This is a genomic window from Arthrobacter sp. efr-133-TYG-120 (assembly GCF_030209785.1).
GTDB lineage: Bacteria > Actinomycetota > Actinomycetes > Actinomycetales > Micrococcaceae > Arthrobacter.
This window is the reverse complement of sequence record NZ_JARVRI010000005.1, coordinates 55,884-168,542: the sequence shown is the minus strand read 5'-3', so window position 1 is coordinate 168,542 and position 112,659 is coordinate 55,884. Positions and strand designations below refer to the sequence as shown.

The window sequence follows — 112,659 nt, the reverse complement described above, 5'->3', positions numbered from 1 at the left end:
GTGGTCTTCGGCGCCTGGGATGAGAAGGCCGGGGCTGCCGGATCGGTGTTCGACATCCTGAGGGAACGCCGGCTCAACCACTGGGTGGAGGTGTACGCAGGCGTGCGCGAAGAGGAATGCTCGGCTCTGTTGCGCGATTTCTTCGCGGCCCACCGGAAATAGCAGCTGCCTCCGGATCGCCCTTGAAATTGTGAGGTGTTGGACGTCAGATGGTCTCAGGCAGCACACCTGAGGAGGACCTCATGACCGTCTCGTTCAACCACACCATCGTCTATTCGACGGACAAACGCCGTTCCGCGGAGTTCCTCGCCAAGGTGTTTGGGCTTCCGAAGCCGCAAGCCATGTGGTCCTTCATGACCGTGGCCTTTGACCATGGAGTCGCCCTCGATTTCGCCACGGCGGACCGGCCCATCTCTCCCCAGCACTATGCCTTCCTGGTCAGCGAGGACGACTTCGACGGGATCTTCGCCCGGATCCAGGCTGAGGGCATCCCCTACTGGGCCGATCCTGCACGCTCACGCCCCCAGCAGATCAACCACAACGACGGCGGACGCGGCGTCTACTTCGCCGATCCGGACGGTCATTTCCTCGAGGCGATCACGAGGCCGTATGGATCGGGTGCCGCATGAGTTCCCCGGTGCGCGTCACGGCGATGGTGACCGGCCGCGTCCAGGGCGTGGGTTTCCGGTACTCCACAATGCACCAAGCCCGATCGCTCGGACTGACCGGGGAAGCGGCCAACCAGTTGGACGGCTCAGTGCAGGTCATCGCAGAGGGTGACCGTGAAGCCGTCGATTCCCTGCTGGAATGGCTGCAGTCCCGGGACGCCCCCGGCCGCGTAAAACACGTGGACGCCACCTTCACGCAAGCCACCGGCGAGTTCTCCGGATTCTGGGTGGACTGAAGCACTCCAACCTGAGACCAGCGTTCGCCTTATGAATTGGCACTGTCCAGGGCGTCGATGCGTTTTTGTCGCGATGCCGGCGAGTCCAGGCTGAACGAGCGGAAATCGCCGAGGTCTTCGCGGATCCAGCTCTCCACCTCATTGATCCGCTGGGTGACGGCCGCAGTGGGCTTGTCGAACGTCCATGCCGCGATCCGTTCCTTGCCCGGATCGTATTGCCACAGCCCGATGATCCGTCCCCGGTCCAGGATCGGGTGGTCGGACAGGTCCGCCTGCAGTGCCAGCGTGGTGTCCAGGATCTTCCGGCCCCGATCTCCTTCGGCCAGCATGTCCGCCGAATTCCTGCGCAGCAGTACCAAAGAATCCGTCCCGGCCAGAAGCTGGATCTGTTCCTCCTGCGGCGCCGTGAACGCGGAAAGGTGCTCGACGTCGTCGGGCAGCATCCAGAGCGGCTCGCCTGCCGCCGTCGTCACTTCGACGGCGCCGACGGCGGCCAGCGCCGCCTTGCTCTGCGCGACGGTGAAGCCCGTAAGCCATTGGCTCTGCTTGAACGTCGCTCCGCCAGTCCAGCGCAGGTACCGTTCGATCAAAAGCGCCCGGGCGGCGTCGTCGTCGAGGCCACTGGGCGGCAGCACCCACGACGTGTAGGCGTAGCGCTGCTGGTCGAGGCGGCCGTTGACGGGGACGCGACGGATGCGGCCATCGGCTTGGAGGAGCCCCAGCGCCGTGGGCAGGGTGGTTGACGCACCTTTCTTCTTGCCTTCTTCGCCGAGGCTGCGGACGGATTCGCCGAGCTCGTCCCTGAGCTGCTTGGGATCCATGGGGTCGCTGGATTCCAGGAGGGTGTGGAGTACTTGCTCTTCGAGGAGGGTGATCTCACCGCGTTCGACGCCGAGGCGGGCCAGGACCTTGAACGGCGCCACCGCGGCGTCCCGGCCGACTTGGAGGCCCCACGCGAAGTCGTTCCGGCCCAGGACGTAGGTGCAACCGCGGGCCGTGGGGAGCTCGTGGATCCTCAACTCGGCGACGTCGCGATCGACCTGTTCGCGCCGGATCCCCGCCCGGGCGAAGAGCGTCAGGTAGGGGTTGGCACCGCCCACCGAGCGGGCCCAGCCGGCGCGATCCAGGACTTCCTCGGACGTCTTGCCGGAGAGGGAACCGTCCAGGCCCTGTCTGTGCCACGCCCAGGCGCGGAGGAGTTCCGGGGTGAGCGTTTGGGTGGAAAGCACGGCGGACGTCATGGCCCCATTCTGCACCGTTTATCCGCCATCCGGGGCGGTCCCGCGCGAGCTACCACTCGAAATCCAGCGAGAAGCCTGCCCAGGCGTCGGGATGTTCCCGGAGGAGGACGTCGACGCCGGCGAGCGCACCGCCGTCGTCGCTCTCGCGGACTTTCGCTGCAACCGCCTCAGCGATGAAGCGGGCCAGCACTTCCGTCGTCGTGAGCTGTCCGGCGAAGTCCGGGTGTTCGTCGAGGTTCTTGTAGTTGAGGCCGGCCAGCACCTCGTCCAGGATGGTTCCAGCGGCGCCGATGTCCAGCACGATCGCGTCGTTGTTCAGCTCCGCCCGGCGGAACGTCACCTCGGCCACGAAAGTGGCTCCGTGGAGTCCCTGGGCCGGGCCGAACGATTCCCGCGGAAGGCTGTGGGCGATCATGAAGTGCCGGCGGACGGTGAGTCTGAACATCGTTATGCCTCGTTTCCTTCCCGCTGCGGGGTCCCGGGGTAGTTGATGACTCGGCAAAGATCGTCCAGTTCGCCGTTTTCCAGGCCATTGAAGACCTCCGGCAGTTCCTCGAATTGCGACTCCCCCGTGAGGAACGCGTCGAAAATGGGGTCCCGCAGCAGAGAGACCGCCAGTTCCAGCCGCTCTCTTGAGGTACGGCTATGCCGGCGCGAACGTGCCACCACTCCCACCTGGCTGGCTCGGATGGTGAGGCGCCGGGCGTGGAAGTCCTCCCCCAGCGGCAAGGAGACCTTCCGGTCCCCGTACCAGGACATCTCAATGATCTCGCCCTCGTCCCCGGCTAATTGCAGGCTACGGGCCAGTCCTTCATCCGTGGCCGAGCAGTGGAACACGATGTCGCAATCCTGATGCGCGTCGTCTGGGAGCGCGAACTCCACGCCCAGGGATTCCACGAACCCGCGCTTCGCCGGGTCCACCTCCACCAGTTGCAAGCGCTCCAGCGGGAAGCCGCGGAGGAGCGCCGCGGTCATGCCGCCCACCAGTCCGGCGCCGACGACGGCGATCCTGTCACCCAGGCGGGGCCCCGCCTCCCAAAGGGCGTTGAGGGCGATTTCGGCGATGCCAGTGAGCACGGCGCGGCGTTCCGGCACGCCGTCGGGGATTCGCGTGAGTGAGCTGAGGGGCACGACGTAGCGGTCTTGGTGCGGGTGCAGGCAGAAGACATTCCGGCCGATCCAGTCCTCGGGGCCTTGTTCAACTATTCCGACCGATAGATAACCGAACTTGACCGGCGCGGGAAAGTCCCCGGTTTGATGGGGGGCCCGCATCGCTTTCGCGGTTCGTGTGGGCACGTGCGCTTCATGGACCACGAGCTCCGTTCCCCTGCTGATTCCCGAGTACAAAGCACGGACCACAGCCTCGCCCTGCGCCGGCGCCGGAAGGTCCTCGCTCCGGAGCTCGCCTTGGCACGGGCCGACCGTCCAGTAGGCCAGGGCCGTTTGGGGGTGCGTGTTCTGGGTGTCCGTGTTCTGCGGTGCGTTTCGTGGAAGAGTCATCGTGCTTGCGAATCTAGTCCTGCGGCTGCGATTACGAAAGGGAAGGCTACTTACTAAGTGGGCGTCGCCCGGCCGTTTTGGGGAACGGGCCTCCACTCCGGTACCCTATTTCAGTTGGTGACGTGTCCGAGCGGCCGAAGGTGCAACACTCGAAATGTTGTTTGGTGTAAAAGCCAACGTGGGTTCAAATCCCACCGTCACCGCCAATGAAAACCCCCGGAATTCCGGGGGTTTTCTGCATTCCGAAACTGGTCGCGCCCGCGTCGGGGATGTTGACGTGGCGGCTACGCGTGAGGCGGTAGCCTCTGCTAAATCTCGAGCACGGTCGCGTGACGCCGCCTGAACGGTGCGACAAGCCGCCCGGCCTGCCGAGGCCCCCATAGCGGCCTTGTGGCTGGTCGCGGCTGAAGGTGGCCAACGCGCTCATGATGGGCCGCGGAGCTGACCATGAAGCCAAGGATGGCCAGGCCAACAATGAACGCGTAGATGACGCCACGCTCAAAAATGCCTGAGAATTCGGTTTTACCGCCGGTGAGCAGCATCAACAATCCCGATACGCCAGCGACGATGGCCAGTCCGAAAAACCAAAGGCTTGCGTCGGTCCGCCTGAACCAGAGCACGCCGATCGAGACGAGCGTTACGAAGATACCCAACGACAGAATGACGACGGCGGGGTCGTGGATGCCAATAGTGTGGCCTGCATTTGGATAGTCTTCGGGGAAGACGCCGATGGCGAAAATAGCCAGCCCGGTAACGGCGAGCGACCAACGAATGATGGTTGTCGTCACCTTGGCAAAACCGGTGGGCTGCATCCGAATCTTGCCGTCAGTTTTGTCCCGACGTACCGCCTTGTACGCGTCATCAAGGTCGCCGGCATGTGCTGCAATCCAGAGCACCGGCGAAGTGATGAGACAGGCCGCTACCACGACGTTCACGCCGATGAAGATAAGAGCCAGATCCATCGCAGCGAAAGACGGAGAACACACGTAGCGGGCAGGGTTGCCGACGTTGTCGCAGTGCACCGCGCCGAGGTCGCTGACGTAGTTCGATGCGTAGCTGTAAGTGCCATTGCCTTTCCACCCAAGCTGAACGACCCACTCAAATACGATGAAGCTAAGCATCGCTTTTGCGGCCCATGATCCGATCATGTGCCGAGTATCCGACGTCCTTGGACGCCGCCCCAAACACCAGCCGCCGAGTAGCTCGATCCAGCTGTTCACCTTGTTCATAGCAAGGATTAAGGCGCTCGACTGGACAAAATACTAGAGGTTCCGCTACTCGAATGAAGACCTGCGCATCCTTGCACGGAATTGAGTAGAGGAGAGCCCGCTGTGTTACCCGTTAACTAGTTCAGTGAATAGCCTCCCTGGCAACGCAGTGATAGTTGAGGCATCGGTGAATGGGCGGCCTAGAATCGTCGTATGGGCCTCCTAACGTTCAGCATCAACGTCACCCTGGATGGTTGCGTCGACCATCAGGAAGGCATCGCCGACGACGAGACACACGCCTACTTCACCCGCCTGATGGACGAGGGGGGCGCAATGCTCTGGGGCCGCACCACCTACGAGATGATGGAGAGTTACTGGCCAGCGGTCGCCCGCGGCGAGGAGGACGCGCCGCCTGCGATGCGCGAGTGGGCGCTCAAGCTGGAGGCCAAGCCGAAGTACGTTGTGTCGTCGACGCGAAGCGACTTCCCGTGGAACAACAGCCACCACGTCGTGGGCGACCTGCAAACGGCGGTGCAGGATCTCAAGGATGCGACTCCCGGCGGAGTGCTCGTCGGCAGCGGCAAACTTGCAACAGCGCTGGACCAACTGGATCTGATCGACGAGTACAAGTTCCTTGTCCATCCCAGGATTGCCGGCCACGGTCCCACCCTGTACCAGGGCGGACTGCCTAGCACGCGACGCCTCGACCTGATCTCGGCGGAGCCGCTCAGCAACGGCGCGGTCGCCTTGCACTATCGACGGGCTGATTGAGGGTGGCTGCCCGTCGCCGGTGAGCTTCGGCTGAAAGACCGTGCGCTCGTTAATGTAGAACCAGATGCGTACGGTGTTACGGCCGCTCCACGGTCTCGTCATCGTCAAGCCGCTCGAGGTCGGCGCTGCCGTGTCCGGCTACGGCCGTGGCCGTCTCTTTCCAGCTGGTCAGCTCGGCCAAGGCGAGGTGCGGCTGGTTGGTTGAGAAAGAAGTCGCTTGCCCTCCTCAGATCTACTCGTGTAGATTCAGTCAAGAATGTTAGCCAGGTCCCACTCAAGAAGATCACCCGAACAGTCCTGGGCATGAAATAGAAACGACCAGCCCATGAAGACCCCAACGACAGCCGTGGACCGTCCGGGCCTGGCCATACTCGGCGCCCGCACCCTGGGTAATGCCCTGGGCTCCGGACGAAACTCGCTGAACGCCCTGCGCTTGGTCTTCGCGGCAGCCGTGATCGTCTCCCATTCCTGGTGGCTGGGTGGCTACGGCCCGGAACCCTCGCTTTACGGGATCAAGCTTGGGACCGCTGGCGTCATGGGCTTCTTCGCCATCTCCGGCTATCTCATCACCGTCAGTGCCGAACGCTCGGACACTGTGCTCGAGTATGCCGCAGCACGGCTCGCCCGCATCTATCCTGCCCTCGTGGTCGCGGCCCTTACTGTTGCCTTCGTGGCAGCACCGCTTGGCGCCCTCCTGACACACGGGACCTACGACCCGCGCGGAGCATTGACCTTCCTCGGCGCGGCCCTGGCACTCAGCATCGGCGTCATGGACACACCCGCCATCGGGACGTCGCTCTGGGGCAACAACGACCGCTTTGACTGGAACGGCCCCCTATGGACCCTCACCTGGGAGGGGCTCTGCTACGTCATCATCGCCGCGATCGTGTTCCTGCTCCGTAGGATTCCGGAGAGCAGGCGAGGCACGGCCACGGCAATATTCCTGCTTTTTGCCGCATCCACGGGAGCAGTCTTCGGAAAGCTCCTCGCAGGCAGCTTCGGGCCGAACCGCACCGAGTTCGTCCTTCCGCTGCTCGCGGTCTTCATGGCGGGATCCCTCCTTGCCACCCAGAGACACAGGGTCCGCGTCGGTGCGGCGCCGAGCCTCCTCGCCGCACTGGCCGTGTGGGGCGCCCTCGCCACGGGCTACGGCACAGCCCTCGCCCCGCTACCGTTTGCCTATCTCGTCCTGTCGATCGGTTCAATCGTCAGCGCGTCCGCCATCGGGTCCCGCTACGACATCTCCTACGGGATCTACATCTACGGATGGCCCGTCCAGCAGCTCCTCGCAGCCGCCCACATTCCATCCCACGTTCCCGCGCTCGGGTTTGCTGCGTTCGCTCTCGTGGCGGTCTGGCCGCTTGGTTTCTTGAGCTACGTGGCCATTGAACAGCCAGCCCAGCGGATCCGGCGCGCCCTCATGCGCCGCCTCGCCCTCCGGGCAGCCAGCTAAAATAATCCGCTTAAACGCTTGATCACGAGTCAAGTGCCAGCTATTGTTGCCTTGATTAAGCGTTTAATCAAAGATCCTTAGCTCCACCACAAGCTCCCCCCGACTGCTCAACAACGCCGTGTGCAGAGGCTCGACGCAGAGCTATCGGCGGTCGAGTAGTCCTGACCGAGACCCGGAGATCTTATGGCCCACTCAGCAAGGAGGCTGTCGAAGAGGGCGAGCATACTCGCCCTCTTGGCCGCGCTCACGATGTTTTTCACCACAACCATAGTTACCGGGGACATCCCCGGCGCAGGAGCCGTCGGCAGCGCGACCCCACCGCCAATGCGGGCCGTCTACCACATGACTCCCCCGTCAGGATGGCTGAGCGACCCTCAGCGGCCCATCTATCTCAACGGCAAGTACAACCTGTACTACCTTCACAGCAACCAGGACAACGGCCCCGGCGGATGGCGACATGCGACGTCGTCGGACACTGTGGCGTTCAACGACCAAGGCGACGCCCTCCCCCTCCAAAGCAATTTCCCCGTCTGGACCGGCTCCTCGGTGATCGATACCAACAACACCGCGGGCTTCGGGGCCGGCGCCGTCGTCGCGCTCGCCACGCAGCCCACCGACGGCGACCCGTTCCAGCAATCGCAATACCTCTGGTACTCGACCGACGGCGGGACAACCTTCACGCAGTACGGCGCACCGGTCATTGCCAACCCGGACGCCTCGGACTGGTTCCGCGACCCGAAGATCGTTTGGGACGCGGCACACTCGACCTGGGTAGCCGCGATCGGCCGCCAGCAAAAGATCACCTTCTACACCTCGCCGGATCTTAAGACCTGGACGCACCAAACCGACTTCAGCTACACCACCCCGAACATCGGCGGCGTTGAGTGCCCGGACATCTTCCAGATGAAGGCCAACGACGGTTCGTGGCATTGGGTCATGGCCGGGAGCATGCAGGGCGACTACAGCGGCAAGCCGGACACCTACGCGTACTGGACCGGCACGTGGAACGGCTCGGCGTTCGTCGCGGACCAGACGGACCCGCAGTGGCTCGACTGGGGCTCGGACTGGTATGCCTCGGTGACCTGGCCGGACGCCGCGAATCCCGACGCTTCCCGTTACGCGATCGGCTGGATGAACAACTGGCACTACGCGCCGCACACCGTGCCGACGGACTCCACCGACAACTACAACGGCCAGATGTCCGTGGTGCGCCAGCTCAGCCTCAAGTCCGAGGGCAGCGGCATCTACAGCCTCCTATCCCAGCCGACCCCGAATCTGGCCAACTACGCCACCAAAACCGTGAAGCCCGCCAACGCCACGGTCAACGGACGGACAACCCTCGACTACCACGGCTCGGCCTACGAGCTCGATGCGGACGTCAGCTGGACCACCCTCAACAACGTCGGCATCTCCGTCGGCGAGAACAAGGACGGCAGCCGGCACACGAACATCGGTGTCTACGGGGGCAACCTCTACGTCGATCGCTCCGCGCAGGACCAAGTGCCGTATTCCTTCGGCACGTACCAGCAGTCCCAGGCGCCGCTCGCCTCGGGCACGACGTCCGTGCACCTCCGGATCCTCGTGGACCATGGCAGCGTGGAGGTCTTCGCCGACGACGGCCGGGTCGCACTCTCGAACCAGGCCTTCTTCACGTCGTCGGACACGGGGATCTCCCTATACACGATCGGCGGCAGCGCAAACTTCGCCAACCTCTCGATCACGGAATTCGCCAACATCACCGAACAGGCGAACCCCGCGGCGCCGTACGCGGGCTTCGAGGGCAGCACCTATGGTTCATGGACGACGGCGGGAGCGGCCTTCGGTTCCGGGCCCGCCAGCGGGGCTCTCACCAACCAGCAGCCCGTCACGGGCTACCTCGGGAACAAGCTCGCCAACAGTTTCAACGGCGGCGACGCAGCGACCGGAACGCTGACCTCGCCGTCGTTCACCATCGGCCACTCGTACGTCAACTTCCTCGCAGGAGGCGGGAACAACCCGAGGCCGTCGGACGTCTTCGCCGACTTCGAGGGCGCGACGTGGGGTGCCGGGTGGACGGCGTCGGGCAGTTACATTGGCCAGGGCCCGACGGCGGAATCCCTCCCCAACCAGCTCGGCTCCAAGGTCCTCGATACGTACGTCGGAGGAGGTGATGCCTCCACGGGCGCGATCACGTCACCGACGTTCACGATCACGCGGGACTATATCGACTTCCTCATCGCTGGAGGAAACCACCCCTGGGGCCAGTCCGGCGCCGCGGCGGTGAACCTCCTCGTCAACGGGCAGGTAGTGCGAACGGCAACAGGCCAGAACTCATCGACGATGTCGAACGTGAAATGGGACGTCCACACGCTCGTGGGGCAGAAGGCCCAAATCCAGGTCATCGACCACGCAACGGGATCCTGGGGCCACATCATGGTGGACCAGATCGTGTTCGGCAGCGTGCCAAACGCGGTAGGAGGTGAACCGGACAATCAGACCACGGTGAATCTCGTCGTCAACGGGCAAGTGGTCCGCACCGCGACGGGCCAGAACAGCGAGCGCCTCGCCTGGACATCGTGGAACGTCTCCGACCTCATTGGCCAGAGCGCACAGCTTCAGGTGGTCGATAACGGCACGGGAAGTTGGGGCCATATCCTGCTCGACCAAGTCACCTTCGAAGACATACCGGCCGCCTAAGTCGAACGTGGCCTGTCCGTCCTGACCTTCTTTGCCGCGCAAAAGCCTCGAAATGACGCGACTCGCCGTGCCGTAAGCGCTTTCCGAAACGAAAGAAGGTCAGGACGGCGCCGCCCTCCCTGAAAGAAGACGCCGCTACTCTCGGCGCCGCTAAAGATCCCGGGCATTCGCCAGGACCGGAAGCTTGCCCCGGACTTCTTCGACGACCGACGGATCGATGTCGACGACGGCGAGTTCCGGCATTTCCCCGAGGGCCACCATCACGGCACCCAGTGGCGAGATCACGGCACTGTGGCCTATTCCCGTGGGCGCGGTGCCGGTGGTGGGCAGGCCGACGCTGGCCGGGTTGCCTTGGCCGCACGCCACCACGAAGGTGGTGCTGTCCACTGCGCGGGCCCGCACCAGCAGCTCCCACTGCTCGGCTTTGCCTTCGCCGTCGCCCCACGAGGCGCAGACGATGTTGACCTGCGCTCCTGCCCGGGCGTTGGCTGTGAAGAGGGCGGGGAAGCGCACGTCGTAGCACGTGGCAAGGCCAAACACGGTGCCGTTGAGTTCGAAGGTTACGGGTGACGTCCCGGCGTCGACCGAATCGGATTCCGCGAAACCGAAGGCATCGAAGAGGTGGATCTTGTCGTAGGAGGCGTCCACCCCTGGGCCGGTGACCAAAAGGGTGTTCCGGACCCGGCCGCCCTCACCGGGAGTGAACATTCCCACCACGACGGCGATGTTCAGCTCCCGTGCGAGGCCGCGGACCGCTGTGGCCCACGGTCCGTCCAACGGTTCGGCGATGTCCGCAAGGCTGTTGCCGAAGGCGCGCATCGCTGCTTCGGGAAAGACCACGAGTTCGGCTCCGGCGGCTTTGGCGCGGGTGGCGTATTCTCGGATCAGTTCCAGGTTGGCGGCCAGATCGGCTCCCGTGATGATTTGTGCCACGGCTAAACGCATGAATTTACTCCAGATTGTTGTATACATGATGTATGCGAAAAAGTTCGGGGACTGCGGCGTCCGGCCGCGAGAAGGCGTACGCGTACTTGCGTGAAAATATCCTGATCGACCCCGAAGTCCAGGGGAAGTTCCTGAACGAGCAGGAACTGGCCGCGGAAATCGGCGTATCGCGTACGCCGGTGCGTGAGGCGCTCCTGCTGCTCGTCTCGGACGGCTTGGTGGAACTGATTCCCCAGCGCGGGGCTTACGTTCCTCCGGTGACCGGCCGGGAAATGTCCGAATTGATGGAACTGCGCGGGATCCTTGAAAGCCACGCCGCCGGGCTGGTCATCGAGCAAGGCCGGGTTCCCGCCCGGACGATGCAGGAAACCCTTGACCAGCAGGCAAAGCTTCCCGAGGAACTGAGCCCGGAAGCGGCCCGTGAGTTTATCCGCCTGGACACCCTGTTCCACCAGCAGCTCATCGACGCGGCCGGCAACGAGCTCATCTCCCGGACGTACAGCAAGCTCCACGTCCGGCAGATTCTGGTAGGCGTCTCCGCGCTGTTCCGTACCGGAGGCCGGCGCGAACAGGTATGCGCCGAACACCAGGACATTCTCGACGCCCTGATGTCCGGCGACGCGGCGAAGGCCCAGAAGGCCATCGACCATCACCTGGCGGTGACCCGGGACATCCTGCTGCGCACCTGAGGAATCTTCTGTCCGCCCAGCGCAGCTTGTCAGGATTTTCGAAGGCATGACGTGAGCGTCAGCGCGTTTCCGCGACGGCGGACCGTTGGCTTGCCGCGGAACCTTCCAGCAGCAGGCGATAGTCCTCGTCCTCCACGGTGTTGGAGTCCCGGCCGAGCGCCAACCCCACGGCGGTCACGACGGCGGCCACGGCCACATAGATGGCAACCGGAATCCAGGTGCCGAACTGGGACAGCAACAGCGTGAACATCAAGGGTGCGATGGCGCCCCCGATCACGCCTGCGAACGTATAGGCCAACGAACTTCCGGTGGACCGAAGTCGCGGAGAGAACTGTTCCACGATGAAGGCTGCCTGCGGTCCGTACATGAAGGAGTGCGCCATGAGGCCCAGGACGATTCCCGCGATCAGCAACGGCTCGCTGTGTCCGCCGAGGATTCCGAAGAAGACGAAAGTCCAGACGGCCCCGACCACCGCCGCGATCCCGTAGACGAGTCGCCGGTTGAAGCGGTCGGAGACGGCCCCGGCCAACGGGATCATGAACAGTTGGAATGCCGAACCGATCAACACGGCAGTGAGGACCTGGCTGCGGTCGTAACCAAGCGTCTGGATCCCGTAGCTCAGGGTGAAGACGGTGAACAGGGCATAGAGCACGTCCGGGCCAACCCTGCACAGGGTGGCAGCGACGAGCGGACGGAGTTCCTTGCTGAAGACTTCGCGGACCGGAGCGTTGGGCTGCTCACCGTGCGCCTCGATGGCCTTGAAGATCGGGGTATCTTCAAGCTTCAACCGGATCCAAAGACCGAAGCCCACCAACACGGCCGAAACCAGGAAAGCGATGCGCCAGCCGAAGCTGATGAACTGCGCTTCGCTGAGGGTGACGGTCAGGACGGCCAAGATGCCGTTGGCCAGAAGGTTGCCGGCCGGCGGTCCGACTTGGGCCGCGGAAGCCCAGAAGCCGCGCCGATGGGGATCGCCGTATTCGCTGGAGAGCAGCACTGCCCCGCCCCATTCGCCGCCGACACCCACGCCTTGGGCGAAGCGCAGCAACACCAGGATGATCGGGGCCGAGATGCCGATGCTGCCGTAGCCAGGCAGCACCCCGATCAGCACAGTGGCGACGCCGATGATCATCAGCGTCGTCACGAGGACCTTCTTGCGGCCGATGCGGTCACCGAGCCGGCCGAAAATGATGCCGCCCACAGGACGGGAGACATAGCCCACCGCGTAGGTCGAGAACGCCAGGATGGTCCCGGTCAAGGGATCCGATGACGGGAAAAAGACGAGGGGGAATACGACGGCGGCCGCGGCGGAGTAGACGGCAAAGTCGTACCACTCGAGCGCGGTGCCGGTGAGGCTTGCCGCAAAGGCCTTGTACAGGCCTTTGGGATGCATCGGCTTTCCGGGACGCGGCGCTGCGCCGGAAGCCGGAACTGGAACATTGGCCATGGGTTTCCTCCACGAGAAGTTTACGGTGACGCCTGCCACACTGGCGTTAAATGTATACATTACGCATACTGGATGTACATTGGCGACTGTTTCCGGTTTCCGATCTGAAAAATTTCTCCAGCAGGACACGCAAAGGATGGACAGAAAATGACGACTCTGAGCTTTGAACTTCCCGATGGCACCACGCGGAATGTCCAGGTCAAGCACCTCCTGAACGCCGGCTACGCAGGGCGCGAGCAGGAAGAAGTGCAGGCCCACATCGCCGAGCTGGCCGAACTTGGCGTTCCCGGCCCCACAACCACGCCAGCGCTGTACCCGGTGTCGCCTTATCTGGCCCAGCAGGTTTCGGAAGTCCGCGTCCAGCACGGCCGGACCTCGGGCGAAGCGGAATGGGCGCTCGTGATCACCGATGGGGACGTCCTCCTGACCGTGGCGTGCGACCACACGGACCGTGAGCTCGAGGTCCACGGCGTGGCGTGGAGCAAGAACGCGAGCCCGGACGTCTTGGGACGCAAAGCATGGCGCCTGGATGATGTTCGCGACCATTTGGACAAGATCACGCTCAAGGGCTGGGTGGGCGACGGCGAAACTCCGGACACCCTGATCCAGGACAGTTCGCTGGAGGCCCTCCTCAGCCCGGACTACTGGCTGGCGGTGCTCGCAGAACGCGGCCTGAACCAGCCGGGCACCGTCCTCATTTCAGGCACAGTGGCAATGAAACAGGGGGTCGACCAGTTTGCCCGCAGCTGGAGAGTGGAAATGACCGATCCGGTGACCGGCACGTCGGTGGACGCCCAGTATGTCGTGGAGAAGATGGCAGAGCCCATCGGCTGAGGCCGCCTCCGCCGCCGTTCGCCCGACCGCGGTCCATTGTGGGCGCCCGGGACCGGGCATACTCTGGGAGAGGCACAAGCGGTTGGCACTACTACCGCGTTGAGAGGGCGCTGCATGGACGCCAATTCCATCACCGACACCTTCCACCGGCCCCTGCGGGACCTGCGGATTTCCGTCACGGACCGGTGCAATTTCCGGTGCGTCTACTGCATGCCCAAGGAGATCTTCGGGCGGGATTTCGTTTTCATGCCCCGGGACCAGCTGCTGACGTTTGAGGAAATCACCAGGCTGGCGTCGATCGCGGTGGGACACGGTGTGCGGAAGATCCGGCTGACCGGCGGTGAACCCCTGTTGCGGAAGGACATCGAGGAACTGGTCCGGATGCTGGCCCGCTTGCGCACTCCCGACGGGCTGGCACCGGACCTGGCGATGACCACGAACGGCTCGGTCCTGGCGCAGAAGGCGCAAGCCCTCAAGGATGCGGGGCTCAACCGGGTGACGGTCTCGCTGGACTCCCTCCGGGAGGAGACCTTCCAGGCCATGAACGACGTCGGCTATCCCGTGGCGAAGGTCCTGCATGCCGCAGACGTTGCCCAGGCCGCGGGGCTCGGGCCCGTGAAGATCAACATGGTGGTCAAGCGGGGGACGAACGATCAGGACATTCTTCCCATGGCTCGCCACTTCAAAGGGTCCGGGTTCATTCTGCGGTTCATCGAGTACATGGACGTGGGTGCGTCCAACGGCTGGAAAATGGATGAGGTGGTGCCCTCAGCCGAGATCCTGGCCCGCATCGGCGCGGTGCTTCCGCTGGAGCGCGTGGCGCCGAACTACCCCGGCGAGACCTCGGATCGCTGGCGCTACGCGGACGGCAGCGGCGAAATCGGGGTCATTTCCAGCGTGACCCAAGCCTTCTGCCGCGGCTGCACGCGGGCCCGGCTCTCCGCCGACGGGAAGCTGTTCACGTGCCTCTTTGCCACGGCGGGCACGGACTTGAGGGCACTCCTGAGAGGCGGGGCGTCCGACGTCGAGCTTTCGACGGCGTTGTCCGCCTTGTGGGGCGGCCGCGCGGACCGCTACTCGGAACTGCGCAGTTCGCACACGCCTCAAGACCCCGCAGCGGCACACAAGATCGAGATGTCGTACATCGGCGGGTAGCCCACCAGACCGGAGCTCTGCCGGTGACCCTATGCTGGTGCCATGACGCAGACGTCGATCAGCTCCGCCACAGCGCTGGCCGAAATGCTGGCCGCCACCGGCTACCTCGCCGACGATGGCCTGGCCACCATTGGCTACCTCGCCCTGAGCATGGAACGGCCGCTGCTTCTGGAGGGCGAACCGGGCACGGGCAAGACCTCCCTCGCGGAGGCCCTGGCGGAAGGGTTCGGGCTGCCGCTGATCCGATTGCAGTGCTATGAGGGAATCGATGCCTCGCAGGCGTTGTATGACTGGGACTTCACCGCCCAGATCCTGCATCTGCGCAGTGTGGAGGCCAGCGGCGGAGCGGGAATGGACGCGCGGCTGAGCGTGGCCGAACTGGAAAGTTCGCTTTACGACAAACGGTTCCTGCTGGCGCGTCCCATCCTCAAAGCGCTGCAGCAAAGCCCGGCGGTGCTGCTGATCGACGAAATCGACCGGGCCGACGACGAGTTCGAGGCGTTCCTGCTGGAGGTGCTCTCCACTTATCAGGTCTCCATCCCAGAGTTCGGCACGGTCAAAGCTGAAACCCCGCCGATCGTGGTGCTCACCTCCAACCGGACGCGCGATCTGCACGATGCGCTCAAACGCCGGTGCCTCTACCACTGGATCGACCACCCCGGGCTGGCTCGCGAAGTGGAGATTGTGCGCACCCGGCTCCCCCAAGTGCCCGCGCTCCTGGCCGAGCAGGTGGTGCGCGCGGTCCAGCAGATCCGGGTCACCGACGACGTACTGAAGCCTCCCGGCGTCGCCGAGACCTTGGACTGGGCCCGCGCGCTGCACCAGCTCGGCCGGGCCGAGCTTGACCTGGCTTCGGCTGCGGCCAGCATCGGCGCGCTGTGCAAGTACCGCGAGGACACCGAGCGCGTTTCGGCTGCCCTGGCCCGGATGCTCGGCTGAGCCCATGCCAACGGCAGGACAAAGCCCCGAACACAGCGCCGAAGAGATCCTCCTTGCCTTCGCTGCAGCCGTGCGTGCGGCCGGCGTGAAAGTGACCGCGGACCGCTCGCTCAGCTTCGTCGACGCCGTCGGCAGGCTCAAGTTGGACCGCCGTTCGGACGTGTTCTGGGCCGGCCGCGCGACGCTATGCGCCTCGCCGGAGGACTTGCCCGCCTACCAGCGGACGTTTGAGGCCTGGTTTGCCGTGGAACACTCCGCCGCCCAACGCCTGGAAAACTCCGCGACGTCCGTGGGCGCTGCCACTTTGGATGACGACGACGGCGGCCCGGAAGGTAGGAGGGAACAGTTGCGGGCACTCGCCAGCCGCCGGGAGTTGCTTCGGCACCGCGATGTGGCCGTATTGGACGACGAGGAACGGGCCTTGCTGCACCGGATGTTCGAGGAGCTGCCGGTGCGCCTGCCCACCCGGCAGACCCGGCGCGAGCACCTCGACCGGCACGGCGACGTGGACCGGGTGCGGACCCTGCGCGACCAGCTGCGCCGCGGCGGGGAACCGGGGCCGCTGCGCCGCGCCCGGGCTCCCCGCAAAAACCGCCGTGTGGTCTGGCTGATCGACGTTTCGGGCTCCATGGCACCGTACGCGGACAGCCTGCTTCGCTTGGCCCACCGGGTAGTGGAAGCCGCCCCGCGCCAAGTGGAGGTGTTCACGCTGGGCACTCGCCTGACCCGCGTGACTGCCGCACTGAGGGTGCCGGACCCGGACAATGCCTTGGCCCTCGCCGGCCGCACAGTCCCCGACTGGTCCGGCGGTACCCGGCTCGGAGAAGTGCTGCGGGCGTTCAACGACCGGTGGGGGCAGCGCGTGATGGTGCGCGGCGCCGTCGTCGTGATTGCCAGCGACGGCTGGGAGCGCGGCGACCCCGCACTGCTGGGACGCCAAGCCGAGCGGCTGCACCACCTGGCGAGGCGGATCATTTGGTCCAATCCGCACCGCGGCAAGGCGGGGTACGAGCCGCTGCAGCGGGGAATCAGGGCGGTGCTGCCGCACGTTGACTTCTTTATAGGGGGGCACTCAATGCAGAGTTTCGAGGAGTTGTTGGACGTGGTTGCCAATGCGTGAGGTCTTGGACGATCTGGTCGCCGCCATGGCGGCTGGCCACACAGTAGGACTCGGAACGGTGGTGCGCACCTTCCGCTCCGCACCGCGGCCGGCCGGTGCCGCCATGATGGTCGACGCCGACGGCAGTGCGGTGGGCTCGGTGTCCGGCGGGTGCGTCGAAGGAGCGCTTTACGCACTGGCCAGCAAGGTGGTCGAGTCCGGCAAGCCGGTGCTGCAGCGCTACGGCATCAGTGACGACGCCGCGTTCGAGGTCGGCCTCACCTGCGGCGGGATCCTGGACATTTTTGTGGAGCCGGTCTCCACTGAGAACTTCCCGGAACTGGCCCAGGTAGCGGACGACGTCGGTGCGGGCCGGCCGGTTGCCATCGTCACCGTGATCGAACACCCCGATCCGGCGTGGCTGGGCCGCCACCTGGTGGTCCGCCCGGAGGGGTTCGTGGGTTCCCTCGGCAGCGAGCGTGCCGACCATGCGGTATCCGATGACGTCCAGGGCCTGCTGGCCGCGGGCCGCAACGCCACGCTCATGTACGGACCGGACGGGCAGCGGCGCGGCGAGGGCATGCGCGTGTTCGCCCTCAGTTTCGCCCCGCAGCCGCGGATGCTGGTGTTCGGCGCGATCGACTTCGCCGCCGCCGTCGCCAAGCAAGGCACCTTCCTGGGCTACCGGGTCACGGTCTGCGACGCACGCGCGGTTTTCGCGACGGCTGCCCGGTTCCCGCAGGCGGACGAGGTGGTGGTGGAATGGCCGCACCGCTACCTGCAGGCGCAGATCGCTGCCGGCCAAGTGGACGAGCGCACCGTGATCTGTGTGCTCACACATGATCCGAAATTCGACGTGCCGCTCCTTGAGTTGGCACTGCGCCACAACGTGGCCTACGTGGGCGCGATGGGATCCCGGCGCACGCACCACGACCGATTGGAACGGCTGCGCGAAGCCGGCCTGAGCGAGGCCGAATTGGCCAGGCTCTCCAGCCCGATCGGCCTGGACCTGGGATCCCGCACCCCGGAGGAAACGGCCGTCTCCATCGCCGCCGAAATCATTGCCTTGCACTGGGGTGGCGGCGGCGGAAGATTGAGCACCATGGAGGCTCGGATCCACCACGAACCCACGGTTGAAGCGGACCACGAGGATGCGGGGTACGAACTCAAGCCGGGCTAGGGCGCTCGCCCCTTCCGAGGAGTAACCTGTGTCACATCAGGACTGGATGCCGGGCAGTCGTGCCCGTCGTCCAACGCGACAGGAGATCCCAATGGCGAGTTCCAAGACGATCACCGTCGAAGTCGATGATGTGAGCTACACAGACGATGTCGAGCCACGATTGCTGCTGGTCCAGTACCTGCGCGAACGGCTTGGCAAGACCGGCACATTGATCGGCTGCGACACTACCAACTGCGGCGCCTGCACCGTCCATCTGAACGGAGTCAGCGTCAAATCCTGCACCATGTTCGCGGTTCAGGCAGACGGCCACAGCGTCACCACCATCGAAGGCCTGGCCCGGGACGGCAAGCTCGCCCCTCTGCAGCAAGCCTTCCACCAATGCCATGCACTGCAATGCGGCTTCTGCACGCCCGGCATGATCATGCAATCGGCATCCCTCCTCACCGAAAATCCGCACCCCACCGAACAGGAAATCCGGGACGGCCTCGAGGGGAACCTTTGCCGGTGCACCGGGTACCAGAACATTGTTGCCGCGGTACAGGCAGCCGCTGACGGTACGGTTTCCGCGGACAGCGACGAATCAGAAACGGCAGGTGTGGCATGACCATCGCCGAAATCGGCAGGCCCCGCCTCCGCAAAGAAGACGCGCACCTCATCACGGGGCGCTCCAGGTACACGGACAACATGACGTTGCCCGGCATGCTCCATTTGGCCATGGTCCGCAGTCCGTTCGCCCACGCCAGGATCACCTCGATCGACACCTCAGCCGCGAAGTCCTCACCCGGCGTCGTCGCCGTGTTCACCGGAGCCGATCTGGCCGCGGAACAGGGCAGCCTGCCCAACGTCTGGCCCGTCACCGCCGACCAGAAGGCGCCCGCGTTCCCGTCGATCGCCGTCGACGAGGTGGCCTTTGCCGGCGAGGTAGTTGCCTGCATCGTTGCCCGCAGCGCCGCAGCGGCGCGGGACGCCGTCGAACTCGTGGACGTCAGCTACGACCAACTTCCGGTGGTCCTGGATCTGGAGGAAGCATTCACCGACAAGGTGCTGGCCCACTCCAACTTGGACTCCAATCTCTCGGCGACCTGGGTGTTTGACTCGGGCGAAGCCGGCACCGGCAAGCCGATCGCCGAGGCGTTGGCGAACGCCGAAGTCCTCATCGAACGCACCTTTTACCAGCAACGCCTCATCCCGGCCTTCATGGAACCGCGCTCGATCGTGGTTGACCCGACGAGTGAGCAAATCACCATGTGGTCGTCCACGCAGATACCCCATATCCTGCGGCTGATCCTGGCATTGACGCTCGGGCTCCCGGAAAGCAAGCTCCGCGTGATCGCCCCCGACGTGGGCGGCGGCTTTGGCGGAAAGCTGACGGTGATCCCGGAAGAATTCATCACCCTCATGGCAGCCCGGCGGGTCGGCAAACCCTGCAAATACACCGAAACCCGCAGCGAGTCCCTGCAGTCTGGGCATCACGGCCGGGCCCAAGTGCAGAAGGTGAAGCTCGCGGCGACGAAGGACGGGATTGTCACCGGGCTGGACATCCAGCTGCTGGCGGACATGGGCGCCTACCTCGGCATTATCGGCTCGGGCATCCCGATCCTGGGCGCGTTCATGTACAACGCCATCTACAAATTCCCGGCGTACCGACTGGAATGCAACAACCTCTTCACCAACAAGGCGTGGACGGGCGCTTACCGGGGCGCAGGCCGGCCGGAAGCAACCTTCGCTATCGAGCGCTTGATGGATGAGCTCGCCGTCGAACTGGGCATGGACCCCTTGGAACTGCGCAAAAAGAACTGGATCACCCACGAGGAATTCCCCTTCACCACCGTCACTGGACTCGAATACGACAGCGGCAACTACGAGGCGGCCACGGCGAAGGCGCTGGAGCTCTTCAGCTATGACGAGCTCCGGGCAGAGCAGGCCAGGCGCCGCGAGGCCAACGATCCCGTCCAACTCGGCATCGGCATCTCCACGTTCACCGAAATGTGCGGCCTGGCTCCATCCCGGGTGCTTGGCGCGCTCAGTTACGCGGCCGGCGGCTGGGAGCACGCCCAGGTGCGGGTGCTGCCCACCGGCAACGTCGAGGTAGTCACGGGCACTTCCCCCCACGGCCAGGGTCACGAAACCGCGTGGAGCCAGCTCGTGGCGGACAGGCTCGGCGTGCCGTTCGAAAATGTCGAAGTGCTGCATGGTGATACACAGGTCTCCCAGCGGGGCCTGGACACCTACGGCTCCCGCTCGCTGACCGTCGGTGGTATGGCGGTGCTGGCCGCTGCGGACAAGGTGATCGAGAAGGCCAAGGTCCTGGCAGCGCACATGATGGAGGCCAGCGAGGAGGACATCGAGTTCACGGACGGCAAGTTCAGCGTCAAGGGCACTGATCAGTCCACTGCCTTCGGTGAAGTCGCCTTCGCCGCCTTCTCGGCGCACAACCTGCCGGAAGGGTTTGAGCCCAATCTGGATTCGGATGCCACCTTCGACCCGCAGAGCTTCTCCTTCCCGCACGGCACCCATCTGGCCGGCATCGAAGTGGACACCGAGACCGGGCAGGTCAGCATCCGCAAGTACGTTTGCGTGGACGACGTTGGGGTGGTGGTCAATCCGCTGATTGTGGAGGGCCAGGTCCACGGCGGCCTGGCGCAGGGAATCGCTCAGGCCCTTTATGAGGAGGCCGTGCACGACGACGCCGGGACCCTGGTCACGGGCTCGTTCGTGGACTACCTCGTGCCCGGCGCGCCCGACCTGCCGCACTTCACGACGGCGCGCACGGAGACGCCGTCCACCACTAACCAGTTGGGGGCCAAGGGAGTCGGTGAGGCAGGAACCATCGCCTCGACGCCCGCAATTGTCAACGGCGTGCTGGACGCGATTCGGCACCTTGGCGTGAAGGACATCAAGATGCCATGCACGCCGGCGCGTGTGTGGGCCGCCCTTGAAGAAGCCAAGACCACGGGAGATGTGCAATGATTCCGAGCGCATTCGATTACGCCGCTCCGGCCACGGTGGCGGAGGCGTTGAGCGTGTTGGCCGACGCCGGCGACGACGTGAAGCTGTTGGCCGGGGGTCAAAGCCTGATCCCCGTGATGAAACTGCGCCTTGCCGACCCCGCGATGGTGGTCGATTTGGGCCGGATCGGCGAGTTGTCCGGGGTCCGCGACGACGGCGACGCCCTGCTGATCGGAGCCATGACAACGCACCACCAGATCGCCACGGACCCGCTTATTGCCGAGCACGTGCCGTTGCTGGCCAAGGCAGCGGCGACGGTCGCGGATCCCCAGGTCCGGCACCGCGGCACGTTCGGCGGCGCCCTGGTGCACGCCGACCCGGCAGGCGACATGCCCGCGCCGGTGCTGGCTGCGGACGCGACGTTCATTCTGGCAGGTCCGGAGGGGGAACGCCGGGTGGCAGCGGCGGACTTCTTCCAGGGGTACTTCACCACCGCCGTCGACGACGGCGAGATCCTCACCCATATTCGGGTGCCGAAGTACACCGGCTGGGGTGCGCACTACGAGAAATTCACCAGGGTGGCCCAACAATGGTCCATCGTGGCGGTTGCCGTGATGGTCCGGGTGGAAGGCGGCACGATCGCCGAGGCCAGGATCGGCTTGACCAACATGGCCAGCACGCCGTTGCGGGCGACCGCCGTCGAGCAGGCACTCGTGGGCGCCGCACTGACCCGGGAAGCGATCGCCTCGGCGAGCGCACACGCTGCCGAGGGGACCGATCCCGCGAGCGACCTCAACGGTGACGCGGCCTACCGCCGCCACTTGGCCGAGGTCCTGACCAAGCGGGCCGTTATCGCGGCCGCCGGGCTCTAGCGGAAGGCGGGCGGAGGGAGACGTGGAACTCAAACATCACTTCGTGGTTCCCAGTTCGCTGGAGGACACCTGGCATTCCTTCAACCAACTGGAAGACATCGCGCCCTGTTTCCCTGGGGCGACCCTCACGTCCGTGAGCGGCGAGCAGTTCACCGGAACGGTCAAGGTCAAGCTCGGGCCGATCGCCATGATCTATACCGGCACGGGTGAATTCCTCGAACGCAACCAGGAGACCCACACGGTGGTCATTTCGGCGACGGGCAAGGACAAACGCGGCAACGGCACAGCGGGTGCCACGGTCACGGCAGTGCTGACGCCCGACGGCGACGGCACCGCCGTGGACGTGACCACCGACATGAACGTCACCGGCAAACCGGCCCAATTCGGCCGCGGAGTCATCCAGGACATCTCGGACAAGTTGCTGGAGCAGTTTGTCCAGTGCGTGATCGGGAAGGCGGGCGGCGGGGCTCCGAGCGAAATCGAGCCCGACGCCGGAGCCTCGGCTGCGTCGGCAGGGTCCGGGACGGCTACCGGCGAGGTAGCGCGGCCCGGGGAGCCCGCGGCTGGAGCAGCCGCCGGGCCCGCCGCCGTCGGGCCCGCTGCGGGTTCTGCAGCGCAGGTGGTTGAGCCGCCGGCGGCGCCTGTGCCTGCGGCCGCGGCTGCACCCGCACCTCGGTCCGCGCCGCTCGCGTCGTCGTCGGAATTGGATCTGGGCTCGGCCGTGTGGCCGGTGCTGGTGCGTCGTTTCGGGCCCGTGCTTTGCGCCGCCGCCGTCGTGGTTCTGGTGGCTTGGCTTGTTCGGCGACGGGGAAGGAACTGAACGCCCCACTTAGGCATTGTTGCTGGTGGTTTCCGGCCGCGCGGCGCGCTTGCCGCGCGGCTCCACGTGTCGATATCATCAGGGTGGGTTATGCAGCGGCCCTAGGAACTCTTTCCATGGAGCGACCTCATGACCCGCCCGACTCCCCTCTCTTCCAAGACTCTTTACGTAGCTGCTCCCATGCTTGGAGCCGCGCTGTGAACGCATTACTCACCTCATGCCTGGAAGGCGAACTGGACCCGGTCCAGGGGCTTGCGAAGCTGTCCGTTGCGGAGCTCAACTTTTTGGCCGACGCCCTTTTCAGGCTGCTCGACGTCGGGAAGCCCGAGTTCGGGGTCAAGTCCTGGTACGACGCGGTCCTGGATGAGTTGGCTGCCCGCGGTGAGCGTTCCACGCGCGGCGAGGTTCCTGCGCCCGGTGAGCAGGCCGCCGTCGATGTTTCCTCGGACTAGTCTTCCAATGCCGCGGAGGCAAGAGGGGCGCTAGCGCTGTCTCCTTCTGGTGCTTGCCGGCCTGCCAGTTCGCGCACGACTGTTTTCAGTTCCTGCCGGAACATCGACGTATCGATCGATACCTGGGCAAGAACCTGCCGTTCCGATTCCGCTGCCCGCTCAAGTGCGTCCCTGCCGGCATCGGTCAGCGAAACGACGTGTACCCGGCGGTCCTCGGAACTTCGACGGCGGCTAACGTGCCCGTGTGACTCCAGCCTGCTGAGGGTCTGCCCCATGGTTTGGGCCTGCACACGCACGATCTGGGCGAGCGTGGTCTGGGTGATGGGGCCAGTGGCTGCAAGAACCTCCAGCGCGATGACGCCGGCGTGGGTGAGGCCGATCGCCCTGAGATTCTCGTCCCAAGCGTGTTCCACCAACCGGGCCGCTGTAGACAGCAACCTTCCGGTGGGCCAACGCTCGATGTCCGGCATATGTCCCATTGTAGCGGTGAGGGGATTTTGGGGGGGGTGAGGGGTTAACTAGTCCTGCGAGGGACTCGTGTGAAGACGGACGCAGCGTTCGAATTCGGTAGGCTGAGCCAAAATTGTCTGGGATTGGGGCTACGCATGTTTGGGCTGAGCGGGTGTCGCCCTTGATTCGGCGGGGCGGAGCTATTTGGTGGGGCAGGGCATATTTCGCCATGCAGGCGATTGCCGGTTTCTTGTGGTGGGCCGCGGTTTTCCTGTCGCCGGTGGTGCGCGAGGCGACCCTCGGTAACCTCGACCCGGTTGCGGTTGCTGTCTTCGACATTCCTTTATTCGTCGTGGCGTCGGCCGTGGCGTCTTTTGGCGTAAAGGCTGCCGCGCTGGTGAGTGCCGGCTGGACGGGCGCCGTCGCCGTCGCACTGGCGGTTTACGCCACTGTCACAACCGAAGCGGGCTGGGGCGTACTCGGCATGGGCGCTGCGAGCGCGGGCTCGCTGATCTCGCTCTGCCTAGTCTTGCTGGGACACGTGCCGACCGCGTGGATCATCGGCGGTCCGTTCGCATTCCGTCCCGCAATCCCCCGCGCGACCGCCGCCGCCCACGTGGCCTCAACACTTGGGCAAATTGTCCTGTTCTGGGGGTTCTTCCTGGCGGTGATTCCGTTCGCAGTTGCCTTTCTCGAACAGCGCTGGGCGGTGGTTCTCCCGTTTCCGTCGTTTGCCGCTCCTGTGGGTGTCGCCGTTCTGGTACTAGCCAGCGCCCTCGGTATCTCGGCGGCCGTGGCAATGTCGACGTTGGGCAATGGCACCCCGCTGCCGTCGGCAATGCCCAATCATCTGGTCATCGCAGGTCCGTATCGCTGGATCCGGAATCCAATGGCGGCCGCAGGCATTCTCCAGGGCGCGGCAGTTGGCGTCATCCTGCAGTCATGGCTGGTAGTGGCCTACGCCGTCGTGGGCTCGCTGGTGTGGAATTACGTTGTCAGGCCGCTTGAGGAATCTGACCTGGAAGAACGGTTCGGCGAAGAATTCCGTCAATACCGCGATGCCGTGCGCTGCTGGGTACCGCGGATGTCGGGGGCCTCAAGCTCTCAGAAACGATGAGTGCACACCCATGTCCCTTCGAAGGTTGTCGTTCCTCAGTCTCGCTCGCTCGGGCCGAGAGCTACCGCCCAATATTGTCTCGCAATAACCCTTTTATTGTGAGACAATATTAAAATGGGGATCAGGTGGGCGGACAGCGCAAACAAACATGGAATTGCCCGCGGGGATGCGTTGCATGCAATCTTGAACCAGATCTACCACGTTGAAGAGTTCGATGAGCCGCGTGTGGAATCAGGCGCACGTCCGGATCTGTTTATCGGCCCTTCTCGGGACCGCCGGACGATTCTCGAAGTCATGGCAGTCATTACACCGCCTAACGACATCCTGGTCTTCCACGTGATGGAGGCAAGGCGGAAGATACTCGACATTGCCGAGAGAGGAACAACGGAATGAATGAGAAGAAGGCCAAGGGCGGTCAGGACCTGAGCCCGGAGGAACAGGCCCACTTCCGTGCCCTGGGCGAATGGGCGGAGACCGCCGACATAGGCCCTGACGCCCGCATCACCAAGGCGTCCGGGCAAGGTGCCGGACGCGCCCTGCTGGAAGCAGCCCTGGGCTCGCCCGAGGCAGTAAAAAGAGCCGTCGGCAAACCCTCCCTGAGCAGCAGCGGAACATCCCCGTCCCGGACCATCCGCCTCCCGAAGGACATGGACGCACAACTGGTTGCCCGGTCCGAAATCGAGCACCGCAAGCCGAGCGAAATCCTCAGGGAAGCACTGGCCCAATACCTTGCCAAAGCCTCCTGACAGGCAGACAGCTGATTGACGGGCCCGGTAGTCGTAGATGACAACGCTTCCGATTGGGGGTATGTTTGCCCACTCTTGGCCGCCTATTTCATACTGTTGGTCTCCTTGGTCACTTTTCATGTGCTCCCAGGGATGACGAATTCGTCCAGGAATTCTTCCGTGCAGGAGATCTCACCACCAGTATGGTGGTTGCATAACGCAACCACTGATCTGAGGGGACCTTCACCATGGCTGTTCGAGTTGACCTGAATATCTCGCTGGATGGTTTCGCCACGACGACGGACGCAACTCCGGAGAATCCGTTCGGTTCGGACTGGGGCCGACTCGTTGACGCATATACGTCCACACGCACTTTCCGTGAGCGGGTTCTGCATGACACCAGTGGAGAAGGAACGTCCGGCGTCGACGACAAATACGCCGCGGCCTACTTCGAGGGGGTCGGAGCTGAGATTATGGGTGCCGGCATGTTCGGGTTCCATAACTTTCCCGACGACCCCGAGTGGAAGGGCTGGTGGGGTGACGAGCCGCCCTTCCGCGTCCCGGTGTTCGTCCTCACTCACACCCCCCGCCCTGACATCACGATGGCCGGCGGTACGACCTTCCACTTCGTCAGCACCAGCCCCGAAGAAGTGCTTGAACGAGCGCTCAGTGCGGCGGGTGAAGAGGATGTGCGTATCGGAGGTGGCCCCACCGTTGTGCGCGATTACCTCAGTGCCGGACTTGTCGATCGGCTGCACGTCGCGATCACACCAATCCTGCTCGGTAGCGGAATACGGCTCTGGGACGATCTCCGGGGGCTAGAAAGCGACTACACCGTCACGTCAGAGACCGCCGAAAGCGGCATCATCCACGTCACCTTCCGCCGATAACCATCACACAGGATCGTCTGAGTGCGGCTACTCGCGTTTGAGCGTGAGCGCCAGGCTGGGAACCGCGAAGGACAAGAGAAAGATCGGCAGGGGGCTCTTCCCGCTACACCGGAATCTGGCGGTTTCGCCCTCGGCGGCGTCGAAGGGCCGGTCGGCAAGCCATCGGTTGCGAGCCGTCCGCCGTCGTTCATCTGGGCTGGTCCAGTCGACCGCTACTGCTTCAGCGGCGCGAGCTGTATTTGCTTCGCGAGCGCGTAAGCGGTTGGAAGATCGCTGTCGCTTTCGACGAAAACTCGGCCAATGACGAGCGCGGAATCAGTTGGCGAAGAAATCTGCGTCATTCCGTTGGGTACCCTTCCCTTCCAGCCGGGTCCGCTGAGGACATAGTCGCCGGCTTCGGTTCCCGTGGTGCGTTTGCCGACGTAGGCAAAGTTTGTGCTTTTCGACGGGTCGGTGAACTGCACGCTGAAATAGCGCCCGGCCATGTCCGGTATGTGCAGGATTTGCGGCCCTTTGCTCAAGTCGAGCCAACCGCCGATGTAGAGCAAGTCGTCGGCCCCGGTTGCCATAAGGCTCCCGCGCGAAGTCGCCGTCGACGGGGACGATGTGCCGGGCACGGCGTACAGCGTGTTGACGGGGATGGGGCCCTCACCGAATCCGTGCTTGAGTATCGCCCTCTTGTACCCGTTGACTGTGAGTCGCGGCCAGAGGTAGATGAAAGCGGGCGCGCCGAGCCCCCATACGATGACCGCCGCTATGACCAGAGGAACGATTCCGTCCCCGTTGGCGATGCGCCGGTAAATGACCCAGGCGAAGACGGCGAGTATGACGGCGGTAAGGGGACGTCCGTATTTCAAGATGAGGCGGTTCATTTCACTGCGCCCTGACAACCGGCGGCAATTGGTACGTGTCGTCGAGAATCGCCGCCCCAGGCAGATACACGCGGAACATCAGCTTGAACTTTCCGGACGGAATGGGCAGCCAGTTCTGCTCGTGCCCGCTCGGAGCCTGATGCTGTAGATAGATGTCGACCGAACCGTCGGCATTCTGTGCCAGAGCGGAACGGTCACCAACGCTGTAGCGATTGGTGGGATTTTCCACCATGTACCCGACGGTATCGGTCGGGGTGAGCGACCAGAAGGCGTCATGCGGCGGGAGGTTCCCGGGAGGAAAATGCAGGACGTATCCATTCCCGCCGCTCAGCGTTTGCCCTGAGCCATCCACAGTGGCGGTCCAGTACGCAGCCTCTTCAAACACATTCACGACAGGCAGGGCCTTGGCGCAGGCGGCCCGGACGAGGACTCCGTTGCCGGGCTGGCCGCATTTGCGGATGGCACTCCAACCGTTGACGGTCGTTGTGAGCGCCCTGCCCACGGCGTTCATGACGAGGATCGCCGTCAAGAACGCAAGCACGGCACCGAGAATCAACCCTTGCACCACACCGGACTGGGAGAACCACGCGAGGGCATTTGCCATAACCGCAAACTACCACTGGGCTATGTGGTTGGGGGGTTCGCACCAGCCGCGCTGCAATCAGGTGCCCTAGCTCCCCCGCGCAGGACGACGCCGGTACCAAGCAACAAAGCCCCACAGCGCGACGATCAAACATACGGCAGCGACAATCCCCCGCCACCAAATAAAAGGTTGCCAAAGCCCGAATATCAGGGCCCAAACAAGGAAAACGCCACTCACGTCGAGTCGTGGGGCTCGGATTTTCACGGAGGCTCTCCTTCTTCCATCTGTCTCTGTCCAGGAGCGCAAGCGCCAAAGACCAAGAATACTTTCCCAACAGCCCGACGTCGGACGCGGACCCCCCCGCCCCGTCGCCGAACGCCGCGGGACAAGCGCCTCGCTTCCCCGCGCAAATCCCAGTGACACCACCGCCACGGGCGACCATACTGGGAGCATGAGCGTCAACACCCGCCGCACAGCGGAAGGCGCCGCTGTTGCCACCCCGGCCCCTACCGCCCCCGCTGTTCCGACAGAACCAACCGCACCGGCCGCTCCGACAACCGGTCCCATCACCCGCGAGGAACTGCAACTCGCTTCGCGCAACCACGCCATGCCGCTGGAAATGCTCCGATGGCCCGTCACACCGCTGGGCATGCATTATCTCCTGGTCCATTTCGACGTTCCCCAGATCGATCCCGTCTCGTGGCGGCTGAATATCGGCGGGCTCGTGGACCATCCGCACGAGTACACCCTGCCTGACCTCCAGCACCGCGAGCGCCGCACCCAAGCCGTCACGATGGAGTGCGCCGGCAACGGCCGCTCGCGGCTGGAACCGCGACCTGTGAGCCAGCCCTGGGACCAGGGTGGGGTGGGCACCGCCGAGTGGACCGGCACCCCGCTTGCTCCGTTGCTGCTCGACGCCGGCGTGTCACCCGACGCCGTCGAACTCGTCTTCACGGGCGCGGACCGTGGGATCCAGGGCGGCGTAGAGCACCAGTACGCGCGCAGCCTGACGCTCGCGGAAGCAATGTCCGACGACGTCCTGCTCGCCTATGAGGTCAACGGCCAAGCCCTGCCACCTCAACATGGCTACCCCGTCCGGCTCCTCGTCCCGGGCTGGTACGGAATGACGAGCGTCAAATGGCTGCAATCCATCGAGGCAATCGACCACAGCTTCGACGGTTACCAACAGCTCGACTCCTACCGTTACACCCAAGACGCAGGCGATCCCGGCGAGCCCGTCCAACGGATCAAAGTCCGTTCCCTCATGGCTCCCCCCGGCGTTCCAGATTTCTTCACACGGCAACGCGCGGTGAACGCGGGACCGGTTCAGCTGAGCGGCCGGGCCTGGTCCGGGCAAGGAACCGTGGAGAGCGTGGAAGTCTGCGTGGACGGGGTCTGGGAGCTGGCCCAACTTCAAGCTCCCACCGGCCGGCATGCGTGGCGCGGATGGACATTCACGTGGATCGCAACGCCCGGTTCCCACGATTTGGCATGCCGTGCGACGGATTCCACAGGGCAGACCCAGCCGGAAACGCCGGAGTGGAACTATCAAGGCATGGGAAACAACGACATCCAGCGGCTGGCTGTGACCGTCCGGGAGTAACTCGCCCGCAGGCACGCCGAAGCCGGGCCGTTGACCGTGTGCAACGGCATGAGTACTGTGAGTCCACTATCCATCCGCGCCCTGGAGGCAGCAATGGGCGGCACTTCCAAGAGCAACGCCGACTACGAGTTCCTCACTGTCTGGCGCGTCGCGGGGACCCCGCGTGAGGTCATGGATATTTTAGGCGACGCGGGGACACTGCCCCGCTGGTGGCCTTCGGTGTACTTGAGGGTTGTTCCGCTGGACCCGGGAAACGCCGACGGTACGGGAAAGGCCTTCTCGCTGCACTCCAAAGGTTGGCTGCCGTACACGCTGCGCTGGAGGTTCACGGTCACCGAACCCATCACAGAGCAAGGTTTCGCGATCGCGGCGAGCGGCGACCTGCGCGGTACCGGGCGCTGGACTTTCGAACAGGACGGCCCGGAAACCGTTATCACCTATGACTGGCGGGTCAGCACATCGAAACCCCTGCTCCGGCGGCTAAGCTGGCTGCTCAAACCCGCTTTTGCCGCGAATCACCACTGGGCGATGGCACGCGGCCAAGAAAGCCTCGCCCTTGAATTACGACGACGGCGTCCCGGCACGGACCTCTCCAAGGTCCCCCGTCCCGCGCCACCCACATTTGCAAGCCGATACCGCTGGCCAAGGAGTACGACGCATGCCTGACGATAACAAAGGCGAAGTCCGCTGGTTGCCGGAGCCCGAGGACCAGGACTACCCAAGCGCCGCAGACTACCTTTCCCTGCTGGAATCCGACCACGTGGTGGCATCGGTTGTCGCCGCCCTCAAGGACGCGCCCATCCAGCACCGCAAAGCCAAGGACATCCTCCGGGCCGCCCGCTTGGCGTTGCTCCCGGAAGAGAACGCCCACGTGGCCTCGGACCTGAAGAAGATCAAGGAGGGCAAGAAGCTCTCGCCCATCCTGATGGTCCGGGGAGACCTGGCCACGGGCATGCCCGCTCAGGTGGCTGATGGCTATCACCGGGTGTGCGCGAGCTACTACACCGACGAGAACACGGACATTCCCCTGAAACTGGCTGATGCGCCCCGGTAACCACCGCAGACCAACCGCCAGGCCCGGAGAAGGAGGAAGGTGTCGTTCTTTCAGCTTTCGCTGATCGCCGCAGTCGCGCTCCTCGGTCCGCTCTTGGCGCTACCCCGGAAATGGCACCTTCCCGTTGTTTTGGGGCAGTTGCTGGCAGGCATCGTCATCGGACGCACGGGACTGGGACTGGTGGACTCCTCGGATCCCACCTTCACGTTCGTGGCCGACGTCGGGTTCGCCCTCATCATGTTCGTCGCCGGGACGCACGTCCCCGTGCGGGACAAGGCCATCCGTCCCGCCCTGGGTAGCGGCGCCTTGCGCGCCGGCGTCGCCGCGGTGCTGGCCGCCGTCGTCGGAGTCGTCATCGCTTTAGCCTTCGGCACCGGACATGCTCCCCTCTACATCGTTTTGCTCGCATCCTCCTCAGCAGCGTTGGTCTTGCCGATCGTCGACTCGCTTCGGCTGACAGGGCCGAAGGTCCTGACGACGACGGCGCAAGTGGCGATCGCTGATATCGCTTGCATTGTGGCGCTTCCGTTAGCCGTTGACCCGCCGAACGCCGGCCGGGCAGCGGTCGGGGCAGCCGTCGTCGCGGCTTGCGCGTTGGTCTTGTTCTTCGTGCTTCGTTGGCTGGAGAACAGCGGCAACCGCGGACGGTTACACGACATATCCGAAGACCGGAAGTTCGCCTTGGAACTGCGGATCCAGCTGGCCTTGCTGTTCGCGCTTTCAGGGCTCGCGGTCCTCGGCCACGTCTCCATCATGCTGGCCGGGTTCTCCTTCGGCCTGGTGGTCTCCGCGGTGGGCGAACCCCGTCGCCTGGCGCACCAGCTCTTCGCCGTGAGCGACGGTTTCCTGGGGCCGGTCTTCTTCGTCTGGCTGGGTGCATCGCTCGACCTAAGGACCCTCGCGGGCAGCCCAAGCATGATCCTCCTCGGGATCTGGCTTGGCTTTGGAACACTGCTGGTGCACGGAAGCATCCGGGCCCTCGGCCAGCCCCTGCCGCTCGCAGTACTGGCCTCGTCCCAATTGGGAGTGCCGGTTGCAGCCGCCACCATCGGCTCCCAATTGCACTTGCTGGAACCAGGAGAAGCCGCGGCGATGATCCTGGGTGCCCTCATCAGCATTGGGGCAAGCACCATCGCGGGTTCGCGGGCGGCACGCAAATATTCGGAAGCCGCTCCGGAATCCGCGGGTGAGGGGCCAAAGAGCGGGGGGCCGGCCGGCAAAGGACAATCCGGCAAAGGCCCGGCAGGCAAGCCCTCCGAAGGTGGTCCGGCGATAACTGCCTGATTCCCATACCCGCAGCATGACCCCGTCACACGACCCATCCGACAGCGGCACGGCCACGAACCACCGGTAGAATTGCGGGGTTGACCAGACCGAGCTGGACTGTCGACCACCCGCTTGAACGCCACCGAGGGAGGAACCCGTGCGCGCATCGCATGCCCGGACGCCCTTCCATGCCATGCGTTCGGTGGCCCTGGCGGTCGCCATTGTTGTCCTCGCGGCAGGTGCCCATGTCCTCTCCGGGGGTGCGCTTCCCGTCGCTCCGGTCCTGTTGGCCGTCCTTGCATTGACCGGGCTCGTCACCACTCTTGCCACCCGGTTCAAGCTCGGATTCCCGGTCATTGCCGCGCTTCTGGGAGCCGGCCAGCTTCTCCTGCACGAGGCCTTCACGGCATTCGGTCCGCTCACTGTTCCGGCTCCGGGCTCACCAGCACACCACTTGGCGGCTGAACACCTCTCCCCGCCGCTGGGCACTGAAACAGTCCATTTTCACGAGGTCGACACTCCCCTCAGCTGGTTGATGCTGACGGGGCACGCCCTCGCCACTGCCGCTTCGGCATTGCTCCTGGCCAAGGGCGAGCAGGCACTGTGGCAGCTCGAGGCCTGGCTTCGTCCCCTCCTGCAGCTCATCCGACTGATCTTCAGGCCCGACGCCGGCAACGCAGCTGTTGCGTTCAGCGCACCTGCCGTATTCATCCCCCGCCCGTGGCGGAACCTCAGGCAAGACAGCAGACGCGGCCCGCCCGCCGTCGTCGTACCCTCCTGACTCCGCCCGGCGCCGCCTTCAACTGATGACGGGCACATCCCCTCACTTTGGCGCGCCTTCGCGCGCCCGTTGAAAGACAACAACCATGAACAAGTCCTCACTCCGCCGCGCCCTCTCCGCTACCGCAATCGCGGGCGGCACCGCCGCACTGATGATGGCCGGCCTCGCAGGCGCATCTGCCCACGTCTCCATCAACCCGGACAAGACCACGGCCAACTCGTATGCCCTGCTGACGTTCGGCGTCCCGCACGGCTGCGACACCTCAGGCACCACCAAGTTGACCATCAACCTGCCCGAGGAACTGACCGACGCCACGCCCACGGTGAACCCCAACTGGACAGTCGAAAAGGTGACGCAGACGCTGCCGGAACCCAAGAAGCTGGCCGACGGCACATCGATCACCAAACGCACCAGCCAGATCGTCTACACGGCCAAGGCTCCGCTGGACCCGCACTTGCGCGACGCGCTGGTCCTGTCCGTGAAGCTGCCCGACACCGCTGGCAAGACCCTCTACTTCCCCACGCTCCAGAACTGCGAGCAAGGGCAGACGAACTGGGCTGAAATCCCGAAGGACGGCCAGGACGCGCACTCGCTGAAGGCTCCGGCTCCTTCGGTGGCCGTCACAGCCGCAGATTCGGCCGCGGGTGACAGTCACATGGCTGCGTCCATCTCCACCGAGCAGGCAGCTTCCGTGACCGACGACGGCTCACAGGCGCGCAGCTGGGCCGGCCTGATCGCCGGCGTGGCAGGGCTGGGTCTGGGTGGCGCGGCCTTCTTCCGCAGCCGTTCCGCCAAGGCATCAGTTTCCAAGTAACGGCTCCGTTGGGTCGGCGTCCGGAACATTACGATCCGGACGCCAATCCGGCGCCGCTGCCGCGCCGCAGTTGACTCCGGCAAATGACGACGAAAAGCTGTGCGCATGACGAATATGCGAGTCAAGAACGGTCTCCTGCTCACGATGGCAGCAGCCTCGGTATTCCTGCTCTCCGGCTGTTTCCAAACCCAGGCCCAGCCCTCGGGATCAGCCGTACCCAGCGACACGGCGTCGGCCTCGTCGTCACCGTCGGCCTCGGCCTCAAGTACTCCTACTTCAAGCGGCAGCGCCACGCCATCGAGCACCGGGACGACGCCATCAGGCGTCGCTCTCTGCAAAGCGGGCTCGCTGACAGCATCTGTCGACTCCACAGGGGGCGGAGCGGCAGGGAGCGTCTACATGAAACTCATCCTGACCAACTCCGGCACGCAACCCTGCGTCCTCAATGGCTTCCCGGGCGTCTCACTCACGTCGGGACCCGCGGGCGATCCGATCGGCGCGGCTGCCGCGCGCGACGACTCCCAGCCTGTGACGCAAGTGCTCCTCGCTCCGGGGAAGGCCGGTTTCGCCCAACTCCGCTACACTCAGGCCGGGAACTACCCCGAGTGCACCCAGGCCCCAGCCGCCGGCTTCCGGGTCTACCCACCCGAGGACACCGCTTCGCTGTTCATCCCGCAGCAATACACGGCTTGCAGCAACACCAATATCAATCTCCTGACCGTCCAGGCGTTCCAGGCGGGGTAGGCGGTCCAGCGCTGTTCCTTATTGTGTCGGTGCCGTGAGGCATGATGGAGGAATGCAGGAGCAGAAGCTACCGGGCGGTCCTGGCAATTCAGCCATGGACCGCTTCAGCCGTGCCACGCGCGAGTGGTTCCTTGGTGCTTTCTCCGCGCCCACCCCTGCCCAGGACGGTGCATGGAAGGCCATTTCTTCGGGATCGCACGCCCTTGTGGTTGCGCCCACGGGTTCCGGCAAGACGCTCGCAGCATTCCTGTGGGCGTTGGACCGGCTCTTGTCCGTGTCCCCGCTTGCTTCGGCGGACGCCCTTCCGGAACTTGAGGGCACAACCGCCCGTGCCAAAGCTCCCAAGCGCAAGACCCGAGTCCTGTACATCTCGCCCCTCAAGGCCCTCGGCGTGGACGTCGAACGGAACCTCCGCTCGCCGCTGATCGGCATCACGCAAACCGCAAAACGGCTCGGGTTGCCGGCCCCGCTGGTCAGCGTCGGAGTCCGTTCAGGAGATACGACGACGGCGGACCGCCGCGCGCTGCTCAGCCACCCGCCGGACATCCTCATCACCACGCCCGAGTCCTTGTTCCTCATGCTGACGTCCAAAGCCCGGGAGACGCTCAGCGAGGTGGACACCGTGATCGTCGACGAGGTCCACGCCGTTGCAGGCACCAAGCGTGGCGCACACCTCGCGGTGTCATTGGAACGGCTCGATGCGCTGCTGCCGAAACCCGCCCAACGGATCGGCCTCTCGGCCACCGTGGAACCGCGCGAGCTCGTCGCACAGTTCCTCGCCGGTTCGGCACCCGTGGAAATCGTCGCACCACCGTCGCACAAAAACTGGAACCTCAGCGTCAGCGTTCCTGTGGAGGACATGTCCGACCTGGCGGGAGCCGCGGGCGCCTTCGACTCCGGGCCGGCCTCCGGACTGCAACCGCAAGCGTCCATTTGGCCGCATGTCGAGGAGAAGATCGTCGACCTTGTGCTGTCGAAGCAGTCCACCATTGTGTTTGCCAACTCCCGGCGTCTCGCGGAGCGACTCACAGCCCGATTGAACGAGATCTACGCGGAGCGCCAACTCATGGCGGTGAATGTGTTTTCCGCCGCGGCGGATTCGGCGCTGGACTCGGGGCTGCCGTCCTCGACGGCGACTCCGGCGCACATGATGGCCCAGGCCGGCAGCACGAGCGGCGCCGATCCGGTCCTGGCCCGCGCGCACCACGGTTCCGTGTCCAAGGACCAGCGGGCACTCATCGAGGATGACCTCAAGTCCGGCCGGCTGCGGTGCGTTGTGGCCACGTCGTCCCTGGAACTCGGCATCGACATGGGTGCCGTGGACCTTGTAGTCCAGGTTGAGTCGCCGCCGTCGGTGGCCAGCGGACTGCAAAGGGTTGGGCGCGCCGGGCACCAAGTAGGCGAGATTTCAGAAGGCGTACTCTTCCCCAAGCATCGTGCGGACCTCGTCCACACCGCCATCACTGTGGAACGCATGCTGAGCGGGAAGATCGAACGCCTCCACGTTCCAGCCAACCCCTTGGACATCCTCGCCCAACAAACGGTCGCCGCCACCGCGCTGGGAAGCATCGATGTCGAGGAATGGTTCGCCACCGTGCGGCGCTCCGCTCCTTTCGCCACCCTGCCTCGCTCAGCTTTCGAAGCCACCCTGGATCTCCTGGCTGGCCGGTATCCTTCGGACGAATTCGCCGAACTCAGGCCGCGCATCATCTGGGACCGGAATGCCGGCACCATCGAGGGCCGCCCCGGAGCACAGCGACTTGCCGTCACCTCGGGCGGAACCATCCCGGACCGCGGGCTCTTCGGCGTGTACATCATCGGCACCGAGAGCGAAGGCACCGGTTCTGGGTCCGGCTCCGGTTCCAGCCAGGCGGGTCCAGGGTCCGCACAGGAGCCCAGTCCGGCGTCGCGCGCTGCCAAAGGCGGCCGACGCGTCGGCGAGCTCGACGAGGAAATGGTCTACGAATCACGCGTCGGGGACATCTTTGCCCTGGGCGCCACCAGCTGGAAAATCGAGGACATCACGCACGACCGTGTCCTTGTCTCGCCCGCCTTCGGCCAGCCCGGAAAACTCCCCTTCTGGAAGGGCGATTCCTTGGGCCGGCCGGTGGATCTCGGCCGCGCCCTCGGAGCATTCGTGCGTGAGCTTTCCGCCTCGGACCAAGAGCCAGCACTGGAACGCTGCAAGGCCAGCGGACTGGACGACTTCGCCGCCGGCAACCTGATCCAGTATCTGGGCGAACAGAAGCAGGCCACGGAAGTGGTCCCCAATGACCGGACGCTCGTGGTCGAACGGTTCCATGACGAACTCGGCGATTGGCGCGTGGTGCTGCACAGCCCCTTCGGCATGCCGGTCCACGCACCGTGGGCACTCGCCGTCGGGCAGCGGCTCCAGCAGCGCTATGGGCTGGACGGTTCCGCGATGGCCGCCGACGACGGGATCGTGCTGCGGGTCCCGATGATGGAGGACGAACCTCCGGGGGCCGAGCTGTTCCTGTTCGACCCGGAGGAGCTTGAGCAGATCGTGACGGCGGAGGTTGGCGGGAGTGCATTGTTCGCCTCCCGCTTCCGCGAGTGTGCCGCGCGCGCCCTGTTGTTGCCGCGCCAGAACCCTGCGAAAAGGCAGCCGCTGTGGCAGCAACGGCAACGCTCCGCGCAATTGCTGGATGTCGCGAAGAAGTACCCGTCTTTCCCCATCGTGCTCGAAACCGTGCGCGAGTGTTTGCAGGACGTCTACGACCTCCCCGCGTTGAAAGACATAGCAGCTTCGATCGAACGCAGGGAACTGCGCTTGGTTCAGACCACCACGCAGCAGCCGTCGCCCTTCGCCAAATCGCTGCTCTTTGGGTATGTGGCCCAGTATTTGTACGAGGGCGATTCACCGCTCGCCGAACGCAGGGCCGCTGCCTTGGCCCTCGACTCCACGCTCCTCAACGAGCTCCTGGGCAGGGTGGAACTACGCGAACTCCTCGACGCGAAAGTCATCGAGGCCACCGAGCTCGAGCTCCAGCGGCTGGCACCGGACCGGCTGGTCCGTGGGATGGAAGGCGTCGCGGACTTGCTGCGCCTGCTCGGCCCCTTGAGCGTCGACGAAGTGGCGGCCCGTTTGCAGCCCGAAGGAGTGGAAGCTTCCGCGGATCCGGCCGCGTCGCAACTGGCGGCGGGATCGCATCTGGCCGCATCGCATCTGGCGGCGCTGCGCAAGGCCAACCGCGCCCTCACCGTGACGCTCAGCGGCGTTGAACGATTCGCCGCTATCGAGGACGCGGCCCGGCTCCGCGATGCCATCGGGGTTCCGCTGCCCATGGGAGTGCCGCTCGCCTTCATCGAACCCGTCCACGATCCGCTCGGGGACCTGGTCTCCCGATACGCACGAACCCACGGACCCTTCACGGCCGAGGAAGCCGCCTCGAGGCTGGGACTGGGTGTCGCCGTCGTAAGCACTGCGCTCAAACGCCTGGCGGCGGACGGCCGCGTAGTGGAGGGCGAGTTCCGCCCGCACCCGAGTGCGCCGGCCACGGTTCCCGATGAGGGCCCGGAGTTGTTGGAGGCACCGGAACTCCCGGCTGTTCCGCTCCGCGGGGTCCCATTGAGCAGCGAGTGGTGCGATTCCGAAGTGCTGCGCAAGCTCCGGCGTCGTTCGCTTGCTGCACTGCGCGCCGAAGTGGAGCCGGTGGACGCTGCCGCGTACGGCCGGTTCCTCCCCGCCTGGCAAAACGTATCCGTGCCCTCGGCCGGCCGTCCTGGTTCTTCTGGAGGCAGGGGTGCCCCGGCGCTGCGCGGGCTCGACGGCATCATGACCGCCATCGATCAGCTTTCCGGCGTGCCTGTTCCGGCGTCGGCGTGGGAGCCTTTGGTGCTGGCCAGCCGCATTTCCGATTACCAGCCGGCCATGTTGGACGAGCTCATGGCCGCGGGCGAAGTCTTGTGGTCAGGGGCTGGCTCGTTGCCCGGGAACGACGGGTGGATCAGTCTCCATGTGGCCGAAGCCGCGGAGCTCACCCTCAACCCGGACCCTGAATTCGAGCCCGGCGACGCCCAACTCCGCCTTCTGGAATACCTGCAGACCGGCGGGGGCGCCTATTTCTTCCGGCAACTCACCGATGTTGCCGGCGGCATGGACGCGGTCCTTAGCGACGATGCCGTGGTGGCTGCCCTGTGGGACCTCGTGTGGGCCGGCCGCATCACGGGCGACACCTTCGCCCCCGTCCGCGCGATGATTGCCGGCGGACGCACGGCGCACAAACAGCCCGCGCGGCCGCCGCGTGCCAGGTCCCTCCGCATGAGCAGGCTCGGCCGCTCGCACGGCACGGGCTTGATGGGATCGCCAGGACTAACGGGCGGACGCTACGGCTCGGTCACCGGAGCGGCTCCGACTCCCCCGCTCGCCGTTGGCCGCTGGTCCGCGTTGCCTGCTCCCGAGCTCGACCCCACCATCCATGCGCGCGGCACCGCGGAACTCCTCCTCGACAGGTACGGCGTGGTGACCCGCGGTTCCGTCATGGTGGAGAACATCGTGGGCGGATTCGGGCTGATGTACAAGGTCCTCGCGCGCCTCGAAGAAGCCGGGCGGTGCCGCCGCGGCTACTTCATCGAGCACCTCGGTGCAGCCCAGTTTGCCGTGCCGGCGACCGTGGACCGATTACGCTCCTTCACGGAGGACGCCCAACTCGCCAAAACGGAGCCGGTCGCTTTGGCCCTCGCCGCAACGGACCCCGCAAACCCGTATGGCGCGGCCCTCCCGTGGCCCGCGTTGGCCGTCGACGCTGGATCGGGCCACCGTCCGGGACGGAAAGCAGGTGCCCTGGTGGTGATAGTCGACGGCGCCTTGGTTTTGTATGTCGAACGGGGAGGGAAGACCCTGCTCACTTTCAGCCAAGACGACGCCGTCCTGGCCGCTGCCGCTGCCGCGCTCGTCGGAGTGGTGCGGCGGGGAGCCGTGGACAAATTGATTATGGAAAAGGTCAACGGCCATGACCTCTTGGACACCCCCGTGGCTTTCGCCCTTGCGGCTGCCGGGGCGTACTCCACGCCGAAGGGTTTGAGGATCCGTGCCTGAGGGGGACTCGGTCTGGCGGGCAGCCGCGGAGTTGCACAAGGCCCTCGGTGGGCAGACCCTTGTCTCCTCGGACTTCCGGGTACCCAGGTTTGCCACACTGAACCTGGCCGGATGGACCGTGTCCGAGGTGGTGCCACGGGGAAAGCACCTGCTCATGCGCTTGCTGGAGCCGGCGGCGATTGGGTCGGTCGCGACTGCGCCGGCGGACGACGCCGGTTCGGCGGCTACCGGACCGTCCCGCCGCGCCCTGACCATCCATTCGCATTTGAAAATGGAGGGAAGCTGGCAGGTCTATTCCCCCGGCGGCCGGTGGAGGAAACCCGGCCACACGGCCAGGTGCGTCCTCCGCACAGCGACGGCCGACGTCGTCGGCTTCTCCCTGGGAATCCTGGAGGTGATCCCGACGCCGGACGAGTCCCGCGTAGTAGGGCACCTCGGCCCGGACCTGCTCGGGCCCGACTGGGACGCGGAAGAGGCCGTTCGTCGGCTCCGGGCTGCGCCGGACGCACCGATCGGCGTCGCACTGTTGGACCAGCGGAACCTCGCCGGCCTCGGCAATATCTACCGTTGCGAGGCGTGTTTCCTGGCCGGGGTGCATCCGGCCGCGCCGGTATCGGCTGTGAAGGATCTGCCGGCGATGCTCGCCGAAGCCAAGGTTATGCTCGAAGCCAACCTCGGACCCGGGCCAAGGATCACGCGCGGCACAGCGTTCCCTGGAGTCCGGGGAATTCCCCGCTCCGGCTACTGGGTGTACGGCCGCGAGCACCAGCCGTGCCTTCGTTGCCGGACGCCGATTCGCCGCGGAGTGCTGGGGCCAGCGTCCGGGATGGAAGACCGCACCATCTACTTCTGCCCGGAGTGCCAGCCCGGCTCGTCCGGCTGACGCTGCGGAAATTCCCTGACGCCCCCGGAATTCCGGGGGCGTCAAGAAATCTGCGAGTCGCCAGGAAGATTCCGCGTCACGAAGTGGCCGGCACCGCTTCCGGGGCAGCCACGGGAGCCTTCACCGGAACCGTAAACAGCGGCAGCAATAGCTGAACCACCGGGCCAATGGCCAAGGCGTAGACAACGGTTCCAACGCCGACGGACCCACCCAACAGCCAGCCCACACCGAGCACGACAACCTCGATCAAGGTCCGGGACAAACGCACCGACCATCCGGTGCGGCGGGCAAGTCCCGTCATGAGTCCGTCGCGGGCACCCGGGCCAAGGCGTGCGCCGATGTAGCAAGCGGAGGCGATTCCGTTCAGGACCACGGCGCCGGCGAGCATGGCGATCTGGCCACCCAGGTGCGAGAACGCCGGGATCAGGGCCAGGCCGATGTCCGCGAAGACTCCCACCAGAACGGCGTTGGCGAGGGTTCCGAAACCGGGCATCTGCCTCAGCGGTATCCAGAGGAGAAGAACCAGGAAGCTGACCACTACGACGACGGTGCCGATGCTCCACCCGATCTTCCCCGCGACGCCTTGGTGGAAGACATCCCAGGGGTCCAGGCCAAGGCCGGCCCGGATGAACATGGCCAGGGAGATCCCGTACATTGCGAGGCCAATCAGGAGCTGGGTGATTCTGCGGGTCATCATGAAACCATGCTCCCGAAAACTGGCATTGCTTTCCATAGCCAGTTTGCAATACTGGTCTTATGCCCGGATCCCTCAACCCCACAGCCATGGTGCGTCTCCTCGGCCCGTGGAACACTGGCGCCGCTCCCGCCTATCGCGAGCTTGCCGACGTCGTACGCCTTTTGGTGATGGACGGGCGCATCCCGCTCGACGTCGCGCTGCCCAGTGAGCGCGCGCTCGCCGTCACCCTGGGCGTCAGCCGGACCACCGTCACTGCCGCCTATGCCAGCCTGCGCGAGCAAGGATTCCTGAGCGGCGGCCAGGGCAGCAGGGGCCGGACGGGCATTCCACACCGGACGGTCCCCGTCAGCGGACCTGGACTGGCCGTTCCGGAGGGAATCCTCGACCTCGCCTATGCTTCACTGCCAGCGACGGGCGAGGTGGTGCACCGGGCATTCGCGGATGCGTTGATCGATCTCCCTGCGCTGTTGCCCGGTTTTGGCTACGACGCGGTCGGCCTCCCACCCCTCCGGGAAGCCATCGCGGACCGCTACACGGCAGCCGGGATCCCCACGACGGCCGCACAGATACTGGTGACTTCGGGGGCCCAGCACGCGCTGAACATTATCCTGAAGACCCTCGCCGGGCGGCAGCAGAAGGTCCTCGTGGAGCATCCCAGCTACCCCAACGCTCTCGATGCAATCCGCGCTTCGGGCTCACGCACGGTTCCGGTGCCGATGCCGCCTGCCGCCGAGCCGACGTCGGGCGCTACCGGCGAGCCGACGTCGGGCGCTTGGGATATCGACGGCATGGTGGCCGCAATGCGCCACCAACGCCCGGCCATGGCCTACCTCGTCCCGGACTTCCACAACCCCACCGGGCGGATCATGTCCAACCTTCAGCGGCGCCGCCTGGCCCGCGAGGCGGCAGGGACGGGCACTGTCCTGGTGGTAGACGAAACGCTGCGGGAGCTAAACCTCGACGGCGTCAGCACCTCGCCGCTCGCGGCGTTCAGTCCGGCGGTGGTGACCATCGGATCGCTCAGCAAATCGCATTGGGCCGGGCTCCGGACCGGGTGGATCCGCGCCGAAGAGGACCTGATCAACCGCTTCGTGCAGACCCGGACAACGATGGATCTGGGCGGGCCCGTCGTCGAGCAGCTGGCTGCGGCTCGGCTGCTCCGGGCTTTCGCCGAACCGCTGGACGCGAGGCTTGCGGAGCTGCGGCGGAACCGGGAAGCGCTCCTCGGATTACTGGCCGAGCACCTTCCCGGGTGGCACGTGGAACGTCCGCGCGGCGGGCTGACGGCATGGTGCAGGTTGCCCACGCCGTCGAGTACCGCGCTCACCGTCGTCGCCCCGGACTTCGGCGTGCGGCTCGCGGCCGGCCCGCGCTTCGGCGTCGGCGGGGCTTTCGAGCACTTCATGCGCGTTCCGTACACGCTCGCGCCGGCCCAGCTTGAGACGGCGGTGCTGGCACTGCGCGATGCCCAAGCCCGGATCGATGCGTCGCCGCAACTCCGGAGGACCTTGAAAGCGCCCAAGGAACCCGCCGCGGTTGCGTAGCCCGCCGTTCCGCAGCCCGCCACTTGCCCCCTCCGCCGCCCAACTGGCTCGCATTTGTTGTCGTTTTGAGCCCTCAGAACGACATTAACTGCGAGTCAGTTGGGTCGCCCGGCACCCATGCGCTGCCTGGCGGTGTTGGTGCCCGGACCGACAGGGACATGGGAGGTGGCTTTGGCCAGGCCAAACTGCGGCATGCCGTTGTAGACCACCTCGATTCCCGACGCCGGCACCTGGTAGGTTTCGTGCCACACGCCGATGTCGCCGCTTCCCGCGACTTCCTTCATGAAGCGTCGCCAGGGCGCCAAGTGCGGCGAGTCCCTGTCCGCCGCGAAGCGCCTGAGATGCTCGGGGCTCTCCCAATAGCTGAGCAGCATGGTGGTGCGCCCGAACCACTGTTCGCACCCGAGCAGTCCGGACTCGGGATGCGTTGCGAGATGGCGGAGCATGGTGGGCATTGACGATGCCACTCGCGCCACTTTGCCGATCTTCCACCAACGGTTGGCCCGCATTCCGATAAGGAATACGGTCACCGATTCGCGCCCGGTGTCGGCCGTGAAGCGCCCCGGGAAGATTTCCTGTGCCATGCGAATCCTTCGGTCTGGGAACGGTAGCTCAAGTTCCGCTCGTCGAGTTTCATAACGTCGTTACGAAACAATGTTATGAAACACTTGGAGGCATGGCAAGACCCATCGTTCATGACCAGCTCGTCCGGCAGCGGCTTCTTCAGGTAACGGCCGAACTCGTTGACCGGCACGGCCCTGCGCGAGTCACGCTCCGCGACGTTGCCGCAGCCGCCCAGACCTCAACCACGGCGGTCTACTCACTCTTCGGCGGCAAGGCGCAGTTGCTGACGGCCGCCGTCGACGACGGATTCCGCTCGTTCGGCGACTCGCAACGGCTCGCCGAAAACGGTGGGCTCCGAGGCTTGGGCCTCGCCTACCGTTCCTGGGCACTTGAACATCCGGCCTTGTACCGGCTCATGTTTGGCGGCGCACTTGCCAGCTATGTGGACTGCAGCCCGACGCCGGCAGTCGCCTCGGAAGCGATGCTTCCCCTGATGGAAGCGGTGACCGCCGCGCAGCAAGCGGGGACCGTTCGTGATGCCGAAACCGCGACGATCGCCATGTCCATCTGGGGACAGGTCCACGGACTGGTGAGCCTGGAACTTGCGAACATGGACGAGCCCGGAACCGACTGGGAAGGGATCTACGCCGCCGCGTTGGATGCCGTGGGACGCGGCTGGGCAGCCTGAGCCAGCTTCGCTTCCCTTGGCGGGCGGGTTAGGCGTACACCTTCTCCAGGAAGTCGCCCCAGGCCTTCGCGGTCAGTTCAGAATCGCCGCTGCCGCTGAAATCGTGCACCGTCATGCCCACGGGTACTCCGAAGGAGTTGCGGCCGAAGAAGCGGTAGAGGGTGTCGGCCGTCCGTAGGCCCAGGAAGTGCTGGTTGGAGAAGTCGAGCTCTCCGCTCAGCCGCCCCACGCCGTCGACGTCCACCTCAACCGCGGAACCCTCTGCAACACCGTCCACGCCGAGGGCCTTCTTCAGTTGCACGAAACCGTCGGGCGCTTGCGAGGCCGCCGGGCCCTGGACGTCCGTGAAGACCACGGGCTTGCCGTCGAAGTACTGAAGGTACTGGCCCAGGGTGTGCAGGTAGAACTCGGTGTGCTTGCTGGCGCCGTCGTACTGTCCCTCCCAGTTGTCCGCGAAGATGCCGCTGTGGACGTAGTGCAGCTTGGCCCGGCCGCCGTCGAGCGGTTCGAGCACGTGCTCCAACTGGTTGAACCAGCCGTCCGGCCCGTCCATCCGGGTCACAAGGTGACTGGGATACTCGTCCACGGTTTTCACGGCCGGCCACTGATCGGTGGGAAACATCCAGGCCGAGGTGTCCTGGGTGACAGCCTGCCAGACCCGTTCAGGAGTGCCGGGCAGTTCGGTGTCGGCTACGATTTCGAATTCACGGTTGTCAGTCATTGTCCTGTTCCTTTTCTGGAGAGTGCTGCGTTGCCTTGAGTGCGGGATGAAGTACGACGACGAGCCGGTGCTTGCGTGCGCCGCTCACTGTTTCGGTCGAAGCGCCGGTACCGCCGTCGTGGTATTTGTCCACGAGCCGGGTCACCGCGACGGCGAGCTCCTCGGCAAAAGCGGCACGGTCCGACGCCGACCGGAAGGTGATTTCGCCGTCGATCGCGAAGCTCGCAAGCTTCTTCTTGGCCGCGGCCGCGCCGGCTATCAGCTTGCCCATCTCCTGGACCGTCCGGGCCGCGAGGGCCAGGAGCCAGAAGGCGGAAAAGCGGTCCGAGAAGCGCCGGGGATCCGGCGCCACGGATGCAAGTGCCACCGGCGAGATCAGGTACGACGCCGCCGTCGCGCGCAAAACGCGTTCGGTGACGTTGCCCTTCTTCCGTTCCTCCACGAGTTCGACGAGTCCATGCCGCTCGAGGGCCTTGAGATGGTAGTTGACTTTCTGCCGGGGCAGGCCCACCTTGACCGCCAACTGCGTGGCGGAACCCGGCTCGACCAGTTCCTGCAGAATGCGGGTGCGGATCGGGTCCAGCGACGCTTCCGCCGCGGCGGGATCCTCGATCACTTCGATGTCCAACATGCTTCCATTCTGCCTACCGACAACTTTTATTGTCAAGAACTTTTTTCTCGTCGGAGGCCTGGCCATAACCCCGGTAGAATGGACCGGTGATGCAATCCCCCCTTCCAGTGCGCGACGGCGTCAACGCCACCCGCCTGCGCCTCCCGGACGAGGGGCCCTGGGACACCGCGATGGACTACATGATGCACCGCTGGGGTCATATCGACCCCCAGGGCATCGAGGACAGGTTCGACGCCGGCGAAATCGTCGGCGAGGGCGGCGCGCCCCTTGATCGCCGCACCCCGCTCGAAGAACACACCTTCATTTGGTACTACCGCACGCTCCCGCCGGAGACTCGTATGCCGGTGAAGATCAACATCCTGCACCAGGACGGGCACCTTCTGGTCGTCGACAAGCCCCACTTCCTGCCCACCACTCCGGGCGGGACCTACATCCAGGAATCCGCACTCGTCCGTCTCCGGAACCAATTGGACCTGCCGGACCTCATCCCGATGCACCGGCTCGACCGCATGACTGCCGGGGTGTTGCTGCTCTCCACCAATCCGGAGACCCGCGGCAAGTACCAAGTGCTCTTCGAAAAACGGCAGGTGCAAAAGGAGTACGAGTGCATCTCCGCCGCGGCACCCGCCGCGGGCTTTCCCGCCGTCGAATTCCCCGCCGTCGTGCGCAATCGCATGACAAAATCCCGCAGCTACCTTCTCGCCGAGGTGATCGACGGCGAACCCAACGCGGAAACCCGCATTGAGCTGCTGAGAACGTTCGACGGCGGCACTCACGACGGCGGCGCCGGCCGGGCGCACTACCGGCTTGAGCCCCACACCGGCAAGACCCACCAGCTTCGCGTGCACATGGCTTCGCTCGGGCTGGGAATCGTGAACGACGCGTTCTATCCCGAACTCCTGGACAAGGCCCCGGACGACTACTCCAAGCCGCTGCAATTGCTCGCTCGCGGCATCCGCTTCGTCGACCCCATCAGCAAACAGTCCGTGGAATACCGGAGCCGCCTCGAGCTAGGCGAAGCCCACCCCGCCTGACCCTCCCCCCAAACCATCGCTCACATATGGCGCCCTTTCCCGGGACGCTCGCTCACCCATAACGGCTTTCCCCCAAACCATCGCTCACATATGACGGCCCTTCCCGGGACGCTCGCTCACCCAAAATGAGGAACATGTTCAGCTTGGGGTCGTACCCGAGCGAGCGTCCCGCCAAACACCCACATATGTGAGCGAGCGTCCCGCCAAACACCCACATACCCGAGCGAGCGTCGGGGACGGGTGTTCAGGATCCGGGGACGGCGAAAAATGGCGCGTTCCCGAGTTGCCAAGCGGACCGGGCGTATATGCTCGGTTTTGCCGGCCCGACAACCGCGGGCGGTGTTCGGTCTCGCGAAAAGGAACCACATGGCCCACGCTGAAAACGAAGTCTCGATCAACCGCCCCGCAAACGACGTCTACGCCTTCCTCGCGGACGGGCTGAACAATAAGCTGTGGCGTCCGGGCGTGAAGAGTGTCGCCCTCGCAAGCGGAGAAGCAGGCAACAAGGGTGCCGTGTACTCGCAAACGATGGCTGGCCCCGGTGGTCGCACGATCGCCGGCGATTACGAGATCACCGCAGCCGAGCCGGGCAAGCGGCTCGATTTCCAGGTCATCGCGGGCCCCGCCCGCCCAACAGGATCCTTCACCCTGAACGAGGCCGACGGCGGCACCACCGTTCGGTTTGCCTTGGATCTCCAGCCCAAGGGCTTCATGAAGCTCATGGGCTCGATGATCACCAAGACCATGGAGTCGGAAGTCGGACAGCTAGGGCAGTTGAAGTCCGTGCTTGAGGCGCAGTCCGTCTGACGCCGCTGCGAAAGCGCGCCCTCACCCGTCCGAAGCCCCGAACACGCTCCGGAACACGTCGGTCGTCTCCGTACTGAACAGCACAAATTCGACGAGTTCCAGCCCACTGGAGCTTTCGACGTCGATCCGGCTGACGGCGTCGAGCGCTACCGCGGCGACCTCGCGCGCGTCCCAGCCGTAGACCCCCGCGCTGATTGCGGGGAACGCAACGGAACTCGCTCCGAGGGACGCTGCCACTTTCAGGCTCTCGCGGAAACACGACGCCAGCAGTTCCGGATCGTTCTGGCCCGCGTGGCGGTTGGGGCCAACTGTGTGGATCACCCATCGGGCAGGCAATTTGAACCCGGGGGTAGCCACGGCTTGGCCCACGGGCAGCCCGTGCGGGTACCGTTCGCGCACCTCCATGCACGCGGCCAGGAGCTCCCTGCCCGCGGCGCGATGGATCGCGCCGTCCACTCCCCCGCCACCCATCAATGACGAGTTGGCGGCGTTGACGATCGCGTCGACGTCGCGCGTGGTGATGTCACCTTGCAGGATTTCGAGCCGCATGGCGCCAGTCTTGCACGACACTCCGGTGGATGCACCAAAGTGCGGTAATTTGTGCCCATGGACATCACCACCGCCGATGGCTGGGGAGCCGCGATCTATGCCTGGATCATCCCCATGGTGGTGGGCGACGCGATCTTCCCGCCCATCCCGTCCGAAATGTTGGTGATCACCGGTGGCGCGCTGGCAGCGGAGGGCCGAGTCAACCTGTGGTTGGTGGGTTTGATGGCCGCCGTCGCCTCCTGGCTGGGCGACATGATTGTTTTCCAACTCTTCAAGCGTCGCTTGGGACACATCCTGGACCGTTGGGCGTGGGGCCGCAAAGTCCATCAGGGCATCCACCGGGCGATCGCCAGGGCCGGGCGATCCTCCACTTACGGCGCGATCATCGGAGCCCGGTTCATCCCTGGAGGGCGGCTGGCTGCGTCGGCTGCTTCCGGGATCGCAGAGGTTTCCTCCCGCGGCTTCAGTCTCTGCGCTGGCTTGGGCGGACTGCTGTGGGCCACATGGCAGACCGGGCTGGGTTACTTTACGGGCTCGACGACGAAGCTTCCGTTCTGGGCGAGCTCACTGATCGGCGTCGGCGTGGGGCTGCTGATTGGCGTCGTGGTGGGCGTGATCGTCACGCATCGCCGGGGTGACCGCTCGCCGGTGGACGAGCCGGGCGAGCCGCCGCACCTTTAGGCGCGTCCCGGCGTCGGACTCAAACCGGCGACCATTTCCCCCGTTTGCGACGCAGCACATAAAGGTTCCCTGTGAGCGCTACGCGTTCGACGGCGTCGCGCATCATGGCTGCCGACGCGCGGGCCTCGCTGTTCTCGCCCGGATAGTCGCGCGGCTCCACGAGGAAGCGGAGGCTGATTTGGGCGACGCCACCAACAATGTCGAGCTGATTGGATTCGACATGATGACGCGTTTCCAGGGCCTCAAGCGCAGCGGCCATTACCGACTCCGGCGGGTTTCCTGGTTTGAGCCCGGTGATCTTCAACTTGGTCTGGAACGACGGCATCCCTCAACCCTAAACGCTCGCTGTGAGCGAGGGTTTCCAGAAGGACGCATATATGTGAGCGAGGGTTTCCAGAAGGACGCACATATGTGAGCGAGGGTCGGACGGACGCAACCCTCGCTCACAAACAAGCCCTCCCTGCCGCACGCTCGCTCACATGATGTGAGCGAGCGTGCGCCGAAAGACCCACATAAGTGAGCGAGCGTCGGAAGGGAAGGAACGGAAGGAGCCGCTATCCCGTGTTCCGGAGGCCGGCGGCCACGCCGTTGACGGTGATGAGCATGGCCCGCTGGAGGCGTTCGTCGATCTCGGCACCCGAAATGGAAGCCTCGCGGACGCGGCGCAACAACTCCACCTGCAGGTAACTGATGGGGTCGAGGTACTGGTCGCGGATTTCGAGGGAACGCTTGAGCGTCGGCTGGGCTTCCAAGAGCTCGGTTTCGCCGCTCAGGAGTTCCACCTCGGCAACCGTGAGATCGTACTCAGTACGGATTGCCTTGAACAGGTGGTGCAGCTCTTCCGGAACCAGCGAAGACACGTAGTGCCCGGCGATGTCCATGTCGGTCTTGGCCAGGGTCATCTCCACATTGGAAATCACGGACTGGAAGAAGTGCCAGCGCTTCATCATTTCGGCAAGCTCAGCGGTGTTGCCTGCCTCGCGGGCTGCCTTCAGGCCTGAGCCAACGCCGAACCAACCCGGAACGATCTGCCGGGACTGCGTCCAACCGAAGACCCACGGAATGGCCCGCAACCCGCCCAGTCCCGCACCGGAATCCGGCCGCTTGGAGGGCCGCGAGCCGATGTTCAGGGATCCGAGTTGCTCCACCGGCGTCGAGGCAAGGAAGTACGCCGGCAGGTCCGGATCGTCGATCAGGGAACGGTACTGGGCAAACGCGGCGTCGGAAATAATCTCCATGACGTGACCGTAGCGCTCGCGCTCGTCGTCGGAGGTGCGCGGGGTGCGGTGCAGCGCGGAACCCTGCATCACGGCCGCCAGGGAGAGCTCAAGGTTTTCGCGGGCGAGCTCCGGCAAGGAGTACTTGTCCGAGATGACTTCGCCCTGCTCGGTGAACTTGATGGCGCCTTCAAGCACTCCGTTGGGCTGGGCCATGATGGCGTCGTAGGTCGGTCCGCCACCACGGCCTACGGAACCGCCGCGGCCATGGAACAAACGGACGTTGACGCCATGCTTGGCGGCGACGTCGCGTAGCTTGCGTTGGGTCTTGTGGATCTCCCACTGGCTGGTCATGACACCGGATTCCTTGTTGGAGTCCGAGTAGCCGAGCATGATCTCCTGGACATCGCCACGCAGCCGTACCAGCTCACGATACGACGGGTCAGAGAGCAGCAAGTCAACGATTTCGGCCGAAGCACGCAGCTCTTCCACGGTCTCCAGGAGCGGGGCGAAGCCGATCTTGGCATACGGAGCCGCGCCGAACAGGTCAATCAGTCCGGCTTCGCGGGCCAGCACAGCGGCAGCCAGGACATCGTCCGCGCCGCGCGTCATGGAGATGATGTAGGTTTCGACGACGTCGGGCCCGTACGTCTGGAGGGCGTGGCGGATGCTGCGGAAGACGTCGTAGGTGCGGTCGCCGTCGCCGTCGAGCTTGATGGGGTGGCCGGACAGCGGGCGGCGCGAAGCCAGCTCCGCGCTCAGCCGCCCGAAGCGTTCGGCGCGGCTCAACTCGCCGTAGGGAGTTCCGACGCCGATCCGGTCCACCAACTGCCCGACGGCGTCGTGGTGGTAGTCGGCATGCTCACGGATGTCGAGGGTCGCCAAGTGCAGCCCAAAGGAAGCGATCGCCCGGCGGACCCGGGCCAGGGCGCCGTCGGCCACGAGCACGGCCGAGTGTTTCCGCAGCGAGGCCTCCAGCAGTTCGAGTTCGGCCAGCAACTCGGACGTGGAAGCGTAGTCGCGGCCGGGTTCGTGGTGGCTGGATGCGGACACGCGGCGGCCCGTGTTGATGAGCTTGGCCTTGATGCAGGTCAGCTTGAGGCGGTAGGGCTCCTGCGCGTTCAGCTCCAGGATGCGCTTGTCCAGGCCGGGCAGGTTCTTGAGGTCGACGGCGATCGAGTCCAGGAGATCCTTTTCCGCGTCCACCAAGGCTGTGGAGTTGGAGAGGATGGAGATCAGTTCGTCGATCATCGAGATGCTGATCCGCACGGCGTGCTGGTTCTGCAGCTGCAGGATCTCTCGCGTGACCGAAGCGGTGACGTTCGGGTTGCCGTCGCGGTCTCCGCCGATCCAGGAACCGAAACGGATGGGGGCGTTGTGCGCTGGCAGCACGACGCCGTGCTCCCCCAGCAGCTCTGAAAGGTCCGTGAGCATTTCCGGCATGGCATCGGTCAGGATGCTGCTCAGGTAGTAGATGGCGTTGCGGGCCTCGTCCACGGGAGTGGGGCGGACCTGGCGCAGTTCATCGGTCTGCCACATCTGGTCGATGATCTCGGCGAGCTGGCGGTCCTGCCGACGACGGGCGGCCGTGCCCTCAACGGTGGATTCGGCCAGGACGTCCGAGAGTTTACGGATTTTGTCCAGCACCGAACGGCGGGAGGCTTCGGTGGGGTGCGCGGTGAAAATAGGGCGCACGTCCAGCTCATTGACGACGTCCTGCAGGGCTTTGGTTCCGGCCTCGTCGGCGATCTCGGCCACGGCTTTGGCCAACCAGCCGTCCTTTTCCTGACGGGTGCGCAGTCCACGGACGCGGTGCACTTGTTCGGCGGCGTTGGCGAGGTGGAAATAGAAGGCGAAGGCGCGGACCAGCTCGGTGGCTTCCTCAAGCGGCAATGAGGCGAGCAACTCACGGACCTGGGCGACGACGTCGTGCGCGCTCCACGGGCCTGTGGCATCGGCGCCGCCGCGGGCGGCTTCCTTGGATTCCTTGGTGAGCAGGCGCACCTGCTCGACGAGCTGGAGCAGCTCGGGGCCATGCTGGCGGACCAATGACTCTCCGAGAAGCGTGGAGACGCGGCGGACATCGGCCCGCAGTTCCGCGGCAAGGTCGGTGCTGAGATGTGCAGTGTCAACCATGAAAAATACCTTCTGGCGTTGGGTGTGGCCCGTACACTGCGCTGGATACTGTGAGCCGGATTACTAATATTTCCAAAGGAATCCTACCCGCAGCCCTGAGGCCGGTGGCAATCCGTCTCAAATGTTGTCGCGGGCTCCGCCTGCGGGCTCCGCCCGCCCGCTCCGGCCCAACTGACTAGCAGTTGTTGTCGTTATGAGCCGTCAAAACGACAACAACTGCTAGTCAGTTGGGTTCCGGGAATGGTGGCGACGGGTGCATGGTTAAGCCAACGAACACCGCCCCAAGCCGCTGGAGGAACCATGAGCGCAACAGCCCCCGCAAGCAACGCCCAGCTGGAACGCTGGCAGCGTTTCCGCACCGGTCGCAACGCCGCGCTCGCTGCGGACCACGGCTGGCTGACCCTCACCTCCTTCCAGTGGCTCGAATCCGCACCCGCCGCCGTCGAGCTCGTCCCGGGGCTTTGGTCGACGGACGGCACGACGGCGACACTCACCGCGAGCGCGACCGACGGACTCACACTCGTGGAGACGGGAGCTCCCGTGGACGGCACGATTTCAGCCACCCTCCAGGACGAGGAATCGCTCATGTGGGTGCAGTTCGGCGGCTCGGATGGCACGGAAGTGGTGGTGGAACTTGCCATGCGCGCGGACAAGTACGCCATCCGCACGAGGGACAACTCCTCGCCGGTGTTGACGGAGTTCGACGCCGTTCCCACCTTTGAATACAACCCGGACTGGGTGCTTGAAGGCCGCTTCGAGGCGTACCCCGAGCCCGTGGATGTGCCGATCGGGACAGCCAATCCTTTGGTGGATGGGGTGCACCGATCGGTAGGCGAGGTAGTTTTCCGGGCGCCTGGACTTCCCCACGAGATCCGCCTGCACGCCGAGGCCGAGAAGCTCGGAGCCCTCACGGTGACCTTCCACGACGAGACGAACGGCAACACCACGGACGAATGGCGCAAGCTGGCCGTCTCGCGCCCCCGGCCCGACGGTTCCGTGGTCCTCGACTTCAACCGCGCCATCAACTACCCGAGCGCCTTCACCCCATATGGCACATGCCCTATGCCTGTAGCGGGAAATTCGATCGACGTGGCGGTCGAGGCCGGGGAGAAACTGCCGGCCGGCCGGATCGTCTAAACGCAACCGCCTAAACGCAGCAAACCAAAGCCGTTACATCTCCCCTGGACTCAAGGTACACTCTTCTTGGAAAGCGCTTACCAAGCGGTCCTGAAACGACACCGACGTCAGCAGCCCCGCCTCCCGGGGACAGATGAGGAGAGCCATGGGCACCCTGTCCACGCCCGTCCCGGCAGAACGCAAACCGGCAGAACACAAACAGTCCGGCCATGAGCCCAGCAGGGTGGCCCTTATTGGGGTCCACGGCTTCGGCGCGCACCACCTGCAGAACCTCGAAAGGCTCCAGGCAAACGGCGTGGTGCGACTTGTTGCCGTGGCGGATCCGAATCCGCCCGCCCCCGGCGCCCTCCCGCCCGGAACCGCGGTATTCAGCAACTTGGACGAGCTCTTGGCGGGAACCCCCGCGTTGGACCTCGTCATTGTGGCCACCCCCATCCAGACGCACGCGCAACTCGCCCTCACGACGCTCCCCCACGCCGATCTGTACCTTGAGAAGCCTCCAGTCGCTTCCCTCGCCGACTTCAATCGCCTGCAGGAAGCCGCCACCGCAGCTGGCAGAATCGTCCAGGTCGGCTTCCAAAGCCTCGGATCCCGGGCCCTCCAGGCCATTGATGAACTCCTTGCGGCGGGAGAGATCGGCACGCTCCTGGGCATCTCGGCCACCGGGCGTTGGGTGCGTGACCGCGCCTATTACAAACGCTCACGATGGGCGGGTAAGCGCAGCCTTGACGGCGTCGACGTCGTCGATGGGGTGGCGACCAACCCCCTGGCCCACGCCATCGCCACAGCGCTGAGGATCGCCGGGGCGAAAACCGTGGACGATCTCGCGTCCGTGGATACGGACCTGTACCGCGCCAACGACATCGAAGCCGACGACACCTCCGTCATCCGGATCCGCACCGCAGCGGGCGTGCCCATCACGTGCGCGCTCACCCTCTGCGCCGCCGAGTCCGTGGAACCGTACATCACCCTGCAGGGCAGCAAAGGCACTGCAGTGTTCCATTACACCGAAGACCGGCTCACTGTCAGCTCTGCCGCCGGGAAGCGCGAAACCGTATACGGCCGGGTGGACCTCACCGAAGACCTGCTGGAGCATCGTCGCTCGGCACCGGGCTCCGCAACCGCGCCGCTGATCAGTCCGCTCGCGGACAGCGGCGCCTTCATGCAGGTCCTCGAAGCCATCCGCACCGCGGAATCTCCGGCGCTGATCCCGGAGCAGTACGTCACCTGGGAGGGCGAAGGTGACGCCGCCCGTGCCGTAGTCGACGGAATCGAAGACGCCCTGGAACGCGCGACGGCGGCGCACGCCACCTTCAGCGAACTCGGCTTGCCTTGGGCGCGTCCAGCCGTTGACGCCGGAAGGCCGGTTTTGAGCCTGCCCGACGGCGGCGAGCTTGGCGGCGCCGCCCTGTTGGCGACCGTTCAGAGCGGTACAGGCCTTGCCACGCGGCTCTCCCCGCGGCCCTATCTGCACCCGGTCCGCACACTGGCCGGAGTCCCCGTAACTGATCACCTGCCGGCAGACCACCCCTGGCACCTTAGCGCGGGATTCACCTTGCAGGATGTGAACGGGACCAATTTCTGGGGCGGCAAAACGTACATCCGCGCGTCGGGCCGTTACGAAGAACGGCAAGACCATGGGCGCATCATCGAGCGCTCCACAGTGTCCGGGCCCGGCTTGCTGGAGCAGGAATTGAGTTGGCAGGCACCGGACGGCGCCGAACTTCTCCGCGAACGCCGCACCACCGGCTCCCGGCAGCTCGACCGCCGCACCTGGCAACTGGAGCTAAGAACAGAACTGACCGCCGTCGTCGACTCCTCGCTGGGCAGCCCCGGCTCAAACGGCGCCCCCGGAAGCGGCTACGGCGGCTTTTTCTGGCGCTTGCCTGCGTGCACCGAAGCTGAGGTCTTCACTGCCGAAGGTCGCGGCGAACCCGAAGTCCACGGCTCGGCGTCACCGTGGCTGGCTTGGGCAGCCGACTTCCCTGGAGGCCCCGCCACCCTGGTGTTCGCTGCCCCGGCTGAGGCGCCGGATCCTTGGTTCGTCCGGATGGCGGATTACTCCGCAGTGGGTTCGGCCCTCGCGTGGGACCGGCCAGTGGTGCTTGCCGCAGGCGACTCCTTGGTCCGCACGTTCACGGTGTGGATCGTCGACGCCAAGCTGTCTCCGGCCGAGGTTGCCGAGCTGATGGCCAACAGGGTCTCCGCCGGAGGCTAGGCACGCAGAAGGGCGGGGCACGCAACGTGCCCCGCCCTTTCAGACCCGCCCGCGCCGCGCCGTTAGGCGTACGGAAGCACGAGTTCCGCGTAGCGCTGCTTCATGGTTTCCAGGACTGAATCGCCGTCTGCGTCCCAGATGTCCTGGTTGAAGATTTCGACCTCGATGTCGCCCGTGTATCCGGCGTCGCGCACCCAGCTGCCGATCGTCGCGAAGTCGATCACGCCGTCGCCCATCATGCCGCGGGACAGCAGGGCGTCGGCGGCGATGGGGAGGTTGAAATCGCACACCTGGAAGGAGGCGATCCGGTTTTCCCGGCCGGCCCGCTGGATCTGCTGCTTCAGTTCCGGGTCCCACCACACGTGGAAGGTGTCGACGGCGACGCCCACCGCCTTCGCGTCGTAAGGCGAGGCGAGGTCGAGCGCTTGGCCCAGCGTCGAGATGAGGGCCCGGTCCGCTGCGTACATCGGGTGCAGGGGTTCGAGCACCAGCCGGACCCCGTGTTCGACGGCGAAGGGCACCAGGTCCTCGAGGCGGTCGGCCACGCGCTGGCGGGCCGCGACGACGTCCTTCTCTCCCGGGGCGAGTCCGCCGACCACCAGGAACAGCTCCTGCGTATCCAGGGCCACGGCTTCGAGGATGGCTGCCCGGTTGTCCGCCACAGCGGCGGCCTGCCCTTCGGCGTCGGCGGCTGTGAGGAAGCCGCCCCGGCAGAGGGAGGAAACGCGAAGTCCGGCGTCCTTGATCAGCTTGGCCGCTTTGTCCAGGCCGGTGTCGGCGACGATGTCCCGCCACGGGCCGATCGCCGGGATCCCGGCACGGACGCAACCGTCCACCGCCTCGGCGAGGGTCCATTTCTTGGTGGTGGCGCTGTTGAGTGACAATCTGGAAAAGTCGGACGGCCGCGAAAAGTCGTTCATGCGCTCACCCCGTTGATGCGGAGGTAATCGGACATGCGGAAGGCGGCCAACGCGGGATCGCTCAGGAGCCCGGCCTGGTCGGCGAGTTCGAAGGTGCGTGCCAGGTGGACCACGGAGCGGCCGGAATGCAGCCCGCCGACCATTTGGAATCCGGGCTGTTTGCCGTTGAGCCAGGACATGAAGGCGATCCCGGTCTTGTAGTAGAACGTGGGGGCGCTGAAGATGTGCTTGCCCAGTTCGCGGGTGGAGTCCAGGATGGCGCGCGCGTCCGCGGCGTCGCCGGCGTCGTACTTCTGCAAGGCGACCGAGGCGGCAGGGTAGATCGCGGCGAAGATGCCCAACAGCGCGTCCGAGTGGTGGGCGCCGTCGCCGTCGATCAGTTCCGGGTAGTTGAAATCGTCGCCGGTGTAGAGGCGGACGCCCTCCGGAAGGGCTGCACGCAGGGCAACTTCATGCGAGGCGTCCAGCAGCGAGACCTTCACTCCGTCCACCTTGTCCGCGTGCTCCCGGATCAGGCCAAGGAAGGTTTCCGTTGATTCGGCGACGTCGTCCGATCCCCAGTAGCCGGCCAGTGCGGGGTCGAACATGGTCCCGAGCCAGTGCAGGATGACGGGCTGGTCCACCTCACTGAGGAGCGTGGAGTAGACCTGCAGATAGTCCTCAGGGCTTGCTGCCACCTTGGCCAGCGCCCGCGACGCCATGATGATGACCTTCGGTCCCGCTTCACTCACGACGGCGATCTGCTCGCGGTAGGCGTCCAGCACGGTCTTGATTCCGGCGGGCCCCTCGGGGACAGAGTCCAGGTCCAGCTGGTCAGTTCCGGCACCGCAAGAGACGAGGTCCCTGACGGTCTTCCCGGCGGTAGCGGTGTTGCCGGATGCCAGCACGGATGCCGCTTCGACGCCGGTTCGCTTGATGAGCTGCTGCGTGGCGGCCCAGTCCAGGCCCATGCCTCGCTGCGCTGTGTCCATGGCGTCGGCAACACCCAGGCCGTAGGACCACAGTTCGTGCCGGTACGCCATGGTGGCGTCCCAGTCCAAGCGCGCGGGGGTACCCGGGGTGTTGTCGGCCGTTGCTTCGGGGATCACGTGCGCCGCGGCGTAGGCACGCCGTGAGGTCAAGGGCGACGTCGGCCTGGCCCACGACGTTGCCGGCCGCACCTTGTAGAGGCGGGTCCCGCCGTCGTGGTTTGGAAGGAGGAGGGAAGTCATCAGAGCACGATCTCCGGGATGTCGATGGTGCGGCGCTCGGCCGAGGACTGCAGGCCGAGTTCTGCGAGCTGCACGCCGCGGGCGGCGGAAAGCAGGCCGAAGCGGTGCTCCCGGCCGGCGACGACGTCGCGCAGGAATTCTTCCCATTGCAGCTTGAAGCCGTTGTCCAGATCGGCGTTCGCGGGAACTTCCTGCCACTGGCTGCGGAAGGACTCCGTAACGGGCAGGTCCGGGTTCCAGACGGGCTTGGGGGTGTGGGCGCGCTGCTGCGCGACGCACTTGTTCAGGCCCGCGACGGCGGACCCGTGCGTGCCGTCGATCTGGAACTCCACGAGTTCGTCGCGGTAGACGCGGACCGCCCAGGAGGAGTTGATCTGTCCGACGACGTCGTCCCCGCCCGGGGTCTCGAGCTCAAAGATGCCGTAGGAGGCGTCGTCGGCCGTGGCCTTGTATTCCTTGCCGGATTCGTCCCATCGGGTCGGGATGTGGGTGGCGGTCTTGGCGTTGACGCTCTTGACCTTGCCGATGATGCCTTCAAGGACGTAGTTCCAGTGGCAGAACATGTCCGTTGTCATTCCGCCGCCGTCTTCCTTGCGGTAGTTCCAGGAAGGGCGCTGCGCCGCCTGGACGTCGCCTTCGAAGACCCAGTAGCCGAATTCGCCGCGGATCGAGAGGATCCGGCCGAAGAAGCCTTCGTCCACCAGGCGGCGCAGCTTGACCAGCCCCGGCAGGTACAGCTTGTCGTGCACCACGCCGGCCGTGACCCCGGATTCCTTGCCGATGCGGGCCAGCTCGATGGCCTCCTCCAGCGTCTCCGCCGTCGGCTTCTCGGTGAAAATGTGCTTTCCGGCGCGCATGGCCTTCTTCAGCGTCGCCGCGCGGAGGCTCGTCATCGACGCATCGAAAACGACGTCGACCGTGGGGTCGTTGATAACTGCGTCGAGGTCGGTGGACCACTCGGACACCTTGTGGAGTTCGGCGAGTTCGCGGATCTTCGCTTCGTTGCGGCCAACCAGGATCGGTTCGACCTGGACGCGGGTGCCGTCTGCCAAGGTGAAGCCCCCGGCGTCGCGGATGGGAAGGATGGAACGCAGCAGGTGCTGGCGGTAGCCCATCCGGCCAGTGATGCCGTTCATGGCGATCCTTATGGACTTTGTTGCTGTAACAGAATTGGTGCCCATGAGTCCTTCTTCAGATGGAAAGTAATGAGGTGGGAAAGCGCATTCCCAATGCATTCATGATGACACGCCGCCCCGGGTCTGGCAATCGCTTTCCCACTGCTAGTTGGGCCTGCAATAATCGGATGTTGCTGGAAGTGCCCGAGACTGAGGCTTTGAAGAGGAGTTGTCCGTGACTGCAAGCACGCTGTCCGAAGTGGCCAAACTGGCCGGCGTCTCCCCCGCCACGGCCTCCCGGGTGCTCAATGGTTCTGCGAGGACGCCCGCGCCGGACATCGCCGAGCGCGTCCGCCAGGCGGCAGACACCCTGGGCTACATCGCGAACGCCCAGGCCCAGGCCCTGGCGAAATCCAGCACAGGCCTCATCGGCCTGATCGTGCACGACATCGCGGACCCCTATTTTTCCGCCATAGCGCAAGGCGTGCAGGCCGCGGCACGGCAAGAGCGCCGCATGGTGCTGCTCGCCACCACCAACGGCACGCCCGCCGAGGAGAAGGACGCCGTCGCCGCCTTCGCTGCACGGCGGGCCGAGTCGATCGTCATCGCAGGATCGCGTTCAACCCGTTCCGAAGACGCCCGCGCGAACACCGAGCTAGCCGCCGAACTGGACCGCTACTGCCGCAACGGCGGGCGAGTGGGCGTCGTCGGGCAAGCGATCCTGGGCGTCGCCGAAACGGACAACTACCGCACCATCGCCGTCCCGAACGAACAACTTGCGCAGGATCTGGCGCGGGAGTTGGCGCGCACACACAAAGGGCCGTTCGTCATCGTGGCAGGTCCAGAAGGGCTAACAACGTCGGATGAGCGCGTTATGGGATTCCAACGCGGCTTGTCCGACGCCGGCCAACCCGCCGCGGATGTTGTGCACGTCGCGTTCAACCGGAACGGCGGTTTCGACGCCGGCATTGAGCTTGCCTGGCGGATCAAGGCCTCCGGCCAGTCGGCGCCGGAGCAGCGTTTGTGCATTTTCGCGAGCAACGATGTCATGGCCATCGGCGTGGCCGCCGCGTTGAGGGACCAGGGGCTCAGGATCCCCCACGACGCCAGCCTCGCAGGATTCGACGACATCCAATGGCTCCGGGACTTCCGGCCGGCGCTCTCCACCGTAAGCCTGCCACTCGAAGAAATCGGACGGCTTGCAACCATTGCGGCCCTTTCCGACGACGACGGCGGCGGTCCAGCCGCCGTCGCGGGCAGCGTCACCCTCCGCAAGAGCACGGGTTCGCCGTAGTTCCCCTGGCTCGCGGCCGCTCCATCGATGACGCGATCGCGCCGGGCCGAGCGTCTGTCGCCAGTGTGACCGATGCAACAACTTAACCTTGACAGCACGGCCGCGCGGGTGTCTCATGGAAAGCGCTTACCAGATGGGAAAGCGCATACCAAGCGGAAGTTCAGTCCGATTCTTGCAATGGCGCCGCACTCCTGCTGGAAACCACACCCAAAGACGGGAAGGCCCTTCCAGTGGCCCCAACGACTTGTCCAAAGGAGGACAATATGAAGATCGACGCGAGCAGGCAGCGAAGTTCAATCGAACCGCGACAGTCCAGCACCACGAGGAAAGCGGCAGCCAGCGGCTGGATCGGCAGCGCCCTTGAGTACTACGACTGGTTCATCTATGCACAGGCCGCCGCTCTGGTGTTTCCCGGCGTCTTCTTTCCTGCCGGAAACCCGACCGTGGCGCTGATCGCTTCCCTTGGCACATACGCCGTGGGCTACGTGGCCCGCCCCATCGGCGCATTCGTCCTGGGACAGTGGGGCGACAAGCATGGCCGTAAGAATGTCCTGGTCCTGGCGATGCTCATGATGGGCGCTTCGACCTTCGCCGTCGCACTGCTGCCTACCTACGGCCAGGTCGGCCTCCTGGCGCCCGTCCTGCTGGTCGCCGTCAGGCTCATCCAGGGCTTTGCGGTGGCCGGCGAACTCAGCGGGGCCAGCGCCATGATCGTGGAGCACGCACCTTTCGGACGCCGGGGCTTCTACGCAAGCTTCGCGCTCCAGGGCACCCAGGCCGGGCAAATTATCGCCGCCGCAGTCTTCCTCCCGCTCTCGGCCATGCTCTCCAGTGAATCGTTCAAATCCTGGGGCTGGCGCATTCCATTCCTCCTCAGCGCCCTCGTGGTGTTCGCAGGCTACATGATCCGCCGCCGGGTCGAAGAAACCCCCATCTTCACCGAAGAAAAGGCACACCAAGAGATCCCGAAGATGCCAATCGTCCGCGTGCTGCGCGAAAGCGGTCTCAACGTGGTTCGCGCAGTCTGCATGACCCTGGTCAACGTCGTCGGTGTCACCGTGGCAGTCTTCGGAGCGGCCTACGCTACCCAGCCGGGCTACGGCGTCGGCATGAGCACCACCGTCTATCTCTGGATCCCGGTCCTGGCCAACGTCGTCGCACTGGCCCTCATCCCGTTGTTCGGAGATCTTTCGGACCGGTTCGGCCGCAGGCCATTGATGATCTTCGGCTCGTTGAGCTCAGGAGTGCTGGCCTACGCTTACCTGTACGCGGTCAGCCAGAACAACGTACTGCTCACCATCGTCCTCTCGATCCTCATGTGGGGCACGCTCTACCAAGTCTGGAATGCAACGTTCGCCAGCTATTTCCAGGAGCTCTTCCCCGCCCGTACCCGCGTCACGGGATTCGCGATCTCGCAGAACATCGGCCTCGTCATCACGGCATTCCTTCCGAGTATCTTCACGGCGATCGCGCCGCCGGGATCCGCGAACGTACCGCTCATCATCGGGTCCATCTGCTTCGGAATCTGCATCATCGGCGCCGTGGCCGCTTGGTCGGCCCGGGAAACATACCGCATCCCCCTCAATCAGCTGGGCACCCCGGACGCGACGCCGGTTCCGCGCGAGGAGTACCGCCGGCTCAGGAGCGGCACCCGGTAAGCTGCGCAATTTGCGGCTCTTCGCCGCCTACGAATGAAACGATTCACAGAAGGTAGGAACCTCGATGCGCGTCTGCTTCCGCTCCTCGGTCAAACCCAGCCATATTCCGGAGTACCGGCGGCGCCACGCGACCGTCTGGCCGGAGATGCTGCGTGAACTCAAGGCAGCCGGATGGAACAACTATTCGCTGTTCCTGGCTGACGACGGGCTGCTGGTGGGGTACGTGGAATGCGACGATTTCGATGCGGCCCGGGCCCGCATGGCCCTGACTGACGTGAATGCCCGCTGGCAGGCGGAAATGGCGCTCCTGTTCGAAAACGACGCACAGGCACCCGACCAAGGATTCGTCCAGCTCACGGAAATCTTCAATCTCGAGGACCAGTTGTTCCGGGGTTGAGGCCTTGGGTTCCGAAAACCGGGGCTTGTTTCCCATCGCCGCGCTTCAAGCTCCGGTCTGGGAAACAAGCCCCGGAAGTGCTCTGCCCCTTGGAATTCCGGACAGCGGCCCAGTGTGGTACTTTCCGCAAGAACGAATTGGGGCTTGCCTAAGACTTCCGGGCATGTTTATTGGGGGCGTTGTGGTTTCTTTGAGTGCACGGATAAAGCGTGGAACTGCCAGTGTGGCAGCGACCGTGGGGATCCTACTGCTTTTGTCTGGCTTGGCGGCGCCCGCAGCGGAGGCGGATACAGCCTCTGCTCCGGCACCGACACCCTTAGCGCTCATGGGTACCACCTCGAAACCCACCGCCGAGGGCGCATTTATCCCGTTGGCTCCGGCGCGGTTCCTGGATACCCGAAACAGTGCTCCCGTGGGCCCTGATGGAACGGTGTCCTTCCAAGTTGGCGGGGTGAACGGGATTCCGGCCAATGCGGCGGCGGTTACTTTCAATCTCACAGTTACCGATCCCACGTCCTTCGGGTTTATTACCGCATATGCTTCCGGGACCAACCGACCTGACGCATCCAACGTGAACTTCGCCGGCGGCCAGACCGTTCCGAACTCCGTCACGGTCCCGGTAGGGGCCGACGGAAGGGTCACCCTGTTCAACCGCTCGTCGGGAACCACCCAATTGATCGCTGATGTCTCGGGCTACTACCTCCCTGGAGCGCCGACTGTGCCGGGTGCCTTCGTGCCTGTCGCACCCGTCAGGCTCTTGGAAACCCGGACCAGCGCTCCCGCGAGTCCGGACGGGACAGTGTCCTTCCAGGTCGGTGGGTTGGGTAGGATTCCGGCGACGGTCTCGGCAGTCACGTTCAATCTCACTGTTGTGAACCCGACGTCGTACGGGTTCATCACCGCCTACGCTTCCGGCACACCTCGCCCGAACTCCTCCAACGTCAACTTCGCAAAAGACCAGACAGTTCCGAACTCGGTCACCGTCCCCGTCGGCTCCGACGGAAAGGTCACCCTTTTCAACCGCTCGTCCGGCAGCACCCAACTGCTCGCCGACGTATCCGGCTACTACGTTGCCGGGACGCCGACTGTAGCAGGTGCATTTGTTCCCGTAGCGCCCACACGCTTCCTGGATACCCGCAACAGGGGTCCTGTGGGGGCTGACGGGGTGGTGTCTTTCCAGGCAGGTGGGGCGAATGGAGTTCCAGCCAACGTTGCGGCAGTTACTTTCAACCTCACTGTCACGGGCCCGACGTCGGTCGGGTTCATTACGGCGTACGCCTCAGGGACGGATCGGCCGGGTTCATCGAACGTGAACTTTTCGCCTGGGCAGACTGTTCCGAATTCCGTCACGGTCCCGGTCGGGGCCGACGGCAAGGTTACGCTCTACAACCGCGCGTGGGGCACCACCCAGCTAATTGCGGACGTCTCCGGCTACTACCTTCCCGGGGCATCTACGAGCTCCGTGGGCATCTGGGGCGACAATCGCTACGGGCAGCTTGGCAATGGCACCTATACGGACAGTCTTTCGGCGATCGGTGTTTCGGGATTGACCGATGTGGTCATGACTGCTCAAGGTCGCGCCAATAGGTATGCGTTGCGCGCTGACGGCACGGTTTGGGCTTGGGGTATCAACTACTGGGGTCAACTGGGCGACGGCACCACCGAGTACCGGAACACCCCGGTTCAAGTCGCGGGCCTGACAGGGGTGACCTCCATCGTCGCCAATACGGACAACGCCTATGCATTGTTGGCCGATGGGACGGTCCGGGCATGGGGAAACAACTACGACGGCCAGTTGGGAAACGGCACCCGCGGGTATAGTCCCACCACGGGCTACAACAGCGCCTTGTCCTTTAGCAGCACCCCGGTCCAGGTTGTTGGCCTGACGGGAGTTGCTTCCCTCAGCGCTACATTTAGTGCGACTTATGCGTTGTTGACCGACGGAACGGTCCGGGCTTGGGGCGAAAACAGTGACGGTGCGCTCGGGGATGGCACCACGATCAACAGGGACGCTCCGGTCAAAGTGTCCGGCCTCGCGCGCGTCGAATCACTTTCCACTTGCTGGGGGAACGCATATGCCCTTCTGACCGACGGAACGGTCCGTGCCTGGGGAAACAACCTGAGCAGCGAGCTTGGTTCCGGCAGTTCGGCACCGCAAAGCGCCATCCCCGTTCAGGTCGCCGGCCTTTCCGGCGTTGCCTCCCTCGCGGTTGACGGGGGACATGCCTATGCGCTCCTTACCGATGGCACGGTTCGCGCTTGGGGACTTCACGCCGGAGAACTGGGCGGCGGCCCGATCGGCCAAAACAGCAGCATCCCGGTTAGGGTCCCTGGTCTCACCGCGGTCGCTTCGATCTCGGTCAGCTACGGCACGAGCTATGCAGTGTTGGCTGACGGGACGGTCCGCGCCTGGGGCTACAACCCGAACGGGCAGGTTGGAAACGGGACCACCACCCATACCGCATCCCCCGCCCGAGTCACCGGCCTGAGCAGGGTCGCCTCGATCACGTCGAACGGATTCAGCACGTATGCCCTTCTCACCGACGGGACCGTCCGGGCATGGGGCTACAACGGAGAAGGCCAGCTCTCCAATGGCACCAAGGTGAGCAGCAGCACTCCCGTGCAGGTCCAAGGGCTCACCAACGTGAGGCGACTCGCGATGTAGGCAGCCGGTTCCGCAAACCGGCGCGATACTCCGCCAAAAGCCCTCAAACGATCGCGGAAACCCCTGTCACGGCCCGGCCCACGATGAGCGAGTTGATCTCGAACGATCCTTCATAGGTGTAGATCGCCTCAGCATCGGCAAAGATCTTTGCCATCCGGTAGTCCGTCACGATGCCGTTCCCGCCCAGGATGGATCGGCCCATCGCCACGGTTTCGCGCATACGGGCGCTGCAGTACGCCTTGGCCAGCGCCACCTGGGCCATTTGGGCTCCGCCGTGCCGCACTCCCTTGCTGTCCGTGTAGATACCCTCCTGCAGCTGGGCGATCCGCACCATCATCCCCATGCTGGCCACGGCATTTCCGAGCATGTCCACCAATTGCTGCTGGATGAGTTGGAACTTCGCCAGCGGGCGGCCGAACTGCTGGCGGTCAAGCGCATACTGGCGGCCGACGTCGAACGCCGCCAACTGCTGTCCCACGGCCTGCCAGGCTACCATGAGCCGTGACCCGCGCAGCAGGTGGTTGGTGTCCGCGAAACTATTGATTCCGGAAAAACGATCTGCCTCGGCAACCCGGACGTCCTTGAGGACAATGTCAGCGTTTTGCACGGTGCGCAGTGCGATCTTGTTCTCAATCTTGGTTCGGGTCACGCCAGGCAGCGTGCCGTCCACGATGAAGCCGCGAATAGCTCCGTCGGCCTCGTCCCGGGCCCAGACCAGCATGTGGTCGCAGAACGTCCCGTTGCCGATCCAGCGCTTGGCGCCGTTCAGCACCCAGTAGTCGCCGCCGTCGTCGGCTCCCCCGGGGACCCGGCGGGCCACAGTCTGCAGGCCGCCGGCCACGTCGGATCCGTGATCCGGTTCCGTGAGCGCAAACGCACCAGTGGTCCGCAGATTGGAGGCGTCGTCGAGGTAGCGGTCCTGTTGATCCTTGGAGCCGAACTCGTACAGCGCCTCGATGAAAAGGTCGTGGTGGACCATGAAGAACGTGGCAATGGAGGTGTCCACGCGGGTCATTTCCGCGATCACGAGCCCTGCGAACAGGTTGCTGTAGCCGCGGTGCGTGGGGGTGCTCAGGCGAAGGGCCGCGAGCTTGGGCAGGATGTGCGCCGGGAACTCAGCTTTGTCCCACCAATCCTTGGCATACGGCGCGATTTCCGTGGCCAGGAATTGCCGGAGCTCGTTGAGCTTGCGCTGTTCCTGGACGCTGAGGAGGGACTCGAAATCGAAAAAGTCTGCCGAAGGCAAGGAAGGCAGCGAACCAGCCGGGTGTCCGACGGCGGCCGCGAGCTTGTGCGTCTGGCTCACTTCGGTGCCATCCGGATTGCGCCGTCGAGGCGGATGGTTTCGCCGTTGAGCATGGCATTCTCCACGATGTGCGCCACGAGGTTGGCGTACTCGGCGGGGCGGCCAAGACGCGCCGGGTGCGGCACCTGCTGGCCCAGGGAGAGCTGGGCGTCCTGGGGCAAGCCGGCCAGCATCGGGGTTTCGAAGATGCCTGGCGCAATGGCCATGACGCGCACCAGCGAGCGCGCAAATTCACGGGCCAGGGGCAATGTCATCGCGGCCACGGCCCCCTTGGACGCGGCATACGCAGGCTGTCCGATCTGGCCGTCGAAAGCCGCCACGGAGGCTGTGTTGATGATGACTCCGCGTTCCTCGCCACCGAGTTCGGTGGACGCAGGTTCGTTCCGGGCCATCGCGGCGGCAGCGAGGCGGATCACGTTGAAGGTCCCCACGAGGTTGATCTGGATGACCCTGTTGAAGTTCTCGAGCGGCAGCACACCGTCTTTGCCCAGTACTTTGCCCGGGGTTGCTACGCCAGCACAGTTGACCAGGATCCGGAGCGGGCCCAGCGCGACGGCAGCATCGACGGCGGCCTGCACCTGCTCTTCGTTCGTGACGTCGGCGGGGACGAACACGGCCCTGCCGTCGGCTCCCGCGGCATTGAGTTCGGCGGCGAGGGACTCGCCGGGAGATGAGTGGAGGTCAAGCAGCGCTACCGACGCTCCGGCGTCGAGCAATCGCCTTGCGGTTGCGGCCCCCAAACCCGATGCCCCGCCGGTTATCAACGCAACTGCGCCCTTGATGTCCATCCATCCTCCTCGATGCAGAACCAAAATCCGTTAATGAATGTTAACTGAATCACTTTGATTGTGCACTGGTGAGGGGCCTGCGGCCAAGCGCGCGGCGTTAGGCTGTCACCATGTCCGCCGCCGACACCCCGCAAGGCACCCCCGGAACACCGGATTGGGCCGCGCGGGCCGACCACGCCGCACGCTCGGTGACCCGGCATTTCGGACGGAGCCTCCTCTTCCTTCCGGGAACCCACCTTGCGGCGTCGGTCCGGCCCTCCAGCCATTCTCCGTTTCAGTCGTGGAACTACTGGTGGCAGGCGCACTACGTCGATTGCCTCGTGGACGCGGGGTTGCGCGAACTGGCCTCGGGATCAAGGTTCGACGGCGGTGATCGCCGTAGTGCCGGCGAGCTCGCTTCACGCGTGGTCGCCAGCATCCGGCTGCGCAACTTCCTGCGCTACGTCAACAGCTACTACGACGACATGGCGTGGCTGGCCCTCGCCGTGCTGCGCTTGGATTCCTTGGCCGCGCGGGCGCAGAAGCCTGGCCGACGACGCAACGCCCGGTTGCAGAAAAGCCTCTCTCCGCAGTTCGAATCGGCTTCCACCCAACACATGGGCGGCGGCACCTTCTGGAGCACCAAGCGCGATTTCAAGAACGCCCCGGCCACGGCGCCGGTGGCCTTGCACTTCGCCCGGACCGGCAAGCACGAGCGGGCCCAAGGGCTTCTGGACTGGCTCGACGTGACCCTCTTCGAACCCACCCTCGGTCTTTACCTCGACGGCGCCTGGGTCAAGGAAGGCAAGCTCGTCCTCGCTGAAGAGATCTACACCTACAACCAGGGCCCGGTGCTCGGCGCCTTGTTGGAGTTGGGTGGAGACGCGAACCTGGCACACGCGGCCGCGTTGGTGGGCTCGGTGGCTGAGCATCTGACCGTCCGTGAGCCTGACACTCAGGGGAAGCTCGTTCTTCGCGGGGAGGGCACCGGCGACGGCGGGCTCTTCACCGGAATCCTCGTCAGATACTTGTCCCTCGCCGCCGGAGACCTGCGGTTGCCCGCCCCCACCCGGGCCACCGCCAGGGAGCTCGTGCTCGATACCGCGGAGGCTCTGTGGGCGGGACGGACGGTGCGCACCGACGATGCCAACGAAGCTTCCGGAAAGGACGACGGCGGTTGGCTCGTCTTCTCGACGGAACCGCAGCGCCCGGCGGCCGAGACGTACGCGCCGGGCACCGCCGTCGAACTCTCCACCCAGCTGCAGGCGTGGATGGTGTTGGAAGCCGCCGCGCGCGTCCACTAATTGTCAGCGCCGGGGCCTAGTCTGGAGCTGTGAACCCGATCCCGAGCCCGATACCCGTCACTGTGGTCGGTGCGCCGCCGGAATGGTGGCAGATCGTTGGCGCGCTCAGCCCGCTCGCTGTCCTTGTCGCGGCGATGGTTGCCGCGATCGTAGGCCTCCTGTCCCTGCGGCAGAAGGCGCGCGCGGATGACAGGTCCGAGTGGTGGCGCCGCGCCCAATGGGCCCTCGACGCGTCCCTGTCCCGCAGCCGCTCCGAAGCCGAAATGGGTCAAAAAGCCATCGAAATTCTGGGCCACAGCGAACTCGCGTCACGGGAGGAACTCTCGCTCCTCAAAGTCGGCACTGAGGACGCGCTCCTGGCAGCCGCCACGGCGTCCGAACCCCGCGCCGTCGTCCCCTCACAGCGTCCTGCCTCGGTGGGCGCCGAGGACCGCAAGGTGCAGATCGCCGCTGCCAAGGCCAGGGTCGCCCTCGACAAGCGGCTCGGGGAGGACAGTCCAGGCTGGATCGTCGCTCTGTCCGCCGAGAAGCCCGAGTAGGTCCTACTCTGCCACCGCGGGCTTTTTCTTCTGCGGATACGGGGTCTCCTGGCGCGCCAACATCTCGACAAAGCCAGCGATCTTCCTGGCCCGCGTCTCCGCCTTCTTCACCGAGTTGGTGCGGTAGATCAGGGAATAGCGGTTGACCGCGGTCAGCACATCGAACATCGCCTGGGCTTCGGGAACCGCGGCGATGGCGGCAGCGAGGTCCTCGGGGACTTCCGCGTCCGCTTGGCCCACATAGGCAGCTTCCCAACGACCGTCGGCCTTGGCGCTGTCGACGGCGGCCCATCCGGCCGGAGTCATCTTGCCTTCAGTTTCCAAACGGGCAATGTGCCCCACGTTCCGCTTGGACCATGGGCTTTTGGGGCCGCGGCGGGTCATGCGCTGGAAGACGCTTTCGTCGTCGCGCCTTCTGCCTTGGCCGTCGATCCAGCCGAAGCAAAGCGCTTCATCCAAGGCCGCGGCGTAATCGAGTTCCGTCACGTTGCCGCCCTTCTTGTGCAGCACGAGCCACACGCCCGGGCTATCGGCGCCGTTCTTTTCGAGCCAGGACCGCCACTCGGCAGCATCTTTGACGATCAGTTCTTCAAGTTCAACAGCCATGGCCCCATTCTGGTGCCAGCTAGGCTGTGGCGAAAGCCCACTGACTTCATGCCCAACCCTCGCTCACCTATATGGGCCCTTACCCCGACGCTCGCTCACGTATATCGGCGTTTCCGGAAACGCTCGCTCAGATCATCTGAGCGAGGGATCCCGAGTTTGGCCACATACGTGAGCGAGCGTCGCCCGATTCGACGACATAAGTGAGCGAGCGTGCAGGAGTTTGGCTCGACGCAATCCTGGCTGTCTGATTCGTACGGCATGGAACAGCACGGGATGGGGTAGAACTTAACCATGAGTGTTCGTACCCCTGACCCGTACTCCGGCTGGCTTTCCGATGAAGACCTCTTCGAAGCCCGCGGCCGCCTCCCCATGGTTTACGTGGAGGCGGTTCCCGTACGTCTGGATCCGCTCGGATTCGTCAACGAGGTAGGTACCCTTCTGCAAGGCGACGCTGACGGCACCATGGTCCGTTCCTTCGTGTCCGGCCGCGTGCTGTATCGCGAAACTATCCGGGCCGCGCTGTTGCGCCACATGGAAAAGGACCTCGGCCCGCTGGCCTTCCCGCAATTGCCCGTCAGTCCCGTGCCGTTCACGGTGGCCGAGTACTTCCCGGCACCGTCGCAGACCGGCTTCACGGACGACCGCCAACACGCCGTGTCCCTTGTTTACGTCATCCCCGTGACGGGCGAGTGCGAACCTCGCCAGGACGCCCTCGAGCTGACGTGGATGACTCCGCAGGAAATCCTCAGCGACGACGTCCAGCAGGAATTCAGCGGCGGCCGCGGCAATCTGGTGCGCCAGGCTCTGGCCTTCGCCGGCGTCGGACAGTAGCCCGCGCAGTTAGTAGCGGCAGCGCGGGTAATAGCCGCCTCCCCGATTTGCTCGGTGGGGTTTTATAGACTGTTGGGCGGACCCCAAGAGAACCAAAGGACTTCCGATGACTCACAGCCCAGCCGACCAGCAGTACCGTGAAAAGCAGGCTGGGGCCCTGCAAATCGGGGACTACCTGTTCCTCCCTGGTGATGGTCCCGCGGAGCAAATCACCCAGATTGAGCTCGAACACGACGATTTTGGCGTGCCCGCGCTCATCCTGGTGACCACGCTCGACGGCGGGAACGTGCGGATCGCGATCGGGTCCAGCGTTCCGGTGGGCGAAGCGACCGCCATCCCGGACGTCGCCGACACGCCGCTCGCCGAAGTTCCGGCCCCGCTCGGCGAAGAGCCGGCCCTGGAGCCGGATACTAGCGATGCGCCCGACGGCGGTACCTCCGACGGCGGCGGCGCGCCCGCGGAAGCCGTTCCCGCCGTCGTCGTGCCTCCTTTGCCTCCGGTGGCACCGACTGTCAGCCGGCCGGCGGGGCCGGATCCCGCGCAGCTCGCCCTGATCCCCGAACCGACAGACTCTCCCGAGAACATCGTGGGCGCCGCTGGCGAAGCCCACCCCGGCCGGAATGGGGTCGCGGTGCTGAGCGAGCGTCTCGTGAAGGGCATCAATACGAAGTCGGGAAGCTGCCTGCGGGACCTGAGCGACCTGGCCCACGACCTTTTCATCGAGCTGCGGGATCCGGACCGCGCCCTCGCGGTGGCCGATATTCTCAACGTGCTCCCCTACGACGGAAACCGCGACCGGTGGATGTCCGTTGAACGTTCCCTCGCACTTTCCAGCTTCATTTGCCGTGAGCTCGGCCAAACGGAACGCGCGGCAGTCTACGATCAACTCCTGCAAGCCCCGGACACCGTGGAGACAGACCCGTTCAAGGCCCGGATCGCCGCCAAAGTCCGGCAGCGCGGGCTCAACGAACCGAACCTCTACGACAAGGAAATCTTCCGCTCCATCGACAACGGCAACCGCGATGCCGAGCGCGAATGGCGGCTGCTCCGGCTCGAAACCCTGCTGTTCCTCCGCTCGCACGGCGGCTCGAACACCCTGGGCGTGGGGGAACTCGATCACCGGATCGCGAACGAACTCGAGGCCGTGCGGGCGTAGGCGCTATCGGAGGATTTCGCAAGACCTGTCGCGTTCGCGCCAACGGCGGTAGATTCGGGCCATGACGAACAATCTGAGCGTTGTTGTTAATGCCGACGCGCAGCAAGTTTGGACTTCGCTGCGCGAACCGTCGCTCGTAGCTCAATGGCACGGCTGGGAGGCCGACGAACTCGGCGACGAAATCAACCAGATCTACTTCAGCACCGACGTGGTCGAGGGTCCCGACCACACAAGCCTCACTGTGAACGGCGGCGACGTCTTCGAGCTCACCCCGGTCAGCGGAGGCACCGAGGTCCGCGTGACGCGGGCGGCCCTGGACCATGATTCCGAATGGGCCGCGTGGGACGAAGACATCACCCAGGGCTGGCTGACGTTCCTGCACCAGCTCCGATTCGCCCTGGAACGCCATCCGCACGGGCACCGGCGCACGCATTTTGTCTCCCTGCCTGGCGGCAGCGGATCCGGGATCCAGAAACTTGGACTGGCCGACGTCCCGGCACCTGGCGAGGAATACTCGCTCACGCTTCCCACGGGCGAGGCCCTCTCCGGCAAGGTCTGGTTCCGGAGCAACCACCAGGTGGGCCTCACCGTCCACAGTTACGCGGAACATGGCGACGGGCTGCTGATTGTGGCTGACCAGCCGGTGATTCCGGAGAAGAGGCCCGACGGCGGCACGATCGTGATCGCTTCGACCTACGACCTGGGCGCGGCCAGCCTGGACTCGATCCGCTCCCACTGGGACAGCTGGAAGGCTGAGAACTACCCCACAGAGGTGCATTCGCACTGACGATTCACGCTCCGGGGCTGGCAGACTGTAACGGTGCCAGCCGATTCTTCCGTGCCCCATTCCGGGTCTAACTCCGAGTCCGATCCGTCCACGCTCGCAGCTGCCCAGCAGTCCGCGTTTTCCTTCGAGGTGGGTGCGCGGCTCAGCGAAACGCGCCCGCCGTCGTCGGGCTTCTTGAACGCCGACGGCGGCAGCCGTCACGACGGCGGCCAGTGCGGAGAGTTCCTGGGCCGCACCGGCACCATCACCACCCCGCACGGCCAGATCCAGACGCCCGCGTTCATCGCCGTCGGGACGAAAGCCACTGTCAAAGCCGTTCTGCCCGAATCCATGAAGGAGCTCGGCGCGCAGGCTTTGCTGGCCAACGCCTACCACCTGTATCTGCAGCCAGGGCCGGAGATCCTCGACGCGGCGGGCGGTCTTGGCGCCTTCATGAACTGGGACGGACCCACATTCACGGACTCGGGCGGATTCCAGGTGATGAGCCTCGGCTCGGGGTTCAAGAAGGTCATCGACATGACCTCCGTGGATGCGTCGGGGCCAGACGACGCCGTGGCCCCTGGCAAGGAGCGGCTGGCGCACGTGGATGAGGACGGCGTCTGGTTCAAGTCGCACTTGAACGGGGACAGGCACCGTTTCTCGCCGGAGATCTCCATGCGGGTGCAGCACCAGATCGGCGCAGACATTATGTTCGCCTTCGACGAGCTGACCACCCTGCAGAATTCCCGCGGCTACCAGGAGGAATCCCTGGAGCGCACACGTCGTTGGGCCGAGCGCTGCGTGGTGGAGCATGAGAGGCTGACGGCGGAGCGGGTGGGCAAGCCCTACCAAGCCCTGTTCGGCGTCATCCAGGGGGCGCAATACGAGGACCTCCGCCGCAAGGCCTGCCGGGATCTTGGTGGGATGCCCTTTGACGGTTTCGGCATCGGCGGTGCACTGGAGAAGGAGAACCTCGGCACCATTGTGCGTTGGTGCAACGAGGAACTTCCCGAGAACAAGCCCCGCCACCTCCTGGGCATCTCCGAGCCGGACGATATCTTCACGTCCATCGAAAACGGTGCCGACACCTTCGATTGCGTCTCCCCTACCCGCGTGGCCCGCAACTCGGCGTTTTATACGCCGTCCGGTCGGTTCAACCTTTCCGGGGCCCGCTACAAATCGGATTTCGGACCCTTGCAGGACGGTTGCGATTGCTACACCTGCGCCAACTATTCGCGCGCGTATATCCACCACCTGTACAAGGCCCATGAACTGCTCTCGCACACGCTCATCTCCATCCACAACGAGCGCTTCGTGGTGAAGATGGTGGACGACGCCCGCTTGGCCATCGAATCCGGCGACTTCTTCGAGTTCAAGGCCGAGACGTTGGGGCGGTACTACTCCTAGGGTCCCGGTCGCTTCCCGGGCAGGCGACCTGCCGTCGTCGTCGAGATCGCGCCAAGGGGCGCCTCAGGGGCGGTCGGCCGTCACCACGCCGATCACCAGCAGCACCACATTGAGCACGACGGCGGGCGTCACCAAAACCTCCGGCGCGTTAAACAGCATGCCCAAGGCCAAAGGCGCCAGGGCGAAGAGGCACAGCACGTAGCCCCGGATCCTGGTTCCCAGCATGGCGGGTCCGCTCCGCCCAAGCTGCATCAGGTACACGAGCTTGGTCAGGTCTTCCTGCTGGCGGAAGGCTCGTCGCAGCATCCCCGCGCCCAAACCGCCTCCCGCCGCCGCACCCAGGACGAGGAGCTCCACCCGGAAGCCGCCCGCCAGCACGAAGAATCCGGCAGCCGCCGTCGTCCACAAACCCATCAGCATGACCGGCAGCGCGACGTGGACCCAGCGCGAAGCTGTCCTCGAAATCGGGAGGAGGGCGTCGAGGCTGGGGGCCATGCGCAATTGCCAAAGGGGCCCTGCCGCCGCTGTGGACGAGAAGATCGCCGCGGCAAGCAGCACGGGAAGCAGGATGACGGGCGAATCGAACGTCCGGACCAGCCCGGTCAGGGGAACGACGGCGAGACCCAGGCCCCAGCGCCACAGCCGGCCGGGTTGCCGGGCGAGTACAGTTGCCTCCGCGTGGAAGAGCGCGCCTGCTGCGGTGCTGGGCGTGCCGGGGAGCTTGACCCGGCTCCGTTTGCCGCCGCTGGAAAGCGAGGCACTGAGTTCCCCGGTGTCCATGAGCGTCAGTGCAGCCTGAACATGTCCCCTCGCGGACCCGGCTTTGAGCAGCGATGTCGTGCGGACGCTGGAAAGCTTGTTCCGCATCCCGAGCGCCGCCGCAACCAAAGCGACAGCAGGGGCAACGGCGAAGATCCAGTTCCCCTGCAGCGTCCCGAACAGCATCGCGCCGAGTGCGGCCGAAGCAGCCGCCAACAGCCAGTTCATCGGCCTACCTTGCCCGGCCGCCGCCCGTGAACGCGTCTGGGCGAACGCGGCCAGCGCGAGAATAGCGGCACCTGTCAGTGCCCCTGCCAGGACCCGTCCGGCAAACACCATCGCGTTCGAACCGCTGATGACTGCTACCGGGATGGTGGCGAGGGCTCCGACGACGGCGGCAGCCGAGACTGCGCGACGCAGTCCTCGGGCTAGAAGCGGCTCGCGGTCGATAGCCAGCGAGTACCACCAGTGCCGCTGATTCGCCGTGATGGCCAGTGGCCCGAGCCTGCCCGCCACCCAATAGGCCGCGAGGCCCAAGAGCCCGAACCCAACCACCAGGCCGTATTCAACGGGGACCACGCCGTAGCCGACCGAAATCAGGTGGCCGCCGAAGCCATGCTCCGCTGCGGCAGTGAGCCCGTTGAGGAGGCCAATCGCGTAAATCAGGCCGACGCCGAACGTCAGGAATTGGATGTACAGTTCGTTGAGCCTGGAGAGCAAGGACTGGCCCCGCGGGCGAATCACCTTTCGAGTGGCACGCTCGGGGTCGAAATCCACGAACTCCGGCTGCGCTACGGCAGCAGTGGACATGCTCACCGGCGAATCCTTGCCACAGCCTCGTCCGTACTGACCACGCGCGCACCGCCGTCGTCGACTATTACCGCCCGGGTGCACGCCGCTTGGGCGACGTCCGCATCGTGGGTGACCATGACGACGGCGGCACTCTTCTTGGCAGTCCGGGCGATCCGCTGCGCAAGCAGGCCGCGCATGCGGGTATCGAGCCGCTGTTCCGGTTCGTCCAGGACAAGCAGTTCGAAGGGCCGGATGAATGCCGAGGCGAGGAGGAGTTTGCGGCGCTGTCCGGAGGAAAGCTGATCGGGAAAGGCATCGGCGGCGGTTTGAAGCTCGAAGAAGCCGATCTCTTCCTCCACAGCCCCGTCGGGGTTGGCGAGGCCATGCCCACGGGCCACCAAGGAAAGGTGCTCACGGACCGTGAGTGAATCGAAGTAGGCATCCTCATCCAGCAGCACCGAGACCTTGCTGCGGAAGAGGGCCGAGCGGTCGTCCGGCATCAAGCCAAGAACGTGGGCATCGCCCTCAATGGCGGCCTGGGCGCCAATCATCGTGCGCAGCAGGGTGGACTTGCCGGCACCGTTTTCGCCCACCATCCCGAGCACTTGCCCGGAGAAAACCTCGACGTCGAGCGGCCCGCACACAGCATGCTCGCCATAGCCTGCAACAAGATTCTCGGCCGTCAGAACGGCGCTTCCCAGCTTCATCCTCTGAAACTACCGGACTTCCCTGCGGTTCCCCTGAGCCGACGGCCGGACGCCCGCTCACATAAATGCCGTCCCGGCCCGACGCTCGCTCACATAAATCGCGTCCCGGCCCGACGCGCGCTCACATAAATCGCGTCCCGGCCGGACGCCCGCTCACATAAATCGCGTCCCGGCCCGACGCCCGCTCACATAAATGCCGTCCTGGATTTCCTGCTCAGGCCCAGTAGCTGGGCTCGCGCTTCTTGATCCAGCCAATGACCAAGGACGTCACCGGCACGAGGATGTACTGGACACCGACCTTGTACACGAAGCCAACCAGCACGTAGTTGACGAAGCTTCCGAAGTCCGTAATGCCAATGACCGACGCCGCGATGCTGCAGAAGATAAGCGTGTCCACGAATTCGCCGACCCCGGACGAGCCCATGAGCCGGGCCCAGAGAGTTCTCTCACCCGAACGGGCTTTCATCTTCACCAGGATCAGGGAGTTGATTGTCTGGCCGGCCAGGAATGCGAGAAGGGAAGCAAGGACGATCTGGGGAACCGGCCCCAGTGCGCCTTCGATGGCGGCCTGCTTGGCGTTGCCATAGTCGTCATTGAAACCCGGCAGCGCGATGATGATCCAGTAGCAGAGCGATGCGAATGCTGACAGCGCGAACGAGGTGATGATCGCTTTGCGGGCAACCTTGAATCCATAGATCTCGCTCATGACATCGCCAAGAATGTAGGCAAGCGGGAAGAGGAAGAATCCGCCATCGGTGATGATCGGACCGAAGACGACGCCTTTGGCAGCGCCAATATTGGACAGGATCAGCACGACGGCCATGCATGCCAGCATGATGCCAAAGTACGGGGAGCCTATCGACGCGAAGCGCGGCGCGGGTTTACTGAGGGTCTGGGATTCTGGTGCTGACGTCATAGCTTGTCCGTTCATAGTGGTTCGCGCAGGCGGCTGGAGTAAGCACGGCGCCCCGCTGTATTAGCACTGGTGGTGGACCCGCCTGCAAAACCGCGGAGCCTCCCCCATTCTCGCATCGGGGAATCGAGAATTGTCAGGCAAACTCGCCACCGCCGACGACGCGTGTCACCCCAGGTGAGCGAGCGTCCGGCCCAAACCCGACATAGGTGAGCGAGCGTCCGGCCAAAACCCGACATAGGTGAGCGAGCGTCCGGCCCAAACCCGACATAAGTGAGCGAGCGTCGGGGTCGCCCCGGACCCGTTCGACCCCCTCTGGCGGGGCGGCGCGGGGTACGGCAAGCTTGGTCGAAGACCAGCAGAGCGGCGGGATACGGAACGGAGCGAGGGACGCACATGGCAGCGAACTTTGACACGGTGGACGACTACATCGCGGCGCAACCCGGCGAGGTCCAACCCATCCTTCACGAGATCCGACGGCGGGCCCTGGCAGCAGTGCCCGGAGCCGCGGACAGGATCAGTTACGGGATCCCCACCATCACGCTCGACGGCCACTACGTCGTGTATTTCGCGGCGTGGAAGCACCACATTTCCGTCTATCCAGTGCCCGACGGCGGCGAGGACTTCGAGCGCGAAATCGCCCCGTTCCGGGCGGCCAAGGGGACGTTAAAATTCCCCCTCGGGAAGCCTATGCCGTACGAGATCATCGAAGAGGTGGCGACGCTGCTGTCTGAGCGCGAGAGGCGACGGGGCGGGTACTGACAATCGGCCTGGGCAGGGGTACGGTACAGCCATGCGCCGCGATGAGCTTGAGCACGCCATCCGGGCCGCCACGGATGTCATCCACGGCGACCGGGTGATCGTGATCGGCAGCCAGTCCATTCTGGGATCGTTCACGGAGGACCAATTACCTGCCACGATCACTATGTCGGATGCCGTCGACATCGCGCCGTTTTCCGACGACGACGCCGGCACGCTCGCGGACAGCATCGACTCTGTGCTTGGCGAGTGGTCGCCTTTCCACAAGGAGTTCGGGTTCTATGTACAAGCGGCCGAAAGGGAGACCGCGGTGCTCCCGGAGGACTGGGAGTACCGCCTGGTCGGCGTGCGCAACGAGGCGACCCGGAACAGCACCGGGCTTTGCCTGGACCCTTACGATCTCTGCGCGGCGAAGCTCATTGCTGCACGCCCCAAGGACCACGCGTTCGTTCTTGCACTCATCGAGTCATCCCTCATCGAGCGCGTCCGGCTCGTGGACAGAATCAGGCTGATAGACCCATCCGAGCCTCGACGGGATGCGGCTTTGTCTTGGGCCATGTCCGTTTGACCCGGCCCCGGCCGGCCCGAACCCGTCCGAAACCGAAGGAGCTAGGTAATGACCAAGGTAGTGGCGTTCATGTCGATGTCCCTCGACGGCTACGTGGCGGATCTCGAGGACGGCGTTGACGAGGTCTTCGACTGGTACTTCGCCGGCGACGTCGACGTCCCTACCTTCAACCCGGGCTTCACGTTCCATGTTTCCGAAGCGAGCGCTGAATACCTACGGGCTTTGATGGGCGAGGTAGGCGCGATGCTCACCGGGAGACGCACCTCCGACCGCGCCGACGCTTGGGGCGGCCAGCACCCGTTCGGCGTGCCCGCGTATGTGGTGACGCATCAGATGCCGGAGGGGTGGCCCCGCCCCGACACGGCGGTGCATTTCGTCACCGACGGACTGGAAAGCGCCGTCGCGCAGGCAAAGGCCGCTGCCGGCGACAAGATCGTCGGCATGCACGGGCCGGACACCATTCGGCAGTGCCTCGATGCCGGCCTGCTGGACGAAATCCGCGTCGATCTGATTCCGCTGCTGCTCGGATCCGGTATCCGGATGTTCGACCGCGTTGGGAACGCGCCGCTCACTTTGGGCAACCCGACCGTCGTCGAGGGTGTGGGTGTCACGCACTTGAGCTACCCGGTCCTCAAGGAGTAGACCCCAAAAGCCCCGCACGAAACTACCCCGAGTGCGCCTCCAGGAACGCGTACACCTCGGTTTCGTCGACGCCGGGGAACGCGCCCGGCGGCATGGCGGCCAGCAGGTGCGAGTGGGCGCGGGCGGACGGCCAGGCGTTGCCTGCCCAGGATGAAGCCAACGACGCCGGCGGGCGCTTGCAGCAGTTCGGGTCCGGACACGTCGAGGTAGCCCGCGCCGTCGTCTCCCTCCCGCGGAACCACTTCACGTGCTGGTACGGCACGCCGATGCTGAGCGAGAACTCGCCAGCCGCGGAACGCTCCGTGCGTGCCGTGCACCAGTAGGTGCCGGAGACGGTATCGGTATACTGGCTGTAGGCGCTGAACTTGTCCGGAACGTCGAACACGGCACGCGAAGTCCAGGCTTTGCACGCCGGTTGGCCCTCAATGGCGCCGGTATGGTCCTGGGGGAAGGCCACGCCGTCGTTCTCGTAGGCCTTGTAGATGATGCCGCTCTGGTGTGTCTTCTGGAAGTGGGTGGTGATGCCCAGGTGTTTCGTCGCGAGGTTGGTGAAGCGGTGTGCAGCGGTTTCGTAGGAGACGGCGAAGGCGTCGCGGATGTCCTCCACCGCGATCTCCTTGGCGGCCTTCGCCTTCTGGAGGAACTCCAGGGTGGCGTGTTCGGGCAGGAGGAGCGCCGCGGCGAAGTAGTTGGTCGCGACCCGCTGCGCCAGGAAGTCGCCGTAGTTCTTGGGCGTCTCGTGTCCCAGGACGTAATGGCCGAGGGCTTGCAGGAGGACCGAACGGGGATCGTGGTCCTGCCGTTGGCTCTGCGTGAGATAAATTCGGTGATTCTTAAGATCGGTCACTGAACGGGTGGAATGGGGCAGGTCGCCCACGTGGTGAAGCGTGAATCCGAGGTGGTCCGCGATGTCGGCAATGACGTGCTGGCTCAAGGGACCCGTCGTGTAGCCAACGCCTTTGAGGACCTTCTGCGCTTCGGCTTCGTACTCCGGAAAATAGTTGCCCCGTTCGCGCATCATGGCACGCAGTTCACCGTTCGCGCGCCGCGCTTCTTCCGGCGTCGCGACCTGCTCGTTGAGCTTGCGTTCAAGCTCCTGGAGGAGGCCCACTTGCGATTCGAGAACATCGAGCGGAAGCCGCGAGCTGACGCGGATTTTCGGCAGATTCAGCGACTCGTACAAGGGCCCGCGCTGGTACCGTTCCAGTTCGATTTCCAGGGCCGCGCGACGGCTGGGCGGTTCCGCTCCGAGCAACTGGTCGATGCCGACATTCAGCGCCGCCGCGAGCTGCTTCAGCAGGCCCAGTTTGGGCTCGCGCTTGCCGTTCTCAATGAGGCTCAGCTGGCTCGGGGCGGTCCCGACGGCGGCACTCACGTCGTCGAGGGTCAGTCCGGCCTGCTTGCGCAGATACCGCACGCGGCGGCCCAGGCTGATGACGTCCAGTTCGGCGGTGGAAGCGGACGACGACGGCGGCGGTACTTCGCGGTTCCAGCTCACAGGTGGCATTTCTTGAGGATACGCGAAGAAGTGCATTTCTTTCCATGGTTTTTATCTAGAAAGCCTCTTGGAAGTGCTGAAAAGTAATAACCACGAAGTCCCGGTCGATCTGAAATGCAAAGGCGCAGCGAAGATCGGCCGGGGCGACATACACAGCAAAACGCCACAGTAGCGTCAAAGGAGACAGAACAATGACCGCAGCATTTGAACCAGGGCAGCCCACCTCCGCTCAGCAGCAGGCCGCCGCACTGGAGCTCGAATGGGCTGCCAACCCGCGTTGGGAAGGCGTCACCCGCGATTACTCGGCCACCGACGTCGTCCGCCTCCGCGGCCGCGTCTCCGAAGAACACACCCTGGCCAGGCGCGGCTCCGAGAAGCTGTGGAAGCAGCTCACGGAAGAGGCTAAGACCGGCGGTTACACCAACGCCCTCGGTGCGCTGACCGGCAACCAGGCGGTGCAGCAGGTCAAGGCCGGGCTGCGGGCCATCTACCTTTCCGGATGGCAGGTCGCGGCCGACGCCAACAACTCCGGCCACACCTACCCGGACCAGTCGCTGTACCCGGCGAACTCGGTCCCCACCGTCGTCCGCCGCATCAACAACGCCCTGCTCCGCGCCGACCAGATCGAATTCTCCGAAGGCATCCAGACCGTCGAGGACTGGCTGGTCCCGATCGTCGCCGACGCCGAAGCCGGTTTCGGCGGCCCGCTGAACGCCTACGAACTCATGAAATCCATGATCCAGGCCGGCGCCGCGGGCGTGCACTGGGAAGACCAGCTCGCGTCCGAGAAGAAGTGCGGCCACCTCGGCGGCAAGGTGCTCATCCCCACCCAACAGCACGTCCGGACCCTGAACGCCGCCCGCCTCGCGGCCGACGTCGCGGGCACACCGTCGGTGATCATCGCCCGCACCGACGCCGAGGCAGCCACCCTGATCACCTCCGACGTCGACGAGCGCGATCAGGAATTCATCCTCCGCGAAGGGGGACAGCCGGTCCGCACCGCGGAGGGCTTCTACAAGGTCCGCAACGGCATCGAACCCTGCATCGCCCGCGCCAAGGCCTACGCCCCCTATTCGGACCTCATCTGGATGGAAACGGGCACTCCGGACCTCGAACTCGCCCGCAAGTTCGCCGAGTCCGTCAAGTCCGAGTTCCCGGACCAGATGCTCTCCTACAACTGCTCCCCGTCGTTCAACTGGCGCAAGCACCTGGACGACGCCACCATCGCGAAGTTCCAGCGTGAACTCGGCGCCATGGGCTTCACCTTCCAGTTCATCACCCTGGCCGGCTTCCACGCCCTGAACTACTCGATGTTCGACCTCGCCCACGGCTACGCCCGCGACGGCATGAGCGCCTACGTCGAACTCCAGGAAAAGGAATTCGCCTCCGAGTCCCGCGGCTACACCGCAACCAAGCACCAGCGCGAAGTCGGCACCGGCTACTTCGACGACATCGCTACCGCGCTCAACCCGAACGCATCCACCCTGGCCCTGGTGGGATCCACCGAAGAAGGCCAGTTCCACTAACCTCCCGACGGCGGGCCGCTGCCCCAGCGGTGCGGCCGACAAAGGCAATCCTCCGCGTGCTATTCCCCATCCCCGTCCTGTGGCCTCGCAAAGCTCGGCCGAGGACGGGGACAGGGCCCCTTTTACGCACGCTTCCGGATCACCTTCGCCGACTTTGCGGCGCTTGGCGACTGGCGCACGAGGCCGAAGAGTCCGGTATTGCGGCAGCCTGCGTAAAAGGGGCCCCGTTTCCGGGTCCGTCCTCGCTCAGCGAGGTCGGACCCGGAAACGGGGAATAGCAGGCAGAGCAATGCCGGTCCGAAGGCCGGAGCCAGCCACGCACCGTATCGAACCCAGCTAGGCCCGCCGTCGAACATTGCTTCTCTGAGGAGAGATTGAGATGAACAGCTTCACCGACAATTACACGATCAACGGCATCACGCTGACCGCCCAGCCCATTCACCGGCAGAACGAGGTCCTTACCCCGGACGCCCTGGAATTCGTGGCAGCCCTGCACCGCGCGACGGCGGAGCGCCGCCAGGAGCTGATGCAGGCAAGGCACGCCCGCCGCGGCCAGATCGCGAGCGGACAGGATCCGCGGTTCCTCCCGGAGACGGCGGGCATCCGGAATGATCCGAACTGGCGGGTCGCTCCCCCGGCACCGGGCTTGGAAGACCGACGCGTGGAGATCACCGGGCCGGTTGACCGGAAGATGACCATCAACGCGCTGAACTCCGGCGCCAAGGTGTGGCTGGCCGACATGGAAGACTCCTCCACCCCCACGTGGCGCAACGTCATCCAGGGCCAGCTGAACCTCACCGATGCCCTGGAACGCCGCATCGACTTCACCTCACCGGAGGGCAAGGAGTACAAGCTCCGTGCCGCCGAGGAACTGCCGACCATCGTGGTGCGGCCGCGCGGCTGGCACCTGCCGGAGAAGCACATGCTCATCGACGGGAAGCCCGTTGCCGGTGGCGTGGTCGATTTCGGCCTGTTCTTCTTCCACAACGCCCGGCGCCTGCTGGCACAGGGCAAGGGCCCGTACTTCTACCTGCCCAAGATCGAGAACCACCTCGAGGCCCGGCTCTGGAACGACATCTTTATCCTGGCCCAGGACCTGCTCGGCATCCCGCAGGGCACCATCCGCGCCACCGTGCTGATCGAGACCATCACCGCGGCCTTCGAAATGGAGGAGATCCTGTACGAGCTGCGCGATCACGCCTCGGGCCTGAACGCCGGACGCTGGGACTACATCTTCTCCGTGATCAAGAACTTCCGCACCCGCGGGCCCCGCTTCGTGCTGCCGGACCGCGCCCAGGTCTCCATGACCCAGCCCTTCATGCGCTCCTACACCGAGCAACTGGTCCGGGCGTGCCACCGGCGCGGCGCCATGGCGATCGGCGGCATGGCCGCAGCCGTTCCCAACCGCAAGGACGAGGCCGCCAACACGGCAGCGTTCGAGAAGGTCCGCGCGGACAAGACCCGCGAAGCCGGCGACGGCTTCGACGGCTCCTGGGTGGCCCACCCGGACCTGGTTCCGGTGTGCCGCGAAGTGTTCGACGGCGTACTCGGCGAGCGTCCGAACCAACTGGACCGCTCACGCGAGGACGTCACCCCGGACGACCGCGCGCTGATCGATGTCGCCTCCACCACGGGCACCATCACCGAGACCGGCATCCGGAACAACATCGAGGTGGGCATCCGCTACATCGAGTCCTGGCTGCGCGGCAACGGCGCCGTGGCCATCCACAACCTCATGGAGGACGCGGCCACGGCGGAGATCTCCCGTTCACAGCTGTGGCAGTGGATCTACTCGCACGCCATCACCGACACCGGTGAAGTCATCACCCGCGAGTGGATCAACGACCTCCTGGACGAAGAGTTCGCCCGCCTGGAACGCTTCGACGACGACCGCTTCAACGATGCCCGCAGCATCTTCGAAGAAGTCACCCTCGCCGAGGAGTTCCCCACCTTCCTGACCATCCCGGCCTACGCCCGCTACCTCACGGAAGCCCGCGAGGAAGCGACCAAGGAAGAACTCGTCGCCGCTTGAACCCGTAGATAAAGCCCCCGCCGCTGGGCTGCCTGCACTCTTCGCAACAAGTGACCCCGATGGTCGGGGCGGCAGCCCAGCGACGGAACCCCTTCATCAACACGCGCGAACTGGCAGCCGATGACTTTGCCGCTTGGGAACGGTCATCTGCTGCCAGTTCGCGCGGGGTTAAGGGACGACGGCGGCGCGCACTTAGCGCTGCCGGGCCACCCAGCGCACCGAGAGGGTGGTGCAGATGCAGAATGCGGTGACCGATCCGAGGATCACCAGGAGCGGCACGGTCCAGCTGCCGGAGATGCCGTGCACGTAGCCGATGACGGTCGGAGCCAAGGCCGCGAAGCAGTAGCCGATCCCCTGCACGACGGCGGACATCTTGCCTGCCGAAGCTTGGTCGCGCGCGAACTTGATGATGGCGATGAAGATGACCGTGATGCCGCCGCCCTGCGCTACTCCACCGAGGGAGGACCATAGCCACCACCAGCCCGGGGCCAGCAACAAGCCCAAGGGCACTGTGAGCCACAAGGCACCCAAGGTGGCCGCCACCGCCGTCGTACTGGCGAAACGGGCGAGCAGCGGCACGCCGAGGCCACCGACAATCGCGAAAATCTGGAAGAGCGACGATCCCGCCCCGGCTTGCGCGGTGCCCATGCCCAGTTCGTCGGCGAGGAAACTCGGAAGCCACGCGGTCACGCCGTAGTACGAGAAGGCCTGGCCAGCGAAGCCGAGCGTCAGGCCAACGGTCAGCCAGCCAACCCCGGAAGCCTTGCCGCCCCGCGAACCCTGGGTGGTCGGCACAGCAGCGGGAACGAAAGCTTGCCGGGCGCCGACTGTGGGAATCCAGAACAGGATGGCCGCGAGGGCCAGCAGGGCACTCGCGGCGAGGGCAAGACGCCATCCCACGAGTTCCGCGAGCGGGGCCGTGGCCACCGAAGTCAGGAAGGACCCGATGTTCAGCGCTGCTGTGTAGACACCCATGGCGGTTGCCTGGCGTCGCGGTGCGAAGTCCCGGCGGATGATGAGCGGCACGGCGATGTTGCCGATCGTGATGGCGAGGCCGATAAGGACCGTACCCACCATGACCGGAACACCGCCGCCGCTGGAGCGGATCACGACGCCGGCGAGCACACCCACAAGAGTGAGCATCACGGCGAATTCGGCGCCGAGCCTGCGTCCGGCCATTGAGGCCAGCGGCGCGGCGAGCGAGAAGCAAAGCACGGGGATGCCCGTCAGCAGCCCGAGTTCCACAGGGGAAAATCCAAGATCCCGTTTGAGGGACTCCACCACCGGCGCCACCGCGACGAAGGGTCCCCGCATGTTGAGGGCGATGAGGCCTATGCACGCAAGAATCAGCCAACCTCGGGGGACCTTGGCGAGGAATGGACCGGTCATGGGGCGCACTGCAAGGCGGGGAAAGTAGGCATCACCTTCATTGCTATCACGCCTCCACGGCGCGAACTGGCAGGCGATGACCCCAAAATCCGCGGCAAGGGTCATTTGCTGCCAGTTCGCGCGGGGGTTAAAAGCCCGTCAGCCGGTTGCTTGGAGCGTGGCTTCAATCACTGCCGGAGACAAAACGTGCTGGGTAACCATCTGGCTCGCACCGAGGATCGCGGCCTGGTCGCCCGCCATCGAGATGCCGATGCGCAGGTGCGAGGTGGCCAAGGGAAGGGAACGCCGGTAGACAACTTCGCGGATGCCGGCCACGAGGTGCTCGCCGGCCTCCCCCATGCTGCCGCCGATCACGATCATGGAGGGGTTGAGCAAATTGACCACGGTTGCCAGGACATCGCCGACGTCGCGTCCGGCCTGCCGGAGTGCCTGGATGGCCTGGAGGTTTCCCTCGGCCACGAGCCGCAGCACGTCCCCGCCGTTGCTGGCCGGGAGTCCTTGGGCGTGCAGCTGGCGGGCGACGGCGGGTCCCGAGGCGAGTGCCTCGAGGCAGCCGTAGTTCCCGCAGCGGCAGAGCACGTCGTCGCCGCGGGGAACCCGGACGTGGCCGAGGTCCCCGGCCGTGCCGTTGGCGCCGCGCTGCAGCTCGCCGCTGCTGATAATGCCCGCGCCGATGCCCGTGGCGATCTTGATGAAGAGCAAATTGTCGTGGTCCGGCCAATACGCTGTGCGTTCGCCCAGTGCCATGATGTTGACGTCGTTGTCCACGAGGACCGGAACCGGCAGCGAGCGCTGCATGTAACGGACCACGTCGAATCCGTCCCAGCCGGGCATGATCGGCGGTTTGATCGGCCTGCCGGTGTCGTGTTCCACCGGACCGGGCAACCCGATGCCGATCCCGGCGAGGTCGTCAAGGCTGCGGCCGGCTTCGGTGAGAAGCTCCCGTCCTTCCGCCACCACCCTGCCGAGCACCACCTCGGGACCGTCTGCGACTTCCTGCGCGAGGCGGCGCTCGGCCAGGACTGTTCCACCGAGATCGGTGACCGCAACGATTACGTGCGTCGCTCCGACGTCGACCGCCAAGACAACGCGGGCCGCAGGGTTGAAGGCAAAGCGCGACGGCGGCCTGCCGCCACTGGAGCTTGCCTCGCCGGCGGGACCCACGAGTCCGGAGTTCATGAGGGCGTCGATGCGCGAGGCGACGGTGGAACGGGCCAGCCCGGTGGTGATGGCGAGTTCGGCGCGGGTCCGTGCCTGGCCGTCGCGAAGAAGCTGAAACAGGTCTCCTGCACGCGAAAGGCTCCCGGCGTCCTGTACGGAGCCGTCCTTGCCCGGGGCTTTTTCGGGTGCTGAAGTCATGCATCAGTGATAGCACGATTGCTTATGGCTGTCACGCAGCAAAAAGATTGTCGAATGATTTTCAACTTTTGCTTGCTCATCGACAAAAGTCGTCGTAGGTTGTTTGTGAGAAGGGTCACGTAGCCCACAAAGCCACGCTGAAACTCAGAGACTCCGTTTACGAAGAGGTAACTGATCTTGTCCAGCCACTCACAGGCAACACCGTTGGGATCACCAGACCCCCTCGGCGTCGGCATCCTTGGCGCCGGCCCGGTCACCCAAGCAATCCACCTTCCTTCCCTGGCCCGGCTCCGGAACATCCTGGAAGTCCGCCACATCATGGACGTCGACTCCGCGGTTGCCGAATCGGTCGCAGCACGCGTCGGCGCCAAACACAGCACCAGCATTGACGCACTCCTGGGCGATCCCGACGTCGACATCGTCGCCATCTGCAGCCCCCACCAGTTCCACGCGGACCAAGTGATCGCCGCGTGCCGCGCGGGAAAGAAGGCAGTCCTCTGCGAAAAGCCCTTCGCCATGAGCGGCGAGGAAGCGGCCCGGATTTCGGCGGTCAGCGCGGAAACCGGCGTGCCGATCATCGTGGGCGCCATGCACACCTTCGATCCAGGCTGGCTCGCAGCCGAAGCCAACTGGGGCGATCTCCCCGAGAACGTCCACACCATCCGTTCTTCCATCGTTCTCCCGCCCAATGCCCGGTTCGAAGATTTCGCCACCGAAATCATTACCCGGCCAGCCAGCGGCAACCCTGACTACAGCGATATCGAGGTCATCAAGAACTTCCTGCGGGGCGGCATCATGGGCCTCGCCATCCACGACCTTCCGCTCGTCCGCCGCTTCACGCCGGATTTCGAAGACCTCGAGGTGCTGCAGGCGCGCCACGTGCGGCCTTTCGGCTACGTGATTTCGCTTCGTTCTGGAAAACCGGGCGCAGGTGACCGGATCATCGAACTCAGGGCAGCCATGAACAAGACATGGAAGCCGGAATGGGTCTTCGAAGCGATCTCGGACGACGCAGCCCTTCGCGTGGACTTCACTCCTTCCTATGTACAGGCGGGTTCCGCGGTCGCAACCATCACCCGCGGAACCACAAGTACCACCTACGGACCGTTCGAGCACAACGGCTACGAGGGCGAATGGCGCGAACTCGCCCAACTGGCACTCGGAACCAAGCAACCGCCGTCGGCCGAAAGCCTCATCAATGACCTCACCTTCGCGATAGCCATTGCCGACGCCACGGTGGACCTCGCGGCGGCGGAGCACGCAAACAGCCATGCAGGAGCCCGCTCATGAGCACCCAGTACACGGTCACTGCTACCCCGCAGGCGGAAGAGAGCGGCTCCGTAGCACTCGCGGTGGCTTCTCTTCCAGCGAGCTTCGGCCCGGTAGCAACCGGGGAGGCCGCACGGATTTCCGCCATCGACGGCGCCGCGGGCTGGACCACCGAGGCCATCAAGGCGATCGACGGCGGAGCGTCGGGCATCGTCGTCGTCAACCCGGTCCCGGAAAACACCGCCGCCCTGCTCGACGCCGCTGAAGCGTCCGGCGTCGCGGTGGTCCTGGACCAGCGCTGGGCATCCAGCCCGGGTCTCGCCGGAGCCGAAGACGCCGTCCGCACGGTAGCCGGCCGCGCCGCCATGCTGGACACCGTCGCGACGGCCGCGGCAGGAACGGATCCGGAACGGCTGCTCACCGAGCACCTCGCCGCCGTCGTACGCGTGACAGGGCAACTGGACGCGCTTCGCCTCTTGCGCCGCGGCGCGCACGGCTACGCGGTTTCCGGGCGGCTCGCCAACGGAGCTCCGGTTTCGCTCCAAGGCGTGCTGAGCAACTCCCGGGCCGCCGGCGTCGACTTCCGCCTGTATACCGACGACGGCGGTGTCAGCATTGCGGTCCCGGAACCGCTTGCCGCCTGGCCGGCAGAAGTCCGCGCTACCGGGCAACAGGGGGAAATCCTCCTGCCAACGCTTTACGAATCCGCCCACCGCACCACCTGGCGCCGGCTCAAGGAACACCTCGACGCCGGTACTCTCCCCTCCGATCTGGCTGGCTTTGCGCGGCTGACGGAATCCATCGCGCACCTCTCCTGAACCTGCACCTCTCCTTAAACACGCAACCAGCACCATCGAGCGCAACAGAGCACCAAGCAATCATTAGCCTTCTCGACGACGAGCCGGACCGCACCAAACGCGAAGACCACGCAGCGGTCCCGAAAGGAATCATCATGAATGTTCAGTCCGAAGCCAGCCGCAATTTCTCCCGCAGGGGTTTCCTCGGCCTCACGGCGGCAGCAGCGGCTGTCCCCCTGCTCGCAGCCTGCGGAGGCGGCTCCAGCTCAAGCTCCAGCGCCGGTGGCGCGATCAAGTTCTGGGACATGCCATGGGGCACCCCGGCCTACAATGACGCCGCCAAGAAGATTGCAGAGAGCTACGTACCCACAGGCAGCAACGGCAAGGCCAGCTACCAGATCATCCAGTGGAACAACTTCTATCAGACCTTTTCCTCGGCCATCGCGTCCAAGACCGGGCCTGCGGTATCCACCGGTGGCGGTTTCCAGGCCTTCCAATTCGAGCAGCAGGGCCAGATCGCCTACGCAGACAAGGTCATCGAGGCGCTCAAGAAGAACGGTCAGTTCGACGACTTCCTGCCGGGCGTGCTGGAGCCCTTCAAGACGGACAAGGGCTACGTCGCCGTTCCGTGGCAGCTGGACATGCGCCCGCTGTGGTACCGCAAGTCCCTCTTCGACCAGGCCGGCGTGGCGGTTCCGACCGACTGGCCCAGCCTGCTCGAGGCAGGCAAGAAGCTCAAGTCCATCGGTGCGGTCGGCTTCGCTACGGGTTCCGGCGCGGGCAACAACATCGGCAACCACTTGATGATCATGATGATGATCAACAACGGCGGTGGCGTCTTCACCAAGGACGGCCAGCTGGACGTCATGAACGACCGCAACGTCGAAGCCATTGAATTCCTGCTCGAGCTGGTCTCCAACGGCGTCGTCGACCCCGCGGCGGTCAGCTACACCACGGACAACCTCGATGCGCAGTGGAAGAGCAAGAAGGCTGCCTTCGGCATGTATGTGCTGGGCCTGCCGCAGCGCGTGGGCGACACCTCCGGAGACCTCCTGGTGGCAAGCCCGATGGCCGGTCCGCACGGCGACAAAGCAGCGTTGGTGTTCCCGAACAACATCATGATGTACAAGAACACCCCCTCCCAGGAGTCTTCCGAGGCCTTCCTGACCTACTACCTGGGCCAGGTCAAGGAGCTGTGGCGCCAGAAGCTGATGAACGGACTGCCGGTCTTCAAGTCCATCACTGAACTTCCCGAGTTTGCCGGTGATCCCAACAACGTCAAGATCGTCAAGGAATACCAGCCCATCGCGAAGACCTTCGCCGCGCAAGGCACCTCTCTCAACGCCAACCTCGCTGTCCTGGACGGCGGCCAGGCACTCAACCAGTTCACCCAGACCATCCTGACCGGAAAGACCGACGCCAAGACTGCACTCACGGCCTTCAAGACCGGCCTCGAATCCGTCATCAAGAAGTAAAGCCGTCGCCATGTCAACCACCACAACACAGTCCGGCCTCGCCCGGGCCCGTCGGGGACTCGCTCCCGGCGGGTCTGGCGGCGGGTCCGTAAACCGCAAGAGCAAACTGTCGGGGCAGACCAAGCGGACGTTCTTCTGGCTCCTGTTGCCCTCGATCGTCCTGCTCATCCTGATCAACGGCTACCCGCTGATCTACGCCGGCGTGCAGGCAACCCACGACGGCTCCCTCATCGACACCGGCAACTTCGTCGGCGTCGACAACTTCGCCACCGTCCTGTCTTCGCCCGCCTTCTGGAAGGCCGCACAGTTCACGCTGTGGTTCACGATCGTGGGCGTCTTCGGCTCCTGGCTGGTGGGCCTGGGCCTGGCACTGCTCCTGCGCACCAAGATCCCGGCGGGCGGCACCTTCAAGGTCCTGCTCCTCCTGCCCTGGGTGGTGCCGATCGTCGTGTCCTCCACCGCTTGGAACTGGCTCGTCGCCACCCCGGACAGCCTCATCCCCTCCATCTTCCGCAACCTCGGACTCGGCACACCGCTGTTCCTGGCCGACCCGCACCTCGCCGCCGTCATGGTCATGGTCTTCAAGGTCTGGGTCAGCTTCCCCTTCATGATGATGATGATCTCCGCCGCCCTGGCCTCCGTGGACACCACCGTCTACGAAGCCGCCAGCATGGACGGCGCCAGCAAGTGGCAGCAGTTCACCCAGATCACCCTGCCGATGATCGCCCGCTCCACGTACATCAGCTGGATCCTGATGACGATCTTCTGCGTCAACGACTTCCCCACCATCTACCTGCTCACCGGCGGCGGCCCCGTCGACGCCACGACCTCCCTCGTGGTCCTGGCCTACCGCAGCGTCTTCCAGGACTTCCAGACCGGTCCCGGCGTCGCGATCGCCTTCCTTATGACCCTCACCCTCGTCGTCGTGTCGGTCTTCCTGTACCGCCAGATCCGAAAGTCGAGCGTCGAATAATGAGCGCAGTACTCCACGCCCACCCCGAATCCGGACCCGCACTCGGTGTCGCGGGACCCGAGAAATCGCGCCGCGTCCTCTCCGAAGCAGGCATGCGCGGACGCTGGTGGCGGTTCGTCCTGATCCTTGCCATTACTGCGATCGTCCTCGTCCCGATCATGGTCACCGTCATCCTGGCCCTCACCCCGGGTCCGAACAGCACCGCTACCGGCCTGACGCTGGAAAACATCACCGGTGTCTTCTCCAAGACCCTCGCCAGCACCTGGTTGACCAACAGCCTCGTCACCACGCTTTCCACGGTGATCGTCGCCGTCGCCGTGGCCGCACCCGCCGGGTACGTCCTCTCCCGCGGCCGCTCGAAAGCCGTCTCCGGCTACTCCCTGCTGCTGTTCGTTATGCAGTCGCTGCCGATCATCACCTCGGTGGTGCCGCTGTTCATCCTCTTCGCAGGCATGGGACTCGTGGACAATCTGCTCGGCCTGATCATCATCTACGTCGGCTCGACAATGACCGTGGCCACGTGGATGATGGCGGCATACTTCGATTCCATCCCGGTCAGCCTCGAGGAGGCCTCGTGGATCGACGGCTGCTCCGTGTTCGGATCGTTCACGAAGGTGGTGCTGCGCAACTCCCTGCCCGGCATCCTGTCCACCGCGATCTTCGCCTTCCTCCTGGCCTGGAACGACTATCTCGTCGCGATCGTGTTCCTGCGCTCCAACGAGATCTTTACCCTGCCGGTGGGCGTGCAGTCCTTCTTCCAGCAGAACATGACCGACTGGTCCGGCGTCATGGCCCTCGCCGTCGTCATGATGCTCCCGCCCATCATCGTTTTCGCCACGCTGAACAAGTACTTCAGCGTCGGCGGCATCGGCGGATCCCTCGCCGGACGATAACCGAACCTTTTCACGCAACTGACAACGCAAAGGAAAACCATGTCTTACTCCATCCAGCTGTACACCCTGCGCAATGCCATCCAGGAAGACCTGCCGGGCACCATCAAAAAGGTTGCCGAGATCGGTTACACGCAGGTTGAACCTTACAATTTCGTGGCCACGGCGAAGGAGCTCGGCGCCGCGTTGAAGGAGAACGGCCTCACGGCCCCGTCCGGCCACGCGCCGCTGCTGAGCCAGGACCAGGATGAGATCTTCGCCGCCGCCAAGGAACTGGGCATCTCCACGGTCATCGACCCGTACCTGCCTGCCGAGCACTGGCAGAACGCCGGGGACATCCAGGCCACCGCTGCCAAGCTCAACGCCGCAGCCAAGAAGGGCGCCGAATACGGCATCCGCGTCGGCTACCACAACCACGCCTGGGAACTGGAGTCCATCATCGAGGGCCAGACAGCCCTGGAGTACTTCGAAGGCCTCCTCGACCCGGAACTGGTCCTGGAAGTGGACACCTACTGGGCATCCGTCGGTGGCCAGAACCCGGTGGAACTGCTCGCCCGCCTCGGTGACCGCGTGAAATTCATCCACATCAAGGACGGCCCCGGCACCACCGACACCAAGGCCCAGCAGCCTGCCGGCCAGGGCACCATCCCGGTGCTCGACGTCGTTGCTGCCGCCACGTCCCTGGAAGTGGGCGTCGTGGAGTTCGACGACTACGCCGGAGACATCTTCGAAGGCATCGCCCAGAGCCTCGCCTTCCTCCAGAACAACGCAGCACAGGACGTGAACGCATGAGCGCCGCAACGCACCAGTCCACCCCATCCGCCCGCCGGGGACCCGTTGGCGTCGCCGTCATCGGCGCGGGCAACATCAGCAAGGCCTACCTGGACAACCTGACGGTCTTCCCGGACCTGAAGGTCCACGTCATCGCGGACCTGTTCGAGGAAGCCGCGGAGGCACGGGCCAAGGAGTACGGCATCCCCGAGTTCGGTTCGCCGGAGCTGGCGCTCAACCATCCCGACGTCGAGATCATCGTGAACCTGACCATCCCGGCCGCGCACGTCGAGGTGGCCACGGCCGCCGTGAACGCCGGCAAGCACGTCTGGACCGAGAAGCCGTTCTCCCTGGACCGCGAATCCGGTTTGGCCCTGTTGAAGACGGCCGACGCGGCGGGGATCCGCCTGGGCTGCGCACCGGACACCTTCCTGGGCGCCGGACTGCAGACCGCCCGAAGGATCATCGAACGCGGCGACATCGGCACCCCGCTGACCGCCCTGACCATGTTCCAGACCCCCGGCCCCGAATCCTGGCACCCGAACCCGTCCTTCCTCTTCGCCCACGGCGCAGGCCCGCTCTTCGACATGGGCCCGTACTATGTCACCGCCCTGGTCCAAGCGTTCGGCTCGGTCCGCAAGGTCGCCGCCGTCGGATCCAAAGCCAAGGACGTCCGCGTGGTCGGTTCCGGACCCAAGGCCGGCGAGGAATTCCCCGTCGAGGTCCCCACCCACGTCTCGGCCATGCTGCAGTTCGAAGGGGGCGCGTCCTCGCACAGTGTCTTCAGCTTCGAATCCCCCCGCCTGCGGATGGGCTTCGTGGAGATCACCGGCACCGAGGGCACCCTCGAGCTGCCGGATCCGAACTACTTCGACGGCGACCTCAAGCTCTGGCGCGCCGGGGCCGAGGAAGCGGAAATCATTCCCGCGACGGGACCGGTCAACGGCCGCGGGATGGGCGTGCTGGACATGGCCCGGTCCCTGCGCGCCGGTGTCCCGCACCGCGCCCAGGGAGCCCTGGCCTACCACGTGGTAGATACCCTGGTCTCCATTTCCGAGTCCGCCGAAACCGGCACCTTTGTAGGCGTCGACAGCTCCGCCGTGACCTCCCAGGCCCTCCCCGAGGACTGGGACCCGATGGCCGCCACCCTCTAGGAATCCCTCATGACCAGCTCCGCCCCTACCCCCACCACCCCCCAGAACGGCGAACCGGGCAAGACAACCCTGGGTGTTGCCGCGATCGGCTACGCGTTCATGGGCAAGGCCCATTCCAATGCGTGGCGGAACGTGGCCAGCTACTTCGACGTCCCGGCCTTCGAGCAGAAAGTGCTCGTGGGCCGGGACGCGGAACAGGTCGCCGAGGCCGCGGCCAGGTACGGGTGGAGCGAGTCCGCCACGGACTGGCGCCAGGTGATCGAACGCGATGACATCCATATCGTGGATATCTGCGCCCCGGGCTGGATGCACGCCGAAATCGCCATCGCGGCACTGGAAGCGGGCAAGCACGTGCTCGTGGAAAAACCCCTCGCGAACACCCTGGCCGAGGCCGAAGCCATGACCGACGCCGCGCGCGCCGCCCGCGCGCGCGGCATCCAGTCCATGATCGGCTTCAACTACCGCCGCGTCCCGGCCCTGGCCCTCGCGAAGGAGCTCATCGCCGAGGGCAGGCTGGGCACCGTCCGGCACGTCCGCGCCGCCTACCTGCAGGACTGGCTCGTGGACGCCGATTCCCCGATGACCTGGCGGCTGAACAAGGAAACCGCCGGATCCGGGGCACTGGGTGACATCGCCTCCCACGCCATCGACCAGGTCCTCTTCCTCCTCGGGGACACCGTCACTGAGGTCTCCGGCCGGCTGCACACTTTCGTGGACAGCCGCCCCGGCGCGGACGGCCCGGAACAAGTCACGGTCGACGACGCCGCCTGGGCCACGCTGACCCTCGCCTCCGGGGCGGTCGCCTCGGTGGAAGTCTCCCGCATGGCCACGGGCAAGAAGAACTCCCTCACGATGGAAATCTACGGCGACAAGGGCTCGCTCCTGTTCGACCTGGAATCCATCAACGAGCTCGGTTTCATGGACGCCACCGTGCCCGTCCGGGAGCAGGGCTTCCGCCGGATCCTGGTCAACGAACCCGACCACCCCTACATGGACGCCTGGTGGCCGCAAGGCCACGTGATCGGCTGGGAGCACACCTTCACCCACGAAATCCGTGACTTCCTTGTGGCCATCGACGCCGGGACGCCGCCCTCGCCGTCGTTCGAGGAAGGCCTCGCCGTCCAGCAGGTCCTGGCCGCCATCGAGGAATCCGCCGACGCCAAGTCCGCCATCATCCAGGTCGCCGGCCACTAAAACCGCCGGCCAGCGAGCACCCCGGCCTTCCAGCCTTTCCCGCCCCGAAACTTCCCAAGGAGAACCCATGCCCCGCCCGTACACCCTGTTCACCGGCCAGTGGGCCGACCTGCCCTTCGAGGAAGTCGCCAAGCTCGCCTCCGGCTGGGGCTATGACGGCCTGGAAATCGCCGTGTCCGGCGACCACCTGGACGCCTGGCGCTGGGACGAACCCGGCTACGTCGAGTCCAAACTCGCCATCCTGGACAAATACAACCTCAAGGTCTGGGCCATCTCCAACCACCTCAAGGGCCAGGCCGTGTGCGATGACCCCATCGACTTCCGCCACCAAGCCATCGTCGGGGCCAAGGTCTGGGGCGACGGGGACCCCGAAGGCGTCCGCCAGCGCGCCGCCGAGGAAATGAAACACACCGCCCGCCTCGCCAAGGCGCTCGGGGTGGACACCGTCGTCGGGTTCACCGGCTCCTCCATCTGGCAATACGTCGCGATGTTCCCGCCCGTCCCCGAGAAAGTCATCGAGGCCGGCTACCAGGACTTCGCCGACCGCTGGAACCCCATCCTGGACGTCTTCGACGAGAACGGGGTCCGCTTCGCCCACGAAGTCCACCCCTCCGAGATCGCCTACGACTACTGGACCACCGTCCGGACCCTGGAAGCGATCGGGTACCGGGAAGCGTTCGGGCTGAACTGGGACCCCTCCCACTTCATGTGGCAAGGCATCGACCCCGTCTCCTTCATCTGGGACTTCAAGGACCGGATCTACCACGTGGACTGCAAGGACACAAAGCTCCGCCCCACCGGCCGCAACACCGTCCTCGGCTCCCACCTGCCCTGGGGCGACCCCCGCCGCGGCTGGGACTTCGTCTCCGCCGGACGCGGCGACGTACCTTGGGAATCCTCCTTCCGGGCCCTCGCCGCGATCGGCTACAACGGCCCGATCTCCGTGGAATGGGAGGACGCCGGCATGGACCGCCTCCACGGCGCCCCCGAAGCCCTCGCCGCCCTCAAGAAGTTCGACTTCCCGCCCTCCCAAACCAGCTTCGACGCCGCCTTCAGCCAGGACTAAGGGATGTCCGACGTGAGCAATGACGGGTTCGTCCCGCTGTTCGACGGCGTCAGCCTGGCCGGATGGCACGCCGCACCTCGGATCTACGGTTCGGTGTATCCCGGCGGGCCGAGCGTCCTTGAGCATTTCGATAGCCTGGGACTTGAGCGCCCCGTGGAACCGGAGAAGCATCCTGCCCGCTGGAAGGTTGAAGACGGCGTCCTTGTCGGCGAGCAGGACGCCCCCGGGAGCGGCTACGGCGGCTACCTGGTCAGCGACCAGGCGTTCGGGGACTTCGAATTGCTCCTTGAGATGCGCCCCGATTGGCCTGCGGATACCGGCGTGATGATCCGGCGTCAACGGGACAGCTGGGAAGGGTTCCAGGTCCTCGTGGACCATCGCCCGTCCGGCGGAATCGGCGGCTTCTTCGGCAACGGACTGGCGAGTTTCTCGGCGGTTCCGTTCGCGATCGACGTCGTCCGCGACGACGCCGGCCGGCCCACCGGCCTGGTTGCCGACAACCCGGCCACCTCTGTGGAACCGGTCACGGAAGCGAAGCGCGACCGGCTCAGCTACGCGGCCGACGTCGACGATTTCCTGAAAGTCTGGCGCTGGGATGACTGGAACGAATTACGGATCCGCTGCGTGGGTGCCATGCCGGTCATCACCACCTGGATCAACGGCGTCAAGATCGCCGAACTCGATACCGCCACCCTGGAATCGCCCAATTACGACGCCGACGCGGTCTTCGAGGTGCTGGGCGACCGCGGGCATATCGCCCTCGAAGTCCACGACAACGACTCCATGTTCGGCGAAGCCCGCTGGGGTGTCGGGGCGCAATGCCGGTGGCGGAACATCCGGATCAAGGAACTCCCGGCCGGCTCCGGCGGGGGCTCACAGTGATACGGACCCTCCAACCCGGCCAGCGCTGCGAAGTATGGATCGCCTCTGTCAGCGGCACTTCCGAGCTCGTCTTTGCCACGGAAGATCTGCTGCTGGAGGCACCGAACTGGACGCGCGACGGCCGGGCCCTCATCCTCAACGGAGACGGTGCGCTGTGGCGGTTGGATCTTTTCGGGGAACTGGACACAGGCGGACTCGAAAAGGTAGCCATAACCGGCGTCCCGGACCTCAATAACGACCACGTCCTCGCACCCGATGGCGCCACCATTTACCTCTCGGCGAATGACGGCCACATCTACCGCGCGGCCCTCGACGGCGGGGAAGCCACCAGGATCACGGACGACGACGGGTGGTTCCATTTCCTGCACGGCGTCAGCCCCGACGGAAAGACGCTGGCCTACGTCGGAATTGAAGCCGGTGACTTCACGCAGCCGGGCCGGCTCATCACGATTCCTGCAGGGGGCGGCCAGACCACCGCGATCGACGTCGACGGCCACTGCGATGGTCCCGAGTATTCGCCCGATGGGGACTGGCTGTACTTCAATACCGAAGCCTTCACGGACCAACCGGGCCACGCCCAACTTGCCCGGGTGCGGACCAGCCACGCAAGCGCGCCGGAGCGCCTGCTTGAAAGCGACACCGTCGATTGGTTCCCGCATCTCTCACCCGACGGGCACCTGGCCAGCTACATCCGCTTCCCCGGCGGGACGGTGGGCCATCCCGCCGACTTGCCGGTCGACGTCGTCGTTGTTTCCACGAGTGACTGGGCGACGCCGCTCCACACCTGGCCCCTCTTCGGCGGCCAGGGAACCCTCAACGTCAACAGCTGGTCACCCGACTCGGACCGGTTTGCTTTTGTTGCCTATCCCATCAATCTCTTAGAAGAGGCACCATGAATGACGTCCCCGCCCTTGAAGCATTGGAAGCGCTCAAACGCCAGGAAGAGGAGCTGGTTTTCACCTCGTTCGACCATGGAGACGCGTGGAGGCTCGGCTCGCGGCTCGCGGGCATGGCCCAGGCGGCCGGCCATGCGGTCGGCATCGACATCCGGCGCCCCGGGCTCATCCTTTTCCGCGCTGCGCTACCCGGGATCACACCGGACCAGGAATCGTGGATCGCCCGGAAATCGGCTCTCGTTTTGCGGATGGAAGCGAGCAGCGCACTCGTCGAAGCCCGGTTGTCCTCCGCCGGTATCGATCCGGTGGCCACGGGGTGGCTCGGCGCCGACTATGCCGTGACAGGGGGCTCGTTTCCCGTTCGGGTCCGCGGCGTCGGTGTGGTCGCGGCCGTCACTGCGTCAGGCCTTTCATCGCAGGAGGATCATGACCTGATTGTCGAAGGGATCCGCCAACATCTCGCAGCCTAACCAGGAACTCCTATCAAAAAATTGTTGAACAATTCCTCCGCGTGATGCATCATTGGGTGTAGGCCCCGATTGAGATCGGGATCACAAAGCCCGCCCAACGTTCCATGGAGGAACCATGTCCGCGACCACTTCGCCAAGTCCAACCAGGCGCAGCAAACCCTCGGCAGGCGCCATCAAAGCCTTCATTGCCAGCGTCACAGGCACCTCCCTGGAGTACTACGACTTCGCCATCTACTCGGTCGCCTCCGCGCTCGTCTTCCCCAAGATCTTCTTCCCCACGAACGACGAAACCACGGGCCTCCTGTTGTCCTTCTCGGCCTTCGCGGTGGGTTACCTCGCCCGGCCCATTGGCGGGGTTGTCTTCGGCCGGCTCGGGGACAAGATCGGACGCAAGAACGTCCTGGTCATCACCCTCATCCTCATTGGCGCGGCCACGGTCCTTATCGGCGCCTTGCCGGACTACCACACCATCGGCATCGGGGCCACGATCATCCTGGTGCTCCTTCGCTTGGCCCAGGGCATCGGCGTCGGCGGCGAATGGGGCGGCGCCGTGCTGCTGTCCAGCGAGTACGCAAATCCCAACAAGCGCGGATTCTGGTCTTCCGCAGCCCAAATCGGTCCGCCCGCCGGCAACCTGCTGGCCAATGGCGCCCTGGCCGTCCTCGCCGCCGTCATGAGCAACGGCGCCTTCATTGCATGGGGTTGGCGCGTCGCCTTCCTCAGCTCGGCCATCCTGGTTGCCTTTGGCCTGGTCATCCGGCTCAAACTCGAGGAAACCCCGGTGTTCAAGGCCATCGAGGCCACCGGCGAACGGCCCAAGGCTCCCATCAAGGAAGTCCTCACCACCCAGTTCCGCCCCCTGCTCGCCGCCGCTTTGTGCCGGATTTGCCCAGACGTGTTGTACGCCTTGTTCACCGTCTTTGTCGCGGTCTACGCCACTAAGGAACTCGGCATGACCACCGGCAATGTCCTGGGCGCAGTCCTGGTGGGCTCGGCCTTCCAACTGTTCCTGATCCCGGCCGCGGGAGCCGTCACGGACCGTTTCAACCGCCGGCTCGTCTACGGCATCACCGCCGCGGCCACAGCCGTGTACATTCCGCTGTTCTTCCTCATGATCCAGTCCCGTTCCGTCCTGGTGCTGACTGTCGGCGTCGTGATCGGCCTCGGACTGCACGCCTTCATGTACGGACCGCAGGCCGCCTTCATCACAGAGCAATTCCCGGCCCGGCTCCGCTATGCCGGCAGTTCCCTCGCCTACACGGTGGCCGGCGTCGTGGGTGGAGCGGTGGCACCGTTGATCTTCACGGCCCTCTACGCCGCTACCGGAAACTGGATCTTGATCGCCGCATACTTGCTCGTCACCGCCGTGGTCACCATCATCGGCCTCGCCTTGGGCCGGGATCCCGAGCCGGACGAGGACCTTCGCCTGCTTGCGGAAGCCAGCGCCTAAGCAGCCCGACGCCCCGCAACCGGAACGCCCCGGCTGGCCCCCGCCGTCGTACTCTTTCCTGAAACGCCCCTTAAGATCAGTCTTGAGGGGCGTTTCTGCGCCCGATTGCCAGGGAGGACCGCATGAGCCAGACCATCCGTGAAGCAACAGCGGACGACGCCGGACGGCTGGCGGAGCTTGCCGCCGTCACCTTTCCGCTCGCCTGCCCGCCGGGCTCCTCGCCCGAAGACATCGCCGCGCACCTGCGCAGGACGCTCAGTGCGGAGAAGTTCACGGAATACCTTGCCGATCCGGACGTCACCATCCTGGCCATCGACGCCGCCGGGGAACTCCGCGGCTACAGCATGCTCGTGGCCCGACCCACGAGCGATACCGACGTCGCTACGGCCCTGACGCTCACCCCCTCCACGGAACTGAGCAAGTGCTATGTGCATCCGGAACACCACGGCCTGGGCGCTGCCGCGGAGCTCATGAAGGCCACCTTGGACCGCGCTGCCGGCTCAGGTGCGGCCGGGGTATGGCTCGGCGTCAACAGCCAGAACGCCAAAGCCATCCGCTTCTATGAGAAGAGCGGGTTCACGAAGGTCGGGACCAAGTCGTTCCGCCTGGGCGATACGGTGGAACACGATTTCGTGATGGAGCGGGCGGTCTAGGACGCCTGGGACCCCTGAGCCGCCCGGTCTGCGACGCGCAAAATTCCCAGCGACGCGCAAACAGTTTCACACGACCGGAATTCGCGTAGCGCCTGCCTGTATCTGCGTCGCACACCATTTAGCGCGTCGTGAACGCGCAGGCTGTGACCAGCCCAACAGGCCATTCCGGGAATGCCCGGCCCCCGCTTCCGGTTGTCGCCACCATGAAGATTGAGATCTGGTCAGACGTCGCTTGCCCCTGGTGCTACATCGGAAAGCGCCGGTTCGAAAGGGCCCTCGCCGAATTCCCGCACCGCGATTCGGTCGAGATCCAGTGGCGCAGCTACCAGTTGGATCCGAGCATCCCGGAGCACTACGACGGCACGGAGCTCGATTACCTGAGCAAGCGCAAGGGCATGAACCCGGGGCAGGTCAGCCAGATGTTCGAGCACGTGGCGTTGCAGGCAAAGGGCGAGGGCCTCAACTACAGCTTCGACGACGTCGTGGTGGCCAACAGCTTCACGGCACACCGCCTCATTCACTTGGCGGCGGCTCACGGCAAGCAGGACGAAGCCAAGGAACTGCTCCTGAGCGGCCATTTCGAACACGGCAAGGACATCGGAAGCCAGGAATACCTGGCCGAACTCGGCAGCAACTTGGGCCTGCCCGAAGCCGAAATCGCAGAGTTGTTCAGCACCGACAAGTACGCGGAGGACGTCCGCGGCGACATCGCCGAAGCCCGGATGATCGGCGTCACTGGCGTGCCGTTCTTCGTCATCGACCGCAAGTACGGACTCTCCGGAGCCCAGCCCTCGGAGGTCTTCACCCAGGCCCTCACACAGGCATGGCAGGAAGCGAATCCCCTGGTCGCCGTCGGCAGCGCCGACGGCGAAGCCTGCGGCCCGGACGGCTGCGCGATCTAGGATCCCCCGCGCGAGCTGGCAGCAGATGACCTGTGCACGCGATTTTGAGGTCACCTGCTGCCAGCTCGCGCCACGCCCACGCAACTTTGCTGACAGATCCCTGTAAAGTGTCGGTATGCCTAGGATTACGGCCGCCACCAATGCGGCGCAACGCGCTGAAACCCGACGCCGGGTCCTGACAGCTTTCGGTGAACTGCTCTTCACCCACGGCCTGCCCGGCTTGACCATGACCGACGTCGCGCGTCACGCCGGCGTCGGGCGGACCGCGGTGTACAACTACTACGCGGACATGGAACAGCTCCTCATCGCGTACGCCCTGGACGAGACCGAACGATTTTTGGGCGACTTGCGCGAATCCCTCACGGCACTGGAGAACCCGGTGGACCGCCTGGCCCTTTACGTGCGCGCCCAAGTGGAAGACCTCAGCCGCCGGCACCTCCCGCCGGGTCCTGCGATGGCGGCCGTCCTCTCCCCCGCTTCCTTCGCGAAACTGGCAGACCACGTGGGCGAACTCAACCTGCTGCTCCAGGACATCCTGCGCGACGGAATCGCCGCCGGCTACCTCCCGCCCACCGACGTCGGCCAGCTCGCCAGGCTCATCCACGGAACTCTTTCCTCCAGCGCGGCACGCGGCAATGCGGCGAACGGAACTGAGCTGGACGAGCTTGAAGAGCGGCTGGTCCAGACCGTGCGGTTTATCCAGTTGGGCGCAGGAGCAAGGTTCGACGACGACGGCCGGCCCGCGCGCTTGGCCTGACCCGGCCGCGGGGCTGGCCCTCTCCGCTGGAGGCCAACGCTAAGGCGTCGGCATCACAGGCAGCTTGGCGTTGTCCGCGATCCGCTGCTCAAGGCGGGGACAGCTGAGCTTGCCAGGGGTATTGTCCACGAGTTCCGGCGGCACGAGCGCCGAGAAGCCGGGCGCGAGGATAAGGTCCACGGAGGCATCCGTGCGTTGGTCTTGGAAGTAGTCGGTGCCCGCGATGTTCCTCTGGATGTTAAAAGCCGCCGCTTGGCCGCCCGATCCCGAAACAACCATGGCCGGGCCGTTGTAGCTGGTGGTGGAGTTATCGACCGTGCCAACGTTGTAGCCCCGGGCCTTCAACTGGTCCGCGACGTTCTTGGCCAGACCGGCCCTGCCGGCGGCGTTGTAGATATTCACGCTGATCTTGTTATTGGGCGTGTAGTCGAAAACAGTAGCGGGACATACCGCCGCCGGCGCCTGGCTTGCAACGGCGGAGGGAAATCGAATCACGCCGTTGATGACTGCCCAGGCGCCCACGAGTCCGGCAACCACCAGTCCGACCAGCAGCGCGAGCACGATCCCATGCAGGAGGCGGCGGCTGAACCACCCCGGGTGGCTCTCGGGTCCCGGAGCATCGGCAAAAGTTGCCCGAAGCTCCGGCCCTGTGACAACGCGATGCCCGTGCAGACTCGTCGGGTCTTTCTGACGACCGGGACGTTTCCGGCGCTTCCTCGGATCCGCATTTTCGGGCACTGCCACCTGCTCCTCCGGGATTGTTTCGTTAACCATCTATCACCAGGACCCGGGCGTGGATGGCCGTGCGCTGGTGGAGCGCGGTGCGGACAGCACGGTGGAGTCCGTCTTCGAGGTACAGCAGGCCTTGGTACTGCACCACATGCGGGAAAAGGTCGCCGAAGAACGTTGAATCCTCAGCCAACAGTGCTTCCAGGTCAAGCGTGCGTTTGGTGGTGACAAGTTCGTCGAGCCGGACAGGACGGGGCGGCAGCGAGGCCCAGTCCTTGGGCGTGGAAAAACCATGGTCGGGGTACGGGCGTCCCTCGCCCACAGCTTTGAATATCACTTTGCAAGCCTAAAGAAGTAAGGCCTCCAAGGGAACTTGTGAGAAGTCGGTCACCAAGGTTGTGGCCAAAAGGTAACCGTTGACGGGCGGTGCGCGCTGAATCGTTGCCGCCTCCCGCCGTCGACCGTCACAGCGCTGCCGTCATCACGGCGGACTGACAGAATGGGATCATGACTGCTTCAATGCCAGGCACGCACCCGGCTGCTCCCGCCCTCGCACTCCTCCTCGACGTCGACGGCCCCGTCGCGAGTCCCGTGACGCGCGACGTGAAGCCGGAAATCATCGCCGACCTCGTGGGCTTGGCATCCGCAGGCATCCCCGTTATTTTCAACACCGGCCGCTCAGACGCTTTCATCCGCGAGCAGGTCATGGCACCCATGATCGCCGCCGGAATGCCTGCGGGAACGGTGGTCCACGCGATCTGCGAAAAGGGCGCTGTGTGGTTCAGTTACACCTCGGGCGGCCCAGGACCCATCCATGTGGATCATGACCTAGCTGTCCCGAAGGCCTACGGCGACGACGTCCGCCGCATGGTGGCAGAGGACTATGCGACGCACATGTTCTTCGATGAGACAAAGCGCGCCATGGTCTCGGTGGAACAGCATCTGGACGTTTCAAGCGACGACTACCTGGCCGAGCAGAAGCTCTTCGACGCCGATGCCTTGGAACTCATGGGCAGGCATGGGCTCTCCGCCGCGCTCCTGGACCACCACGCGCCAGAGTCCGACGACGCCGCCGACTACCGCCTGGATCCCACCATCATCTCCACCGACATCGAGTCCATCCGGCTCGGCAAGGATCTCGGCGCGAGCCGCGCGGTGGAGCTCCTCGCCGCCCAGGGCATCACCCCGCAGGCCTGGCGGACAGTGGGCGATTCGCGCACGGACTACGCCATGGCGGATTGGCTCCACCACAATGACCACAGCGTCAAGCACGTCGACGTCCGGCCCGCCGACGGCGTGCCAAACAAGCCCTACGATGTTCTTACAGCCACAGACCTCGGCCTGGGCGACGACGTCATTCACGACGACGCCGGAGGCGCATTCCTGCACAGTTGGCGCGAAGCCTTGGTGGGCTAGGTCCACCAAGCCCGCGCGAACCACAACCTTTCGGAGAAAAGCCATCACAGACATGGACCAGCAAGCAATCTACTTCGGTAGCCCCCCGTCCGACGACGATGCGGTCGTTCCCGAACCGACGTCGCCCGCAGTCGAGGCGCGCCTCAAGCACCGTCACGACGTCGTCCGCCATCGCGGCCGCTACAGCTTGCTGAACCAGAACCGCACTCCGCAGCAGGTGATGGTCGAAGACCTTCTCGTGATCCGCGCCGCGCTGGACGCGGCGGGGCTGGACTTCATCCTAGTCCGCGGCAACGACCACCGGCCCGTGATCGCCGTCGATTGGAAGCTCCGGAAGAAACTGCGCCAGGCTTTGGTCTCGGCTTTCCGGAACGAGCCGTTTTACTCCATGGCCGTCGACGCGCGGAAGAAATCCACGTTGCTGGTGGCCGACGGCGAGCTCTCGAACAACCGGAAGGCCAGGATCTTCCGGCTCTTCCGTCCCCGCGTGGAACCCGGGGGCGGGCTGACATACGGTCCATCGCTGGGCGTGCAACTGGAACTGTGGGAGTTCGACGGCGAACAACTCGTGTTGCCGGTGGAGAACTCCCTGACCCGGCGGACCATGCTACGCCAGGACGCTGTCCGGGGCACGGTGGAACGCCACGGGCTGAGCTGGCCGACCATTGAGAACATGTTCGCGGACCACGCGAGCGACATCGACTTCGACGTCGACATCGTCTTTTCATGGGTGGACGGAAACGATCCCGCATACATCGCGGCCCGCCGCGAGCAGATGAAAGACGCTGTGGTGGGCGAGGGCGACGCGCACGAAGCCCGTTTCCGCCAGATCAACGAACTCAAATATGCCCTGCGCTCCGTGTACATGTATGCGCCCTGGATTCGCCGGATCTACATCGCCACGGACTCTCCCGCGCCGGAGTGGCTGGCAGAGCACCCGAGCGTCAGGATCATGCGCAGTGAGGAGTTCTTCAAGGACCCCACAGTGCTGCCCACCCACAATTCCCAGGCCGTGGAATCCCAGTTGCACCACATTGATGGCCTCTCCGAGCATTTCCTGTATTCCAACGACGACATGTTCTTCGGCCGGCCCGTAGCACCGGACATGTTCTTCACTCCCGGCGGAATCACCAAGTTCATCGAAGCCTCCACCCGGATCGGACTGGGAGAGAACGACGCCGAGCGCAGCGGCTTCGAGAACGCGGCCCGCGTCAACAGGAAGCTTCTCTGGGAACGGTTCGGGCGCATCACCACGCGCCACTTGGAACACACTGCCGCGCCCCTCCGCCGCAGCGTAATCGCAGAGATGGAGCGGGAGTTTCCCGCCGAATTCGCCAAGACGGCGGCCAGCAGATTCCGTGCGGCGGACAACATCTCGGTGACCAACTCGTTTTACCACTACTACTCGTTGCTCACCGGCCGGGCAGTGACGCAGACGGCAGCCAAGGTCAGGTATGTGGACACAACCCTGTGGTCCGGGCTGCACTACCTGCCCACTTTGCTCGCCAAACGCAATGTGGACTTCTTCTGCCTCAACGATGGCAGCTTCCCCGAGGTGGCTGCCGACGAAAGGGCCGGACTCGTGACGGACTTCATGGAGAAGTACTTCCCGGTCAAGGCGCCGTGGGAGAAGTAAAGTAGCTGTGAATCTCCGCACCCGATCAACGAACAGACATGTCTATTGAACCCCCTCAGCCTTCCCCCTTGGTTCCTGCGCTTTCTCGCAATATTCGCCATTCTTGGGCTCCTCACCTCGATCTGGGCACTGGCAAGCCCCCTTATGTCCGTGCCGGACGAGCCAGCTCACACCGTGAAGGCAGGGGCCGTTGTTCGAGGGCAGTTGCGAGGGGAACCTGGCGCGAATCAAGGTGATCGGGCCCAGGTGCTCGTCCCTGCGTTCGTGGGAACGGTGGATGGACTCCAAACTTGCTTCGCTTGGAATCCGGCGGTGTCCGCCGGTTGCAGCCCAACGCTGTCAGATGACGTCTCAGAGCTGAAGGCATACACCAGCGCGGGAAACTACAACCCGATGTACTACGCGGTGGCTGGGCTTCCGAGCCTGTTCCTTACCGGCGCCAAGGCCATCTACGCCATGCGGATCGTTGGCGGTCTTCTCAGCGTTGCCTTCCTTGCTGTTGCCCTGACTGCTTTGGCGAGCCTTCAACGCTGGAAACTGCCATTGTTTGTCGGGTCGATAGCCGTGACCCCCATGGTTTTGTTCCTGTCCGGAGGGGTGAACCCCAATTCACTGGAAATCGCCGCGTCGATGGCTGTGTTCAGCGCACTGTGTTTGTCGTGGGAGAGAATCGCCTCCGGCGCTCATTGGCGGCTACCCCTTGCCGCTGCGGCGATTTCAGCTGCTGTCCTGGCCAACACCCGGGCTGCCTCACTTCTTTGGCTCGCCTTGGCCGTGGCGGCGTCACTCTTGATGTTCGGGCTTCGTCCGCTCGTTTCCGTGTTGCGTCTGCGATTTGTGCAGGCGATGGCATTCGTGGTCGCCGTCGCGTGCGGGCTCGCCGTGCTTTGGCTCAAGAGCGCGGATAGCCTGCAAAGCCTCATGGGCGCGGGGATCGACACATCACCGGCCCGGATCGCCGCGATCATGCTGGACAAGACGTTCGATTTCGCGGCCGGTTACGTGTCCTACCTTGGTTGGCTGGATACTTTGGGGCCAAGCGGGGTGCTCACTGTCTGGGCGGCGCTGATCATCGGGGCGATCGTGGCAGCATTGTCCGTGCCCAGCCGTTCAGCGCGGCTGACCATCGCTTTCCTGGTGGCTGCGATCATCGTTCTCCCTCCGGTGCTGCAGATTCCCCTTGCGAAGGAGGTAGGAATTATCTGGCAGGGTCGGTACATCCTGGCGCTTGTGGCCGTGATGATCGCTGCATGCGGGGTTGCAATGCGCTCTTTCGATATCGACTTCCGCCGCACAGGACGACGGGCGCTATCGGTAGTGCTCGCTATCCTGGTATTTGGCCATTTCTACAGCTTTATCTATGGAATGCGCCGGTACGTCATTGGTCTCCATGACGAGTCCAACTGGCGGGACATGCTGACGGCGCCCCAGTGGCAGCCGCCGTTTGGATGGATTCCCCTTACTGTGGCCTACCTGGCTGTCTTGTTCGTGGGAGCCGTTCTTCTTTACCGCACCATGACGGCCCGAAATCCAGTAAGCCCGGCGCCGAGCACCACGCCAATGGAAGTCCGGGCATCGAACGTGTAGAGACCAGCTGCCCCTAGCGTCGGGTCATCTCCGGATGCTTCGCATCGGCCATGGAACCGCGTTCGTGCGTGGCTCGCTGGGGAATCCGGATGCCTGCTTGGGCGAGCCGCCGCCTCGTAGCTTCCGGGCTGACGTACTCACCGACAGTAGGCGATTTGCCCAGCGGCACCACCGAATGAACGATCGTCTGCTCGTAAACGTGGACCAGGTTGAATGCCTGGGCACCGTCCCGGCCTCGGGTGCCGCCCTGCGGAACATTGAGGTCCTGCGTGTAGCAGCTCGCGGAAGCCACCGATACCGGGACGCCCGCGAACATGGCCATGGTGGAGTAGTGCAGGTGGCCGCCCAGGATGGAACGGATATCCGAATTGCGTACGACGTCGGCCAGTGCCGCTTGGCCGCGCAGCTCCACCAGGATGGATAGGTCGAGGACGCTCGGGACCGGAGGGTGGTGGAGGGCAAGGATCGTTCCGTCCGGGGCCGGCGTCGCGAGCTCCGATTCCAACCAGTCGAGCTGGCTCTGGCTCAGCTCACCGTGATGGAAGCCGGGCACGGAGGTATCCAGCGTGATGATCCGCAGCCCGTTGACGAAGTAGCTGTGATCCACCGGAGCGTCATTGTCGCTCTGGTCGAAGAGGCCAGCACGGAAATTCGCCCGGTCGTCGTGGTTTCCCATCGCCCAGATCACCCGCGCTCCCATCTCTCGACAGGCAGGCTCGACGATCGACCGGAGTTTGGCGTAGGCGCCCGGCTCACCCTGATCGGCGAGGTCACCGGTGAAGATCACGGCGTCGGGACGGACCTTTGACGCGTGTACTTCCGAAAAGAGTTGCCTGAGATGGGCTTCGCTGTCGACGGCGCCGTAGAGGGGTTCCGGCCCTCCCAACAGATGGGAGTCGCTAAGGTGCAGAAGTACGTGTCCTGGCCGCGGGTGCTCGGCCTCGATGAGCTCCATTACTACCTTCGGGTCGGTAGGAGACGGCGCCTCCAGTGTCTGCCCCAATAAACCCAATCCAACCAGACAAAAGGCTAACGCAGGGTAACTTACCGTCGGAATGTTGGAAAATTACTGGGGCTCCCCCTGCGATCCCCGCTCACTTTTAGGGCGATTTTCGACGACGCTCGCTCACCTTTAGCCGCATTCCACCCGACGCTCGCTCACCAAAAATGAGCGAGCGTCCGCCCAAAAGACCACATAGGTGAGCGGGCGTCGGTGTTTTGGCGCCGGTTGGAAGCGAGCTCCAAAACAGACCCCCTTGACTCGAACATGTGCCGCCCCTCACAATAAGCGAATGGCTTTCACTAAAGAAGAGGCGGCGCTCGTGCCGTCCGCGACCGTCAGCGTTGACGGCGGATTGAAGAAGAACGCAATCGGCACTCGCGACATTGTGTTCATGTTGGTGTCAGCGGCCGCTCCGCTGACCATCGTCGTCGGCATCGCCCCGCTCGCCCTCGCTGTGGGCGGCGTCGGTGCGCCCGCCATCTACATTGCCGCGGCTATCGGCCTGGGCCTGTTCGCCATCGGTTTCATGGCGCTCACCCGCCATGTCCGGTCCTACAGCGGCTTTTATGGCTACATCTCGAAAACCCTCGGCCGCGTGGTTGGCCTCGGCTCCGGCCTCACCGCCTGGATGAGCTACAACGGCCTGCAAATCGGCCTCTATGGACTGCTGGGGATCCAAGCCAACCTCGCCGTGAAGTCCTTCACCGGCGTGGAACTTCCCTGGTGGCTCTACGCGATCATGTCGATCGGAGCCGTCTGGTACTTGGGCTGGCGCGGGATCGACGTCGGCGCCAGGGTCCTCGCGGTCCTGCTCACCCTCGAAACCGCGATCGTCGCCATCGTCGCCGCGTTCGTCCTGGCCCAGGGCGGCGCACACGGCATCAGTTTTGAATCATTCAGCCCGCAGGCCATCTTCTCCCCGCAGTTCGCGGCCGTCCTGGGCCTGGGTTTCTCCGCCTTCATGGGATTTGAATCCGGAGCCCTGTACCGGGAAGAGGCCCGCGACCCGGACCGCAGTGTCCCCCGTGCCACCTATATCTCCATCGCCTTCATCGGCGCGTTCTACGCCTTCGCCGTCTGGATCATCGTCCAGGCCTTCGGAGCGGACGCCGTCCAGGCCTTTGCCGCCGGCCACCTCGACGCCGGAGACACCGCCTACATCGCAGCGGGCAACTTCGCGGGCGGCTGGTGCGTGAACCTCATGAGCGTGTTGATCGTTACCAGCATCTTCGCGGCCCAGCTCTCCTTCCACAACACCATCAACCGCTACACGTTGTCCTTGAGCCGCGAGGGCATCTTCCCGAAGCGCTCGGGCCGGATCAGCCCTCGATATCGCACGCCGTCCGTGGCGGGCTTCGACCAGACCCTCCTCGCGCTCGCCCTCGTGATCGGCGCGGCCCTCTTCCAACTGGACCCCTTCACCCAGTTCCTGATCTGGACGAACACCCCGGGAGTGTTCGGCGTCCTCCTCCTGCAGGCACTCACCGGCGTCGGGGTCGTGGTCTTCTTCACGCGACTCAAGGACCATGGCCTTCGCTGGTACGTCGGGCCTTCTGCCGTGGCAGCCACGATCATCATGTGCGTAGTCATCTACCTGATGGCCAACAATGCCCAACTGATCACAGGCCTTCCGGCCGGGGACCCCGTCAACACGACGCTCCTCGTTTTCGCCCCGCTTTTGTTTGCCGCCGGAACCGTACTGGCCCTCGTGCTGCGCAAGGTCAACCCGGCCGCATACCAGCGGATCGGACACGCCGAGTGATCCCGGAGCCTAGTCTTGAGGGATGCAGACTCCGAGCAAAACCAGCCAGCTAGGACGGCCCCGGACGCCGAGGCTCTCACGGAAGGCGATCGGCCGCGCGGCACTTGAGATGTTCGAAAAGGAAGAGAGCCTCTCGATCCCTCGGCTCGCGGAACGCCTGGGCGTCAGGCAGTCATCTTTCTACAAGCACGTCACGGGTCGGCAGGAGATCATCGAACTGGCCCGTGGCGCGCTCGTAGACAGAGCTCCGATGCCCGAGTTGCCGTCCGGCAGCCTCGACGACGTCATCCGCGAGATCTTCGACTCCCTCCGCAAGGCGTACAGCCTGGTACCGGCGCTCCTTCCCCTCCTGCTCACGCAGCCGGTGTCACACCCGGCAGCCTTGGAGCGCTACGACCAGTACGTCGAAGCGTTTGAGATCGCGGGGGCGCCACGGCACCTCATCATTCCGGCACTGGAAACCCTCGACAGCGCAGCGATCGGCGCGAGCCTCGACGCAATGACGATGGAATCCGCATGGAGCATCAACGAAGAGGAAGAAGGCACTTATCCCCATCTGTTCGCGGCAAAGAAAGCCGTGGCAGAGCACCCTGTAGACCGTTTCGCGTTCCTGGCCGATGTCCTCTCGGCAGGATTGAAGGCAGCTATCGACGACGACTGATCCTCACCGGGCCGGCGTCGGAAACCCGAACACAACAAGGAGTTATATCTTGACCACGCCCGAGCCCATCGATCTCGTCATCCTCTCGTCCAGCATATGCCGCTTCCACGCCGCACGCCGTCGGCTCCGATTGGTTGTTCGCTTGGGGCCTCGACCCTGTCATTTTCGGGGATACGGGTTTCAACAACTCCCTCTTCGACGGCATCCTCGACGACGAACTCGTGTTCATCACCCTGTTCGACGGCCACGCCTCGCTCGTCTCCGACGCCGCCCTCAAGCTCGCCGGGGTCACCGGAGCGGAGAAACTGCCGAGCACCGGCTATGTCGGCGTCGACCAACTCGGCAAGCCCAACGGCATGCTCTACGAAATGGCCGCCCAGGAGCTCGTCCGCGGCGTCCTTCCCGAGCTCTCCTTCGAGCAGCGCGTCGACGGGCTGGAGAAACTCCTGCGTTCCATGGCCGAATCCGGGCTGGTGGCGGGCCAGATGCTGGACTTCGGCGCCCCGGACACCTTGGAGGTGCTGGAGGCCTTGGAGCGCCGAGGCGAGCTCGCCATCCGGCTGCGGATCTCCCCGTGGGTCATGCCCGGCGCCACGGAGGAAGACCTGAAGGCTATGCTCGCGATGCAGGGCAGGCACGGAAGGCGCTGGCACGTTCACGGCATCAAGCTCATGATGGATGGAACCATCGACAACGGCACGGCGTGGCTCTTTGAGCCCGACGCCCACGGAGAATCCCTCCACCCGCTCTGGCACGATCCTGAAGCCCTCGCCGCGGCCATGAAGTTCTTCCACGACCACCGGATCCCCACCACGACGCACGCCATCGGCGATCAGGCGGTGTCCTTCGTCGCCCGGACCATCGGGGCCCTTCCCAAGAACGGCACGGTCCACCGGATCGAGCACATCGAGTCCATCCCGGATTCGGTGTTGGCGGAAATCATCAATGCGGGCGCCGCTACCAGCCTGCAGCCGACGCATTGCGCCCTCTACAGCCGAGCTGACCACACGGACAACTGGTCCCGCAGGCTTGGCAGCGAACGGGCCAACCACGCGTGGCGGACCCGCGATCTCCGCGACGCCGGAGCCATCGTCGCACTCGGATCGGACTGGCCCATCGCTCCCTTCGACCCGCGGGCGATCATCGCCTCGGCCCAGACGCGCCGCCCGGCCGGCCGGCCCGACGTCGAACCCGTCCAACCCCGGCAGGCGCTGTCCGCGCGTGCCGCGCTCGAAGGTTACACGAGCCAATATTGGAGGTCTGTCGGTGAAGAGGGCGGAATCGTAGAGATCGGGGCACGCGCCGATCTGACCGTGGTCCGGCACAATCCTTTGACCACCGCGCCGGACGAATTCGCGCAGACGCCGGTGATCCTGACCGTTGTTGACGGTGAAGTCGTTGTCGACGGCCGTCAGGTGCTTACGGCGGGAGTCACTCTGGACTCCGTCCAGGGAGCCTAGGCGAGGGCCTCTTCGAGTGCCTCGATGAGCTCTTGGGAATCGGGCTCGACGGCGGACGGGAAGCGGGCGAGCACCGCGCCTTCGCGGCTCACGAGGAACTTTTCGAAGTTCCACTTCACCTTCTGCGGTTTGGAGCCGTCGTCCGTCCGGGTCAGCTCGGCGTACAGGGGGTGCTGTTGCTTGCCGCGGACCTTGGCCTTGCTCGCGAGCGGGAACGAGACGCCGAAATTGCGCTGGCAGAAGTCCGCGATCTCGGCGTCCGAACCCTGTTCCTGGCCGGCGAACTGGTTGCACGGCACACCCAGAATCTCGAATCCACGGTCACGGTATTTGCCGTAGAGCTCCTCCAGTCCCGAGTACTGGCGCGTGAACCCACACTTCGAAGCCACGTTGACAACCAGTACGGCTTTGCCCTCGAAATGCCCGAAGTCGGTCTGGGAGCCGTCGTTGAACGTCAGGGGGATGCTGTAGAGCGGGGACATTGAATCGCTTCCTTACCACGGGGAACCTTGGCAAACTGCCGCCTTCGAGTCTACGCGCGGCAGGGCGCTTGGACAGGCTACAAGGAATGCGACGACTTACGGCTTGGGGGACGCCGTTTTGGTAGTTGCCGTGACCGACGGCGTGGGGCTACTGGGCGCCGACGGCGTGGGCTGGGTGGGTGCCGGCGGCGTGGGCACGGACTGGGTCACGCTCGGCACCGGAACGGGAAGGCTCGACGTCGGCGCCACCGGCGGCGGTACGGTCACGGTAGGCGGGACTACCGTTGCCGGCCCCTGCGTCGCCGTGGGCGGTTGCGTCCCGGTAGGAGCCTGCGTCAAGGTAGGGCTCGGTGTGCCGCTCGGTGTCTTGCTTGGCGTGGGAGTGCCGCTCGGAGTCGGTGTTGGCGTCCCGGTCGGGGTGCCAATCGGCGTCCCGGTCGGGCTCGGCGTCGGGCTCGGAGTCGGCGTCCCGGTGGGTGACGCTGTCGGACTCGGCGTCGGGCTCGTAGCCGGCGTCCCGGTCGGTGACCCCGTCGGGCTGCCGCTGGGTGACGCCGTCGGTGTCGCGGTCGGCACAACCTTCGCTTCCTGCACCCCGCCGGTCACCGCTTCCCTTGAGGGTACGGCTCCCGGGTCGGTCGGCACAGCCCCGGGGATGGACCAGACAGACCCGGCCGAGGTCGCGGTGGCGGAACCTGGCTGGTAGCTGACCATCGGGATGTCGCCGAGGGGATCCACCTGCTTGGTGGGCAGGAACGTCCAGTTCATCGGGTTGGTATAGACACCGTTGAGGATCGTCTCGAAGTGCAAGTGGCAACCGGTCGAGGAACCCGTGGTTC

The 112,659-nt window shown here is 65.0% G+C and carries 108 protein-coding genes and 1 tRNA gene (2 of these 109 running past the window's edge); 76 read left to right on the top strand and 33 right to left on the bottom strand.

Annotated elements, in window-relative coordinates:
- The 3 genes from tadA to QRN51_RS04120 all read left to right on the top strand — a co-directional run.
- Window positions 1-162 carry the 3' end of a tRNA adenosine(34) deaminase TadA gene (gene tadA, locus QRN51_RS04130; protein WP_284988734.1) on the top strand. Its footprint begins 348 nt before the window's first position, so the window shows 162 of its 510 coding nt (coding positions 349-510); its start codon lies beyond the left edge, outside the window; the stop codon is at window positions 160-162.
- Between the two features lie 80 nt (window positions 163-242).
- Complete coding sequence (locus tag QRN51_RS04125; RefSeq protein ID WP_284988733.1) at window positions 243-629, top strand: VOC family protein; 387 nt, start codon at window positions 243-245, stop codon at window positions 627-629.
- On the top strand, window positions 626-904 hold the full coding sequence (locus tag QRN51_RS04120; RefSeq protein WP_284988732.1) for an acylphosphatase: 279 nt from the start codon (window positions 626-628) through the stop codon (window positions 902-904). Before QRN51_RS04125 ends, QRN51_RS04120 begins: the two co-directional genes overlap by 4 nt.
- A gap of 29 nt (window positions 905-933) precedes the next feature.
- On the opposite strand, the gene QRN51_RS04115 is transcribed toward QRN51_RS04120, so the two are convergent.
- Genes QRN51_RS04115 through QRN51_RS04105 form a run of 3 tightly spaced genes read right to left on the bottom strand, consistent with a single transcriptional unit; the run spans window position 934 to window position 3,645 of the window.
- Window positions 934-2,145 (bottom strand): DNA glycosylase AlkZ-like family protein, encoded by a 1,212-nt coding sequence (locus QRN51_RS04115; RefSeq protein WP_284988731.1) that lies wholly within the window; start codon window positions 2,143-2,145, stop codon window positions 934-936.
- Between the two features lie 49 nt (window positions 2,146-2,194).
- Complete coding sequence (locus QRN51_RS04110) at window positions 2,195-2,590, bottom strand: 6-pyruvoyl trahydropterin synthase family protein (RefSeq protein WP_284988730.1); 396 nt, start codon at window positions 2,588-2,590, stop codon at window positions 2,195-2,197.
- Between the two features lie 2 nt (window positions 2,591-2,592).
- On the bottom strand, window positions 2,593-3,645 hold the full coding sequence (locus QRN51_RS04105) for a zinc-dependent alcohol dehydrogenase (RefSeq protein ID WP_284988729.1): 1,053 nt from the start codon (window positions 3,643-3,645) through the stop codon (window positions 2,593-2,595).
- Between the two features lie 116 nt (window positions 3,646-3,761).
- Here QRN51_RS04105 and QRN51_RS04100 point away from each other — a divergent pair.
- A tRNA-Ser gene (locus tag QRN51_RS04100) sits at window positions 3,762-3,851 on the top strand.
- A gap of 102 nt (window positions 3,852-3,953) precedes the next feature.
- Here QRN51_RS04100 and QRN51_RS04095 read toward each other — a convergent pair.
- Entirely contained in the window at window positions 3,954-4,793 is an 840-nt protein-coding gene (locus QRN51_RS04095) for a DUF998 domain-containing protein (protein WP_284988728.1), read from the bottom strand.
- Window positions 4,794-5,066: 273 nt separating this feature from the next.
- Here QRN51_RS04095 and QRN51_RS04090 point away from each other — a divergent pair, with 273 nt between their 5' ends.
- The 4 genes from QRN51_RS04090 to QRN51_RS04075 all read left to right on the top strand — a co-directional run bounded on the left by QRN51_RS04090 (window position 5,067) and on the right by QRN51_RS04075 (window position 9,753).
- Window positions 5,067-5,624 (top strand): dihydrofolate reductase family protein, encoded by a 558-nt coding sequence (locus QRN51_RS04090; protein ID WP_284988727.1) that lies wholly within the window; start codon window positions 5,067-5,069, stop codon window positions 5,622-5,624.
- 64 nt (window positions 5,625-5,688) lie between these two features.
- Window positions 5,689-5,829, top strand: a complete 141-nt coding sequence (locus tag QRN51_RS04085; RefSeq protein WP_284988726.1) for a hypothetical protein — start codon at window positions 5,689-5,691, stop codon at window positions 5,827-5,829.
- A 120-nt stretch (window positions 5,830-5,949) separates the two neighbouring features.
- Window positions 5,950-7,077: an acyltransferase family protein gene (locus QRN51_RS04080; protein ID WP_284988725.1), complete on the top strand. Its 1,128-nt coding sequence runs from the start codon at window positions 5,950-5,952 to the stop codon at window positions 7,075-7,077.
- A gap of 234 nt (window positions 7,078-7,311) precedes the next feature.
- The gene (locus QRN51_RS04075; RefSeq protein ID WP_284988724.1) at window positions 7,312-9,753 is read left to right on the top strand and encodes a glycoside hydrolase family 32 protein; all 2,442 of its coding nucleotides are present in this window, start codon (window positions 7,312-7,314) and stop codon (window positions 9,751-9,753) included.
- A 150-nt stretch (window positions 9,754-9,903) separates the two neighbouring features.
- Here the strand turns inward: QRN51_RS04075 and QRN51_RS04070 are convergent, their stop codons facing one another.
- A complete protein-coding gene (locus QRN51_RS04070; RefSeq protein ID WP_284988723.1) occupies window positions 9,904-10,698 on the bottom strand; it encodes a carbon-nitrogen hydrolase family protein in 795 nt (264 codons plus the stop codon).
- A 32-nt stretch (window positions 10,699-10,730) separates the two neighbouring features.
- On the opposite strand from QRN51_RS04070, the gene QRN51_RS04065 reads away from it, so the two are divergent.
- On the top strand, window positions 10,731-11,387 hold the full coding sequence (locus QRN51_RS04065) for a GntR family transcriptional regulator (protein WP_059388597.1): 657 nt from the start codon (window positions 10,731-10,733) through the stop codon (window positions 11,385-11,387).
- A 58-nt stretch (window positions 11,388-11,445) separates the two neighbouring features.
- On the opposite strand, the gene QRN51_RS04060 is transcribed toward QRN51_RS04065, so the two are convergent.
- Entirely contained in the window at window positions 11,446-12,834 is a 1,389-nt protein-coding gene (locus tag QRN51_RS04060) for an MFS transporter (protein ID WP_284988722.1), read from the bottom strand.
- 147 nt (window positions 12,835-12,981) lie between these two features.
- On the opposite strand from QRN51_RS04060, the gene QRN51_RS04055 reads away from it, so the two are divergent.
- The 10 genes from QRN51_RS04055 to QRN51_RS04010 all read left to right on the top strand — a co-directional run bounded on the left by QRN51_RS04055 (window position 12,982) and on the right by QRN51_RS04010 (window position 23,134).
- Window positions 12,982-13,668, top strand: a complete 687-nt coding sequence (locus QRN51_RS04055; protein WP_284988721.1) for a DUF2848 domain-containing protein — start codon at window positions 12,982-12,984, stop codon at window positions 13,666-13,668.
- A 114-nt stretch (window positions 13,669-13,782) separates the two neighbouring features.
- Entirely contained in the window at window positions 13,783-14,823 is a 1,041-nt protein-coding gene (moaA, locus tag QRN51_RS04050) for a GTP 3',8-cyclase MoaA (RefSeq protein WP_284988720.1), read from the top strand.
- Window positions 14,824-14,865: 42 nt separating this feature from the next.
- Complete coding sequence (locus QRN51_RS04045; protein ID WP_284988719.1) at window positions 14,866-15,762, top strand: AAA family ATPase; 897 nt, start codon at window positions 14,866-14,868, stop codon at window positions 15,760-15,762.
- Between the two features lie 4 nt (window positions 15,763-15,766).
- A complete protein-coding gene (locus QRN51_RS04040; protein ID WP_284988718.1) occupies window positions 15,767-16,882 on the top strand; it encodes a vWA domain-containing protein in 1,116 nt (371 codons plus the stop codon).
- A complete protein-coding gene (locus QRN51_RS04035) occupies window positions 16,875-18,041 on the top strand; it encodes an XdhC family protein (RefSeq protein WP_284988717.1) in 1,167 nt (388 codons plus the stop codon). The genes QRN51_RS04040 and QRN51_RS04035 overlap by 8 nt, the downstream gene beginning before the upstream one ends.
- A gap of 91 nt (window positions 18,042-18,132) precedes the next feature.
- Window positions 18,133-18,645, top strand: coding sequence for a (2Fe-2S)-binding protein (locus tag QRN51_RS04030; RefSeq protein ID WP_284988716.1), 513 nt, complete (start codon window positions 18,133-18,135; stop codon window positions 18,643-18,645).
- Window positions 18,642-21,011 carry a xanthine dehydrogenase family protein molybdopterin-binding subunit gene (locus QRN51_RS04025; RefSeq protein WP_284988715.1) on the top strand — a complete coding sequence of 790 codons (2,370 nt, stop codon included), beginning with the start codon at window positions 18,642-18,644 and terminating at the stop codon, window positions 21,009-21,011. The genes QRN51_RS04030 and QRN51_RS04025 overlap by 4 nt, the downstream gene beginning before the upstream one ends.
- Window positions 21,008-21,862: an FAD binding domain-containing protein gene (locus QRN51_RS04020; RefSeq protein WP_284988714.1), complete on the top strand. Its 855-nt coding sequence runs from the start codon at window positions 21,008-21,010 to the stop codon at window positions 21,860-21,862. Before QRN51_RS04025 ends, QRN51_RS04020 begins: the two co-directional genes overlap by 4 nt.
- A 22-nt stretch (window positions 21,863-21,884) precedes the next feature.
- Window positions 21,885-22,682, top strand: a complete 798-nt coding sequence (locus QRN51_RS04015; RefSeq protein WP_284988713.1) for an SRPBCC family protein — start codon at window positions 21,885-21,887, stop codon at window positions 22,680-22,682.
- A 197-nt stretch (window positions 22,683-22,879) separates the two neighbouring features.
- A complete protein-coding gene (locus QRN51_RS04010; protein WP_059388591.1) occupies window positions 22,880-23,134 on the top strand; it encodes a hypothetical protein in 255 nt (84 codons plus the stop codon).
- On the opposite strand, the gene QRN51_RS04005 is transcribed toward QRN51_RS04010, so the two are convergent.
- Window positions 23,131-23,604, bottom strand: coding sequence for a MarR family winged helix-turn-helix transcriptional regulator (locus QRN51_RS04005; RefSeq protein WP_059388590.1), 474 nt, complete (start codon window positions 23,602-23,604; stop codon window positions 23,131-23,133). The two genes, QRN51_RS04010 and QRN51_RS04005, sit on opposite strands and share 4 nt — an antisense overlap.
- Before the next feature lie 209 nt (window positions 23,605-23,813).
- Between QRN51_RS04005 and QRN51_RS04000 the strand changes: the two genes are divergently transcribed.
- From QRN51_RS04000 to QRN51_RS03985, 4 genes are all read left to right on the top strand, one after another.
- Window positions 23,814-24,701, top strand: coding sequence for a methyltransferase family protein (locus tag QRN51_RS04000; protein WP_284988811.1), 888 nt, complete (start codon window positions 23,814-23,816; stop codon window positions 24,699-24,701).
- A gap of 183 nt (window positions 24,702-24,884) precedes the next feature.
- The gene (locus QRN51_RS03995; protein ID WP_284988712.1) at window positions 24,885-25,094 is read left to right on the top strand and encodes a hypothetical protein; all 210 of its coding nucleotides are present in this window, start codon (window positions 24,885-24,887) and stop codon (window positions 25,092-25,094) included.
- A complete protein-coding gene (locus QRN51_RS03990) occupies window positions 25,091-25,447 on the top strand; it encodes a YlcI/YnfO family protein (RefSeq protein WP_216363181.1) in 357 nt (118 codons plus the stop codon). The genes QRN51_RS03995 and QRN51_RS03990 overlap by 4 nt, the downstream gene beginning before the upstream one ends.
- A gap of 227 nt (window positions 25,448-25,674) precedes the next feature.
- Window positions 25,675-26,316, top strand: a complete 642-nt coding sequence (locus QRN51_RS03985) for a dihydrofolate reductase family protein (protein ID WP_284988711.1) — start codon at window positions 25,675-25,677, stop codon at window positions 26,314-26,316.
- A gap of 212 nt (window positions 26,317-26,528) precedes the next feature.
- Here QRN51_RS03985 and QRN51_RS03980 read toward each other — a convergent pair whose 3' ends face one another.
- Together QRN51_RS03980 and QRN51_RS03975 are read right to left on the bottom strand one after the other, a co-directional pair.
- Window positions 26,529-27,188, bottom strand: a complete 660-nt coding sequence (locus QRN51_RS03980) for a DUF1254 domain-containing protein (RefSeq protein ID WP_284988710.1) — start codon at window positions 27,186-27,188, stop codon at window positions 26,529-26,531.
- A gap of 1 nt (window position 27,189) precedes the next feature.
- Window positions 27,190-27,792, bottom strand: a complete 603-nt coding sequence (locus QRN51_RS03975; protein ID WP_284988709.1) for a DUF1214 domain-containing protein — start codon at window positions 27,790-27,792, stop codon at window positions 27,190-27,192.
- A gap of 430 nt (window positions 27,793-28,222) precedes the next feature.
- Between QRN51_RS03975 and QRN51_RS03970 the strand changes: the two genes are divergently transcribed.
- The 9 genes from QRN51_RS03970 (at window position 28,223) to QRN51_RS03930 (ending at window position 39,975) form a co-directional block, all read left to right on the top strand.
- Window positions 28,223-29,374: a sulfite oxidase gene (locus QRN51_RS03970; RefSeq protein ID WP_284988708.1), complete on the top strand. Its 1,152-nt coding sequence runs from the start codon at window positions 28,223-28,225 to the stop codon at window positions 29,372-29,374.
- Window positions 29,375-29,467: 93 nt separating this feature from the next.
- Complete coding sequence (locus QRN51_RS03965) at window positions 29,468-30,040, top strand: SRPBCC family protein (RefSeq protein WP_059388574.1); 573 nt, start codon at window positions 29,468-29,470, stop codon at window positions 30,038-30,040.
- A complete protein-coding gene (locus QRN51_RS03960; RefSeq protein ID WP_059388573.1) occupies window positions 30,033-30,428 on the top strand; it encodes a hypothetical protein in 396 nt (131 codons plus the stop codon). The genes QRN51_RS03965 and QRN51_RS03960 overlap by 8 nt, the downstream gene beginning before the upstream one ends.
- Window positions 30,429-30,467: 39 nt before the next feature.
- Window positions 30,468-31,712: a cation:proton antiporter gene (locus QRN51_RS03955; protein WP_284988707.1), complete on the top strand. Its 1,245-nt coding sequence runs from the start codon at window positions 30,468-30,470 to the stop codon at window positions 31,710-31,712.
- A gap of 139 nt (window positions 31,713-31,851) precedes the next feature.
- Window positions 31,852-32,475: a hypothetical protein gene (locus QRN51_RS03950; RefSeq protein ID WP_059388572.1), complete on the top strand. Its 624-nt coding sequence runs from the start codon at window positions 31,852-31,854 to the stop codon at window positions 32,473-32,475.
- Window positions 32,476-32,560: 85 nt separating this feature from the next.
- A complete protein-coding gene (locus tag QRN51_RS03945) occupies window positions 32,561-33,289 on the top strand; it encodes a YcnI family copper-binding membrane protein (protein ID WP_284988706.1) in 729 nt (242 codons plus the stop codon).
- Between the two features lie 105 nt (window positions 33,290-33,394).
- Window positions 33,395-34,033: a DUF4232 domain-containing protein gene (locus QRN51_RS03940; RefSeq protein WP_084784462.1), complete on the top strand. Its 639-nt coding sequence runs from the start codon at window positions 33,395-33,397 to the stop codon at window positions 34,031-34,033.
- A gap of 52 nt (window positions 34,034-34,085) precedes the next feature.
- Window positions 34,086-39,092 (top strand): DNA glycosylase AlkZ-like family protein, encoded by a 5,007-nt coding sequence (locus QRN51_RS03935; RefSeq protein ID WP_284988705.1) that lies wholly within the window; start codon window positions 34,086-34,088, stop codon window positions 39,090-39,092.
- A complete protein-coding gene (locus QRN51_RS03930; protein ID WP_284988704.1) occupies window positions 39,085-39,975 on the top strand; it encodes an Fpg/Nei family DNA glycosylase in 891 nt (296 codons plus the stop codon). Before QRN51_RS03935 ends, QRN51_RS03930 begins: the two co-directional genes overlap by 8 nt.
- A gap of 76 nt (window positions 39,976-40,051) precedes the next feature.
- On the opposite strand, the gene yczE is transcribed toward QRN51_RS03930, so the two are convergent.
- Window positions 40,052-40,672, bottom strand: a complete 621-nt coding sequence (gene yczE / locus QRN51_RS03925; RefSeq protein ID WP_059388569.1) for a membrane protein YczE — start codon at window positions 40,670-40,672, stop codon at window positions 40,052-40,054.
- 59 nt (window positions 40,673-40,731) lie between these two features.
- Here yczE and yczR point away from each other — a divergent pair, with 59 nt between their 5' ends.
- Window positions 40,732-42,216 carry a MocR-like transcription factor YczR gene (yczR, locus tag QRN51_RS03920; protein WP_284988703.1) on the top strand — a complete coding sequence of 495 codons (1,485 nt, stop codon included), beginning with the start codon at window positions 40,732-40,734 and terminating at the stop codon, window positions 42,214-42,216.
- 95 nt (window positions 42,217-42,311) lie between these two features.
- On the opposite strand, the gene QRN51_RS03915 is transcribed toward yczR, so the two are convergent.
- The gene (locus QRN51_RS03915) at window positions 42,312-42,800 is read right to left on the bottom strand and encodes a DUF4188 domain-containing protein (RefSeq protein WP_284988702.1); all 489 of its coding nucleotides are present in this window, start codon (window positions 42,798-42,800) and stop codon (window positions 42,312-42,314) included.
- Window positions 42,801-42,892: 92 nt separating this feature from the next.
- Between QRN51_RS03915 and QRN51_RS03910 the strand changes: the two genes are divergently transcribed.
- The gene (locus QRN51_RS03910; protein ID WP_059388567.1) at window positions 42,893-43,468 is read left to right on the top strand and encodes a TetR-like C-terminal domain-containing protein; all 576 of its coding nucleotides are present in this window, start codon (window positions 42,893-42,895) and stop codon (window positions 43,466-43,468) included.
- 28 nt (window positions 43,469-43,496) lie between these two features.
- Here the strand turns inward: QRN51_RS03910 and QRN51_RS03905 are convergent, their stop codons facing one another.
- Window positions 43,497-44,189, bottom strand: coding sequence for an SRPBCC family protein (locus tag QRN51_RS03905; RefSeq protein WP_284988701.1), 693 nt, complete (start codon window positions 44,187-44,189; stop codon window positions 43,497-43,499).
- A complete protein-coding gene (locus tag QRN51_RS03900) occupies window positions 44,182-44,820 on the bottom strand; it encodes an ArsR/SmtB family transcription factor (RefSeq protein ID WP_284988700.1) in 639 nt (212 codons plus the stop codon). Before QRN51_RS03900 ends, QRN51_RS03905 begins: the two co-directional genes overlap by 8 nt.
- A gap of 89 nt (window positions 44,821-44,909) precedes the next feature.
- Between QRN51_RS03900 and QRN51_RS03895 the strand changes: the two genes are divergently transcribed.
- Both QRN51_RS03895 and QRN51_RS03890 read left to right on the top strand, forming a co-directional pair.
- Window positions 44,910-45,854, top strand: a complete 945-nt coding sequence (locus QRN51_RS03895; protein WP_284988810.1) for an RluA family pseudouridine synthase — start codon at window positions 44,910-44,912, stop codon at window positions 45,852-45,854.
- Window positions 45,855-46,220: 366 nt separating this feature from the next.
- Window positions 46,221-46,661, top strand: a complete 441-nt coding sequence (locus tag QRN51_RS03890; RefSeq protein WP_284988699.1) for an SRPBCC family protein — start codon at window positions 46,221-46,223, stop codon at window positions 46,659-46,661.
- Window positions 46,662-46,682: 21 nt separating this feature from the next.
- On the opposite strand, the gene QRN51_RS03885 is transcribed toward QRN51_RS03890, so the two are convergent.
- Entirely contained in the window at window positions 46,683-47,210 is a 528-nt protein-coding gene (locus QRN51_RS03885; protein ID WP_284988698.1) for an O-acetyl-ADP-ribose deacetylase, read from the bottom strand.
- Window positions 47,211-47,267: 57 nt separating this feature from the next.
- Between QRN51_RS03885 and QRN51_RS03880 the strand changes: the two genes are divergently transcribed.
- Complete coding sequence (locus QRN51_RS03880; RefSeq protein ID WP_059388562.1) at window positions 47,268-47,891, top strand: DedA family protein; 624 nt, start codon at window positions 47,268-47,270, stop codon at window positions 47,889-47,891.
- Between the two features lie 19 nt (window positions 47,892-47,910).
- On the opposite strand, the gene QRN51_RS03875 is transcribed toward QRN51_RS03880, so the two are convergent.
- Together QRN51_RS03875 and ppc are read right to left on the bottom strand one after the other, a co-directional pair.
- Entirely contained in the window at window positions 47,911-48,216 is a 306-nt protein-coding gene (locus QRN51_RS03875) for a hypothetical protein (RefSeq protein WP_059388561.1), read from the bottom strand.
- Between the two features lie 229 nt (window positions 48,217-48,445).
- Window positions 48,446-51,244 (bottom strand): phosphoenolpyruvate carboxylase, encoded by a 2,799-nt coding sequence (gene ppc, locus QRN51_RS03870; protein WP_284988697.1) that lies wholly within the window; start codon window positions 51,242-51,244, stop codon window positions 48,446-48,448.
- A 300-nt stretch (window positions 51,245-51,544) separates the two neighbouring features.
- Between ppc and QRN51_RS03865 the strand changes: the two genes are divergently transcribed.
- Together QRN51_RS03865 and QRN51_RS03860 are read left to right on the top strand one after the other, a co-directional pair.
- Entirely contained in the window at window positions 51,545-52,381 is an 837-nt protein-coding gene (locus tag QRN51_RS03865) for a DUF1684 domain-containing protein (RefSeq protein ID WP_284988696.1), read from the top strand.
- 145 nt (window positions 52,382-52,526) lie between these two features.
- Window positions 52,527-54,599: a DUF6807 family protein gene (locus tag QRN51_RS03860; RefSeq protein ID WP_284988695.1), complete on the top strand. Its 2,073-nt coding sequence runs from the start codon at window positions 52,527-52,529 to the stop codon at window positions 54,597-54,599.
- 62 nt (window positions 54,600-54,661) lie between these two features.
- Here the strand turns inward: QRN51_RS03860 and QRN51_RS03855 are convergent, their stop codons facing one another.
- From QRN51_RS03855 to QRN51_RS03845, 3 genes are read right to left on the bottom strand one after another with little or no spacing between them, the layout of a single operon-like run.
- Entirely contained in the window at window positions 54,662-55,519 is an 858-nt protein-coding gene (locus QRN51_RS03855; protein ID WP_284988694.1) for a sugar phosphate isomerase/epimerase family protein, read from the bottom strand.
- Complete coding sequence (locus QRN51_RS03850; protein ID WP_284988693.1) at window positions 55,516-56,730, bottom strand: dihydrodipicolinate synthase family protein; 1,215 nt, start codon at window positions 56,728-56,730, stop codon at window positions 55,516-55,518. Before QRN51_RS03850 ends, QRN51_RS03855 begins: the two co-directional genes overlap by 4 nt.
- Complete coding sequence (locus tag QRN51_RS03845) at window positions 56,730-57,866, bottom strand: Gfo/Idh/MocA family protein (protein ID WP_284988692.1); 1,137 nt, start codon at window positions 57,864-57,866, stop codon at window positions 56,730-56,732. The genes QRN51_RS03850 and QRN51_RS03845 overlap by 1 nt, the downstream gene beginning before the upstream one ends.
- A 214-nt stretch (window positions 57,867-58,080) precedes the next feature.
- On the opposite strand from QRN51_RS03845, the gene QRN51_RS03840 reads away from it, so the two are divergent.
- The 4 genes from QRN51_RS03840 (at window position 58,081) to QRN51_RS03825 (ending at window position 63,859) form a co-directional block, all read left to right on the top strand.
- Entirely contained in the window at window positions 58,081-59,139 is a 1,059-nt protein-coding gene (locus QRN51_RS03840) for a LacI family DNA-binding transcriptional regulator (protein WP_284988691.1), read from the top strand.
- Between the two features lie 263 nt (window positions 59,140-59,402).
- On the top strand, window positions 59,403-60,797 hold the full coding sequence (locus QRN51_RS03835; protein WP_284988690.1) for an MFS transporter: 1,395 nt from the start codon (window positions 59,403-59,405) through the stop codon (window positions 60,795-60,797).
- A 64-nt stretch (window positions 60,798-60,861) separates the two neighbouring features.
- Window positions 60,862-61,194: an L-rhamnose mutarotase gene (locus QRN51_RS03830; protein ID WP_284988689.1), complete on the top strand. Its 333-nt coding sequence runs from the start codon at window positions 60,862-60,864 to the stop codon at window positions 61,192-61,194.
- A gap of 325 nt (window positions 61,195-61,519) precedes the next feature.
- Complete coding sequence (locus QRN51_RS03825) at window positions 61,520-63,859, top strand: hypothetical protein (RefSeq protein ID WP_284988688.1); 2,340 nt, start codon at window positions 61,520-61,522, stop codon at window positions 63,857-63,859.
- Between the two features lie 43 nt (window positions 63,860-63,902).
- On the opposite strand, the gene QRN51_RS03820 is transcribed toward QRN51_RS03825, so the two are convergent.
- Window positions 63,903-65,165: an acyl-CoA dehydrogenase family protein gene (locus tag QRN51_RS03820; RefSeq protein WP_284988687.1), complete on the bottom strand. Its 1,263-nt coding sequence runs from the start codon at window positions 65,163-65,165 to the stop codon at window positions 63,903-63,905.
- Window positions 65,162-65,953 carry an SDR family NAD(P)-dependent oxidoreductase gene (locus QRN51_RS03815; protein WP_284988686.1) on the bottom strand — a complete coding sequence of 264 codons (792 nt, stop codon included), beginning with the start codon at window positions 65,951-65,953 and terminating at the stop codon, window positions 65,162-65,164. The genes QRN51_RS03820 and QRN51_RS03815 overlap by 4 nt, the downstream gene beginning before the upstream one ends.
- A gap of 110 nt (window positions 65,954-66,063) precedes the next feature.
- On the opposite strand from QRN51_RS03815, the gene QRN51_RS03810 reads away from it, so the two are divergent.
- Both QRN51_RS03810 and QRN51_RS03805 read left to right on the top strand, forming a co-directional pair.
- Complete coding sequence (locus QRN51_RS03810; protein ID WP_284988685.1) at window positions 66,064-67,236, top strand: glycoside hydrolase family 76 protein; 1,173 nt, start codon at window positions 66,064-66,066, stop codon at window positions 67,234-67,236.
- A 29-nt stretch (window positions 67,237-67,265) separates the two neighbouring features.
- Entirely contained in the window at window positions 67,266-67,775 is a 510-nt protein-coding gene (locus QRN51_RS03805) for a hypothetical protein (RefSeq protein WP_284988684.1), read from the top strand.
- A gap of 3 nt (window positions 67,776-67,778) precedes the next feature.
- Here the strand turns inward: QRN51_RS03805 and QRN51_RS03800 are convergent, their stop codons facing one another.
- Window positions 67,779-68,381, bottom strand: a complete 603-nt coding sequence (locus QRN51_RS03800; RefSeq protein WP_059388554.1) for a YdeI/OmpD-associated family protein — start codon at window positions 68,379-68,381, stop codon at window positions 67,779-67,781.
- 291 nt (window positions 68,382-68,672) lie between these two features.
- Between QRN51_RS03800 and QRN51_RS03795 the strand changes: the two genes are divergently transcribed.
- From QRN51_RS03795 to tgt, 4 genes are all read left to right on the top strand, one after another.
- Window positions 68,673-69,212: an NUDIX hydrolase family protein gene (locus QRN51_RS03795; protein WP_059388553.1), complete on the top strand. Its 540-nt coding sequence runs from the start codon at window positions 68,673-68,675 to the stop codon at window positions 69,210-69,212.
- 106 nt (window positions 69,213-69,318) lie between these two features.
- A complete protein-coding gene (locus tag QRN51_RS03790) occupies window positions 69,319-70,368 on the top strand; it encodes a DUF6707 family protein (RefSeq protein WP_284988683.1) in 1,050 nt (349 codons plus the stop codon).
- A gap of 61 nt (window positions 70,369-70,429) precedes the next feature.
- Window positions 70,430-71,155 (top strand): SRPBCC family protein, encoded by a 726-nt coding sequence (locus tag QRN51_RS03785; protein WP_059388552.1) that lies wholly within the window; start codon window positions 70,430-70,432, stop codon window positions 71,153-71,155.
- Between the two features lie 129 nt (window positions 71,156-71,284).
- Window positions 71,285-72,541 (top strand): tRNA guanosine(34) transglycosylase Tgt, encoded by a 1,257-nt coding sequence (tgt, locus tag QRN51_RS03780; protein WP_502870848.1) that lies wholly within the window; start codon window positions 71,285-71,287, stop codon window positions 72,539-72,541.
- Between the two features lie 63 nt (window positions 72,542-72,604).
- On the opposite strand, the gene QRN51_RS03775 is transcribed toward tgt, so the two are convergent.
- The 3 genes from QRN51_RS03775 to QRN51_RS03765 form a co-directional block, all read right to left on the bottom strand.
- Window positions 72,605-74,110: a DUF6297 family protein gene (locus tag QRN51_RS03775; protein ID WP_284988808.1), complete on the bottom strand. Its 1,506-nt coding sequence runs from the start codon at window positions 74,108-74,110 to the stop codon at window positions 72,605-72,607.
- A 2-nt stretch (window positions 74,111-74,112) separates the two neighbouring features.
- The gene (locus QRN51_RS03770) at window positions 74,113-74,799 is read right to left on the bottom strand and encodes an ABC transporter ATP-binding protein (RefSeq protein ID WP_284988682.1); all 687 of its coding nucleotides are present in this window, start codon (window positions 74,797-74,799) and stop codon (window positions 74,113-74,115) included.
- 214 nt (window positions 74,800-75,013) lie between these two features.
- Entirely contained in the window at window positions 75,014-75,715 is a 702-nt protein-coding gene (locus QRN51_RS03765; RefSeq protein WP_059388549.1) for a queuosine precursor transporter, read from the bottom strand.
- 393 nt (window positions 75,716-76,108) lie between these two features.
- Between QRN51_RS03765 and QRN51_RS03760 the strand changes: the two genes are divergently transcribed.
- The 3 genes from QRN51_RS03760 to QRN51_RS03750 are packed head-to-tail and all read left to right on the top strand — an operon-like array spanning window position 76,109 to window position 77,681.
- Window positions 76,109-76,474: an iron chaperone gene (locus QRN51_RS03760; protein WP_284988681.1), complete on the top strand. Its 366-nt coding sequence runs from the start codon at window positions 76,109-76,111 to the stop codon at window positions 76,472-76,474.
- Window positions 76,475-76,505: 31 nt separating this feature from the next.
- Window positions 76,506-77,039, top strand: coding sequence for a DUF6036 family nucleotidyltransferase (locus QRN51_RS03755; protein WP_284988680.1), 534 nt, complete (start codon window positions 76,506-76,508; stop codon window positions 77,037-77,039).
- A 48-nt stretch (window positions 77,040-77,087) separates the two neighbouring features.
- Window positions 77,088-77,681 carry a dihydrofolate reductase family protein gene (locus QRN51_RS03750; protein WP_284988679.1) on the top strand — a complete coding sequence of 198 codons (594 nt, stop codon included), beginning with the start codon at window positions 77,088-77,090 and terminating at the stop codon, window positions 77,679-77,681.
- Between the two features lie 22 nt (window positions 77,682-77,703).
- On the opposite strand, the gene QRN51_RS03745 is transcribed toward QRN51_RS03750, so the two are convergent.
- Window positions 77,704-79,215 carry an XRE family transcriptional regulator gene (locus QRN51_RS03745; RefSeq protein WP_284988678.1) on the bottom strand — a complete coding sequence of 504 codons (1,512 nt, stop codon included), beginning with the start codon at window positions 79,213-79,215 and terminating at the stop codon, window positions 77,704-77,706.
- Window positions 79,216-79,370: 155 nt separating this feature from the next.
- On the opposite strand from QRN51_RS03745, the gene aceA reads away from it, so the two are divergent.
- Window positions 79,371-80,705, top strand: a complete 1,335-nt coding sequence (gene aceA / locus QRN51_RS03740) for an isocitrate lyase (RefSeq protein ID WP_284988677.1) — start codon at window positions 79,371-79,373, stop codon at window positions 80,703-80,705.
- A 379-nt stretch (window positions 80,706-81,084) separates the two neighbouring features.
- A complete protein-coding gene (gene aceB / locus QRN51_RS03735; RefSeq protein WP_284988676.1) occupies window positions 81,085-82,737 on the top strand; it encodes a malate synthase A in 1,653 nt (550 codons plus the stop codon).
- A gap of 192 nt (window positions 82,738-82,929) precedes the next feature.
- Here aceB and QRN51_RS03730 read toward each other — a convergent pair whose 3' ends face one another.
- Together QRN51_RS03730 and QRN51_RS03725 are read right to left on the bottom strand one after the other, a co-directional pair.
- Window positions 82,930-84,126 carry an MFS transporter gene (locus QRN51_RS03730; protein ID WP_284988675.1) on the bottom strand — a complete coding sequence of 399 codons (1,197 nt, stop codon included), beginning with the start codon at window positions 84,124-84,126 and terminating at the stop codon, window positions 82,930-82,932.
- A 138-nt stretch (window positions 84,127-84,264) separates the two neighbouring features.
- Window positions 84,265-85,485 carry an ROK family transcriptional regulator gene (locus tag QRN51_RS03725; RefSeq protein WP_284988674.1) on the bottom strand — a complete coding sequence of 407 codons (1,221 nt, stop codon included), beginning with the start codon at window positions 85,483-85,485 and terminating at the stop codon, window positions 84,265-84,267.
- 204 nt (window positions 85,486-85,689) lie between these two features.
- On the opposite strand from QRN51_RS03725, the gene QRN51_RS03720 reads away from it, so the two are divergent.
- From QRN51_RS03720 to QRN51_RS03645, 16 genes are all read left to right on the top strand, one after another.
- A complete protein-coding gene (locus QRN51_RS03720) occupies window positions 85,690-86,775 on the top strand; it encodes a Gfo/Idh/MocA family protein (protein WP_284988673.1) in 1,086 nt (361 codons plus the stop codon).
- Window positions 86,772-87,572 carry a hypothetical protein gene (locus QRN51_RS03715; RefSeq protein ID WP_284988672.1) on the top strand — a complete coding sequence of 267 codons (801 nt, stop codon included), beginning with the start codon at window positions 86,772-86,774 and terminating at the stop codon, window positions 87,570-87,572. The genes QRN51_RS03720 and QRN51_RS03715 overlap by 4 nt, the downstream gene beginning before the upstream one ends.
- A gap of 134 nt (window positions 87,573-87,706) precedes the next feature.
- Window positions 87,707-89,026: an ABC transporter substrate-binding protein gene (locus QRN51_RS03710; RefSeq protein WP_284988671.1), complete on the top strand. Its 1,320-nt coding sequence runs from the start codon at window positions 87,707-87,709 to the stop codon at window positions 89,024-89,026.
- 10 nt (window positions 89,027-89,036) lie between these two features.
- The gene (locus QRN51_RS03705) at window positions 89,037-89,999 is read left to right on the top strand and encodes a carbohydrate ABC transporter permease (RefSeq protein WP_059388541.1); all 963 of its coding nucleotides are present in this window, start codon (window positions 89,037-89,039) and stop codon (window positions 89,997-89,999) included.
- Complete coding sequence (locus tag QRN51_RS03700) at window positions 89,999-90,892, top strand: carbohydrate ABC transporter permease (RefSeq protein WP_059388540.1); 894 nt, start codon at window positions 89,999-90,001, stop codon at window positions 90,890-90,892. The genes QRN51_RS03705 and QRN51_RS03700 overlap by 1 nt, the downstream gene beginning before the upstream one ends.
- A 39-nt stretch (window positions 90,893-90,931) precedes the next feature.
- On the top strand, window positions 90,932-91,681 hold the full coding sequence (locus QRN51_RS03695; protein ID WP_284988670.1) for a sugar phosphate isomerase/epimerase family protein: 750 nt from the start codon (window positions 90,932-90,934) through the stop codon (window positions 91,679-91,681).
- Window positions 91,678-92,814 carry a Gfo/Idh/MocA family protein gene (locus QRN51_RS03690; RefSeq protein WP_284988669.1) on the top strand — a complete coding sequence of 379 codons (1,137 nt, stop codon included), beginning with the start codon at window positions 91,678-91,680 and terminating at the stop codon, window positions 92,812-92,814. Before QRN51_RS03695 ends, QRN51_RS03690 begins: the two co-directional genes overlap by 4 nt.
- 9 nt (window positions 92,815-92,823) lie before the next feature.
- A complete protein-coding gene (locus QRN51_RS03685; protein WP_284988668.1) occupies window positions 92,824-94,008 on the top strand; it encodes a Gfo/Idh/MocA family protein in 1,185 nt (394 codons plus the stop codon).
- A 67-nt stretch (window positions 94,009-94,075) separates the two neighbouring features.
- Complete coding sequence (locus QRN51_RS03680; RefSeq protein WP_284988667.1) at window positions 94,076-95,074, top strand: sugar phosphate isomerase/epimerase family protein; 999 nt, start codon at window positions 94,076-94,078, stop codon at window positions 95,072-95,074.
- A gap of 12 nt (window positions 95,075-95,086) precedes the next feature.
- Window positions 95,087-95,956, top strand: coding sequence for a 3-keto-disaccharide hydrolase (locus QRN51_RS03675; RefSeq protein WP_370872246.1), 870 nt, complete (start codon window positions 95,087-95,089; stop codon window positions 95,954-95,956).
- On the top strand, window positions 95,953-96,852 hold the full coding sequence (locus QRN51_RS03670; RefSeq protein WP_284988665.1) for a TolB family protein: 900 nt from the start codon (window positions 95,953-95,955) through the stop codon (window positions 96,850-96,852). The genes QRN51_RS03675 and QRN51_RS03670 overlap by 4 nt, the downstream gene beginning before the upstream one ends.
- The gene (locus QRN51_RS03665) at window positions 96,849-97,322 is read left to right on the top strand and encodes a heme-degrading domain-containing protein (RefSeq protein WP_284988664.1); all 474 of its coding nucleotides are present in this window, start codon (window positions 96,849-96,851) and stop codon (window positions 97,320-97,322) included. Before QRN51_RS03670 ends, QRN51_RS03665 begins: the two co-directional genes overlap by 4 nt.
- A gap of 115 nt (window positions 97,323-97,437) precedes the next feature.
- The gene (locus QRN51_RS03660; RefSeq protein ID WP_284988663.1) at window positions 97,438-98,772 is read left to right on the top strand and encodes an MFS transporter; all 1,335 of its coding nucleotides are present in this window, start codon (window positions 97,438-97,440) and stop codon (window positions 98,770-98,772) included.
- 122 nt (window positions 98,773-98,894) lie between these two features.
- Window positions 98,895-99,425 carry a GNAT family N-acetyltransferase gene (locus QRN51_RS03655; RefSeq protein ID WP_284988662.1) on the top strand — a complete coding sequence of 177 codons (531 nt, stop codon included), beginning with the start codon at window positions 98,895-98,897 and terminating at the stop codon, window positions 99,423-99,425.
- Window positions 99,426-99,628: 203 nt separating this feature from the next.
- Complete coding sequence (locus QRN51_RS03650; protein ID WP_284988807.1) at window positions 99,629-100,327, top strand: DsbA family oxidoreductase; 699 nt, start codon at window positions 99,629-99,631, stop codon at window positions 100,325-100,327.
- Window positions 100,328-100,442: 115 nt separating this feature from the next.
- Complete coding sequence (locus QRN51_RS03645) at window positions 100,443-101,084, top strand: TetR/AcrR family transcriptional regulator (RefSeq protein ID WP_284988661.1); 642 nt, start codon at window positions 100,443-100,445, stop codon at window positions 101,082-101,084.
- A 39-nt stretch (window positions 101,085-101,123) separates the two neighbouring features.
- Here the strand turns inward: QRN51_RS03645 and QRN51_RS03640 are convergent, their stop codons facing one another.
- Complete coding sequence (locus tag QRN51_RS03640; RefSeq protein ID WP_284988660.1) at window positions 101,124-101,858, bottom strand: LytR C-terminal domain-containing protein; 735 nt, start codon at window positions 101,856-101,858, stop codon at window positions 101,124-101,126.
- A complete protein-coding gene (locus QRN51_RS03635) occupies window positions 101,851-102,150 on the bottom strand; it encodes a type II toxin-antitoxin system VapB family antitoxin (RefSeq protein ID WP_059388531.1) in 300 nt (99 codons plus the stop codon). Before QRN51_RS03635 ends, QRN51_RS03640 begins: the two co-directional genes overlap by 8 nt.
- Before the next feature lie 170 nt (window positions 102,151-102,320).
- On the opposite strand from QRN51_RS03635, the gene QRN51_RS03630 reads away from it, so the two are divergent.
- From QRN51_RS03630 to QRN51_RS03620, 3 genes are read left to right on the top strand one after another with little or no spacing between them, the layout of a single operon-like run.
- A complete protein-coding gene (locus tag QRN51_RS03630; RefSeq protein ID WP_284988659.1) occupies window positions 102,321-103,229 on the top strand; it encodes a Cof-type HAD-IIB family hydrolase in 909 nt (302 codons plus the stop codon).
- 52 nt (window positions 103,230-103,281) lie between these two features.
- Window positions 103,282-104,865, top strand: a complete 1,584-nt coding sequence (locus tag QRN51_RS03625; RefSeq protein WP_284988658.1) for a stealth family protein — start codon at window positions 103,282-103,284, stop codon at window positions 104,863-104,865.
- Window positions 104,866-104,910: 45 nt separating this feature from the next.
- Window positions 104,911-106,452, top strand: coding sequence for a DUF2142 domain-containing protein (locus QRN51_RS03620; protein WP_284988657.1), 1,542 nt, complete (start codon window positions 104,911-104,913; stop codon window positions 106,450-106,452).
- Window positions 106,453-106,465: 13 nt separating this feature from the next.
- Here the strand turns inward: QRN51_RS03620 and QRN51_RS03615 are convergent, their stop codons facing one another.
- Entirely contained in the window at window positions 106,466-107,407 is a 942-nt protein-coding gene (locus QRN51_RS03615) for a phosphodiesterase (protein ID WP_284988656.1), read from the bottom strand.
- Between the two features lie 337 nt (window positions 107,408-107,744).
- Here QRN51_RS03615 and QRN51_RS03610 point away from each other — a divergent pair, with 337 nt between their 5' ends.
- The 3 genes from QRN51_RS03610 (at window position 107,745) to QRN51_RS03600 (ending at window position 111,338) form a co-directional block, all read left to right on the top strand.
- Entirely contained in the window at window positions 107,745-109,217 is a 1,473-nt protein-coding gene (locus tag QRN51_RS03610; RefSeq protein WP_284988655.1) for an APC family permease, read from the top strand.
- 22 nt (window positions 109,218-109,239) lie between these two features.
- Entirely contained in the window at window positions 109,240-109,878 is a 639-nt protein-coding gene (locus tag QRN51_RS03605) for a TetR/AcrR family transcriptional regulator (protein WP_172465568.1), read from the top strand.
- A gap of 134 nt (window positions 109,879-110,012) precedes the next feature.
- Window positions 110,013-111,338 carry an amidohydrolase gene (locus tag QRN51_RS03600; RefSeq protein WP_284988654.1) on the top strand — a complete coding sequence of 442 codons (1,326 nt, stop codon included), beginning with the start codon at window positions 110,013-110,015 and terminating at the stop codon, window positions 111,336-111,338.
- Here the strand turns inward: QRN51_RS03600 and QRN51_RS03595 are convergent.
- On the bottom strand, window positions 111,335-111,820 hold the full coding sequence (locus QRN51_RS03595; protein WP_284988653.1) for a glutathione peroxidase: 486 nt from the start codon (window positions 111,818-111,820) through the stop codon (window positions 111,335-111,337). The two genes, QRN51_RS03600 and QRN51_RS03595, sit on opposite strands and share 4 nt — an antisense overlap.
- Before the next feature lie 96 nt (window positions 111,821-111,916).
- Window positions 111,917-112,659: the 3' portion of a M23 family metallopeptidase gene (locus QRN51_RS03590; protein ID WP_284988652.1), read on the bottom strand. Its footprint extends 670 nt past the window's final position; 743 of the gene's 1,413 nt are visible here — the last part of the coding sequence; its start codon lies off the right edge, out of view; its stop codon occupies window positions 111,917-111,919.

What these genes read in the sequence shown, in the direction of transcription:
- QRN51_RS04125 (WP_284988733.1), top strand. Translation starts at nt 243, where the DNA reads ATGACCGTCTCGTTCAACCACACCATCGTCTATTCGACGGACAAACGC.
- QRN51_RS04120 (WP_284988732.1), top strand. Translation starts at nt 626, where the DNA reads ATGAGTTCCCCGGTGCGCGTCACGGCGATGGTGACCGGCCGCGTCCAG.
- QRN51_RS04115 (WP_284988731.1), bottom strand. Translation starts at nt 2,145, where the DNA reads ATGACGTCCGCCGTGCTTTCCACCCAAACGCTCACCCCGGAACTCCTC.
- QRN51_RS04110 (WP_284988730.1), bottom strand. Translation starts at nt 2,590, where the DNA reads ATGTTCAGACTCACCGTCCGCCGGCACTTCATGATCGCCCACAGCCTT.
- QRN51_RS04105 (WP_284988729.1), bottom strand. Translation starts at nt 3,645, where the DNA reads ATGACTCTTCCACGAAACGCACCGCAGAACACGGACACCCAGAACACG.
- QRN51_RS04095 (WP_284988728.1), bottom strand. Translation starts at nt 4,793, where the DNA reads ATGATCGGATCATGGGCCGCAAAAGCGATGCTTAGCTTCATCGTATTT.
- QRN51_RS04090 (WP_284988727.1), top strand. Translation starts at nt 5,067, where the DNA reads ATGGGCCTCCTAACGTTCAGCATCAACGTCACCCTGGATGGTTGCGTC.
- QRN51_RS04085 (WP_284988726.1), top strand. Translation starts at nt 5,689, where the DNA reads ATGCGTACGGTGTTACGGCCGCTCCACGGTCTCGTCATCGTCAAGCCG.
- QRN51_RS04080 (WP_284988725.1), top strand. Translation starts at nt 5,950, where the DNA reads ATGAAGACCCCAACGACAGCCGTGGACCGTCCGGGCCTGGCCATACTC.
- QRN51_RS04070 (WP_284988723.1), bottom strand. Translation starts at nt 10,698, where the DNA reads ATGCGTTTAGCCGTGGCACAAATCATCACGGGAGCCGATCTGGCCGCC.
- QRN51_RS04065 (WP_059388597.1), top strand. Translation starts at nt 10,731, where the DNA reads ATGCGAAAAAGTTCGGGGACTGCGGCGTCCGGCCGCGAGAAGGCGTAC.
- QRN51_RS04060 (WP_284988722.1), bottom strand. Translation starts at nt 12,834, where the DNA reads ATGGCCAATGTTCCAGTTCCGGCTTCCGGCGCAGCGCCGCGTCCCGGA.
- QRN51_RS04055 (WP_284988721.1), top strand. Translation starts at nt 12,982, where the DNA reads ATGACGACTCTGAGCTTTGAACTTCCCGATGGCACCACGCGGAATGTC.
- moaA (WP_284988720.1), top strand. Translation starts at nt 13,783, where the DNA reads ATGGACGCCAATTCCATCACCGACACCTTCCACCGGCCCCTGCGGGAC.
- QRN51_RS04045 (WP_284988719.1), top strand. Translation starts at nt 14,866, where the DNA reads ATGACGCAGACGTCGATCAGCTCCGCCACAGCGCTGGCCGAAATGCTG.
- QRN51_RS04040 (WP_284988718.1), top strand. Translation starts at nt 15,767, where the DNA reads ATGCCAACGGCAGGACAAAGCCCCGAACACAGCGCCGAAGAGATCCTC.
- QRN51_RS04035 (WP_284988717.1), top strand. Translation starts at nt 16,875, where the DNA reads ATGCGTGAGGTCTTGGACGATCTGGTCGCCGCCATGGCGGCTGGCCAC.
- QRN51_RS04030 (WP_284988716.1), top strand. Translation starts at nt 18,133, where the DNA reads ATGGCGAGTTCCAAGACGATCACCGTCGAAGTCGATGATGTGAGCTAC.
- QRN51_RS04025 (WP_284988715.1), top strand. Translation starts at nt 18,642, where the DNA reads ATGACCATCGCCGAAATCGGCAGGCCCCGCCTCCGCAAAGAAGACGCG.
- QRN51_RS04020 (WP_284988714.1), top strand. Translation starts at nt 21,008, where the DNA reads ATGATTCCGAGCGCATTCGATTACGCCGCTCCGGCCACGGTGGCGGAG.
- QRN51_RS04005 (WP_059388590.1), bottom strand. Translation starts at nt 23,604, where the DNA reads ATGCCGGACATCGAGCGTTGGCCCACCGGAAGGTTGCTGTCTACAGCG.
- QRN51_RS04000 (WP_284988811.1), top strand. Translation starts at nt 23,814, where the DNA reads ATGCAGGCGATTGCCGGTTTCTTGTGGTGGGCCGCGGTTTTCCTGTCG.
- QRN51_RS03990 (WP_216363181.1), top strand. Translation starts at nt 25,091, where the DNA reads ATGAATGAGAAGAAGGCCAAGGGCGGTCAGGACCTGAGCCCGGAGGAA.
- QRN51_RS03985 (WP_284988711.1), top strand. Translation starts at nt 25,675, where the DNA reads ATGGCTGTTCGAGTTGACCTGAATATCTCGCTGGATGGTTTCGCCACG.
- QRN51_RS03980 (WP_284988710.1), bottom strand. Translation starts at nt 27,188, where the DNA reads ATGAACCGCCTCATCTTGAAATACGGACGTCCCCTTACCGCCGTCATA.
- QRN51_RS03975 (WP_284988709.1), bottom strand. Translation starts at nt 27,792, where the DNA reads ATGGCAAATGCCCTCGCGTGGTTCTCCCAGTCCGGTGTGGTGCAAGGG.
- QRN51_RS03970 (WP_284988708.1), top strand. Translation starts at nt 28,223, where the DNA reads ATGAGCGTCAACACCCGCCGCACAGCGGAAGGCGCCGCTGTTGCCACC.
- QRN51_RS03965 (WP_059388574.1), top strand. Translation starts at nt 29,468, where the DNA reads ATGGGCGGCACTTCCAAGAGCAACGCCGACTACGAGTTCCTCACTGTC.
- QRN51_RS03960 (WP_059388573.1), top strand. Translation starts at nt 30,033, where the DNA reads ATGCCTGACGATAACAAAGGCGAAGTCCGCTGGTTGCCGGAGCCCGAG.
- QRN51_RS03945 (WP_284988706.1), top strand. Translation starts at nt 32,561, where the DNA reads ATGAACAAGTCCTCACTCCGCCGCGCCCTCTCCGCTACCGCAATCGCG.
- QRN51_RS03940 (WP_084784462.1), top strand. Translation starts at nt 33,395, where the DNA reads ATGACGAATATGCGAGTCAAGAACGGTCTCCTGCTCACGATGGCAGCA.
- QRN51_RS03935 (WP_284988705.1), top strand. Translation starts at nt 34,086, where the DNA reads ATGCAGGAGCAGAAGCTACCGGGCGGTCCTGGCAATTCAGCCATGGAC.
- yczE (WP_059388569.1), bottom strand. Translation starts at nt 40,672, where the DNA reads ATGATGACCCGCAGAATCACCCAGCTCCTGATTGGCCTCGCAATGTAC.
- yczR (WP_284988703.1), top strand. Translation starts at nt 40,732, where the DNA reads ATGCCCGGATCCCTCAACCCCACAGCCATGGTGCGTCTCCTCGGCCCG.
- QRN51_RS03915 (WP_284988702.1), bottom strand. Translation starts at nt 42,800, where the DNA reads ATGGCACAGGAAATCTTCCCGGGGCGCTTCACGGCCGACACCGGGCGC.
- QRN51_RS03910 (WP_059388567.1), top strand. Translation starts at nt 42,893, where the DNA reads ATGGCAAGACCCATCGTTCATGACCAGCTCGTCCGGCAGCGGCTTCTT.
- QRN51_RS03905 (WP_284988701.1), bottom strand. Translation starts at nt 44,189, where the DNA reads ATGACTGACAACCGTGAATTCGAAATCGTAGCCGACACCGAACTGCCC.
- QRN51_RS03900 (WP_284988700.1), bottom strand. Translation starts at nt 44,820, where the DNA reads ATGTTGGACATCGAAGTGATCGAGGATCCCGCCGCGGCGGAAGCGTCG.
- QRN51_RS03895 (WP_284988810.1), top strand. Translation starts at nt 44,910, where the DNA reads ATGCAATCCCCCCTTCCAGTGCGCGACGGCGTCAACGCCACCCGCCTG.
- QRN51_RS03890 (WP_284988699.1), top strand. Translation starts at nt 46,221, where the DNA reads ATGGCCCACGCTGAAAACGAAGTCTCGATCAACCGCCCCGCAAACGAC.
- QRN51_RS03885 (WP_284988698.1), bottom strand. Translation starts at nt 47,210, where the DNA reads ATGCGGCTCGAAATCCTGCAAGGTGACATCACCACGCGCGACGTCGAC.
- QRN51_RS03880 (WP_059388562.1), top strand. Translation starts at nt 47,268, where the DNA reads ATGGACATCACCACCGCCGATGGCTGGGGAGCCGCGATCTATGCCTGG.
- QRN51_RS03875 (WP_059388561.1), bottom strand. Translation starts at nt 48,216, where the DNA reads ATGCCGTCGTTCCAGACCAAGTTGAAGATCACCGGGCTCAAACCAGGA.
- ppc (WP_284988697.1), bottom strand. Translation starts at nt 51,244, where the DNA reads ATGGTTGACACTGCACATCTCAGCACCGACCTTGCCGCGGAACTGCGG.
- QRN51_RS03865 (WP_284988696.1), top strand. Translation starts at nt 51,545, where the DNA reads ATGAGCGCAACAGCCCCCGCAAGCAACGCCCAGCTGGAACGCTGGCAG.
- QRN51_RS03860 (WP_284988695.1), top strand. Translation starts at nt 52,527, where the DNA reads ATGGGCACCCTGTCCACGCCCGTCCCGGCAGAACGCAAACCGGCAGAA.
- QRN51_RS03855 (WP_284988694.1), bottom strand. Translation starts at nt 55,519, where the DNA reads ATGAACGACTTTTCGCGGCCGTCCGACTTTTCCAGATTGTCACTCAAC.
- QRN51_RS03850 (WP_284988693.1), bottom strand. Translation starts at nt 56,730, where the DNA reads ATGACTTCCCTCCTCCTTCCAAACCACGACGGCGGGACCCGCCTCTAC.
- QRN51_RS03845 (WP_284988692.1), bottom strand. Translation starts at nt 57,866, where the DNA reads ATGAACGGCATCACTGGCCGGATGGGCTACCGCCAGCACCTGCTGCGT.
- QRN51_RS03835 (WP_284988690.1), top strand. Translation starts at nt 59,403, where the DNA reads ATGAAGATCGACGCGAGCAGGCAGCGAAGTTCAATCGAACCGCGACAG.
- QRN51_RS03830 (WP_284988689.1), top strand. Translation starts at nt 60,862, where the DNA reads ATGCGCGTCTGCTTCCGCTCCTCGGTCAAACCCAGCCATATTCCGGAG.
- QRN51_RS03825 (WP_284988688.1), top strand. Translation starts at nt 61,520, where the DNA reads ATGGGTACCACCTCGAAACCCACCGCCGAGGGCGCATTTATCCCGTTG.
- QRN51_RS03815 (WP_284988686.1), bottom strand. Translation starts at nt 65,953, where the DNA reads ATGGACATCAAGGGCGCAGTTGCGTTGATAACCGGCGGGGCATCGGGT.
- QRN51_RS03810 (WP_284988685.1), top strand. Translation starts at nt 66,064, where the DNA reads ATGTCCGCCGCCGACACCCCGCAAGGCACCCCCGGAACACCGGATTGG.
- QRN51_RS03800 (WP_059388554.1), bottom strand. Translation starts at nt 68,381, where the DNA reads ATGGCTGTTGAACTTGAAGAACTGATCGTCAAAGATGCTGCCGAGTGG.
- QRN51_RS03795 (WP_059388553.1), top strand. Translation starts at nt 68,673, where the DNA reads ATGAGTGTTCGTACCCCTGACCCGTACTCCGGCTGGCTTTCCGATGAA.
- QRN51_RS03790 (WP_284988683.1), top strand. Translation starts at nt 69,319, where the DNA reads ATGACTCACAGCCCAGCCGACCAGCAGTACCGTGAAAAGCAGGCTGGG.
- QRN51_RS03785 (WP_059388552.1), top strand. Translation starts at nt 70,430, where the DNA reads ATGACGAACAATCTGAGCGTTGTTGTTAATGCCGACGCGCAGCAAGTT.
- QRN51_RS03775 (WP_284988808.1), bottom strand. Translation starts at nt 74,110, where the DNA reads ATGTCCACTGCTGCCGTAGCGCAGCCGGAGTTCGTGGATTTCGACCCC.
- QRN51_RS03770 (WP_284988682.1), bottom strand. Translation starts at nt 74,799, where the DNA reads ATGAAGCTGGGAAGCGCCGTTCTGACGGCCGAGAATCTTGTTGCAGGC.
- QRN51_RS03765 (WP_059388549.1), bottom strand. Translation starts at nt 75,715, where the DNA reads ATGACGTCAGCACCAGAATCCCAGACCCTCAGTAAACCCGCGCCGCGC.
- QRN51_RS03760 (WP_284988681.1), top strand. Translation starts at nt 76,109, where the DNA reads ATGGCAGCGAACTTTGACACGGTGGACGACTACATCGCGGCGCAACCC.
- QRN51_RS03755 (WP_284988680.1), top strand. Translation starts at nt 76,506, where the DNA reads ATGCGCCGCGATGAGCTTGAGCACGCCATCCGGGCCGCCACGGATGTC.
- QRN51_RS03750 (WP_284988679.1), top strand. Translation starts at nt 77,088, where the DNA reads ATGACCAAGGTAGTGGCGTTCATGTCGATGTCCCTCGACGGCTACGTG.
- QRN51_RS03745 (WP_284988678.1), bottom strand. Translation starts at nt 79,215, where the DNA reads ATGCACTTCTTCGCGTATCCTCAAGAAATGCCACCTGTGAGCTGGAAC.
- aceA (WP_284988677.1), top strand. Translation starts at nt 79,371, where the DNA reads ATGACCGCAGCATTTGAACCAGGGCAGCCCACCTCCGCTCAGCAGCAG.
- aceB (WP_284988676.1), top strand. Translation starts at nt 81,085, where the DNA reads ATGAACAGCTTCACCGACAATTACACGATCAACGGCATCACGCTGACC.
- QRN51_RS03730 (WP_284988675.1), bottom strand. Translation starts at nt 84,126, where the DNA reads ATGACCGGTCCATTCCTCGCCAAGGTCCCCCGAGGTTGGCTGATTCTT.
- QRN51_RS03725 (WP_284988674.1), bottom strand. Translation starts at nt 85,485, where the DNA reads ATGACTTCAGCACCCGAAAAAGCCCCGGGCAAGGACGGCTCCGTACAG.
- QRN51_RS03715 (WP_284988672.1), top strand. Translation starts at nt 86,772, where the DNA reads ATGAGCACCCAGTACACGGTCACTGCTACCCCGCAGGCGGAAGAGAGC.
- QRN51_RS03710 (WP_284988671.1), top strand. Translation starts at nt 87,707, where the DNA reads ATGAATGTTCAGTCCGAAGCCAGCCGCAATTTCTCCCGCAGGGGTTTC.
- QRN51_RS03705 (WP_059388541.1), top strand. Translation starts at nt 89,037, where the DNA reads ATGTCAACCACCACAACACAGTCCGGCCTCGCCCGGGCCCGTCGGGGA.
- QRN51_RS03700 (WP_059388540.1), top strand. Translation starts at nt 89,999, where the DNA reads ATGAGCGCAGTACTCCACGCCCACCCCGAATCCGGACCCGCACTCGGT.
- QRN51_RS03695 (WP_284988670.1), top strand. Translation starts at nt 90,932, where the DNA reads ATGTCTTACTCCATCCAGCTGTACACCCTGCGCAATGCCATCCAGGAA.
- QRN51_RS03690 (WP_284988669.1), top strand. Translation starts at nt 91,678, where the DNA reads ATGAGCGCCGCAACGCACCAGTCCACCCCATCCGCCCGCCGGGGACCC.
- QRN51_RS03685 (WP_284988668.1), top strand. Translation starts at nt 92,824, where the DNA reads ATGACCAGCTCCGCCCCTACCCCCACCACCCCCCAGAACGGCGAACCG.
- QRN51_RS03680 (WP_284988667.1), top strand. Translation starts at nt 94,076, where the DNA reads ATGCCCCGCCCGTACACCCTGTTCACCGGCCAGTGGGCCGACCTGCCC.
- QRN51_RS03665 (WP_284988664.1), top strand. Translation starts at nt 96,849, where the DNA reads ATGAATGACGTCCCCGCCCTTGAAGCATTGGAAGCGCTCAAACGCCAG.
- QRN51_RS03660 (WP_284988663.1), top strand. Translation starts at nt 97,438, where the DNA reads ATGTCCGCGACCACTTCGCCAAGTCCAACCAGGCGCAGCAAACCCTCG.
- QRN51_RS03655 (WP_284988662.1), top strand. Translation starts at nt 98,895, where the DNA reads ATGAGCCAGACCATCCGTGAAGCAACAGCGGACGACGCCGGACGGCTG.
- QRN51_RS03650 (WP_284988807.1), top strand. Translation starts at nt 99,629, where the DNA reads ATGAAGATTGAGATCTGGTCAGACGTCGCTTGCCCCTGGTGCTACATC.
- QRN51_RS03645 (WP_284988661.1), top strand. Translation starts at nt 100,443, where the DNA reads ATGCCTAGGATTACGGCCGCCACCAATGCGGCGCAACGCGCTGAAACC.
- QRN51_RS03640 (WP_284988660.1), bottom strand. Translation starts at nt 101,858, where the DNA reads ATGGTTAACGAAACAATCCCGGAGGAGCAGGTGGCAGTGCCCGAAAAT.
- QRN51_RS03630 (WP_284988659.1), top strand. Translation starts at nt 102,321, where the DNA reads ATGACTGCTTCAATGCCAGGCACGCACCCGGCTGCTCCCGCCCTCGCA.
- QRN51_RS03625 (WP_284988658.1), top strand. Translation starts at nt 103,282, where the DNA reads ATGGACCAGCAAGCAATCTACTTCGGTAGCCCCCCGTCCGACGACGAT.
- QRN51_RS03615 (WP_284988656.1), bottom strand. Translation starts at nt 107,407, where the DNA reads ATGGAGCTCATCGAGGCCGAGCACCCGCGGCCAGGACACGTACTTCTG.
- QRN51_RS03610 (WP_284988655.1), top strand. Translation starts at nt 107,745, where the DNA reads ATGGCTTTCACTAAAGAAGAGGCGGCGCTCGTGCCGTCCGCGACCGTC.
- QRN51_RS03605 (WP_172465568.1), top strand. Translation starts at nt 109,240, where the DNA reads ATGCAGACTCCGAGCAAAACCAGCCAGCTAGGACGGCCCCGGACGCCG.
- QRN51_RS03595 (WP_284988653.1), bottom strand. Translation starts at nt 111,820, where the DNA reads ATGTCCCCGCTCTACAGCATCCCCCTGACGTTCAACGACGGCTCCCAG.